120 protein-coding genes, 1 tRNA gene, 1 rRNA gene and 1 other RNA gene (2 of these 123 running past the window's edge) are annotated in these 115,343 nt (G+C 38.7%); 47 read left to right on the forward strand and 76 right to left on the reverse strand.

Annotated features, from left to right (window positions below):
- The 7 genes in view from CH362_RS00745 to CH362_RS00775 are tightly spaced (at most 47 nt apart) and all read right to left on the reverse strand, a layout consistent with a single transcriptional unit that may run on beyond the window.
- On the reverse strand, nt 1–1,290 hold the start of the coding sequence (locus CH362_RS00745) for an alpha-2-macroglobulin family protein (protein WP_100708456.1). Its footprint begins 3,330 nt before the window's first position; the window shows 1,290 of its 4,620 coding nt (coding positions 1–1,290); the start codon lies at nt 1,288–1,290; its stop codon lies off the left edge, out of view.
- Between the two features lie 10 nt (nt 1,291–1,300).
- Nucleotides 1,301–2,242 (reverse strand): DUF1175 family protein, encoded by a 942-nt coding sequence (locus CH362_RS00750; protein ID WP_100708457.1) that lies wholly within the window; start codon nt 2,240–2,242, stop codon nt 1,301–1,303.
- A gap of 3 nt (nt 2,243–2,245) precedes the next feature.
- The gene (locus CH362_RS00755; RefSeq protein ID WP_100708458.1) at nt 2,246–2,737 is read right to left on the reverse strand and encodes a hypothetical protein; all 492 of its coding nucleotides are present in this window, start codon (nt 2,735–2,737) and stop codon (nt 2,246–2,248) included.
- Nucleotides 2,737–3,066, reverse strand: a complete 330-nt coding sequence (locus tag CH362_RS00760; RefSeq protein ID WP_100708459.1) for an LIC13255 family lipoprotein — start codon at nt 3,064–3,066, stop codon at nt 2,737–2,739. The genes CH362_RS00755 and CH362_RS00760 overlap by 1 nt, the downstream gene beginning before the upstream one ends.
- A complete protein-coding gene (locus tag CH362_RS00765) occupies nt 3,056–3,589 on the reverse strand; it encodes an LEA/WHy family protein (RefSeq protein ID WP_244280446.1) in 534 nt (177 codons plus the stop codon). Before CH362_RS00765 ends, CH362_RS00760 begins: the two co-directional genes overlap by 11 nt.
- 47 nt (nt 3,590–3,636) lie before the next feature.
- A complete protein-coding gene (locus CH362_RS00770) occupies nt 3,637–4,665 on the reverse strand; it encodes a zinc-binding dehydrogenase (protein WP_100708460.1) in 1,029 nt (342 codons plus the stop codon).
- Nucleotides 4,666–4,677: 12 nt separating this feature from the next.
- Nucleotides 4,678–4,998 (reverse strand): (2Fe-2S) ferredoxin domain-containing protein, encoded by a 321-nt coding sequence (locus CH362_RS00775; protein ID WP_100708461.1) that lies wholly within the window; start codon nt 4,996–4,998, stop codon nt 4,678–4,680.
- 165 nt (nt 4,999–5,163) lie between these two features.
- On the opposite strand from CH362_RS00775, the gene CH362_RS00780 reads away from it, so the two are divergent.
- Both CH362_RS00780 and CH362_RS00785 read left to right on the forward strand, forming a co-directional pair.
- Nucleotides 5,164–5,637: an LIC13259/LIC11441 family protein gene (locus CH362_RS00780; protein ID WP_100708462.1), complete on the forward strand. Its 474-nt coding sequence runs from the start codon at nt 5,164–5,166 to the stop codon at nt 5,635–5,637.
- Complete coding sequence (locus tag CH362_RS00785; protein WP_100709220.1) at nt 5,621–6,625, forward strand: hypothetical protein; 1,005 nt, start codon at nt 5,621–5,623, stop codon at nt 6,623–6,625. The genes CH362_RS00780 and CH362_RS00785 overlap by 17 nt, the downstream gene beginning before the upstream one ends.
- 30 nt (nt 6,626–6,655) lie before the next feature.
- Here CH362_RS00785 and purF read toward each other — a convergent pair whose 3' ends face one another.
- Nucleotides 6,656–8,122 carry an amidophosphoribosyltransferase gene (purF, locus tag CH362_RS00790; RefSeq protein WP_100708463.1) on the reverse strand — a complete coding sequence of 489 codons (1,467 nt, stop codon included), beginning with the start codon at nt 8,120–8,122 and terminating at the stop codon, nt 6,656–6,658.
- A 40-nt stretch (nt 8,123–8,162) separates the two neighbouring features.
- Here purF and CH362_RS00795 point away from each other — a divergent pair, with 40 nt between their 5' ends.
- The 12 genes from CH362_RS00795 to CH362_RS00845 all read left to right on the forward strand — a co-directional run bounded on the left by CH362_RS00795 (nt 8,163) and on the right by CH362_RS00845 (nt 19,369).
- Entirely contained in the window at nt 8,163–9,332 is a 1,170-nt protein-coding gene (locus CH362_RS00795) for a ribonuclease D (RefSeq protein WP_100708464.1), read from the forward strand.
- On the forward strand, nt 9,328–9,969 hold the full coding sequence (locus CH362_RS00800) for an NUDIX hydrolase (protein ID WP_208859526.1): 642 nt from the start codon (nt 9,328–9,330) through the stop codon (nt 9,967–9,969). Before CH362_RS00795 ends, CH362_RS00800 begins: the two co-directional genes overlap by 5 nt.
- Before the next feature lie 240 nt (nt 9,970–10,209).
- Nucleotides 10,210–10,386 carry an LIMLP_16695 family PerRB-regulated protein gene (locus tag CH362_RS19205; protein ID WP_165780213.1) on the forward strand — a complete coding sequence of 59 codons (177 nt, stop codon included), beginning with the start codon at nt 10,210–10,212 and terminating at the stop codon, nt 10,384–10,386.
- Nucleotides 10,383–10,775 (forward strand): hypothetical protein, encoded by a 393-nt coding sequence (locus CH362_RS00805; RefSeq protein WP_100708466.1) that lies wholly within the window; start codon nt 10,383–10,385, stop codon nt 10,773–10,775. The genes CH362_RS19205 and CH362_RS00805 overlap by 4 nt, the downstream gene beginning before the upstream one ends.
- Nucleotides 10,776–10,828: 53 nt before the next feature.
- A complete protein-coding gene (locus CH362_RS00810) occupies nt 10,829–11,416 on the forward strand; it encodes an RNA polymerase sigma factor (RefSeq protein ID WP_100708467.1) in 588 nt (195 codons plus the stop codon).
- Nucleotides 11,397–11,765: a hypothetical protein gene (locus CH362_RS00815; protein ID WP_100708468.1), complete on the forward strand. Its 369-nt coding sequence runs from the start codon at nt 11,397–11,399 to the stop codon at nt 11,763–11,765. The genes CH362_RS00810 and CH362_RS00815 overlap by 20 nt, the downstream gene beginning before the upstream one ends.
- Nucleotides 11,762–12,175 carry a hypothetical protein gene (locus tag CH362_RS00820; RefSeq protein ID WP_100708469.1) on the forward strand — a complete coding sequence of 138 codons (414 nt, stop codon included), beginning with the start codon at nt 11,762–11,764 and terminating at the stop codon, nt 12,173–12,175. Before CH362_RS00815 ends, CH362_RS00820 begins: the two co-directional genes overlap by 4 nt.
- Before the next feature lie 235 nt (nt 12,176–12,410).
- Complete coding sequence (locus tag CH362_RS00825) at nt 12,411–13,115, forward strand: response regulator (protein ID WP_100708470.1); 705 nt, start codon at nt 12,411–12,413, stop codon at nt 13,113–13,115.
- Nucleotides 13,105–14,496 (forward strand): HAMP domain-containing sensor histidine kinase, encoded by a 1,392-nt coding sequence (locus tag CH362_RS00830; RefSeq protein WP_100708471.1) that lies wholly within the window; start codon nt 13,105–13,107, stop codon nt 14,494–14,496. The genes CH362_RS00825 and CH362_RS00830 overlap by 11 nt, the downstream gene beginning before the upstream one ends.
- Before the next feature lie 82 nt (nt 14,497–14,578).
- Nucleotides 14,579–15,730: a bifunctional glutamate N-acetyltransferase/amino-acid acetyltransferase ArgJ gene (gene argJ, locus CH362_RS00835; protein WP_100708472.1), complete on the forward strand. Its 1,152-nt coding sequence runs from the start codon at nt 14,579–14,581 to the stop codon at nt 15,728–15,730.
- Nucleotides 15,731–15,761: 31 nt separating this feature from the next.
- Nucleotides 15,762–17,012, forward strand: coding sequence for a hypothetical protein (locus tag CH362_RS00840; protein WP_100708473.1), 1,251 nt, complete (start codon nt 15,762–15,764; stop codon nt 17,010–17,012).
- Nucleotides 17,009–19,369 (forward strand): PP2C family protein-serine/threonine phosphatase, encoded by a 2,361-nt coding sequence (locus tag CH362_RS00845; RefSeq protein ID WP_100708474.1) that lies wholly within the window; start codon nt 17,009–17,011, stop codon nt 19,367–19,369. Before CH362_RS00840 ends, CH362_RS00845 begins: the two co-directional genes overlap by 4 nt.
- A gap of 418 nt (nt 19,370–19,787) precedes the next feature.
- On the opposite strand, the gene CH362_RS00850 is transcribed toward CH362_RS00845, so the two are convergent.
- From CH362_RS00850 to CH362_RS00930, 16 genes are all read right to left on the reverse strand, one after another.
- Nucleotides 19,788–20,438 carry a hypothetical protein gene (locus CH362_RS00850; RefSeq protein ID WP_100708475.1) on the reverse strand — a complete coding sequence of 217 codons (651 nt, stop codon included), beginning with the start codon at nt 20,436–20,438 and terminating at the stop codon, nt 19,788–19,790.
- 16 nt (nt 20,439–20,454) lie between these two features.
- The gene (locus CH362_RS00855) at nt 20,455–21,573 is read right to left on the reverse strand and encodes a suppressor of fused domain protein (RefSeq protein WP_100708476.1); all 1,119 of its coding nucleotides are present in this window, start codon (nt 21,571–21,573) and stop codon (nt 20,455–20,457) included.
- Complete coding sequence (locus CH362_RS00860) at nt 21,570–21,824, reverse strand: hypothetical protein (protein WP_100708011.1); 255 nt, start codon at nt 21,822–21,824, stop codon at nt 21,570–21,572. Before CH362_RS00860 ends, CH362_RS00855 begins: the two co-directional genes overlap by 4 nt.
- Nucleotides 21,825–22,176: 352 nt before the next feature.
- Entirely contained in the window at nt 22,177–22,422 is a 246-nt protein-coding gene (locus CH362_RS00865) for a hypothetical protein (RefSeq protein WP_100708477.1), read from the reverse strand.
- Between the two features lie 60 nt (nt 22,423–22,482).
- Nucleotides 22,483–22,803, reverse strand: a complete 321-nt coding sequence (locus CH362_RS00870) for a hypothetical protein (protein WP_100708478.1) — start codon at nt 22,801–22,803, stop codon at nt 22,483–22,485.
- Nucleotides 22,804–23,134: 331 nt separating this feature from the next.
- Entirely contained in the window at nt 23,135–24,676 is a 1,542-nt protein-coding gene (locus tag CH362_RS00880; RefSeq protein WP_100708480.1) for a thiolase C-terminal domain-containing protein, read from the reverse strand.
- An 18-nt stretch (nt 24,677–24,694) separates the two neighbouring features.
- Nucleotides 24,695–25,126 (reverse strand): MaoC family dehydratase, encoded by a 432-nt coding sequence (locus CH362_RS00885; RefSeq protein WP_100708008.1) that lies wholly within the window; start codon nt 25,124–25,126, stop codon nt 24,695–24,697.
- Nucleotides 25,127–25,153: 27 nt separating this feature from the next.
- Nucleotides 25,154–26,776, reverse strand: coding sequence for an acyl-CoA dehydrogenase family protein (locus CH362_RS00890; RefSeq protein ID WP_100708481.1), 1,623 nt, complete (start codon nt 26,774–26,776; stop codon nt 25,154–25,156).
- Between the two features lie 21 nt (nt 26,777–26,797).
- Nucleotides 26,798–28,690 carry an AMP-dependent synthetase/ligase gene (locus tag CH362_RS00895; protein WP_100708482.1) on the reverse strand — a complete coding sequence of 631 codons (1,893 nt, stop codon included), beginning with the start codon at nt 28,688–28,690 and terminating at the stop codon, nt 26,798–26,800.
- 147 nt (nt 28,691–28,837) lie between these two features.
- Nucleotides 28,838–29,026 carry a cysteine-rich CWC family protein gene (locus CH362_RS00900; protein ID WP_100708483.1) on the reverse strand — a complete coding sequence of 63 codons (189 nt, stop codon included), beginning with the start codon at nt 29,024–29,026 and terminating at the stop codon, nt 28,838–28,840.
- 107 nt (nt 29,027–29,133) lie between these two features.
- On the reverse strand, nt 29,134–31,107 hold the full coding sequence (ligA, locus tag CH362_RS00905) for an NAD-dependent DNA ligase LigA (RefSeq protein ID WP_244280473.1): 1,974 nt from the start codon (nt 31,105–31,107) through the stop codon (nt 29,134–29,136).
- A 130-nt stretch (nt 31,108–31,237) separates the two neighbouring features.
- Entirely contained in the window at nt 31,238–32,215 is a 978-nt protein-coding gene (locus CH362_RS00910) for a M23 family metallopeptidase (RefSeq protein WP_100708485.1), read from the reverse strand.
- 46 nt (nt 32,216–32,261) lie between these two features.
- Complete coding sequence (locus CH362_RS00915; RefSeq protein WP_100708486.1) at nt 32,262–33,632, reverse strand: cytochrome P450; 1,371 nt, start codon at nt 33,630–33,632, stop codon at nt 32,262–32,264.
- Nucleotides 33,633–33,750: 118 nt separating this feature from the next.
- Nucleotides 33,751–34,131: a hypothetical protein gene (locus tag CH362_RS00920; protein WP_100708487.1), complete on the reverse strand. Its 381-nt coding sequence runs from the start codon at nt 34,129–34,131 to the stop codon at nt 33,751–33,753.
- 12 nt (nt 34,132–34,143) lie between these two features.
- Nucleotides 34,144–34,656, reverse strand: coding sequence for an RNA polymerase sigma factor (locus tag CH362_RS00925; RefSeq protein WP_086447433.1), 513 nt, complete (start codon nt 34,654–34,656; stop codon nt 34,144–34,146).
- 10 nt (nt 34,657–34,666) lie between these two features.
- Nucleotides 34,667–35,245: a Spy/CpxP family protein refolding chaperone gene (locus tag CH362_RS00930; protein WP_100708488.1), complete on the reverse strand. Its 579-nt coding sequence runs from the start codon at nt 35,243–35,245 to the stop codon at nt 34,667–34,669.
- 249 nt (nt 35,246–35,494) lie between these two features.
- Between CH362_RS00930 and CH362_RS00935 the strand changes: the two genes are divergently transcribed.
- Nucleotides 35,495–36,157: a SanA/YdcF family protein gene (locus CH362_RS00935; RefSeq protein WP_244280447.1), complete on the forward strand. Its 663-nt coding sequence runs from the start codon at nt 35,495–35,497 to the stop codon at nt 36,155–36,157.
- Here CH362_RS00935 and CH362_RS00940 read toward each other — a convergent pair.
- The gene (locus CH362_RS00940; protein WP_100708490.1) at nt 36,154–37,098 is read right to left on the reverse strand and encodes a GDP-mannose 4,6-dehydratase; all 945 of its coding nucleotides are present in this window, start codon (nt 37,096–37,098) and stop codon (nt 36,154–36,156) included. The genes CH362_RS00935 and CH362_RS00940 overlap by 4 nt on opposite strands.
- An 80-nt stretch (nt 37,099–37,178) precedes the next feature.
- Between CH362_RS00940 and CH362_RS00945 the strand changes: the two genes are divergently transcribed.
- From CH362_RS00945 to CH362_RS00960, 4 genes are read left to right on the forward strand one after another with little or no spacing between them, the layout of a single operon-like run.
- A complete protein-coding gene (locus CH362_RS00945) occupies nt 37,179–38,183 on the forward strand; it encodes an LIC_10202 family protein (RefSeq protein ID WP_100708491.1) in 1,005 nt (334 codons plus the stop codon).
- Nucleotides 38,180–39,280: a glycosyltransferase gene (locus CH362_RS00950; RefSeq protein WP_100708492.1), complete on the forward strand. Its 1,101-nt coding sequence runs from the start codon at nt 38,180–38,182 to the stop codon at nt 39,278–39,280. The genes CH362_RS00945 and CH362_RS00950 overlap by 4 nt, the downstream gene beginning before the upstream one ends.
- Nucleotides 39,277–40,350, forward strand: a complete 1,074-nt coding sequence (locus tag CH362_RS00955) for a glycosyltransferase family 4 protein (RefSeq protein ID WP_100708493.1) — start codon at nt 39,277–39,279, stop codon at nt 40,348–40,350. The genes CH362_RS00950 and CH362_RS00955 overlap by 4 nt, the downstream gene beginning before the upstream one ends.
- A complete protein-coding gene (locus CH362_RS00960; RefSeq protein ID WP_100708494.1) occupies nt 40,334–41,632 on the forward strand; it encodes a glycosyltransferase family 4 protein in 1,299 nt (432 codons plus the stop codon). The genes CH362_RS00955 and CH362_RS00960 overlap by 17 nt, the downstream gene beginning before the upstream one ends.
- A 2-nt stretch (nt 41,633–41,634) precedes the next feature.
- On the opposite strand, the gene CH362_RS00965 is transcribed toward CH362_RS00960, so the two are convergent.
- Genes CH362_RS00965 through CH362_RS00975 form a run of 3 tightly spaced genes read right to left on the reverse strand, consistent with a single transcriptional unit; the run spans nt 41,635 to nt 43,121 of the window.
- Nucleotides 41,635–41,955, reverse strand: coding sequence for a DMT family transporter (locus CH362_RS00965; RefSeq protein WP_100708495.1), 321 nt, complete (start codon nt 41,953–41,955; stop codon nt 41,635–41,637).
- The gene (locus CH362_RS00970; RefSeq protein WP_100708496.1) at nt 41,952–42,767 is read right to left on the reverse strand and encodes an inositol monophosphatase family protein; all 816 of its coding nucleotides are present in this window, start codon (nt 42,765–42,767) and stop codon (nt 41,952–41,954) included. The genes CH362_RS00965 and CH362_RS00970 overlap by 4 nt, the downstream gene beginning before the upstream one ends.
- Nucleotides 42,768–42,779: 12 nt before the next feature.
- The gene (locus CH362_RS00975) at nt 42,780–43,121 is read right to left on the reverse strand and encodes a YkvA family protein (protein WP_100708497.1); all 342 of its coding nucleotides are present in this window, start codon (nt 43,119–43,121) and stop codon (nt 42,780–42,782) included.
- 143 nt (nt 43,122–43,264) lie between these two features.
- Between CH362_RS00975 and CH362_RS00980 the strand changes: the two genes are divergently transcribed.
- Nucleotides 43,265–43,828: a hypothetical protein gene (locus CH362_RS00980; RefSeq protein ID WP_100708498.1), complete on the forward strand. Its 564-nt coding sequence runs from the start codon at nt 43,265–43,267 to the stop codon at nt 43,826–43,828.
- 46 nt (nt 43,829–43,874) lie between these two features.
- Here CH362_RS00980 and CH362_RS00985 read toward each other — a convergent pair whose 3' ends face one another.
- Nucleotides 43,875–44,813, reverse strand: coding sequence for an RluA family pseudouridine synthase (locus CH362_RS00985; RefSeq protein WP_100708499.1), 939 nt, complete (start codon nt 44,811–44,813; stop codon nt 43,875–43,877).
- Between the two features lie 148 nt (nt 44,814–44,961).
- On the opposite strand from CH362_RS00985, the gene loa22 reads away from it, so the two are divergent.
- Nucleotides 44,962–45,522 carry an OmpA family outer membrane lipoprotein Loa22 gene (loa22, locus tag CH362_RS00990; RefSeq protein WP_100708500.1) on the forward strand — a complete coding sequence of 187 codons (561 nt, stop codon included), beginning with the start codon at nt 44,962–44,964 and terminating at the stop codon, nt 45,520–45,522.
- Between the two features lie 96 nt (nt 45,523–45,618).
- Here the strand turns inward: loa22 and fumC are convergent, their stop codons facing one another.
- The 13 genes from fumC to CH362_RS01055 form a co-directional block, all read right to left on the reverse strand.
- The gene (gene fumC, locus CH362_RS00995) at nt 45,619–47,013 is read right to left on the reverse strand and encodes a class II fumarate hydratase (RefSeq protein ID WP_100709221.1); all 1,395 of its coding nucleotides are present in this window, start codon (nt 47,011–47,013) and stop codon (nt 45,619–45,621) included.
- An 84-nt stretch (nt 47,014–47,097) separates the two neighbouring features.
- On the reverse strand, nt 47,098–49,203 hold the full coding sequence (locus CH362_RS01000; protein WP_100708501.1) for a hypothetical protein: 2,106 nt from the start codon (nt 49,201–49,203) through the stop codon (nt 47,098–47,100).
- Nucleotides 49,204–49,338: 135 nt separating this feature from the next.
- On the reverse strand, nt 49,339–50,601 hold the full coding sequence (locus CH362_RS01005; protein ID WP_100708502.1) for a malic enzyme-like NAD(P)-binding protein: 1,263 nt from the start codon (nt 50,599–50,601) through the stop codon (nt 49,339–49,341).
- A 59-nt stretch (nt 50,602–50,660) separates the two neighbouring features.
- Nucleotides 50,661–52,037 (reverse strand): tRNA uridine-5-carboxymethylaminomethyl(34) synthesis GTPase MnmE, encoded by a 1,377-nt coding sequence (mnmE, locus tag CH362_RS01010; RefSeq protein ID WP_100708503.1) that lies wholly within the window; start codon nt 52,035–52,037, stop codon nt 50,661–50,663.
- A 6-nt stretch (nt 52,038–52,043) separates the two neighbouring features.
- Nucleotides 52,044–52,754, reverse strand: a complete 711-nt coding sequence (jag, locus tag CH362_RS01015; RefSeq protein ID WP_100708504.1) for an RNA-binding cell elongation regulator Jag/EloR — start codon at nt 52,752–52,754, stop codon at nt 52,044–52,046.
- A gap of 22 nt (nt 52,755–52,776) precedes the next feature.
- Nucleotides 52,777–54,630 (reverse strand): membrane protein insertase YidC, encoded by a 1,854-nt coding sequence (gene yidC, locus CH362_RS01020; RefSeq protein WP_100708505.1) that lies wholly within the window; start codon nt 54,628–54,630, stop codon nt 52,777–52,779.
- A gap of 2 nt (nt 54,631–54,632) precedes the next feature.
- Entirely contained in the window at nt 54,633–54,860 is a 228-nt protein-coding gene (yidD, locus tag CH362_RS01025) for a membrane protein insertion efficiency factor YidD (protein ID WP_100708506.1), read from the reverse strand.
- Nucleotides 54,857–55,177, reverse strand: coding sequence for a ribonuclease P protein component (rnpA, locus tag CH362_RS01030; RefSeq protein WP_100708507.1), 321 nt, complete (start codon nt 55,175–55,177; stop codon nt 54,857–54,859). Before rnpA ends, yidD begins: the two co-directional genes overlap by 4 nt.
- A 9-nt stretch (nt 55,178–55,186) precedes the next feature.
- Nucleotides 55,187–55,348 (reverse strand): 50S ribosomal protein L34, encoded by a 162-nt coding sequence (rpmH, locus tag CH362_RS01035; RefSeq protein WP_016546812.1) that lies wholly within the window; start codon nt 55,346–55,348, stop codon nt 55,187–55,189.
- A gap of 141 nt (nt 55,349–55,489) precedes the next feature.
- Nucleotides 55,490–55,606, reverse strand: a 5S ribosomal RNA gene (gene rrf / locus CH362_RS01040).
- Nucleotides 55,607–55,663: 57 nt separating this feature from the next.
- The gene (locus CH362_RS01045) at nt 55,664–56,497 is read right to left on the reverse strand and encodes an Fpg/Nei family DNA glycosylase (RefSeq protein WP_100708508.1); all 834 of its coding nucleotides are present in this window, start codon (nt 56,495–56,497) and stop codon (nt 55,664–55,666) included.
- A 9-nt stretch (nt 56,498–56,506) separates the two neighbouring features.
- Nucleotides 56,507–58,846: a hypothetical protein gene (locus CH362_RS01050; RefSeq protein ID WP_100709222.1), complete on the reverse strand. Its 2,340-nt coding sequence runs from the start codon at nt 58,844–58,846 to the stop codon at nt 56,507–56,509.
- 131 nt (nt 58,847–58,977) lie between these two features.
- The gene (locus CH362_RS01055; protein WP_100708509.1) at nt 58,978–60,234 is read right to left on the reverse strand and encodes a pyridoxal phosphate-dependent aminotransferase; all 1,257 of its coding nucleotides are present in this window, start codon (nt 60,232–60,234) and stop codon (nt 58,978–58,980) included.
- A gap of 100 nt (nt 60,235–60,334) precedes the next feature.
- Between CH362_RS01055 and CH362_RS01060 the strand changes: the two genes are divergently transcribed.
- From CH362_RS01060 to CH362_RS01075, 4 genes are all read left to right on the forward strand, one after another.
- Entirely contained in the window at nt 60,335–62,263 is a 1,929-nt protein-coding gene (locus CH362_RS01060) for an adenylate/guanylate cyclase domain-containing protein (RefSeq protein WP_100708510.1), read from the forward strand.
- Nucleotides 62,260–62,634 (forward strand): transmembrane 220 family protein, encoded by a 375-nt coding sequence (locus CH362_RS01065; protein WP_100708511.1) that lies wholly within the window; start codon nt 62,260–62,262, stop codon nt 62,632–62,634. Before CH362_RS01060 ends, CH362_RS01065 begins: the two co-directional genes overlap by 4 nt.
- 8 nt (nt 62,635–62,642) lie before the next feature.
- Complete coding sequence (locus CH362_RS01070; RefSeq protein ID WP_100708512.1) at nt 62,643–63,527, forward strand: patatin-like phospholipase family protein; 885 nt, start codon at nt 62,643–62,645, stop codon at nt 63,525–63,527.
- A gap of 65 nt (nt 63,528–63,592) precedes the next feature.
- A complete protein-coding gene (locus CH362_RS01075; RefSeq protein ID WP_100708513.1) occupies nt 63,593–64,531 on the forward strand; it encodes an alpha/beta hydrolase in 939 nt (312 codons plus the stop codon).
- Between the two features lie 208 nt (nt 64,532–64,739).
- Here the strand turns inward: CH362_RS01075 and ssrA are convergent.
- Nucleotides 64,740–65,086, reverse strand: a transfer-messenger RNA (tmRNA) gene (ssrA, locus tag CH362_RS01080).
- 79 nt (nt 65,087–65,165) lie between these two features.
- Between ssrA and CH362_RS01085 the strand changes: the two genes are divergently transcribed.
- Entirely contained in the window at nt 65,166–66,014 is an 849-nt protein-coding gene (locus CH362_RS01085; protein WP_100708514.1) for an MBL fold metallo-hydrolase, read from the forward strand.
- A 62-nt stretch (nt 66,015–66,076) separates the two neighbouring features.
- Here CH362_RS01085 and CH362_RS01090 read toward each other — a convergent pair whose 3' ends face one another.
- The 5 genes from CH362_RS01090 to pabB all read right to left on the reverse strand — a co-directional run bounded on the left by CH362_RS01090 (nt 66,077) and on the right by pabB (nt 71,738).
- Nucleotides 66,077–68,134 (reverse strand): AMP-dependent synthetase/ligase, encoded by a 2,058-nt coding sequence (locus tag CH362_RS01090; RefSeq protein ID WP_100708515.1) that lies wholly within the window; start codon nt 68,132–68,134, stop codon nt 66,077–66,079.
- A gap of 197 nt (nt 68,135–68,331) precedes the next feature.
- Nucleotides 68,332–68,619: a hypothetical protein gene (locus tag CH362_RS01095; RefSeq protein WP_100708516.1), complete on the reverse strand. Its 288-nt coding sequence runs from the start codon at nt 68,617–68,619 to the stop codon at nt 68,332–68,334.
- Between the two features lie 81 nt (nt 68,620–68,700).
- Complete coding sequence (gene aat, locus CH362_RS01100; RefSeq protein ID WP_165780229.1) at nt 68,701–69,360, reverse strand: leucyl/phenylalanyl-tRNA--protein transferase; 660 nt, start codon at nt 69,358–69,360, stop codon at nt 68,701–68,703.
- 33 nt (nt 69,361–69,393) lie between these two features.
- The gene (thpR, locus tag CH362_RS01105; RefSeq protein ID WP_100708518.1) at nt 69,394–69,930 is read right to left on the reverse strand and encodes an RNA 2',3'-cyclic phosphodiesterase; all 537 of its coding nucleotides are present in this window, start codon (nt 69,928–69,930) and stop codon (nt 69,394–69,396) included.
- Entirely contained in the window at nt 69,927–71,738 is a 1,812-nt protein-coding gene (pabB, locus tag CH362_RS01110; protein ID WP_100708519.1) for an aminodeoxychorismate synthase component I, read from the reverse strand. The genes thpR and pabB overlap by 4 nt, the downstream gene beginning before the upstream one ends.
- A gap of 53 nt (nt 71,739–71,791) precedes the next feature.
- Between pabB and CH362_RS01115 the strand changes: the two genes are divergently transcribed.
- Nucleotides 71,792–73,942, forward strand: coding sequence for a histidine kinase dimerization/phosphoacceptor domain -containing protein (locus CH362_RS01115; protein WP_100708520.1), 2,151 nt, complete (start codon nt 71,792–71,794; stop codon nt 73,940–73,942).
- Between the two features lie 45 nt (nt 73,943–73,987).
- On the forward strand, nt 73,988–74,614 hold the full coding sequence (locus CH362_RS01120) for a TetR/AcrR family transcriptional regulator (RefSeq protein WP_100708521.1): 627 nt from the start codon (nt 73,988–73,990) through the stop codon (nt 74,612–74,614).
- 7 nt (nt 74,615–74,621) lie between these two features.
- On the opposite strand, the gene CH362_RS01125 is transcribed toward CH362_RS01120, so the two are convergent.
- Nucleotides 74,622–75,551 carry an alpha/beta fold hydrolase gene (locus tag CH362_RS01125; protein WP_244280448.1) on the reverse strand — a complete coding sequence of 310 codons (930 nt, stop codon included), beginning with the start codon at nt 75,549–75,551 and terminating at the stop codon, nt 74,622–74,624.
- A gap of 166 nt (nt 75,552–75,717) precedes the next feature.
- Between CH362_RS01125 and CH362_RS01130 the strand changes: the two genes are divergently transcribed.
- A complete protein-coding gene (locus CH362_RS01130) occupies nt 75,718–76,611 on the forward strand; it encodes a hypothetical protein (RefSeq protein ID WP_100708523.1) in 894 nt (297 codons plus the stop codon).
- 53 nt (nt 76,612–76,664) lie between these two features.
- Here the strand turns inward: CH362_RS01130 and CH362_RS01135 are convergent, their stop codons facing one another.
- Complete coding sequence (locus CH362_RS01135; RefSeq protein WP_100708524.1) at nt 76,665–78,167, reverse strand: aminotransferase class I/II-fold pyridoxal phosphate-dependent enzyme; 1,503 nt, start codon at nt 78,165–78,167, stop codon at nt 76,665–76,667.
- A 77-nt stretch (nt 78,168–78,244) separates the two neighbouring features.
- Complete coding sequence (gene prfA, locus CH362_RS01140) at nt 78,245–79,309, reverse strand: peptide chain release factor 1 (protein ID WP_100704773.1); 1,065 nt, start codon at nt 79,307–79,309, stop codon at nt 78,245–78,247.
- A 40-nt stretch (nt 79,310–79,349) separates the two neighbouring features.
- Between prfA and CH362_RS01145 the strand changes: the two genes are divergently transcribed.
- Together CH362_RS01145 and CH362_RS01150 are read left to right on the forward strand one after the other, a co-directional pair.
- Entirely contained in the window at nt 79,350–79,973 is a 624-nt protein-coding gene (locus CH362_RS01145; protein WP_100708525.1) for a hypothetical protein, read from the forward strand.
- A gap of 23 nt (nt 79,974–79,996) precedes the next feature.
- Nucleotides 79,997–81,097: a hypothetical protein gene (locus CH362_RS01150; protein WP_100708526.1), complete on the forward strand. Its 1,101-nt coding sequence runs from the start codon at nt 79,997–79,999 to the stop codon at nt 81,095–81,097.
- Nucleotides 81,098–81,100: 3 nt separating this feature from the next.
- Here the strand turns inward: CH362_RS01150 and CH362_RS01155 are convergent, their stop codons facing one another.
- From CH362_RS01155 to CH362_RS01180, 6 genes are all read right to left on the reverse strand, one after another.
- Nucleotides 81,101–82,141 (reverse strand): carbon-nitrogen hydrolase family protein, encoded by a 1,041-nt coding sequence (locus CH362_RS01155; RefSeq protein WP_100708527.1) that lies wholly within the window; start codon nt 82,139–82,141, stop codon nt 81,101–81,103.
- Nucleotides 82,138–82,605: an NUDIX hydrolase gene (locus CH362_RS01160; protein ID WP_100708528.1), complete on the reverse strand. Its 468-nt coding sequence runs from the start codon at nt 82,603–82,605 to the stop codon at nt 82,138–82,140. The genes CH362_RS01155 and CH362_RS01160 overlap by 4 nt, the downstream gene beginning before the upstream one ends.
- Before the next feature lie 52 nt (nt 82,606–82,657).
- Nucleotides 82,658–84,202 (reverse strand): MDR/zinc-dependent alcohol dehydrogenase-like family protein, encoded by a 1,545-nt coding sequence (locus CH362_RS01165; protein WP_100708529.1) that lies wholly within the window; start codon nt 84,200–84,202, stop codon nt 82,658–82,660.
- Nucleotides 84,203–84,865: a rhomboid family intramembrane serine protease gene (locus CH362_RS01170; RefSeq protein WP_100708530.1), complete on the reverse strand. Its 663-nt coding sequence runs from the start codon at nt 84,863–84,865 to the stop codon at nt 84,203–84,205. It abuts the gene before it with no gap.
- On the reverse strand, nt 84,862–85,551 hold the full coding sequence (locus CH362_RS01175) for a TetR/AcrR family transcriptional regulator (protein WP_100709223.1): 690 nt from the start codon (nt 85,549–85,551) through the stop codon (nt 84,862–84,864). The genes CH362_RS01170 and CH362_RS01175 overlap by 4 nt, the downstream gene beginning before the upstream one ends.
- A 66-nt stretch (nt 85,552–85,617) precedes the next feature.
- Complete coding sequence (locus CH362_RS01180; RefSeq protein WP_100708531.1) at nt 85,618–86,514, reverse strand: fructosamine kinase family protein; 897 nt, start codon at nt 86,512–86,514, stop codon at nt 85,618–85,620.
- 115 nt (nt 86,515–86,629) lie between these two features.
- Here CH362_RS01180 and CH362_RS01185 point away from each other — a divergent pair, with 115 nt between their 5' ends.
- Entirely contained in the window at nt 86,630–87,562 is a 933-nt protein-coding gene (locus tag CH362_RS01185; protein ID WP_100708532.1) for a glycosyl hydrolase family 18 protein, read from the forward strand.
- A 4-nt stretch (nt 87,563–87,566) separates the two neighbouring features.
- On the opposite strand, the gene CH362_RS01190 is transcribed toward CH362_RS01185, so the two are convergent.
- Nucleotides 87,567–88,184 (reverse strand): hypothetical protein, encoded by a 618-nt coding sequence (locus tag CH362_RS01190; protein ID WP_244280449.1) that lies wholly within the window; start codon nt 88,182–88,184, stop codon nt 87,567–87,569.
- A gap of 263 nt (nt 88,185–88,447) precedes the next feature.
- Here CH362_RS01190 and CH362_RS01195 point away from each other — a divergent pair, with 263 nt between their 5' ends.
- On the forward strand, nt 88,448–89,563 hold the full coding sequence (locus tag CH362_RS01195; protein WP_100708534.1) for a FecR family protein: 1,116 nt from the start codon (nt 88,448–88,450) through the stop codon (nt 89,561–89,563).
- Nucleotides 89,564–89,661: 98 nt separating this feature from the next.
- Nucleotides 89,662–90,825: a formate-dependent phosphoribosylglycinamide formyltransferase gene (purT, locus tag CH362_RS01200; RefSeq protein ID WP_100709224.1), complete on the forward strand. Its 1,164-nt coding sequence runs from the start codon at nt 89,662–89,664 to the stop codon at nt 90,823–90,825.
- Nucleotides 90,826–90,839: 14 nt separating this feature from the next.
- On the opposite strand, the gene CH362_RS01205 is transcribed toward purT, so the two are convergent.
- Complete coding sequence (locus CH362_RS01205; protein ID WP_100708535.1) at nt 90,840–93,260, reverse strand: 1-acyl-sn-glycerol-3-phosphate acyltransferase; 2,421 nt, start codon at nt 93,258–93,260, stop codon at nt 90,840–90,842.
- A gap of 162 nt (nt 93,261–93,422) precedes the next feature.
- On the opposite strand from CH362_RS01205, the gene CH362_RS01210 reads away from it, so the two are divergent.
- Nucleotides 93,423–94,196: an LIC13411 family adhesin gene (locus CH362_RS01210; RefSeq protein WP_425269017.1), complete on the forward strand. Its 774-nt coding sequence runs from the start codon at nt 93,423–93,425 to the stop codon at nt 94,194–94,196.
- 56 nt (nt 94,197–94,252) lie between these two features.
- On the opposite strand, the gene CH362_RS01215 is transcribed toward CH362_RS01210, so the two are convergent.
- From CH362_RS01215 to CH362_RS01225, 3 genes are all read right to left on the reverse strand, one after another.
- Entirely contained in the window at nt 94,253–94,615 is a 363-nt protein-coding gene (locus CH362_RS01215; protein WP_100708537.1) for an LIC13410 family lipoprotein, read from the reverse strand.
- Between the two features lie 68 nt (nt 94,616–94,683).
- Nucleotides 94,684–95,133 (reverse strand): MarR family winged helix-turn-helix transcriptional regulator, encoded by a 450-nt coding sequence (locus tag CH362_RS01220; protein WP_100708538.1) that lies wholly within the window; start codon nt 95,131–95,133, stop codon nt 94,684–94,686.
- Nucleotides 95,130–95,615, reverse strand: coding sequence for a glutathione peroxidase (locus tag CH362_RS01225; protein WP_100708539.1), 486 nt, complete (start codon nt 95,613–95,615; stop codon nt 95,130–95,132). The genes CH362_RS01220 and CH362_RS01225 overlap by 4 nt, the downstream gene beginning before the upstream one ends.
- 208 nt (nt 95,616–95,823) lie before the next feature.
- On the opposite strand from CH362_RS01225, the gene CH362_RS01230 reads away from it, so the two are divergent.
- Nucleotides 95,824–96,183 (forward strand): hypothetical protein, encoded by a 360-nt coding sequence (locus tag CH362_RS01230; protein WP_100708540.1) that lies wholly within the window; start codon nt 95,824–95,826, stop codon nt 96,181–96,183.
- Here CH362_RS01230 and CH362_RS01235 read toward each other — a convergent pair.
- A complete protein-coding gene (locus CH362_RS01235) occupies nt 96,173–97,411 on the reverse strand; it encodes a porin (RefSeq protein ID WP_244280450.1) in 1,239 nt (412 codons plus the stop codon). The genes CH362_RS01230 and CH362_RS01235 overlap by 11 nt on opposite strands.
- A 95-nt stretch (nt 97,412–97,506) precedes the next feature.
- Between CH362_RS01235 and CH362_RS01240 the strand changes: the two genes are divergently transcribed.
- A complete protein-coding gene (locus CH362_RS01240; protein WP_100708542.1) occupies nt 97,507–99,300 on the forward strand; it encodes a monovalent cation:proton antiporter-2 (CPA2) family protein in 1,794 nt (597 codons plus the stop codon).
- Here the strand turns inward: CH362_RS01240 and CH362_RS01245 are convergent.
- From CH362_RS01245 to CH362_RS01255, 3 genes are all read right to left on the reverse strand, one after another.
- Nucleotides 99,297–100,130 carry an endo alpha-1,4 polygalactosaminidase gene (locus CH362_RS01245; RefSeq protein ID WP_100708543.1) on the reverse strand — a complete coding sequence of 278 codons (834 nt, stop codon included), beginning with the start codon at nt 100,128–100,130 and terminating at the stop codon, nt 99,297–99,299. The two genes, CH362_RS01240 and CH362_RS01245, sit on opposite strands and share 4 nt — an antisense overlap.
- An 88-nt stretch (nt 100,131–100,218) precedes the next feature.
- The gene (locus CH362_RS01250) at nt 100,219–100,839 is read right to left on the reverse strand and encodes a DUF6935 domain-containing protein (protein ID WP_100708544.1); all 621 of its coding nucleotides are present in this window, start codon (nt 100,837–100,839) and stop codon (nt 100,219–100,221) included.
- Between the two features lie 123 nt (nt 100,840–100,962).
- Nucleotides 100,963–101,034: transfer RNA gene (locus tag CH362_RS01255), tRNA-Gly, on the reverse strand.
- 64 nt (nt 101,035–101,098) lie between these two features.
- Between CH362_RS01255 and CH362_RS01260 the strand changes: the two genes are divergently transcribed.
- Both CH362_RS01260 and CH362_RS19210 read left to right on the forward strand, forming a co-directional pair.
- Nucleotides 101,099–102,631, forward strand: coding sequence for a carboxypeptidase M32 (locus tag CH362_RS01260; RefSeq protein WP_165780230.1), 1,533 nt, complete (start codon nt 101,099–101,101; stop codon nt 102,629–102,631).
- Nucleotides 102,628–102,966, forward strand: a complete 339-nt coding sequence (locus CH362_RS19210; RefSeq protein ID WP_165780214.1) for a hypothetical protein — start codon at nt 102,628–102,630, stop codon at nt 102,964–102,966. Before CH362_RS01260 ends, CH362_RS19210 begins: the two co-directional genes overlap by 4 nt.
- A gap of 21 nt (nt 102,967–102,987) precedes the next feature.
- On the opposite strand, the gene CH362_RS01265 is transcribed toward CH362_RS19210, so the two are convergent.
- The 3 genes from CH362_RS01265 to CH362_RS01275 all read right to left on the reverse strand — a co-directional run bounded on the left by CH362_RS01265 (nt 102,988) and on the right by CH362_RS01275 (nt 104,628).
- Nucleotides 102,988–103,314, reverse strand: a complete 327-nt coding sequence (locus CH362_RS01265) for a YnfA family protein (RefSeq protein WP_100708545.1) — start codon at nt 103,312–103,314, stop codon at nt 102,988–102,990.
- Nucleotides 103,315–103,406: 92 nt separating this feature from the next.
- Nucleotides 103,407–104,216: a hypothetical protein gene (locus tag CH362_RS01270; RefSeq protein WP_100708546.1), complete on the reverse strand. Its 810-nt coding sequence runs from the start codon at nt 104,214–104,216 to the stop codon at nt 103,407–103,409.
- Nucleotides 104,203–104,628, reverse strand: a complete 426-nt coding sequence (locus CH362_RS01275) for an ABA4-like family protein (RefSeq protein ID WP_100708547.1) — start codon at nt 104,626–104,628, stop codon at nt 104,203–104,205. The genes CH362_RS01270 and CH362_RS01275 overlap by 14 nt, the downstream gene beginning before the upstream one ends.
- Before the next feature lie 121 nt (nt 104,629–104,749).
- Here CH362_RS01275 and CH362_RS01280 point away from each other — a divergent pair, with 121 nt between their 5' ends.
- On the forward strand, nt 104,750–105,400 hold the full coding sequence (locus CH362_RS01280) for a TetR family transcriptional regulator (RefSeq protein ID WP_100708548.1): 651 nt from the start codon (nt 104,750–104,752) through the stop codon (nt 105,398–105,400).
- A 5-nt stretch (nt 105,401–105,405) separates the two neighbouring features.
- On the opposite strand, the gene CH362_RS01285 is transcribed toward CH362_RS01280, so the two are convergent.
- Together CH362_RS01285 and CH362_RS19470 are read right to left on the reverse strand one after the other, a co-directional pair.
- A complete protein-coding gene (locus CH362_RS01285) occupies nt 105,406–106,221 on the reverse strand; it encodes a PhzF family phenazine biosynthesis protein (RefSeq protein ID WP_100709225.1) in 816 nt (271 codons plus the stop codon).
- An 11-nt stretch (nt 106,222–106,232) separates the two neighbouring features.
- The gene (locus tag CH362_RS19470; protein ID WP_279628953.1) at nt 106,233–106,361 is read right to left on the reverse strand and encodes a hypothetical protein; all 129 of its coding nucleotides are present in this window, start codon (nt 106,359–106,361) and stop codon (nt 106,233–106,235) included.
- Between the two features lie 15 nt (nt 106,362–106,376).
- On the opposite strand from CH362_RS19470, the gene CH362_RS01290 reads away from it, so the two are divergent.
- Nucleotides 106,377–107,024 carry an NADPH-dependent F420 reductase gene (locus tag CH362_RS01290; protein ID WP_100708549.1) on the forward strand — a complete coding sequence of 216 codons (648 nt, stop codon included), beginning with the start codon at nt 106,377–106,379 and terminating at the stop codon, nt 107,022–107,024.
- Between the two features lie 3 nt (nt 107,025–107,027).
- On the opposite strand, the gene CH362_RS01295 is transcribed toward CH362_RS01290, so the two are convergent.
- Genes CH362_RS01295 through CH362_RS01305 form a run of 3 tightly spaced genes read right to left on the reverse strand, consistent with a single transcriptional unit; the run spans nt 107,028 to nt 108,311 of the window.
- Nucleotides 107,028–107,417 carry a DUF423 domain-containing protein gene (locus CH362_RS01295; RefSeq protein WP_100708550.1) on the reverse strand — a complete coding sequence of 130 codons (390 nt, stop codon included), beginning with the start codon at nt 107,415–107,417 and terminating at the stop codon, nt 107,028–107,030.
- Nucleotides 107,398–107,988: a hypothetical protein gene (locus CH362_RS01300; RefSeq protein WP_100708551.1), complete on the reverse strand. Its 591-nt coding sequence runs from the start codon at nt 107,986–107,988 to the stop codon at nt 107,398–107,400. The genes CH362_RS01295 and CH362_RS01300 overlap by 20 nt, the downstream gene beginning before the upstream one ends.
- Nucleotides 107,985–108,311, reverse strand: coding sequence for a TRL-like family protein (locus tag CH362_RS01305; RefSeq protein ID WP_175284896.1), 327 nt, complete (start codon nt 108,309–108,311; stop codon nt 107,985–107,987). Before CH362_RS01305 ends, CH362_RS01300 begins: the two co-directional genes overlap by 4 nt.
- 145 nt (nt 108,312–108,456) lie before the next feature.
- On the opposite strand from CH362_RS01305, the gene rocD reads away from it, so the two are divergent.
- The 4 genes from rocD (at nt 108,457) to CH362_RS01325 (ending at nt 112,168) form a co-directional block, all read left to right on the forward strand.
- The gene (rocD, locus tag CH362_RS01310; protein WP_100708553.1) at nt 108,457–109,692 is read left to right on the forward strand and encodes an ornithine--oxo-acid transaminase; all 1,236 of its coding nucleotides are present in this window, start codon (nt 108,457–108,459) and stop codon (nt 109,690–109,692) included.
- Nucleotides 109,693–109,718: 26 nt separating this feature from the next.
- On the forward strand, nt 109,719–110,048 hold the full coding sequence (locus tag CH362_RS01315; protein WP_100708554.1) for a hypothetical protein: 330 nt from the start codon (nt 109,719–109,721) through the stop codon (nt 110,046–110,048).
- 141 nt (nt 110,049–110,189) lie between these two features.
- Nucleotides 110,190–111,968, forward strand: a complete 1,779-nt coding sequence (locus tag CH362_RS01320) for a cation:proton antiporter (RefSeq protein ID WP_100708555.1) — start codon at nt 110,190–110,192, stop codon at nt 111,966–111,968.
- An 8-nt stretch (nt 111,969–111,976) separates the two neighbouring features.
- Entirely contained in the window at nt 111,977–112,168 is a 192-nt protein-coding gene (locus CH362_RS01325) for a DUF1289 domain-containing protein (protein WP_100708556.1), read from the forward strand.
- 1 nt (nt 112,169) lies between these two features.
- Here CH362_RS01325 and CH362_RS01330 read toward each other — a convergent pair whose 3' ends face one another.
- Nucleotides 112,170–113,294, reverse strand: coding sequence for a glycosyltransferase family 4 protein (locus CH362_RS01330; protein ID WP_100708557.1), 1,125 nt, complete (start codon nt 113,292–113,294; stop codon nt 112,170–112,172).
- A gap of 140 nt (nt 113,295–113,434) precedes the next feature.
- Between CH362_RS01330 and folE the strand changes: the two genes are divergently transcribed.
- A complete protein-coding gene (gene folE / locus CH362_RS01335) occupies nt 113,435–113,986 on the forward strand; it encodes a GTP cyclohydrolase I FolE (protein WP_008591026.1) in 552 nt (183 codons plus the stop codon).
- Here the strand turns inward: folE and CH362_RS01340 are convergent.
- Nucleotides 113,943–114,686, reverse strand: a complete 744-nt coding sequence (locus CH362_RS01340) for a lysophospholipid acyltransferase family protein (protein ID WP_100708559.1) — start codon at nt 114,684–114,686, stop codon at nt 113,943–113,945. The two genes, folE and CH362_RS01340, sit on opposite strands and share 44 nt — an antisense overlap.
- A gap of 154 nt (nt 114,687–114,840) precedes the next feature.
- On the opposite strand from CH362_RS01340, the gene acs reads away from it, so the two are divergent.
- Nucleotides 114,841–115,343 carry the beginning of an acetate--CoA ligase gene (gene acs / locus CH362_RS01345; protein ID WP_100708560.1) on the forward strand. It continues 1,465 nt past the right edge of the window, so only the first 503 of its 1,968 coding nucleotides appear in the window; its start codon is at nt 114,841–114,843; its stop codon lies off the right edge, out of view.

Genomic DNA, 115,343 nt, shown 5'->3' on the forward strand with positions numbered 1-115,343 from the left:
TTGGCCGTAATAATATCTAGCCTTTACAAGAGCGTTTACTTCTTCTCTTTGTAAATAATTGGATTTAGGAACGGACACTGAAACAAGGAAAGTAGGTTTTTTATAAGCCTCCACGGCAAACTCAGTTTGGAAGGTTTTATCACGAAAATTTAATATAAGAGAATAATTTCCAAGAGTTGTATTTTCAGATTCAGGAACTACAAATTCTCCTGAAAAAGTTCCATTGTCTCCCGAAATATTAATAGGAACACTTGGTATAGAAGTTTCTCCCTGTTCACTTGCAACCGCGATTACACCAGCACCAGAAATGGTTCTATAATCATCTTGGGAGAAGTTTCTAACAATTCCCTTAAAATAAACGGTATCTCCCGGTCTATATACAGGGCGGTCTGTATACATATAGGCTCTCGGCCCACCTTCTCCATAAAAGGAACTGGAATAAAATTCAGGATCGGAAACCGAATATTCTCCATTCTTATGAGCGAGAACCAATCCTTTTACGGGACTTTTTCCTTTATAAAAATAAGTTCCGTCGGAATTTGTTTTTCCTGTTTGGAATGCTTGGCCATTCTCCAAATTAAAAAGAGTGAGATCCACATCTGCAACTGGCTCTCCACTATCTTTGCGGCCTACGTATACAAAAGTTTCTGCATCAGATTGTTTTACTAAAAAGTTCAAACCTGATTTGATCAGAATCGTATAAGCTAACTGAGATCCGGAAACACCCTCAACCAGATAAACACCATTGTCACGGATCGGAACAGGGACCCTACGATAGGCCCAGAAAGAAGTAACAGTCGGAATGGAGAATGTAGCGACCAATTCTTGGTCTTTTAAAATTGCAGGGATCGCGAGAGTTTTTTCCTCATTAGGTTTTTCATAATCAATTCCTAATGTTTTTTTAAGCTCGGATCTTGTCTTAGAATTGAATTCTTTTCTGGCAACTTTACGGAAATCGTTCCTGAATTTATCAACAGTTCTTGTAAATAATGCAATTGGATTTCCAAATGCTCCGTCATTATTCTCTTGGACCAATCTTTCTTTTACTTTTTTGGTTAAGAAGGCCTGAGGATCTGCGATCTTATATACTCTAAATTCGTAATTTACAGTTCCGTTTCCTTCCAGGTTCACGTAAGCGTTCTCACCTGAGCCGAAACTTCTGTCTGTTCCGAGATAGAATGCTGCGGAACCGAATAAATTCGGTTTCACATAAAATAATCCTAATGCAGAGATCAAAATTGCGAGAAAAGAGAATATTATCTTTTTACGATCCGATACACGAGTTCTCATTCTGAAATTCCTATTCTAAAATCCGAAATCTATATACCCCAAGAAAATTTCGGTTATTCTTTTCTGGGGAAAACAACACACTTCTTTCCAATTCTTTTGCTCGGATCAATTTGATGCCTCGATCCGAACCAGTATGATATAAAAGCTGGGGATTTTTACTTTCTCCCTCTATCAAGATCATAGAATGGAAATTTGTTCCGACCCCTCGATCCGATCTGAAAAAGAGAATATCTCCCGCTAGTCCAGACTCTAACTCTTTTGAAACAAAATAAGTATGGAACTTTTCCAAACTTTCTGCGTCCGCAAATTCTCCGAATTTACCCTCACCAGTTCGAAATAAATTTTTACCAATATAGGGTATATCCGGGTAATTAAATTCCCGGACATCCGGCAAATTTTTATCCAACAAGATCCCGGTCCGAGTTTGCCAATCCTGAGTATGAGCCTTTAGAGACTCCTTATATGCGAAACGAATCAATCCGCTGCAATCTCTTTCCTTCAGATTCCAGGAGGAATTTTCTTTTAAATATTGTGATAAAGAGATTCTAACAAACCAATCTCGAAATGCCTGGCGATCTGATTCAGTTCTAAGTTCCGCAGAATCAGGAAACCCATCCTGATCGAAATCCCCATCTCGGCTGTAGAGGGAAATCTTAACTGTTTTGCCTTTTTCAGTTCGGATCGTAACATTTGCTGGGATCATACCCGCTTGCACACGTAAGACATCTTCTCTTTCGTTTTTTTCGGTCGAGAGAAGTTTGAGTAATTCAGGATCTATGTTTTCCCATAGGAAATGATCTTTCGCGCCAAAGAGTGGATTCAAAATTTTTAAGACGGCAACTGATTTACCGTCTGCAGGCATTCTTAGTTCAGTCGGATCCAGAACGGATTCAAAATAAGAATTACATTCAAATAAAATGAATATTAGAAGATAGTAAATCCGAAATCGCACAGATCAGTAACCCAATGCCTTTCTGATTTTTTCAGGAATATCTTCGAACTTAGGATATTTATGCTTTTTGCCATCGGGAAAAATAACGTAATAGGTTCCGTTCAGAACTTCCATATAGTAATTTCCCTTCTTCTTTTGTCCTATAGAAGACTTGTCCATCTCTTTTACCATTGCTTGATATCTAGAAGGAAGCTCCTGCCAAGAACCATAAACCTGGATCTCTCCTGCATGATTCACGGTGTACATTCCATTCTCATGCATGATCTTGATTCCGTTATAATCAAAAACTTCTAGAACATTTACTTTAGGTTCTTTCTTTTTAGGTTTTTCATTCGGATCAAAACCCATCGGTTCAGCCGAAGGAATATTATAATGAACTACTGATTTGGAATCATGTCTTCTGTTTCGAGTAAGAAGTATATAAAGATAGGAAAGGCCGGATAAAGCCAGCGCAGCAAAAATCAGATAATCAAAATGTCTGGCAATCCATCCCATCACTTCAATCTAAACTCGATCGCCTTACATGCAAAAGGAACTGGATCTCCTGCCTGGATCCAAAAACTACATTTTTCGAAAGCGACTGAGGCAACACAGTTGTCCACATCCTTCTTCCTTTGTTTACCTGGAACTAAAGAAGTTATCTGTCTACTCGATCCGCATTCCGCATCTTTTGCAGCGTAAGCCACCATGATCTTAGTTCCTGCTTCTCCGAAAGTATAAAAATCGTCGTCCACATTGGAACAATTCGACAAACCTATAGTTAAGATTATAAGAAGAATTAGGCTTTTACAGGCAGTTCTAAAACTTAAAGAGTTAAATTTCATGCTCCGGCTTCTTAGGTGGTAATAATCGTATTTTTTCATCCAAAGGAAGATCTACTTCTCCTAAAGCGGTTTTGTATCTTACGCTTCCTTTCATTCTCAAATTCGGATCTTTTCCAGCGACTAGGTTTGTGACTACTAAAATTCCAAGTAATAGTTTATCCTGGTTTTCTCTCTTTTCAAAGCTTGTTTCTATTCTGAGTTGGACAACAGTTTTAGAAAAAGCTGGGACTTCTGTTTCTTCTTCTGAAATTACCCGAGCTAATTCGGCGTCTTTTCCATCAGTGCCAGAAGTGATTACGCCAAGATCAAACTTATAAATTTTAACTGAAGAATCATTCGGGTTCTCTATTTCCAGCTTAGAAGTCATTACAATCTTGGGAGAAGGCGGAAAGGGTAGAATTTCTACCCTTTCCGTTTTGGTTTCCAAGATCCTAAACTTACAAGCCTGTAGCTTTTTAACATTCTCTCTTAAGTCTCCCAAGCAGGAGCTAAAAAGGAAGAAGGTCCCTAAAACTAAAATCAAAGGCCGAAAGAAATTCGGCCCTTTTATATGCGGGGAAAATATTCCCATCAAAGCTCCCATCCATTGGAAATGAGAACCTTTCCTCTAGTCATATTATTTGCATATTCTTGGATCGCCTTATCCGCTTCTTTGAGTGGATATTTTGCAGCGATTTGAGTTTGGAATTCTTTTCCTAAAAGGGATCGGATCTCCGAAGTGATCTTCCAAATTTTAAAAGGACTTTGCTGAGGCATCCAAGAAGAAAGCCAGTAACCTTCTATCTTTTTGTCCTGAAAAATACCAAGTCCTGCATGATAAGAAATAGGCTCCTCTGATAACGCACCATAGACCACACATTTACTTCCGTAAGGCATAGCGGCCAAAGCTCTCCCTGTAATCTCTCCCGCAACTGCATCTAACATAATAGTAGCATTCAGTTTATTGGACAGAACTCTAAGCTCTCTATCAAAATTAGGAGAGCTGGAATCAAGCACATGTTCAGCGCCTAAAGATTTAAGAAGATCAACTTGTTCTTTTCTTCTTACAACATGAATGCCGGGAATTCCTTTTTTATTAGAAAGTCTTAATAACATTTTTCCTAAGGCAGAAGCAGCGGCAGTTTGAACATAAGCCTTATGTTTCTCTCGAACAACTTGGTCGAGGAGAGCCCAAGCAGTGATAGGATTTACGAATAAACAAGCTCCTTGCTCTAAGCTTACATCTTTTCCTAACGTAAAACAAGAATACGCATCTGTGATCATGTATTCTGCGTAAGGTCCGTCACCTTTATTTGGAGCAACACATGCGACTGGTTTACCAACTAGAGAATTTGCTCTCCAACCTCCGCCGCTTGCAATCACCAAACCGCTTCCTTCAAAACCAGGAACAACAGGAAGTTTTTTCTTAATTCCGTAAAGTCCTCTCATGAACATTAGGTCAGATGGATTGATAGAGCCAGAATGAACCTTAAGTAGAACTTCTCCCTTCTTTAGGGGCTTGAGTTCCTTTTCTACTATCTTAGCTCTTCCAGGCTCGTTGCTGTATTCTTTCAATTCGTATGCGAGATACGATTTTGGTAGTTCGAATTTTTTTGCCATTTGATTATCCTCTCACTCTTCGTCCTTTAACGTCAGATGCCGGATCATATCCGGTTTATTTTCTAGTATATGATTTTGTATAAATGCTTCCGCGTCCTCTTGTGTTTTGATAGAAAACCAAAGACCTTCGGGATAAGAAACCTGCACTGGACCCAACTCACAACGATCTAAACATCCTGATTTTTGGATTCGGATCTTACCTTTAAGTCCAAGTTCTTGTACTCTCTTTTTCATATAAGCGAGCAATTGAGGAGATCCTTTCGGACCGCAAGATGGTCTTTCTCCTTCCGCTCTGACATTCTCGCAGACAAAAACATGCTTATCAAAATACATTTAGGTACTTGCCTTTCCTCCTAATTTCCTATATAGGCAAAAGCTTTGAACCCATTTTTTCAGAGATTAGTTTGAAGCTCTAACAGTTGCCAGAACCTAAAAAAGATTTTTTTATGGTATTAAGAGGCTCGATTCTCGAGTATTTACTCATATTTGGAGAATAGGATGAAACGTTCCGTAATACTAATTATATTATCCTCACTATTATATTCCCTTTCCTTCTGCAAAAAAGAAGAGAAGCCTCTATTAGAGGCGGAAAAACCACTTTTCGAAAAAGTTTTGTCGGAAAACGATAAGACAATTCAATTTCTCTTAACAACGGAGAGTGTTTCTCCAGACGTAAGTGGATTAATTTCTTCCTTAAATTCTTTGAAAGAAGCAAAAGGTGGCTTGGAATCTTCTGCACTAGAAATGAAAAATGTACTGGAAGAGGCAAAATCTCCGGATGTGAGAATATCCTTTGAGGCCTATTCCAAGTTCAGCGAAATTTTAGCGAGTACAATGAAGGTGCGTGGACTACAATCTGGAAGAAACCGTTTCTATTGTCCAATGGTCAAAAAGACATGGGTGTTTGCCGGTATGAAAATCCTGAATCCATACGCTCCGGATATGCGTGATTGTGGTGATCTTATTCCCTGAAAACGAAAGACAAAAAGAAAGAACCTGTCTAGCGGGAGTCTCCGAATCCAAACCCTGTCCCGGAAATTGTAGGGATTTTTACAGGGAATCGAATTGGAATGATTCCGGTGAACAGGCTTGTTTTGCCTTCGAAAAATTAGAAAAGTTTTTAGAAGGAGTTAACTCCTTCTCAGTTGGTGCCACTGCTTTCCAACAAGCACCTGCAGATATTTTAGAGAACTTTTCCACAAGATCCGAAATAGGATTCGATCTAGTCAGATACTTTCTTTCTATCTCTTCTCCAGACCAAGTAATGTCCACAATTCTGGAGATGGACGATTCTTTACTTTATAGAATCGTAAAAGAAGACTTCAAAATATTCCAAAAACTTAAAAAAGAGAAGAAGGTCTTTGGAACAGAAAGTAACTTTCTGGATTCGAAAGCGGCGCAATTTTGGAACGGACTTCCTCCGGAAAGGATTTCCAAATTTATATTATTTTGCCTTAGAACCAAAAAAGATAGTATATTCGCAGCCAGATTTTTAGGACTCATGCCTATCGAAACTCTACTAATGCTTGGAGAATCCTTAGGATTAAATAAAGAAGAAGAGGCAGAACTCTACAGAGGATTAGAAGATTCTCTCTACGAATTCCCGATCCGATTCCCAGGGATCTATCCTCATCTTCTCGAATTATTCGCCGAAGATCCTGAGATCAATATTATACTCTCTACAATGGAAGGACTTGTAGAAAGAAAAGAATCCCTATTAAGAGCAAGAGAAGAAGTTCTTAAAATTATAGAAGAAGCTCATAAAAAGAACTCCCACCAAGAAGTATTAAATTATCTGAATACTTTGGATAAGGACGCTGCATTAGAAATTCTAGGAATGTTAGAAGAGCAGAATCATATAGGATTTTCAGAAAAAAGCCTATTATCTGCCTATATCAAAGGAGAAGAGTCCGATTTCATTACCTTCGGTAGAAGGCCTCAAATTTTCAGAGTGAAATAGAGATCTAAAAGACCGATTACACGGTAATATTTAGACCCTTTCTTCTACCTCGTATTCCTTGAATAAACTCTTTTGATTTCCCATATCGCTTTGGAATTCCACAGGATAATCTGAGGTAAAACAAGCGTTGCAGAAACCACCGCCCCTATGATCATTCACTGCCTTATGCATAGAATCCACTGAAAGATAAGCAATGGAATCCACTCTCAAATACTTACGAATTTCTTCGATCGTATGAGTAGCAGCGATCAATTCATTATGGGTTGGAATGTCTATCCCGTAATAACAAGGGGAAACTGTAGGAGGAGCTGAAACTCTTAAATGGATCTCAGTAGCGCCAGCGTTTCTGATCATCTTAATGATTTTACGGCTGGTGGTTCCTCTCATGATGGAATCGTCTACGATCACAACACGTTTTCCATCCACTACGTTTTTCACTACATTGTATTTGATCTTAGCACCAAAATCTCGGATCTTTTGGTCCGGTTCGATGAAAGTCCTACCAACATAGTGAGAACGGATCAATCCAGATTGGAAAGGAATTCCGGAAGCTTCTGAATAACCTAAAGCTGCAATGTTTGCAGAGTCAGGAACTGGGATCACAACATCAGCTTCGACCGGAAGTTCCTGAGCGAGTTGGTTTCCAAGTGCCTTGCGAACTTTGTAAACAGACTCACCAAAAATATTGGAATCAGGTCTCGCGAAATAAATGTATTCGAAAATACAAAGAGCAGGTTTTGCAGGAGGGAAAGGATAGAAGGAACGGGTTCCTGTTCTATCCACAACGATCATTTCACCAGGTTCCACATCTCTTTCGTAAGTGGTGTCAGTGATATCGAATGCGCAGGTTTCGGATGCGAATACGATGGATCCGTCATCTCTTCTTCCCATAACCAAAGGACGGAAACCGTTCGGGTCGCGAACAGCAATCAATTGGTTTTTAGTAAGGACTACAAGAGAATATGCCCCTCTTACTTTTTTCAGAGCAGAAGAAAGTGCAGAAAGCAAATCTGTCTCTCCGGAGCGAGCCATTAGGTGGACGATCACTTCCGAATCGATTGTAGTTTGGAAGATGGAACCTTCTTTTTCCAATTGGGAACGAACTTCCCAGGAATTTACCAGGTTTCCGTTATGAGCCAGAGCGATTGGTCCTAAATGAGACTCAACTCTGAGAGGTTGAGCGTTTCGTAAGAAGCTCGCACCTGTGGTAGAATAACGATTATGCCCGATGGCCGCGCTTCCGGTTAGTTCCCGGATCTTGCCTTCGGTAAAAATATTGGCTACGAGTCCCATCCCGGCGTAGCGGTAGAGATGTTCTCCGTCGGAGGAAACGATCCCGCTCGATTCTTGGCCTCTATGCTGCATGGAGTACAAGCCGAGGTAAGTGAAATTGGCCGCTTCGGGAGAATTAAAAATCCCAAAGATCGCACATTCTTCTTTTGGTTTGTCATCTCGGACTAGGGTCCGTAGACTGGACGTATTGGGAATCGAACTCATGGTCCCCCTTCCGACGCTAGTCTCCCAGGTCGCCTTTTAGATGCAAATACAATCCGATTATATTGTCGTAGACAACGTCCGAAGCTTACAGTTGGCATTGATAACTCTCTCTCAATCCGATTGCCTCTCTATTGATACGGAATCTAGCGGCTATTACACCTACTATTCCAAAGTTTGTCTCATCCAAATATCCTCTAAGGGTAAAAATTATATCTTTGACCCTATTCGTTTGGACGATCTCTCCGGGTTAGGACCTCTATTTGAGAATCCCAGCATTTTAAAAATATTTCATTCCGCTTCGGACGATATCAAAGCTCTGAAAAGAGACTTCGGTTTCAAGTTTATAAACATCGCAGACACGATGTTTAGCTCTCGTTTATTAGACTTAGAACAGAACTCTTTGTTGTATCTTGTGGAACATTACCACAAGGTCAAACTTTCGAAGAAGGAACAAAAATCCAACTGGGAAAAGCGCCCTCTAGAAAAAAGTCAGCTCCAATACGCGGCTCTGGATACAGTGTATCTAGAATCCATTTGGACTAAAATGGGCGAGGAACTCGGAAAACGTAAATTGTTAGACGAAGCGGTTTCTGAGTTCGCAAAAATTGCAGAAGAAGAGCCAGAGCCTTTCGAAGGATTTTCTATTAATTTGGAAAAATTCCCGAATGTTCTAGAATTGGGTTCTGACGAAAGAAGGGCACTTCACGATACGATAGGCTTCCGAGACGAAAAAGCAAAGAAGTTAAACAAGGCTCCATTCCGAGTCTGGAATAACGACAAGGTTTTGGAATTAGTTAAGTCGCGAGGAGAGTTGAATAAACTCATAGACATCATAGGTAAAAAAGACGCCGAAAATTTATATCAGGTTTATAAAAATCCGAGTGGCCCTCCTATCCAAAAGAATGATCTATTCAAAAGATCTACTGAAGATTTGGCTGGGGAAGATGCAGACAGATTTAAAAGATTAAGGCAGTGGAGAGAAACAGTTATGTCCATTCGCCGGATGGGTCATAACTTGATGCCGTCTAATAAGAATATCGCGGAGATTGCAAAAAGAAATCCTAAGTCTATCGAAGAGTTAAAAGAACTAGGTATCTTTTCTAACTGGAAGGTGGAAAATTATGGACCTTCTATTATAGCAGCAATGCAATCCAAACCTTACGAGACAACCTTGTCAGGTTTGATCCCGATCAAAAAGAAATTTGATTAGATTAGAATTAGATAAACTAAAAAAGAAACTTCCCCTTCTACCAGAAGGAGAACCAAATCTGCCGGAAGATGTTGCACATTCTTCTGTAGTCATGCCTGTGTTCCAAAAGGATGGACAGGACGGTTTCCTTCTTCAAAAAAGAAATCCAAACCTTGCATCTCATCCAGGACAGATTTCTTTTCCAGGTGGAGTAAAAGATCCAGAAGATAAGGACCTTTTAGTTACAGCTCTTAGAGAATGGGAAGAAGAGATGGGAGCTCCTGATAAAGAATTATCCGTAATCGGAAATTACAGAGGCCAACTCACTCATACCGGATTTCATATCACTCCATTCTTGGCTCAATATTCTGGAGATTTTAAATTCGAATTCAATCCAGAAGAAGTAGAAAGAATTATCATACTGGAGCTAGACAGACTTTGGGAGGCTCCTTTTTACAGCATTAAAGGAAGAAGAAAACCTGACTCACCTTTATTAGAAGTATTTTACTTTGATATAGAGGAAGGACTTTTATGGGGAGCCACTGCAAGGATCATTGTGGACTTCTTAAGAGAACATGCAGGCTTTGATCGTTCTCCCATTTTAAGAACTCCTAACCTAAGTTCAGCGCCGTTCTTGGACGTGAAAAAGCCCGAATAGTTTCAGCTTAAAACGAAAGATCTAGGGTTTTTCATTTTTCTTTCTTTCTATTTTTTTGTCTCATCTCCCAATTTTTCTTCTAACCCTTACGTCTCTAAAAAATGTAGTCCTACGAGGTTTTCCACTTTAGGGATTCCGAAAGTGGACCGAAATTATATACGACATAATTTAAAACCCTTTTCCGGGAGTTTTAAAGTGCGTATTCGAACTTCGAAAGGCATTTTACATAGGAGCATTCCAATGAGCAAAATTAAGGATCTATTTAATTCAGACATCCGCACTAGTTATCTTAAAGAAAGCTGGAAAGAAGAGGACTGGTATGAGTCTCTCGCCAACAGACCTGGCATTGAACAAAAAATCCCTTACTTTAAGAAAGGTGAAACTTCTTCACTAAAGGTGGCGGTTCTTAGCAGATGACTCCGGAAGAAAAGGAAGCCCTCTTTCGTAGTCTAGAAGAAATCAGGATCGCCATCCAAGCAAGTCAGCCTGGTGGAGAATACAAAGCAATCCTGTATAGTATTCCGATTGTAGGGATCATCTTCGGATGGTTATTATTATTCTTCCTATTCTTTTGGTGGTATCGTCAGAGAATGGCGATCATCAAAGCAGGCCTTTATCAAAAAGAAAAATTTGATCTTCGTCTTTATTCCTTCTTTTTAGGACTTATTCTTACCTTTGTTGGTATTGCTCTTTCAGTTACTTTCATTTTAGTATTAGGAAAATCTTTAGCTATGCTTGGCGGCTTGATCCCTCTCGGGACTGGTCTTGGTCTTCTCTGTTATTATAAATGGTCTCCTAGGAAGTGAATCGGTTCTTCTGAAATCCGATCCTTCCATAAAATAGGTTTATAATTACTCCCATGAAACCGGAAGAACCCATCCTATGCGATCCGGAGGATTGGGCCAATATCCAAAAAGTTCTAACCGGAGATTTCGAATCATTCGAACAACTCGTATTAAAATACGAAGCGATGGTTTATTCTCAGGCAAAAAAAGCATTTCGTAATGAAGCAGAAGCTGAGGACTTTACTCAGGATGTTTTCCTAAAAGCATTCGAAGGATTATCCACATTCAGAGGAAAATCCAAATTTTCAACGTGGGTCTTCTCTATTGCAAGAAATGAGATCATACGCAGATACCGAAAAGAGCACCCTGAGATAGACGCTCCTATTGATACGTTGTCGAGCGAGAAGTTGGGAGATAATTTCTCCTCTCAAGAATCCGAAGTATTAGAAAAAGAAACCACTGAAAAGATAAGATCTTTAGTGGATAAGTTACCCGAGCTATATCGGAAACCTATATCGTTACACTACTTCGAAAATATGTCCTATAAAGATATCTCCGAAAATTTAAACTTGAAAATGAATACTTTAAAGAGTTATATTTTTCGAGGGAAAGAAATCTTACGCGATTGGCTGAAAAAAGACGATGAGCACGGAAAAAGATAAACTTCCTGACGAATTGCAGGAGCAATTGGATTTTTTTGTAAAACCTCCGGAAGGTGGTGTGAACGATGATGTACCTCCAATGCTTAAGAAAAAAGTAATGCTTCATTTGGTACACCTGAAGCATATCCGGCTTATTCTAATTACAATTCTGATCTTGGCTTTTTCTCCACTCACAGTTCTTCTGTTTGTGGATTGGAATTTTCTCTTCCAAACAGGGATTTTACATGCGATTTTAGCGACTAGCGGCTTTTTGTTCCTGCTTTTTACGGTTCTAATAGGGATTTATCTTGTGCAAAATAAGAGTCCTTATACCAAGGAATGGAAAAACAAGTTAGGATTCGACGAATGAAATATTTCAGTTTTGGGATCGCTTTATCTTTATTACTTACCTTCGGAAACCAAATCTCCGCGCAAGAAAAACAGACTGAGACCAAATTAACTGCAAAAGAATTCTTAGAAATGAAGTTAGACTCTGTCTTCCCGCTCATCCAAAACATGAGTAAACAGGAAGCTGATGTTCTAATCACCCAAATCAGGGAAGAAGCCAGAAAATCCTGGGCCCAATCTGATAATTATTTTTTCTTAGTAGAACACCTAACCACAATCAAAGCGATCGAAGAAGAACAGAGCAGATTAAAAGGCCTACTTTGGGTTTATATTTTGGGTCTGGCTCTATTTTCTGGATTCGTCCTTTATGTCCTATTCCGTCAGAGAAAGCTGATCAACGAGTTAAACGAAATTATTAAGGATCGGGACTGAACTAAACAGCCGTCTAAGGTATGACATAAGGGAACATTCCTTTTTGTTTACTGGTTGTCATAAGAATAAGCCCAGAATATTCTTTTTCCGGCGATTGTAATGTTTGTGTAAACCTTTTGTAACGGTTTTCTGACAATCTGAAGGGATGGAACCTATCCAAATCCAAGGATCCTCCTCCCCGACGACTAATGACAAAAATCCTCCGAGGCGTAGGAGAAAGAGCTTCAGCGAATTTATGAAAAATGCTTCCGGCACCCCTGGCCAAAAAATTCTCGTAGTAGATGACGAAGAGGATATCGCAGAACTGATCAAATTTCATTTAGAAGAGAACGGATACCAAGTGGACACCTGCCAAAACGGTTTAGAGGTGCTTCCTAGGATCGAAAAAAATCTGCCCGACTTAGTAGTATTAGATCTAATGCTTCCAGGTATTGGTGGAATGGATCTTTGCAAAAGGATCAAAGAAAAATATTCTCTTCCAATCATCATGGTTACCGCTAAATCCGGAGAGACCGACGCGGTCTTAGGACTGGAACTTGGTGCGGACGATTATGTTAGAAAACCTTTCTCCACAAGAGAACTCATCGCAAGAGTTCGTTCTGTATTGAGAAGATCGGGAGAAGGAGAAGATGAGCAAGACCAAGAAGGAAACATCACGGTCGGCAAAATTTTCCTGAATCCGAAAGCACATAAAGTATTTATCAATAATGAAGAAATAGATCTTACATTGATCGAGTATAAAATTCTCTATCTGTTTATGACCAATACAGGCGTTGCGTTTACCAGAGACAAACTTTTAGATAAGGTTTGGGGTAAGGATATTTACGTGACGGATCGAGCTGTAGATGTTAATATTAAAAGACTCCGAGATAAACTAGGAGAAGAGAAGGAGAGGTTGGAAACCATCCGCGGGATTGGTTACAGATTCAATGAGGCGTAGCTTATTTTCTAAACTACTCTTAAGTAACTGGCTTCTACTCGTTTTCCTTATGGCTGTCGCGGGGATAGTCCTCTTTTTAGAGGACTTGATCAACCCTGACCTGAAAATACTTTTATTCTCCGCTTATATCTTATTGGCAATGTTTGGGACTTTTTATATGTCCTTCTCCATTGCCAGAAGTGTAACTCAAACACTCAACCAGATCGAAATGAAAACAGGAGAGATCAACGCAGGAGATTTCGGCTCCGAGTTAAGTCTTCCTGAAATCCAAGAGTTAGCTGATCTTGCAGTTTCAATCAATCTGATGTCAGGACGTTTGAAACACCAATTCGTAGATCTTACCATCGAAAAGGAAAAGTTCGACTCAGTATTACAAAACTTGAAAGAAGGTGTATTCTCAGTAGACCTGGAGGGTTCCATTGTTTTTCAAAACAGAAGTATTCCTGGTTCCTTAATAGAACCTAATTCAGGCTCCAGAAAGGTAGAAGACGCAGTCAAAGATCCAAGGTTACTGGACTTTATTAAAAGGAATCTTTCCGGGAAAAGTGAACCTAAAATAGAATTGGATCTAAGCCAAAATTTTTACGCAATCAAAATGTATCCACTCAGAACGAACGGAAATCTTTTGATGTTCATTGGCGTAATCCGAAACATCACTGAAGAAAAACAATCTTATCTAATAAGAGAACAGTTTGTTCAAAACGCTTCTCATGAATTAAAAACTCCTATCACTTCCATCAAAGGTTATACGGAAACATTACTCGGCCGTTTAAAACTTTTAGAAGAAAGTCATGAAAAAAGATTTTTAGACGCGATCTCTCGAAATACAGACAGAATGGTTCGTATCGTAGAGGATATGCTTACGATCACTAGAATTGAAAACCAATCTGCAATCGCTCAACCTGAAGAATTTACATTAAAGTCTTTGGTAGAAAATCTTTCTTTCACTGTGGATGGAGTTATCTCTCCGAAAGGACAAAAACTCGTAGTGGACATGCCTGCCCCACTAACCATTTCTGCTGACTGGGTTCTCTTGGAGCATATGCTATTAAATTTGATTTCTAATGCTTCTTCTTACTCTCCAGATGATAAAACAATCACGTTGAAGATAGCAAAGGTGGAACCTGACTCAGTGAATTTTCAGGTAATGGACCAAGGGATCGGGATCAAGGACGAGGATAAGGAAAGGATTTTCGAAAGATTCTTCCGAGTAGACAAGAACAGATCCCGAAAAGAAGGCGGAACAGGACTCGGACTTTCTATCGTGAAACATATTGTTAGATTACATCACGGTTCTGTCAAAGTTTTCGATAATCCAGAAGGTGGGACTATCTTCTCCGTAACCCTTCCGTTAGTGTATTCTGAGATCTCAGAAGTTTGAAATCCGAGCATTTGCTCGTAATACGCTTTTCCTAAAACAGCCCTCAACCGAATATAGAGATTCTATATATAAAGGTTAGAACATGGATTATCCTAAGGGTTTTTTTTCATTCGGTACAAACATAGGGATCAAAGACAAAACAAAAGATTTCGGAGTGATCTATTCCGAAAAACCCTGCAAGGCAGCCGCGGTATTTACTAAAAATAATTTTCCGGGCGCTCCAGTCATCGTAGGCAAAGAACATATACGTGATGGAGTCTTGCAAGCTGTAGTTATTAATTCTAAAAACTCAAATGTTGCTACTGGAGAAAAAGGAATTTCAAACTCCAGACAAATCTGTTCAGAGATCGCAAAGTCTCTTGGTATCGCGGAAACTTCTGTGTTACCTTCTTCTACAGGAGTGATTGGAGTTCCGCTTCCTATGCAGGTAATTCTTCCTGCATGTGCACAGGCAAAATCAAATTTAAAACCTGGCAATCTAGACGAAGTGGCAGAAGCAATCATGACCACTGATACTCGCAGAAAAATTTCCACAAGAAAGATCAAATCTTCTAATGGAGAAGCTGTTATCTTTGGAATGGCAAAGGGAGCAGGAATGATAGAGCCTAATATGGCGACTATGCTTTCTTATATTCTAACAGACGCTCTGATAGAGGGAGAAGTTTATCCAATCTTAAAAGATTGTGTGGACTTAAGTTTTAATTGTATCACAATAGATTCGGATACTTCTACATCTGATACCGTCGCTTTACTTAGTAATGGACTTGCAGGTTCTGTAGATCCTAAAGAATTCAAATCAGCACTTTTAGAAATTTGTACTGATCTTGCAAAAGAAGTAGCAAGAGATGGAGAAGGCGCGACCAAATTAATCGAAGTCCGTATCAAAAAATCCAAGGACGAGTCTCAAGCTAGAAAAATAGGTAAATCTATACTAAATTCTCCATTGATCAAAACTGCAATTTACGGTGGAGACCCGAATTGGGGAAGATTAGTCATGGCTGTGGGTAAAGTTTTTGATGAGCCTATCCCATTTGACTCTTTGGAAATTTATTTCGGAGGACTTCCTGTCAAGGGTGCAGATTCCGGAACTCTCAAAAAATTATCGGAGTATCTAAAAAAGAATTCCGAGATCTTCGTCGATGTGGTATTGAATACCGGAAACAAAGAGATGGTGTTCTGGGGATGCGACCTGACCGAAGGTTACGTGAAGGAAAACGCATACTACACAACCTAAGTTTGTCGAATCCGTATCGAATCCCTGAAACGTGAAGACCTATTTTTCTGATCTACGACTTATCTCTTCAGCTATCACTGTAGCTGTACGATTACTTTCTGTATTCGTTATCCTAGGTTTGTATGAACTCAGTATTTACCTTCTTCCCAAAGAAATAGAATTCGTAAGTGAGATTGCAGTTCTAACTTGTTTGGTTTTTGGAGTTTTTGCAATATTACCTATCCAAGAAAAAATTTCAGGATTTTTAAAATCAACATTCGTTTCTGAATATCTAAGCGATGATCCCGGTTCTTCTAGATTAGCTCATAGAAGATTTGATTCGGAAGGATTGATCAAAAACGTATTTCCTGAATTAGTAAGACTGACTAATAGTAATTTCGGAAAATTGGCTATCTTAAAGAACGATTTGGTCCATTACGAATTATATACATACGCTCATAAAAAACAAAGAAAGGTAAACACATTCGAAGGGATTAACCCAAGAGCGGCACTTCTCACTTATATATTGAATAAAAGATCCGGAGCCATGATTGGAGAGCCGGATCAAAACAAAATTATTAATGAAGAATTCGTAAGCTTAAGAGCAAACTTCATTCTTCCTTTTGTATTCCGAGAGAAACTTTTTGGATTTTTAGCAGTTTCTAATATCCCGAAAGACAATGTAAGACATGAACTTGGTTTCTTGGCAGGAAAATGCGCATTAGCAGTTCATAATCAGATTTTATCTTCTCAGATCGCTGAAAATAAAAAATATAGAAAAGAATTAGAAAATGCAGGCAAGATCCGTAAATTTTTGGAATCTCCTGAACCTCCTATGGTTGGAGATATTAAAATAGATCTATTATCCAGAGAACCTGGAGAACTTCTGGAATTTTTCCAAAGTCCTTCTGGTGATTTTTATTTTGTATTTTTACGCTTAAGTGTAACAAACGCAGTTTCTGTTTTAGCTCTTTGTTATATATTGGGAACCTTATACTCTTCCAGAATAAACGGAGAATTAAAAAATATTCTTCAGATCAAATCATTGGTAGAAGAAAACTTAAAAGAGATCTCTTGGACAGAAAGATATGATCTTGCTGTAGGAATGGTAGAAAAAGAGACAGGAAAGATCTCTCTTAGGTTCATAGGGAAAACATTCAAATTATTCGATGTATCTAAACCGGATAGAAACTTAGCATCCATAGGTTGGGAAAATATAGAAACTCCGGGCAAAGATCCGCTCTTCTTAACTTGGAATGATCGTAATATAATTTCGTTCCAACATTTGGGGATAAAACCGTGAGAAATATTCTAATCGTATTTCTTTCAGTAATCTTATTCAGTTTGATCCTGTTTTCAGGGTTACTGAACTCTTATTCTAAAGAAGCAAGACTTCCTTTTTATTTTTATCCAAACGGAAAGGTCGCAGTTTCCGATGGATCTCATACAGATCTAGTCGGAATGAGAATAGATCTAATAGAATACGAGATCGTCAGAAAGCTTGGGGCAGATTACGGATTATCAGGGCACTCATTCCATTTTTTTGCAAAAGAAGGAAGTATAGTCAAAAGTCTTTCTTTAGATATGAGATCTTCCTTCGAAGTTTTGAAGGATTTCCTACCTGATATATTTTTATCTCTATTATTTTTCTTAGTAGCGATCTGGTTTTTCTTTTATACAAGAGACTTATACATTTTCTTATTATTCGGATCTTTATCTTCCTTATTCTTATTTAACTTCTTCTTATTAGCGTTCCACGATTTTCTTTTTCCGTTTTTTTTCTTCTTATATTTCACAGGATTTTTGATCTTAGATGTTTCCTTTAGATTAAGAGGAAAAGAGATACCATCCAGATGGTTTGCTCCTCAGGTAATTTTTTCCTTAGTCGCAGGATTTGTAGGTCTTTCTCAAAAAGGAAACCCAGATCTATTCCAGTTCTTATCTGTGAATGGAATGTATTTTAATGTATTCTCCGCAGGGATTTGTATCTTACAGTTAGTATTCCATACATTTAGGAACAAAGGTACTTTTCAGGAAGTTTTTAAGAAGTTAAGTATTGTTTTAGCGTTTTTCTTAATTACAATCGTTCCATTCCTAATTGCAGAGTTTGGATCCACTAAAAGTTTTTTCATTATCCGCCCTTATCTGATGGCGGCATTGATATTATTCCCAGTTCTGATCGTATTCGGAACTTACACTTATTCATTGGTCCCAGTCCAGATCGCTTTTAGTTCTTCCTTAACTTCTATCTATTCAATCTTGATCTTAACCTTCGGATATTTGTTTGGTCTGGAGTTTTTTGTAAGATGGAACCCTGGATTTTTAGGAAAACACCAAAGAGAATGGAATTTATTCTATGTTGTAGCCGCTGCTTACTTTTTAGGTTCATTGAACAATAAATTGTATAAGTGGATAGATTATTGGAGTTTTAAAAATAATCCGAAACTTCACACAGCATTAGAAGAATTATCAGTAATGATTGGTGCTCCAATCTCCATGAGAGCAACCATCAATAGTTTGATCCGCAGGCTTGTAGACGCCTTAGAAGTAAAAAAACTCCAAATATTGATCCCTGCGGATAAATTTTCAGGGACAGATCTTAGAAATCTAAACTTCATTCGAATTCCTTTCGGATCCGAAATTTGGACTTACTTCGAAGATCATACTGAAGTTACTATTACTTCTCACCTTGCGTATGGATTAGGTATTAGAGAGTCTGTATTTAAATTTTTAAACCAGATGGAAGTCCAACTAGCCTATCCTTTATTCAATTTTGAAAAAGGAAAAGAGGTAATCGCAGTATTTTTAGTCGGAGAGAAGATCAATCGTAAGAATTTTACACTAGGTGAGCTTAGATTTTTAAAAGAATGTACTCGATTAGCATCCTTACTCATTCGAAATTACTCTCTACTAGTAGATGAAGTAGAGAAGAAAAGGATTGTTAGAGACCTGAATATGGCAGCGGTCTTGGATAAAACTCTTCATTTACCTGAGTTAGAGACCATAAAATCAGTTCAATTAGGCTATTTTACTCTTCCTGCAGTAGGAATTTCAGGAGATTATCTAGATATTCTCAAACTTTCTCCTAAAAGACAGTTATTATTCTTAGGTGATGTATCAGGACATGGACTTGGGTCAGGTTATCTTGTTTCTGCTGTAAGAGGAATTATTCGCCGTCAATTGGGCAATTCTTCTTCTCTTCCTGATATTTTTAGAGCAATCAACTTGTTTTTGATCGAGAGATATAGAGGAAGCGAGTTCATGACTTCTATCGCAGGCATATATAACGCTAGCGATGGAGCATTTTCATTCGTAAATGCAGGTCATACTCCACCAATTTGTATTCGAAAAGGTGGAAGAATAGAACTTAGAAATGAAACTCAAAGAGTTTTAGGTGTTCTACCAACAGATTATAGAATCTTAACTATTCATTTGAATCCAGGTGATAAATTAGTTTTGTTCACCGACGGAGTGACTGAAACGTTCGATGATAACGAAGAAATCTTCGGAGAAGAGAATCTTTTACGAATATTATCCTTAAATCACGATAAAGATGCTCAATCACTAGCTGATCTTATTAAAAAAACGCTAGAAGAGTTTAGAAATTACAAAGAACCTAGCGATGATATCTCTTTTGTTTGTCTAGAAGTCTCCGAGTAAGTATCACTTACTGTTAAATCAACTTCTTAAAATTTTTTTCCTAAAATTAATTAAAATACTTTACAATGAAAAGTAAATTGCTTAATTATGTCACTATCCAAGAGCTTTACTGATCTTTCATATTATATGAAGGGCATTAAAGATCTAATACATGGAGGACGTCAATGGTTGCAAAAAAGAAAGCAGTCAAGAAAGCAGCTAAGAAAAAAGTAGCTAAGAAAAAAGCTGCTAAGAAGAAAGTTGCGAAAAAGAAATAACTAACTTCAACAACATCTCTTTCGTACTCGATACGAAAGAAATGAAGCTTAAAACCCGCTTCTTTGAGGCGGGTTTTTTCTTTTATAGCCCTTCTTTATTAGTATTTTCCGATTTTCTAACGGATACTGTTGTAAAAATACAACACTTTAAGTGTGATCACTTATAGATTTAGATATTTCATCACGTCTTTCATCTCATCTCTGAAATCCGGCAGTGTATTTCCGTAATTTTTAACTAGTTTAGCCTCTCCTTCTTCTGAAATTTCGAATAATCTATACTCTTTTTCAGTTTTAGGTGAGTTCTCTAACTTAAAAAACTTAATGGCATGCTTGCTATAGCGATTATATGCAGTGAATTTATGATAATAGAAGCCTTCTCTCTTAACATTTACGGGATAAGGAAGGTAATATTCCGCTCCTAATACTAAAATATTCGGCGTAACCACTGCCATTCTAGTCCAAGTAGCAAGATTTAAGGGATAATTCTCTTCTAGATAAGCCTTTTTATGGTTCTTCTCCCAAACGTTTAAGATCTTCTTACGACTTTCATCCGCTTGTTTATATCTTTCTAGACCATTCAAACAGATTTCCATCAAAGAAAGAAGCTGCAATGACTCTGAATTAGATGATTGAAGTTCTTTTTGTACTAGTTTTTTAGCAGAGATGAAGTCTTGAGAGTAAATATTCTCCCAAATTTTTTCTATCGCAGCCGCAGAAGTCTTATCTTGAGCGTTTAAACTTAGATTTAGAAAGCAAAAGGTTAAGAATGAGCTGAGAAAAATTAGAAATCGCTTAGAGATAAAGGTCTTCATTACAAAAACTGTCAGATCAGATTGTAGATTGTCTCTCTGGATTATGGATCCACTTAGATTGAGTGGAATCTAATAAGGAAAAGAAGTCTTCAGCGCCTTTTTCTTCAATATAGACCCTTTCTTCCTCTGAAACAGGGATCATTGCTAGAAATTTGATCGGATTTCCTCTTTCAGACTTTAAATCAGTCAATTCAGGGAATCCTTCTTCTTTTCCTATCTCTCTGATAACAAGAGAACTAAAACTTAAGTATAAAGCTTCCGGATCTCTTCTATTCATCGCAATAGAATGTCCATGACCAAACCATTTTCCAATGACCCAAGGATAACGAATGATCTCTCCGATTTGATGTGGAACCCAACTTTCGGATCTATCTTCGTCTGAAACTTTTACTGCGCAGACTAATTCTATTCTCGCGTAGTTCTCGTAATCTTTTCTGTATAATTCTACTGAAGGAAGGTTTTGTGCGCTCATTCCTACGGTAGAATATACATAAACACCAGGCATATTCTTTGGAGCAAATCTTACGATACCTAGTTGTGGATATTTTCCACCATCTGCAGACCAATACTTATCATGTTTACCAAAAACATATTCTAGATAAGCAAGTCTTGACTCTTGTATATTCTTCCAAATCCCTTTGGTAGATCTGTATTCCCAAAAGTTTCTGTCTTGCTTGATACGATCTGGGATCACTCCGAATTCTGTGTTACCTAATGGATACGCAGTGATTGTATCCATTTTCGCAAATTTAGAATATCCATGAAATCCTTTGATACCAGACCAAGGAGGAAGATATGCGATCAGTTCTTCTTTGTAGAATAAAGAGACTCCGTTTCCTTCTTCTGACCAAATGAAATGGATCTCTTTGGGATCGAACTCAGGTTGGCCTTTAGGATCAGAAACTTCTTCTTCTGTTAAGAATGGTGCAAGGCCTGATCTTAGATCTAGATCGGTTCTTGTTTTAGGCGCATCGATTCGATTACATACCCAAACAGATTTGATCGCGAAGTCAGGGCTTTCTTCGGCTTGTAGATAAAGATAAACAGTCCTTCCGTCGTCTTCTAAATACGCGGTTAAGGATCCGTAAGGATTTGCTTCTTGGTATAAAATATTAGGTTCAGCAGTTTGATTCATTTAATAGGAATGTCCACGATTCTGGAATTAAATTCGTCCAGACGATGCTGGATCTTCTTCTCCATATCTTTTTCAAAAAGAATGTCAGGAAAATAGGCGCTGGCATTTAGAAGTCCTGTTAACTCCACCTGATTCCATTTTTGGTAGGTCCTTAAACTGTCCCAAACCAGTACGGGAATACGCTCCCCTTCTTTTTTACATTTAACGAAGGTATCTATCGCTTTGATAGGTGTGAGTAATTTGTTCTTCATAGAAGTTGAAATCCGCCCAAGGCCATTATCCCTGGTATCCAGAAGGATTCAAGTCGGTTCCAACATTAACGAGGCGAGAAAAACGAAGGCCGGGGGCATCCTTTCGCCCGGCGCTTGGACCGTAGGTTAACGGTGAAGGAAGTTACGTAAAGGTTCTACAAAAACCTTCTCTCGGGTCTTTCTTTCCTTATATTGTTCGAAAAGAATCAAGAAAAGGGCCGTTGCTAAAAACATCGTTTCCATATTAATTTCGACGGACATAAATAAGGAATCCCACCTCGTTTGAGTGAGGTTTTTGGAAAAAAATTTCTCAAAATCGAAAATCTATCCCTGGAGGCAGAGTAGAATATGTTCAGGATAACGCTTCTTTTGCAGCGTCCTTAAGCTTTTTAATGAGTCTGGATCTGAGCCTATCCGGAATTTTAGCGGAGATCTCTAAGGTCTGAACGAATATCTCGGCGGCCAAATCCACCATTTCGCTCATCTTAACGTCGTTATCTCTGGGGATACGTACACTTTTTGTCCCGGTAGAAGAGGATTTTGCCCGTTTAACTACCTTCTTTTTAGGTGAGGGTTTCTTTTTCTTTTTTTGGACCATTGTTAAAGAGTGCTTCGGGTCCGTACCTTATCTTCTCCCGATTCGTATTCTACTCGGATTTTATTCCTTTTCTAAAAAAATTCCGAGTACCCTATAACTATCTACATGATCCAGAGAGAGACTTTTACTTCCGGGTCTGTCTGAAATAGGTCTTTCGGTGGAGATTAAAACTTCTTCTCCCCTTTTCCATTTGCCTTCCGTTTCTGAGACATAGAAAAATTTGGAATATTTACGTAAGTCCAAACATTCTTCTACCGTCTCCCAGTGCGCTGAAAGGGAAGGTGCCAGCTCAGTATGTTTGGAATCAGGCACTAAGATCCTTTCTTTTCCAAGGAAGGTCCTGACTTCTCCAGTTCGAATGTTCTCCGCAGTGATAAACAAGAATATCGTCCCCTATACAAAGATCAAATCACGGAAACGGTTCTCGCATTTTCTTTTCAGATACCCCTTGGTTCGGGGTTAGACAGTCTCAGGTATTAGACTGAAATTTTGACTGCCTTGTTTTCAGATCTATTTCCAATCCGAAGTTACTTTTGCTTTCCGAGAAAAAATCTGACGGAAGGGAATCAGAGCGTACTTCAAGTCCGGAAATTTTTTTCCAAAAACAAAGCAAAAGTATTTCTTCTTAAAACAATTCTAATCAATTTTTTTTCAGATTTCCGCGAAGAATATTAGAAAAAATCTATTTAGTTTTGCAAGACGAACGATCGATTTATAAAAGTAAAGCCTTCCATCTTCGGCCTTCTTTCTCTATTTTCACCCGAGTTCTGTCGTATTGCAATTCGTCCCCGGACTTTCTGATCGTCCCATCCTTCTCATGAATGTTTGCGAGAACAAAACGATCTTCGCCCAACTTGACAAGAGCTAAAGAATAAGGAGGCTTCCAAGAGAATCCTGGATTCATATTTACTGTTGTAGAAGACCAAACGGTTCCTTCCTCTCCAATATCTGCACCTGGTTTGTTTAACGTAAGAGGAGAAAGTTCTGGAGATCTAGATTTTCTATCGCTTGAAGGACGTTCCGATGAGAATAACGCGATAGAATTGATACTGTCTATTCCGCCATTCCCTCCCAAAAGTGATATCTTCGGAGAATGAGCTGGAACTTTTCCAATATCTGCAGACTGCGCATATAATCCGTATTGTACAGCGATATCAACAAGCCCTGTGGCAGCTGAAATAGACATTGCAGCTTGGTAATTTAAAATTCCACCCATCTGATTGATGGGGATTTGTTTTCCATTAGAAAGTTTTAATGAAGAATTTTTGAGAGCATTAACCACGTCTTTTTTGCCCAATTTAAAATACTGAGCGGACTGTTGGATCACCTGACCTGGAAAACAATCGTAGATCCAAGCGTAGTCAACTTCTTCTCTTTGATAACCTGATTGCGCAAAAAGTCTTTCTGCAGAATTTCTAGAAGGAGAATCGAATCCACCCTTCAAAATGAAATATTCGCTATGAGCTGCGTGAGAAGCTCCTACAAGATGTAAAGGTTTTAGATCTTTACGGATCAGACCTTTTAATTTCCATTCTTCTGCTTTTTTTTCGGATACTAAGATAGTAGCAAATCCATGATCTGTAACGATAGCAATCATTGGAGTTGGGTAAGGATCAGAGATAGGACGAGACATTTGCTTTTCTGTTATTTCTTGTCCGTAATAGAAGGCTCTTGGATTTCCAATCGCATTAGATCTGAATTTTTGAGTGATCTCTTTTAGATCATCTAAGGTAATCCCATCTTCGAACATCATCCTTTTCATCATGAGCCCGTACATTGCGATTAGAGTAGCACCGTTATCTAATTCGAATTCAGGATGACATACTGTTTCGTTTACCATCTTTAAATCGGAAACTTGACGGAATGCTGATTTAGGAATATCCGCAGCAGCAACTAACACAACTGCATCTGGATTATCTACTAAGATGGTCCTTGCTTGTCCGATTGCTCCAGTAACACTGGCGCCTCCCAAGTCAATCACATGGGCTTTCATTCCAGTGTATCCTAGTTCATTAGCAATGCGAACTGTATGTCCATAACCTCCCTTTCCTAAAGAGGCTGCTTCTATACTTACAAAGTCAGTGATCTCAGAAGATAATGTCTCATTCTTCATTCCAAGAAAATCTAGAAGAGTACTTATAGATTTTTTATAATGTTGAAAAACTTTTTGAGACCCGCTCCACGATTTATATTCTTCTTCCGAAAAATCTTTGGTCGTACTGTCAGCGACTCCTAATAGAACGGGAAAACTCATGTATAACTCCTGAAAATTCTAAGCTTGGGCAGAAGGAGGTAGAACTTTACATTCTCCCTTGCCGATGATTTCTTTTTTTTGATTGGTCCACTCTATGTTCATGGAGACAGCTTTCAGTCTTGGGATTTTTTCTTTCACCGTGACTGTACAAGTAATCGTATCTCCAGGATACACTGGTTTGCGGAACTTTGTTAATGTTTCTAAAGCGACTGTTCCTAACCCGGGAAGTTTCATCCCGAGTACAGGAGCTAATAGAGAAGCTGCAAGTCCACCGTGTGCGATCCTTGTTCCAAACGCAGTGGTCTTTGCATATTCTTCGTCCACATGTAGAGGATTAAAATCCCCACTGATCCCTGCGAACAGATAGATATCTGTTTCAGTAATCGTTTTTGTGAAACTTCCCTTATCTCCTATTTGTATTTCGTCGTAAGTCTTTCCTCTTTCGTACATTCCGATTTCCTTATTCTTTTTTGTGGATTAAGCTAGCTCTAACTGTGCGCCCAAGACCCCGTTTTTCAGGAACTCTACACAATCAGCCACTTCTTTTTCCACAGAAGGAAGTTCGGAGAAAAGTCTCATCAGGTTTTTAGTTTTTTCTGCATCCAGTTCTTTTAAGAAATGTACACTTTTGAAAAATCTACACCCAGCGTAGAAGGTAAGTATTTTTAGATCTCTTTGTCTATCTTCTGATTTGTATTCAGAAGTAGAATTTGCAGTGTCCCAGAATCCTAACTGAACTGTGGTAACAAATACTGCAAGATCGGCAAATCCGAATTCCAGAGCTTGTTTTTTCTTTCTGTCAGAATGTTCTCCTGCTGCTTTGAGTAATTCTTTTGCTGCAGTAAGAACTTTTTCTTCAGGAGTGTTTGCTAAAATTTTCTCAGCCTTAGCCCTGATCTCTTCTGGTTGAGATTGTTCTAAAACTCCCATCAACTTTTCGAAACCTTTATAGGTAGAAGATATAATACTTTTTTGAACCTCAGTGGTTCCTCCACCGATTGTGCCAAGTCTGACGTCTCTGTATTGGCGACTTACATGACATTCTCTCATGTAACCCATTCCGCCGTGGATCTGAACTGCGTCACTCGCTACCTCTTCTGCAGTTTCGGTAACAAAAACTTTTAATGCAGAACTTTCAAATGGAAGGCTCGCTGTTGGATCTTGGTCCTTCTTATTTGCTACGAAATAGATCAATCTTCTGGAAGCACATAGATACGCCCAGTTACGTGCGATCTTCTCTTGTACTCCAAAGAAGGATAAGATCGGTTTTCCGAATTGGTGACGCTTCCATGCGTAATCCAAAGAAAGTTCCAATCCAAATTCCATACCACCTGGAACAGCAGCGACTAAAACTGTTCTTTCCCATTCTAAAGTTCCTTTTCCGATACGAACGAAACCAGAATTCAGAGGGCCTAAAAGATTTTCATCAGGCACGAACATATCTTGAAAAGAAAGTTCTGCAGTCATGGAAGTATTATGCCCTAACTTCTTAAGAACTTTACTTATATGAAATCCTTTCATATGAGACTCTACTATGAATGCGGAAACTCCCATTGGTCCTCTGGACTTAGTTGTTCTCGCCATTACGATGAACACTTGTCCGTTCGGTCCATTAGTGATGAATAATTTGCTTCCGTTCAGAATGAAACCTCCATCTACCTTAGTAGCGAATGTATTCATTGCAGCTGCATCTGAACCGGAATCAGGCTCAGTTAATGCAAGACCTGCGATCCATTCTCCTGATGCAAGTTTAGGAAGGTATTTTTTCTTTTGAGCTTCTGTTCCTTGAAAAAGAATAGGAAGAGTCCCGATAATCATATGGGCTCCCCAAGAAAGTCCAAATCCTCCATCTAGAGAACCAGCGTTAAACGCTTCTTGAGCAATACAACATTGAAGACAAGTTCCACCTTGACCTCCAAATTCTTCTGGAACAGGAATCCCGAGTAGGCCCATATTTCCCATTTCCTTCCAGATATCGTCTCCCCAAACACCGTGTTCGTCTCTATCTTCTACCGAAGGTAATACTCTTTCTTTCGCAAAGTCCTTTACGGTTTCGTAAAATTCGAGATCGGAGGACGTTAAATACGGATTTAAAAACATGTTCTTTCTCCCAATCCGATTCTAATTTTTGGTTAGATCGGAAACTTCTTTTTTAAAACTTTCTAATATTTCGTTTCTTTTTATCTTTAAGGTTCTGGTCATTTCTTTGTCCGGATCAAAAGGTCTTGGAATGACATAGAATGCGTTTTGAGGAACTAACTCGAAAGACTTGAATCCTGTTTTACGAGATATTCTATCCGAAACTTCTTTCTTAAAGATCTCTCTTACCTTAGGATGAGAATTCCAGACGTTCGCATCTTCGGGCAATTCCGGAAATTCTGCCTTCAATCTTTCGAAATCTGGAACGATCAGAACCACCAAATGTTTTGCCTCATGACCAGTGACCATGACTTGGTTCACATAAGGAGAATTTAAAAGTTGATCCTCTATAGGAACTGGCTCCACATTTTCTCCTCCGGCAAGCACTATAGTATCCTTTGCTCTTCCTGCAAATACCAATTCGCCTCTATAATTGAAACGCATGATATCCCCGGTATCAAAGAATCCATTTTTATCAAAAACAACATCATTCAACTCAGGACGTTTGTAATACCCCATAAGGACCTGTTTGGATTTTACCCAAAGACTTCCTTTTCCACCTTGAGGAACCAGATTACCATGTTCGTCCTTGAGAATACATTCATATCCTTGTATTGGAGTTCCTACAGTTCCAGGAGAAGGCTGTTTAGGCTTACGAATAGAAAGTACTGCAGAAGTTTCAGTCATTCCATATCCTTCCAAAACAATTAGTCCGATAGAAGATAAAAATTTATCAACTACAGAAGGAAGAGCACTCCCCGCAGAAACGGAAACTCTTAACTTTCCACCAAGAGCACTGTGAATCGGCTTAAATACCAAAAGTGCAAGTAACTTGAGAGGAGATAATAATGTAAGAAAGACCAAAGAGAATAATTTAGAGAAGGTCCAGACGATAAAATTCGGTTTTTCTATCCTGAAATCGTAACCGAATAGAACTCCTTTTTGAACAGCCCAAAGGTTTCCGATCTTCAAACAGAAATTAAATACTCCTCTTTTTAAACCGGATTCCTTGGAGACCTTATTCATAATTCCATTATATAAGGATTCCCAGATCCTTGGAACAGAAGGGAACAGTGTAGGTTGGAATTCCTTCAGATCTTCTTTCAAATTGCTGATATTGGAAACCAGAAACCCAGCTCCCAATTCAAGAATACAATATTCGATTGCTCTTTCAAATGCATGCCAAGGAGGAAGAAGACTTACGCCTGAATCTGCAGAAGTTAATTGAACGAATCCAATTACTTTTTCTACTGCGGAGATCCAGCCAGTTTGAGTGAGCATCACTCCTTTTGGAGCGCCAGTGGTTCCGGATGTATAGATCAAAGTAGCAAGTTCGTTTGGAGATTTCTGTTTAAGTCTTTTACGAACAATATCAGGATCTTTTGAAAGATTTGATTTACCCTTTTCGATCAGACCTTGGATCGTATCGGCTCCTGATTTCAGATCACCTAAATCATCTTCGATCACAAAAACTTTTTTTAAGCTTGGAAGTTTAGAACCAAGATTGATCAATCTTTGTTTGTCTTTTTCTTTTTGTACAATTGCGTATTTGCTTTCAGAATGATTAACAATATATAATATATCTTCGTCTACTACATCCGTTCCTCTTGGAACAGAAACAGCACCTGCAGAGATGATCGCAATATCACCTATGATCCAGTTCTGGCTAGAGTCACAAAGATATAAGATCTTATCGTCTTTTTGGACTCCTTCTTCGATCAGACCTGCAATTAAAGAATCTGTTAAGGACTTCATCTCTGAAAATGTCCTTCCTTTAATTCCTTCTTTGGTCCTCCGGGAAAAACTTTCCTTATTCGGAAATTTAGATGCCGTCTTTTCTAGCATATCGTAAAAATATTTTTGATCAGTTTCCAAGAACTCCCCCTGAGAACACTATAAACTAGGATTTTTTCCCTACGGCGGAAACACTAAGTTGAAGGACCTATGCTTCAATCGATTTTTATTTAGATTAAAAAAACTGAAATGTGTTGAACAATCGTTCACATATTATACGCCTGTTATTCAAATTTTTTGATTAACTACGTTCGTTTCAAAACGAGTTAAACAATCTTTGCATAAGCAGTCTTCATACATTTCTCTTATATTCTTCAAAGCTTCCCCATCTAAACGAATATCAAAACACCAACAAGTTCCTTGGTCCACTCCACATTCTAAAATGCTGGAACATTGAGGGCATTTCTTTTGTGTCATAGTTCTATAGTAATGAAAGCGAGGAATTTTCAATCCTTTAGCGGTATTGATATAAAAAGAGAGAAGATAATAAAACTATACGCGACGTATAATTTTATAAGTTGGCTTTAGATCTTAATGCCGTTTTGTTTTAGAAGTTTTAAAAACTCATCCTCAGATACAACCTGCACTCCTAATTCTTGTGCCTTGTCTAATTTAGAACCGGCACCTGGTCCCGCCAGAAGGTGAGTTGTTTTAGAAGAGATGGATCCTACCTTTTTGCCGCCATAATAAACGACGAGGTCCATTGCCTTATCTCTAGGTTGGAAATTTTCAAAGGAACCTGATACACACCAGCTCTGTCCTGCAAAAGGTTGTTTATCCGATTTTTCGATCGGATCTGCCTTCATTTTAAGTCCGGCTTTTTTTAAACGATCAATAAGAGAAAGAATTCTTTTATCAGTAAAATTCTCTTGGATAGCTTCTATCGTAGAAGGCCCTATACCTGGAATTTCCAAAACATTTTCCAGTTTTTTAGGATTTTTAGCAGCTGAGATGATAGAATCAATCGTATCATACCCATTTTCTGTCAGAAGTTCTGCAACCTTAGGACCAATTTCTCTCAAGCCTAAAGAAGAAAGTACAAATCTAAAATCCTTTTTCTTGGATTCTTCAATTCCTTTTAAAATGATAGATACGCTCTTTTCTCCGTATCCTTCTTCTTCCATTAACTTTTCTTTATGCACATTTAGAGAATAAAGATCTGCGATATCTTTGATATACTTTTGATCGTATAAAAATTCTACCTGCTTCTCTCCGAGACCTTCTATATCCATTTGTTTGCGAGAACAATAGAATACGATCCCATTCTTTACTCGATCAGGACATTCAGGGTTCGGGCAAAAATAATCTACAGAGTCTTGTTTCTTTTCGGTCTTAGTACCGCAGCAAGGACAACGAAGTGGAATTTTAAAAACTTCTTTTCCTGGAGTGACTACTTCCTCAACAGCAGGGATGATCTCCCCTCTTTTGGAAATTCGTACGATGGCACCAATCCCTACTCCCAATTCATCAATATAATCTTGGTTGTGTAATGTTGCAAATGTAACTGTAGTTCCAGCTAAGCTAATAGGTTCGATTTGAGCTCTTGGAGTGATCTTTCCTGTTCTTCCTACAGCGTAATCGATACCTACAATCTTACTTTCTTTCATTAAAGCGTCGAATTTATAAGCACGAGCCCAGCGAGGAGAATGAGATGTATAACCTAAGGCTTCTCTTTTAGAAAGATCATTTAGTTTGATCACAAGCCCGTCTGTAGGAAATCCAATATTCTCTTTTTTCTTCTTAAACTCTTTGATCGCCGCGGGGATCTCAGAACCTTTTAGTAATTTAGTATCAGGTGGAAGAGGAAATTTCAGATCTTCTGCCTTCTTCATTACTTCTTGGTGAGTCTTGAATTTTGCTTTAGATCCTGGAAAGAATGCATCGTAAGTAAATATTCTAAGAGGTCGTTTTGCAACATCCGAAGAATTTTTCTGCTTCAAAGAACCAGAGGATAAGTTTCGAGGATTTGCATATCTTCCTTCGGAAGCCTCGTTAAATTCTTCAAAGTCGGAGAAGGTCATATAAACTTCTCCCCTTAAATAAATGGAAACAGTCTCGGATAATCTGAGTGGAATAGATCGAATGGTTCGGATATTTTCTGTAACATCATCTCCAATTCCTCCTGTACCACGAGTCACTCCGTTGGCAAGAATTCCATTTTCATAATATAACATTAAAGAAGCGCCGTCTATCTTCCATTCCAGGGAATACAACTCGTCCAACCCTGTTTTTTGGATCCACTCCATTAACTCTTCTTCGTTGTATGTGTTTTCTAAAGAAAGAACAGGAAGTTTATGAGTGAACTTCTCAAAGTCTTTGTCTAGATCGGAACCAACACTTAAAGTAGGGCTTGCGGGATCCGCTAATTTTGGGAACGCTTCTTCGAAAGCTTGGAGTCTTTTGAATAACTGATCAAAATCATAATCAGAAATCTTGGGAGTGTTTTTAACGTAGTATAAATATTGATGATGACGGATCTGCTCTTCTAAAGAGCGCATTTCTTTTGCGGCCTGCTTGGAATCCTTTGGCAGATCTATAGAAACTTTTTTAGATACTTCGATTGGCTCCGCTTTTTTAGAGGAGGTCTTTTTAGCCGGGACTTTTTTAGGCATAGTCGATTATATAAAATTAATATTGGCCGAAACCTACTTTCATATAATCCATAGGATCAGTACGGTTTGATTCTCCGATCCATACTTCATAATGAAGGTGAGGACCCGTTACGTTTCCTGTGGCTCCCACAGTAGCAATCCTCTGCCCTTTATGGACATACTCACCTTCTCTCACTTTTAAGGAGGTGCAGTGACCATACAAACTATAGTATCCGTTTGCATGAGCGATCACTATATGATTTCCATATCCTCTGTTAGAGTAAATTGCTCTGTAAACTCTTCCGTCTCCGGTGGCTGCGATATCCGTTCCAGGAACGTTCGCTAAGTCCACTCCGTCATGGAATTCCATGTATCCGAAAGTAGGAGACCTTCTCATTCCATAATAAGAAGTTAAATTATAAGATAATAATGGTTCTCCGAATGGGAGAGAATTCATGATGCCATATCTGGAATCCAAGAAGTTAAATACAGAATCAACAAGAGCCTTATTCTTCTCCATAGAAACTCTTACTGCGCGATATCCGTAAATTTCAGAAAGATAAGATCTTCCGAGCATTAGATCTTTATCTACTGCTTCTTCTATCTTTAATTCGGTAGCTGCTAAATCTTCTGAGTCTGACTCATCAGGAAGTTTGAGTAATTCATCCGACTCGCCATCAATTAAAGAATGAACTTCTTGTAAATTTTCGTTCAGACTTGCGAAATCATCTCGGATATCTCCTAACTTTTCGCTGTATTCGATATACTCATCGAAGTATTTTCCGTAAACAGAAGCGAGTGCGTTGATCTGTATCCTGGTATTATTATAACGAACAATTCCTAATACTGCGATACCAACGATCGCAAACAATAATCCTACTAAGAAGAAGATGGTGAAGATAGAAATTTGGAAGTGGAAGGACTTATCGAATCCATGAGGGATTAAAAGAACCGTCAGCCTTTGGTGGCCTTTTTCTTTTACCTGGTCGATGCGTTTTTTTATCATCTTTTCCATGGTCGAAATCCCTCTGGTAGAAGGATTCCGGCCGGGAAAGATAGGGTCAAGTGGAAACTATGTTAAATAGAATTCCGTACTTCGGTCTTAATGTGACTAAAGGTTCCATAACGACTGGATGATTAGGATCCGTTTGGAATTTGTAGTTTTTGACCAACATTGCAAGTATCAATGTAGCTTCCGTTAATGCAAAAATATTACCGATACAGATCCTTGGTCCTCCTCCAAATGGAAGATATGCATATTTAGGTCTATCTGCAGATCTTTCTTCATCAAAACGGTCCGGATCAAATTTGTCAGGATTTTCCCAAAAATCTGGATTTCGATGAATATTAAAAATACAGATGGAGATATTAGTTCCAGTCTCCACATCATAACCGCCAATATGATCGGGACCCATTGCAGTCCTTTCAATCACCCAAGCAGGAGGATATAATCTCAAAACCTCATCCAATACTTTGCGAGTGTATGTCAATTTTTGAACATCTTCCAAAGTAGGAGTCTTATCTCCCAAAACTCTATTTGCTTCTTCTCTAACTTTTTCACAGATCTCAGGATGTTTAGATAAAAGATAAAATCCCCAAGACAATGCATTTGCCGTTGTCTCATGTCCTGCAAGAAGAAGTGTGATCGCCTCATCTCTAACTTGACTTTCACTCATAGTCTCGCCAGTTTCTTCGTCCCTAACTTCCAGAAGCATAGAGATCAAATCATTTGAAGGATTTTTTTTACGTTCTGCAATTAACTCATCAACTACAGAATGCATATCTTTCAAGGCACGTTTGAGTTTTAAGTTTTCAGGTGTAGGCCAACTGAATGGAAATGGGAAAATACGAGTGATCCTTTTAGTAACCAGCTCTAACGCAATCTTTAAAGAATGTTCAATTCTTGCAGCGTAACTTTCTACTTCTGTTCTGAATAAAGTTCTGCCTACGATTGCAAACGTTAGTCGCATCATCTCTTTAGAAATATCTAAGCTGGAGATCTTCTTCCAATTTTCAGAAGTTTTTTCGGTTTCCTGAGCCATGATCTCTACGAACTCAGAGATCCTTTGTTTATGAAAAGAAGGTTGGATAAGTCTTCTTTGCTTCTTCCAAAATTCTCCTTCGCTATTCAATAAACCTTTGCCTAAAATTCTTCCGAGTTCTTTGTAAAAAACTCCTTTATGATAGTTCTGGTTATTCTCTTGAAGGACTCTTTTGATATCTTCTGGCTGAGTAATTAAATGAAATACAACCTGTCTCAAACCAAATCGTGCTGAATTTCCGAATTTGGACTGCATCAATTGGAAAAATCCGATCGGATCTTTTGCCAATTTGGAAACGTAAGGAAGTGCCCGGATGCCGAAAACTCCAGGAGGAAGATTCGGTTTATTCTTTTTGGTGCGACCTGAAGTCGGTTCATGCAAGGAAAACAAGAGTGTACTCCTAGTCCAAGAAGGACATTTGGATTAGTTTCACCCAACCAATCCTTGCCGCAATTCTATGTAACAACCGCTATATTAGCAAGCCGAGTTTGTATTTATTTTTAAAAACCTATCTGCGTTCGAATGAAGTTTCGATCAACGCATCCATATCCATTAAGGAAGAAGAAGGTACAGTAGAAGAACTAGTATCCTCCTGATTCAAATCAGGAGTTTGCATACTAGTCTCTGCTTCCTCGAAAGTTCCTTCGATCTGCTCTTCTATCAAGACCTGCCAGTCTCCAGATTCGGATTCTCCCTCAGGCTGAAAATAAAAAGAAGATAAACCAAGGCCCACAATAACGAGTCCGCTAAATGAGAAGATGAAAAATCGCTTAAAGCTAGCGATCTTACGCCTTCTCATTATCTTTGCAGAGATATTATCGCTCCATTCGTAACTTTCTAAACGACGGAAAATCTCTTGGTCTAACTTTTCTCTGTTTCTATCTTCCATTTCCAGTTATCTCTAGGTCTCTTGAAAAAAAAGTTTCTTAAGCATTTGTTTGCCTCTGAAAGATCGGGACTTAACTGTTCCTTCTGGAATTCCCAACTTCTCCGCAATTTGTTGCTCTTTATATCCTTCGGAAACTAATGCGAGCACAGACTTATATTTCCAAGGAAGATTGGAGATCAAATCTTGTAGTTCAATATCCATTCCAGAGTCGTTATATTCTTCTCTTGGGTTTAGAATAGAATCTTGAGTAGCTTTTTCCTTTAGCTTCATCGCAAGGTTTGCCTGACGCATACGCTTTTGGTTCATTCTCAAGGATTCGTTTCTTGCAATTGTATACAACCAAGTACTATGAGAAGAATCTCCCCTGAACTTGTTGGCAGCTAAACTTTTATAAGCACGGATATAAGTTTCTTGGACAACATCGTCGATGGTATCGTAAAACTCTTCGTATAAATTCTTTTTAATCGCGGAAAGCACGATATGTTTCGTACTGTCTATCAATCCGGCAAATTCTCTTTGGTCCATTTTAGTTTCCTTATCTCAGGATGCCCGGCACAGGCAAAATTATTCTCTCGGGAACAAACAGATTCAAGGGGAACCCTGGAGCTTCCCTATGCTCCTCGGGTAGGGTAACTAATTCCCTTTCCTTTCCCCTCTTTTTTTGCTCTGAGGATAAAACCCTTTCGATCGCGAGCCGATGCGCGATTTGATTCATCCGGATTTCGGATGTATACTTTGCAATCGCGTTAACGAGAAGCCGAACTTTGACTAGATCAGGATTTTCATCCATGAGAACCAGTTCGAGTTCGACTTGTTTCGGAGATAATCTACGAAGCCATCTTTCATGCTCGTTTTTATATCTCCGGTTCAGCTCAGCGATACGTTCGAGTTGTGTGTCTGTAAGAATATAACGATTTTTAAATGAATCTAGGTCACCGAAAACTACTCCGGCAGCTCTTTCATTACGGTAGAAGGAGATGGTGCGAATAGGTCGGGCAGTATGAAAACTGGTTTTGGTATCTTCCGAGAAAAGATACGCCGGCGTGAGGAACACACCGGCCAGAGCAACTCTGACGAATGAATTCAGGAGATTCATGAGTCTTACTCGGTTCATAACCTAGTGTATCCTAAGACCCCAAGGTAGCCGCCACGTTTCCAAATATCGATCGAAATTTTTGGTCCGAGAAAAAAAGAAATCCGGTCTTCTTTAAAGAGAACATAATTTGGGTCAAAATCCGGATTTTGGGGAAAATTCCTTTTCCAGAACCGCTTCTTTCGCGTATTCTCCCCTTAAAGTAATATGGACTTTGGACTAAAAAACCAGGAAATCAAAAAAGCGCCCGGAATCTATTTCAGGGGAAGGATGAGACTTGCACTCTTACTCGCCGCTGCAATCTGCATTGGGATCCCAGCTTCCATAGATCTCTCCATCGAATGGGATTACGAAAACAGAAGTCCTCATGCAGGAAATTATCGTTCTCTCAAACCCGCAACAGTTGCAATCGTTCCGGGTGCTTCCGTTTACAAAGGAATTCCTTCTCCTGTTTTGCAAGACCGTTTGGATTGTGCGATAGAACTTTATAAACAGGGGAAGGTCCGTAAAATTCTTCTCTCCGGTGATAATGGAACTAGCTATTACAACGAAGTGAAACCTATGCTTCTTTATGTTTTAGAAAGAGCAGTAGATGAAAAGGATGTGTTCGTAGATCATGCGGGCTTTAGGACATTAGACACTTTAGTAAGAGCAAAAGAGATTTTCCAAGTTAAGGATGCAATCTTTGTAAGCCAAAGATTTCATCAACCAAGGGCGGCATTCATTTCTAAAAAGATAGGATTGGATCTTCAATCTTATGAATCGGATAGAAGGATCTATATCAGCGGACCTACAAGTAGGTTCAGAGAATTTTTTGCAAGGACCTTGGCCTGGATAGATATGAACCTTACAAACACTGCACCTAAATATTTAGGCAAACCATTTCCTATAGAAGGAAGCGGTGTCAAAACCTGGAAGGGTTCTGTAATTTAAGAAGAATATTCTGTTTTTCGAATATGTTCAAAAATTTCTCGAACTGCCTCTTTTACAGAAGTAGCCGGGGACCATCCTAAAGATTTTAATTTAGAATTATTTCCCAAAGACCTTTTCATCTCTGCCGGTCTCAATCTGGTAGGATCTTGTTTAGAAACTAATTTAGAATCTGCAAATTCTAAGATCCATTGCAAGACCTGAGAAATCGCGGTCTCAGCTCCAGAACAAATATTATAAACTTCTCCGCTTACTCCCTTGCTCGCTAAAAGAACATAAGCTTTTACTACATCAGTTACATGTAAGAAGTCACGAGTAGGAGTTAGATCTCCCACTAAAATTTCAGAAGAAACGTTTTTGGAAATATTATCCAATACCTGTTTGCAGAAATTTGGAACTACAAAATTTGGATTCTGCCCTACGCCGATATGATTGAAAGGTCTTGCGATCACAGTTTCTATATTTTGATAAGAACGAGAATATTGGAGACAATATGTTTCTGCCGCAAGTTTAGAAGAAGCATAAGGATTCACAGGACTTGGAAGAAGATTTTCAGAAACAGGAAGTTGTTCTTCTTTTATATTTCCATATACTTCTGAAGAAGACACATATACTAGTTTTACTTTTTTGCCAGAACGTTTAAAACATTCTAAAATATTCAATGTACCAGCAACATTTATAAGTAATGTTTCTTCTGGATTTTCAATAGATCTTGGGACGAATGTTTGTCCCGCTAAATGGAATAATACATCGGGTGAATAGGACTCGAATATTTGTTGGAGTGATTGAATATCTCTGATATCACAAACCTTATAGGGAAAGGAAAACTCTGTGTTTTTGGTATTCATCCCTAAGCCCAGGAGTTCGGACCCGGATTCTTTTGTAAGTTCTGGAATCAGATAAGATCCTACAAAACCTTCCGCTCCTGTGACCAAGTATTTCATGTTTGTTATGATAAATCGAAGTAAAAATACGATTGTTTTGTCGAATAAGAAAAAAACAATCGAATAAAAGTCCGGGCCCCATGGAAGAAAGATCTTCAGACATTATAGAAATCAAGGACAGCTCGGTCAATGTCCGCGAGCTCATGGAAGAAATAGAATCCAGGCTTGCCAGAAGACCAGTTTCCAAGGAAGAATTGGAACGTCTTTCTCGTTGGAAGTTTTCTCCTCAATCCCCTGAAGGATACAGAGAATTCGACGCTGCAGAAACAGCTCATTTATTCGAAAAAGGGATCTCTCCTCCTAAGTTCACAAATCCAAAATTTAAGTACATCCGTGGTCCGATCCGTTGGTTGTTTATCAAACTGATTGAGCTATATGCATTCCTAGATAAAAAACTTTCTGAAAACAGAACTCGTGCATTCTACAGCGTTTTAAATGAATTGATCCTTTTAAGAGGAGATCATGAAAAATTAAAACGTAAGTTTGAAAAATTCTATAATGAGTTTGTAGAGTTAAATTATACTCTTAAAAAAGAGATCAGTCCTGAATTCGTTTGGTCCAATGAGTTTTTATACGAAGAAGAAACTCTAGAAGAAAGTGAAACTCTTATTCTTTCTAGATTGAATCCTGGAGATTCAGTTCTTGCGATCAATCCTGAGTGGGGAAAATTCCTAAAACAACTCTTAAAGGCTCAGATAGAATTTAAAGCAGTCACTTGGAATAAATCTCAATATTCTTATATCAAAGAAAATATTACAAATTCAGTGTCCCTTCTATCCTTTGAAGAAGTTTTACCTGAGTCACCTCTTCCTTCTAAAATTATTTCTAATACAAATCTATGCCTTTTGCCAAATTGGGTTTTAGAAAAACTTTTCAAATCCTTGGCTTCTAAAACTTCCAGTGGGACTGAATTCATTTTTAGATATTCGAATTATTCGAATAGAATGGTCTCTCCTTTTCAACCAATCCTTTTGACTCAGATCAGCGAGTCAGCATTCAGAGAGTTCTTACAAAAATTAGGTTTTAAGAATATAGTGGATACCAAGGCCGGAGACGGTTTCTCGGTGTTTAGTTTTAGAAAATGAATGCCTATCTCCATATTTCCGAATTTAGAGATAAGGACGGGATCGGAAACGATATCAAGGGTTTAAGAGAAGTTTTAAATTCTTCCGGCATTAATACAGAGATCGTTTGCCAAAATGATCTGAGCGATGGCTCCATCAAAACTTTACAAACAGAAGAACTCCGTAATGAGAATAATCTGTCTTCAAGTTCCGTGCATATTTTGGAATACGGTGGTTCGGGTTATCCTATAGATTCTTTTCTTTCTCTTCCTGGCAGAAAATTTGTTCGTTATCAAAATATAACTCCTCCTAAATTTTTCAAACCTTTCGTTTCTCAGGATATATTCAGAAGTTTCGAACTGGATTATAAAAAGTCCATATTAGAATTGCATAAATTAAAAAGGTTTGTCGAGCGATTCATTCCTAGCTCCAGATATAGTGCATCCAATCTAGAAGATCTAAATATAGTTAATTCAAGTGTTCTTCCTATCGTTAGAAAATATGGCTGGAAGGGAGAAAAACGGAACCGTAAGAACGGCTTTACTCTTGGTTATGTAGGGAGATTAGTCCCAAGTAAAAAGATAGAGGACATTCTATTTCTCTCTTACTTTCTAAAAAGAATAGAACCTAAATATAGGATCTTATTGATCGGAAATGTTCCCGGTATTTTCGAAGATTATTTTACCAACTTAAAGCAGATGGCCAGAGAGTTAGGCCTCGGAGGAAACGTTCAATTCAGAATGGGGGTCCAAGATTCCGAGTTGCCTAGATTTTGGGAAGAGATGGACGCTTATATCAGCATGAGTGAACACGAAGGTTTTGGGATCCCTCTTGTAGAAGCATTAAGTTATGATATTCCAGTTTTTGCATATGCTTGCACTGCTATTCCTGAAACATTAAAAGACGCAGGATATCTTTTCCGAAAAAAAGATCTAAGCAGTTTAGAAAAATTAGCGGAGTGGATCCACTTTATATTAGAATCCCAATCTTCCCCGCATCCTGTAGATGGCCCACATGCTTCTTCCAAAAGAAGAGAAGTTTGTATGGATTACGATTCCATGCCTTATGGAAGAGTTTTAAAACAGATATTCACATTTAAAGAAGCGGCGGCCTCATGATCTTCAGAAGAAGAGGAGTTCATCAATTCGCAGCTGGTTTTAATTTAGGGGATGCAATTTCAAATGAAATGAACTCCTTAAAATCTGTTTTCAAAAAGATAGGATATTCTTCCGAAATCTACGCAGAGAATACCGGCCCCGGAACGGATGCTTTCGTAAAAAAGCATAAGGCATATTCTTCCAATAGTAAAGATATATTGGTTTATCATCATTCTATCCATTCGGATGTTCTGGAAACGGTCATAAAACCAAAGAATTCAAAAATTCTAATATACCATAATGTAACGCCTGGCCATTTTTTCGAAAAATATGATCTGAAACTTACTTACCTTCTCCGAAAAGGAAGAGAAGAATTGGAGTCATTACGAAACAAGTTTGATAAGGTATTTGCAGTTTCAGAATACAATAAATCGGAACTTGTAGATCTAGGCTTCGAGGATGTGGATGTTCTTCCGATCACATATCAACTTCCGCAAGGAAGACAAACTCTTAAGGAGAATTTCCCTAAAAATAGACCAAATATTCCGCGTTTCTTATTTGTAGGAAGGATTGCTCCGAACAAAAAACAGGATGACTTGATCCGATTCGCATTCCATTATCTCAAGGCTTACGGTCCTGAGTTCCAACTTTTTATGGTTGGATTCAGTTCCAAAGAGTTATATCTATACAGAGAAGAATTGGAACGTATGCTCGATTTTTATAAATTGAGAAAGAACGTAATCATCACTGATTTTTTATCCGATGAAGAATTAAAATCCATGTATTTGAACTGTGATCTTTTCTTATCGATGAGTGAGCACGAAGGATTTTGTGTTCCGTTATTAGAAGCCATGGTGCATAATATTCCGATCCTTGCATTCGACGGCGGCGCTGTAGGAGAAACTCTCTCTGGGGCCGGGATATTATTCAAAGAAAAGAGAATGGATATGATCGTGGAACTTGCCCACAAAATGGTAACAGATCGAAGTTGGAAAGACTTAATCCTTGAGACCCAACAAAGACGTTTATCCTCCTTCTCTCAGATCAACGCAGAAACAGTATTGAGGCCAGTCCTTGCTAGACTCACGTAGAAGATTAGCGGTTGTCACTCCTATTTTTTCGGATCATATTTCAGGTGGTTCCGAAAAACTTATCTATCAATATACTCTAATATTATCTAAGTTTTATGAGGTGACAGTTCTTGCGAGTCGTTCCTTGGATTATATCACTTGGAAAAATCAAATCCCAATAAAAGACCTAGAGCCTGTACTTCTCGGAAAAGATTTAGAGAAGAAGGTCAGTAGAGAATGGATCGAACCAGAACCAGGAAATAGGATCCGAGTTTTAAGATTCTCTGTAGATAAAGAAAGGAATATTTCCAAGTTTAATAAATTTTCAGACAAACTATTTAGAAATTCTGAATCAGGAAAAAGTAAGTTCGGATCCCAAGAAGAAAAGGAAAGGATCTGGGTAGATATGCAAGGTCCATATTGTCCTGATCTAATCCAGTATATTGAAACAAACGAAAGAGATTATGATGTATTCGTTTTTGTTTCTTATCTATATTATCCTATGGTTTATGGACTTCCTTTGGTCGCAAAGAAGTCTGTCGTAATTCCAACATTGCATGACGAACCTCCTGCGAAATTATCCGTATATTCCAATCTTTTCAAAGATGATTCCGCTTATTGTTTTAATACTCCGGAAGAAAGAGAACTCTTTCATAAATTGTACGGATACGAACCAAGTCTTGAGAATGTAATCGGAATGCATTTAACCATTCCAGAAGAAACGGAGAGAAAAACTTCAGAAAGAAAAAATCCCCAGGACTCATTTCAATTCTTGTATGTGGGAAGAATAGACGAAGGAAAAGGTGTGCTAGAAATGGCCCAATACTTTTCCGAATGGCAAAAAAGAACCGGAAGAAACGATAAACTACTTCTGGCAGGACGAGGGGATTCCAAACTTTTACAAAGAATATCAAAATTTTCTCATGTATCTCCCTTAGGTTTCGTAAGCGAAGAAGCCAAGGACGAGATCATCCGCTCTTCTGATATACTCATTAACCCTTCTCCTATGGAGAGTTTTTCTATTATTATTATGGAAGCTTGGATCCGTAAAAAAGCAGTTTTAGTCAACGGAAGATCAGATGTTCTAAGAGGACATTGTCTCAGAAGTAATGGTGGTTTATATTATTCGGATCTAGATAGCTTTTGTGCTGTCGCAGAATATTTAGTAAATCATAGTAGAGAAAGAGAAGAAATGGGACTGAATGGTAAGAGATACGTTCAGGCGAACTTCAATCCGGATATAGTGGAAAAAAAGATCGCCCATATTGTAGAGAGATGTATCAGAAGAAGATACTCAGAATAGATTTAATCTCCACCTAAAAATTTTAATCCAATCACAGATAATATCAAGGTAGAAAGGAAGAAGATCCTCCAAGTATTTATAGAATCTCCGAAGGAAAGTATTCCAATGATCGCAGTCCCCGCAGCTCCAATCCCAGTCCATACAGCATAAGCAGTGCCTAGTGAAATATTCTGAGTAGCTTTGTTCAAAAAGTAAAAGCTTAAGGACGCAAATACAAAAAATCCAAGACCGTATCTCCAGTCCTTAAAGCCATCGGATAATTTCATACAAGTAGTAAATCCCACTTCGAAAAGTCCTGCTAGTACTAATAAAACCCAGCTCATATATCTAAATACTCCTGCAAGATCTCTACCATTTTCTCATGCAATACTCCGTTAGACGCAATTAAGCTAGTCACATATGGATGAAACGTATTATTCGCATAAGTACTTAACTTCCCACCTGCTTCTTGAAGGATTGCGGCCGCTGCAGTCATATCCCAAGGTTTCAGATCTTCTTCCCAGAAAGCGTCAAACTTACCTTCTGCCACCCAGCAGATATCTAAACCTGCGGATCCTGTTCTTCTCACACCTCTGGATCTTAAGATAAATTTTTTCAGATTGAACATGAGTTGCTCTATCTTCTCTTCTCTGTCATAAGGAAAGCCAGTACATAGGAGTGCTTTTTTAATCTCTTTGGTTTGAGTGACTTTAATGGGAGTTTTATCTTTGAATGCACCTTCTCCTAACATAGCATGATATACATGTCCGAGTGCCGGCATAGGAACGATTCCCATTACTGCAGATTTTTTTTCTAAGTCTTCTAATCCGATACAACAGCAATATAGAGGAATACGATGTGAATAATTTACAGTTCCATCTAAAGGATCTATGATCCATTTGAACTGTGAATTCCCCTCGTAGTTACTTCCTTCTTCCCCTAAGATATGATCGTTAGGGAATGCTTTTCTTATTTCAGAGACAATCAGTTCTTCTGAACCTTTATCTGCGATAGTAACTAAGTCCGATTCTATATTTCCTTTAAAGGAGATTTGAAGATCTTCTCTTTCGTGAGTCTTTTTCAGGAACTCTGAGATAGTTGGGGCGAAGTTGAGGAAATGTTGGTATCGTATCTTGATTTCGTTTTGGTAGCTCATTGGAGATGTTTTTCAATTCTCCAGGTTACCCTCAGGATTGGAATCTAAAAAATCAGCTGCCTTCTTCTTATGTTCTTCTTTTACATACATAGAAGCAGCTGCTAAAACTGCAGCGACCACACCCGCATCGTCTATATAACCTGCTCCAAGTAGAATATCTGGGATCGCATCAAAAGGTGTAAGAAAATAAGCAAGTGCACCCGCAATCGTAAGTTTTGCTTTTAGTGGTGTAGAAGGATCAAGCATTGCATAATACAAAGAAATTGCATCAGCAAGAAAAGGAACCTTTCCTGCGACTTTCTTCACCTTAGGCCAAAAACCTTGTTTGATCTTTTCTATTTTATCTTCTTCCATAAATGTTCGTAAGTATAAGTATCTGATGTATAATTCGCGATTATCCAGCAAAAAATTTCCTTAATTTTATATTGAAAAAGAAATCATCTAATCTAAAATTTCGTCCCACCCTTAGACTTAGTAAATTAAATCAGGAGCTTTGAATGAATCTCTTTCGAATTGCGGCCGTTTTAGTGCTTCTATTTGCGGCATCTGGAACTTGGGCAAAGGATCTTTGTGAAGGAAAGAAAAAAGGTACAGTTTACTTTTTTGATAAGGAAATTTCAAGGGACTCCGCCTTACCTGCAGAAGTTTCCAAATGGAATTTTTCAGGAGAAATGTGGGCTCTACTTTGTTTAGCAGATCCTGTCGGTCCTCAAGAAGCGAACGGTAAAAAGTTCAGGATCGTTCTATATGCAAAACAAACTTCGAATCCTGAAGGAAAATATTCTTCTTGGTCGAACGCAAAACAAGCAGGAGTTTTTAGACCGGAATTATCCGCTGCACGCAAAGAGATCATTTTATATTTTAATGAAGACTTCGATTATAGCGGACTGAAAGCCAAATTAGATCCGGGAGAATACGAGTTCAGATTCCAAGCTGCTACTGAAAAAGGTACTGGAAAATTGGATATAACCATCGATCTGAAAAACGAAGTGGCATATCTGCAGGAGTTAAGAAAGGCAGGTTATGTTGCTGACGGAAAAATTTCCGTTTCCTTCCAATAATCTATTTTAAAGATCCGAAGACCTTTTATCACGCGAGGTCTTCGGGTTAAAAATTCTCCAAATTACTTTCAAAATTTTCAAATCTTTGGGGAGGATCTAGAACAATCTGAACTTCTTCTCCCGTAAAAGGATCCTTGAATTCTAACCAATAGGAAAGAAGTAAAAGTCCATAATTCTCAAAAAGTGCAGCGTTTCTGGAGTATAAAAGATCCCCAACCACAGGACACCTTAGACTCTGAAAATGGACTCTGATCTGATGAGTTCTTCCTGTTTCTAAGTCAGCTTCGATAAGAGAAAACTTTCTACCGTTTTTAGAAACTGCAGTTTTTAAGATCCTATAATGAGTGATCGATGCTCGACCTTTAGTGGTTACAGTCATCTTCAATCTTTCTATAGGATGTCTTCCGATAGGTCTATCTATCGTGCCTTCTCCTTCCGGAAGTGTGCCTTGTACCCAGGCAAGATATTTCTTAGTAATATTCCTTCTTCTAAACAACTCCGAAAGTTTTGCATGTGCCTGATCATTCTTAGCAACGATCATGATCCCTTCTGTTGGTTTATCCAAACGATGAACGATACCAGGCCTTGCTTCTCCTCCTATACTCGAAAGTTCCTTAAATTTGTAGAGTAATCCATTAACTAAAGTAGCAGATCTATCTCCAGGGCCACTATGAGATGCGATACCTGCAGGCTTTCTGATGATTAGATACTGAGGAGTTTCTTTTAAAACTTCGATATCCATTTTTACTGGAGTTAAGTTGAGTGGAGGTTTAGGAGGAACTGATATATGAAAGTTTTCTCCAGGGCTTACCTTATATGATGATTTAAGTAGAATTTTTCCAGATCCATCTTTGACCCAACCTGAATCGATCCAATGTTGAATAGAAGCTCTGGAGATCTCATCACCCAGATAATCCTTTAAAAATCGATCGAGTCTGGATCCTTCAGAGTCTGCGTTAACTTCGGCATGAAGTTCCAGATTCATAATAGTTCTCCTAAGAAATATATAAGCAGGGAAAACGTGTCCCTTTCGCACAGAGGTCTAAAAAAGATTTCCCATTTTGCGAGAATAGGTATATTTTGGATAAATTCATCGAAATAAACCCCTACCCTAATCAAGGAAGGAATACAACATGGTAAAAAAAATTCTCAATATCCTGCTCATCGGTGCAACGGTTTTTTCCTTAGCTCTTTGCTCTTCTGCAGACAACAAAGACCAAGCGGCTCCTGAGCCTGGAGAACAAAATTCCGCAGCTTCTCGTAACGTCAACGTAGACTCTCCTGCAGACGCTTTCAATAATCAAATTAAAGACTTCCGCTATCCAGACGGGATTACTCGTCCAGGATTCAGCTACAAAAAAGCTGATGTTAGCGCGGGAGATTTCAGCGAGTGGGCAAAAGTTAATATTGCTGTTCTTAAAGATGGAATTTCTAAACTTCCTGATTCTTGGGCAATCGAGATCACTGGTCACACTGATCAAGTAGGACCTGAAGAAGCAGAAGGCGACAAAAAAGGAAACGTTTTCTACGGAGAAATTCGTGCAAAAGCTGTTAAACAATCCTTAGTTAAACAAGGAATCCCTGCAAATCGTCTTGTTACTAAGAGTGCAGGTTCTTCTTCTCCAGTTTCCGGATTGGATGCAAAAGATCCTAAAAACCGCAGAGTAACCTTCAAATTTGTTCAACAACAATAATCAGTAGGGTTTCGATCCGAATTAAAAAGGCAGTGTTTTCACACTGCCTTTTTTATGCCGTCAGAGTTTTAAAAACCTTTCAGACTTTTGCTTAGATCAATCTACACTTGGAGAGATCATTTTTTCTGGAAGAACCCATTGGTCAAATTGCTCAGAAGTTAATAATCCAAGTTCAATTCCGGATTCTTTCAGACTAGTTCCTTTCTTGTGAGCATTTTTAGCGATCTTAGCAGCATTATCATAACCGATATGCGGATTGAGCGCAGTCACAAGCATCAAACTATTCTTTAAATGTTCTTTGATGTTTTCCTTATTAGGCTCAATACCTCTTGCACAATGTTCTTCGAAAGAAACTGCAGAGTCTGCCAATAGACGAATAGAATTCAGAACATTATGAATGATCAAAGGTTTGAAAACATTCAGTTCGAAGTTCCCGGAAGCACCGCCGATATTCACAGCAACGTCATTTGCAATCACTTGAGAAGCAACCATAGTCATTTGTTCTGACTGAGTAGGGTTTACTTTTCCAGGCATGATAGAAGATCCTGGCTCATTCTCTGGAATAGAGATCTCACCAATCCCACATCTAGGTCCGGAAGACAACCATCTCACATCATTTGCGATCTTCATAAAGGAAGCAGCGATTGTTTTTAAAACTCCATGAGTTTCTACTAAAGAATCGTGAGCCGCCAATGCCTCGAATTTATTCTCAGCGGAAGTAAAAGGAAGTCCTGTTTCCTTTGCAATTTGAGCAGCAGCTTTTACGGCAAATTCAGGATGAGTGTTCAATCCTGTTCCTACTGCGGTTCCACCAAGAGCCAATCTGTATATAGAAGGAAGAACAGATTTTACTCTTTCAATATTATACTCTAATTGTTTTGTATATCCGGAGAATTCTTGGCCAAGAGTTAAAGGAGTCGCATCTTGCAAGTGAGTTCTTCCGATCTTGATAATATCTTTGAACTCATCAGACTTCTTCTTTAGAGTATTTTTCAATTGTTCTAATGCAGGCAAAAGTTTATTCACTAATTGTTCTGCAGCAGCGATATGCATAGCTGTTGGAAAAGTATCGTTAGAAGATTGAGCCTTATTTACATCATCATTTGGATGGACCGGCTTTTTTGAACCTTTTGTTCCGCCTGCAATCTCAATCGCACGATTGGAGATTACTTCGTTTGAGTTCATATTCGTTTGTGTTCCGGAACCGGTTTGCCAAACGCTTAGAGGAAAATGTTCATCCAATTTTCCGGAGATTACTTCGTCCGCAGCTTGAACGATCAGATTTTTTTTCTCATCCGTCAAAAGCCCAAGCCCAGCGTTTACGATTGCCGCTGATTTTTTAAGAACTCCAAGAGCACGGATCATTTCCCTTGGGAAACGATCGTTCCCGATATGAAAGTGATGAAGAGATCTTTCGGTTTGAGCGCCCCAGTATTTGGAATCGTCTACCTGGATTTCTCCCATGGAGTCGGTTTCGATTCTAGTTTTCATGAATCCTCCGTTCAATAGTAGTAAATTGATCGGGTTGGATTTTCCGGGATCGGAACGAATGTCCTAATCAGAACTTGTAGTAGATCACTCGTCTCGGAATTTGCGAAGAGTATCCGCTAGGGCTGCAAACTCCGGTTTTTTGGCGGTGACATTCTGCAAATATTCGAGGGTAGAATCCAACCAGGCGGAATCGGATTCCAATTCTTTTCGGATAAATACATGCCGAATAGAATTCATAGAGCGAATCTCGATATATCTCCGCTTCTGGTCATAATACATAAGGTCGGCTACTTTGTCTTTTCCGAATTCCGGAGAAGAAGTAGCATTCACCACTTCATCCAACCAAAGAATCCCGTTATTTTTGCGATCCACGTAATCTATCGCTTTCTGGACTTTGGCTGGGATCAAAGTGGATTTTTCTTTAGGACCAAGTAATACACCTAAAGATTTTTTCTTTTTAGGAACTTCCTTTTCTGGCTCCGCAGAAGGTCCGTTACTTGGAGACTTTTTACTTTGTTTGGAAGACTGGAACTCATCTGGAGGTTCTATATCCTTTTTAGCAGCAGGAGAAAGATTCACACCAAACAGACCAAGAAGCCATTCCAAAAGTTTTACCAAGATGGACTTGGAATCCTGGATCGCTTTCAATCTTTGTTTTTCAGTTTCTTTTTCCCAATCTGCAATTGCTTTAGAAAGACGGATCTGATCATCTATCACAAGTTCAGAATCCACACCTTCTACTACATCCTTTAAAAAAGCATAAATTCCTTTCGGCTGCCCATTTTTACGGATCAAAGTATGAATTGAAGTCCTTCTTTCCTTATTAGTTAGAAAGGAAGAAACTACATTCTCTAAAGCAAGTGCAACGATCCCTGGTCCGCTGCCTGTTACTTTTTCTCTGGTGAGAATATCGTTACGAGTTTTGAATCTTTCCAGAACCTGATCTAAAACTTCTGTTTTAGTAAGACCCGCTGCTTGGATGGAAGAGTCCTTGATCTTCAATGCATTTGAATCCACAACAAATGGTTCTTTTGATTCTCTAATACGGATAACTATATCACTAAAAGCTAAATTGATTAGAGACTCTTTTCTTAAGCTGGAAAGAGAAGACATGGAACTTAATAGTATGTCAAAGGCTTGTAAGAATATATCCGAACCTTCCCAGGTTTTTCCAGAAGTGAATGCAGGGTGTTTGGATAATTCTCTTAAATAATCTGGACCTTGTTCTGTTCCGGAGGATTTGATCCACCCGGCTTGTTCTCCAGGAAGAAGTGACATTAAGATCTTTCTAGATAAACCAATAAATAATTCGAAGATGATCTCCAATTCGGTCTCTTCGTTTGCATTCTGTTTTTTAGTATCTAAAGAAGTTTCACCAACAAGTTCTTCCAATGAAGGTTGGATAACATGAAACTCTAAATGTAGCCTTAATAAAGGTGGACGGTTTCCTCTTTTTTCCAATGCAAGCAACGCGTCCGGAACTGTTTTGATCTGAGATAAGAAAGCAACAATCTCGTTTGGTTTTTTACTCAATAGAGAAATTAAAGAAGTCAGTATATCTTCTCTAATCTTAAAATTCCTTTGCAGAAAAGATTCTACAGATAGAGTTTTAACATTCCTCATTGAATAAGGAAGATTTTTGGAATCTTGGAAATCCAAAAGATTTCCTTTCTCATCCGTATTCAGGTACTGTCTTACTACCCAGTCCCTTAACTCTCCAGCGGACCTTCTATCCGCTAGATTAATATCTCTTCGAACAACAAATTGTAAAAATGCAGCTGCAGACTGTGCTAAACAAGCAGACTTGATCTTTTGGATCTGATCCGCTCTTCTGGACGCAGGGCGAATAGCAACATTAGCTAATCCTAATTCTTTTGTTTCTTCAGAAACGAATAGATATTGGTATAGAACGAATCCGTTCTTATCTTCGAAATATTTTAGATCCGCAGGTTTGAGAAATTGTAGCTGCTCGAATTTTGCGAGAGCGAAAGGGGAATAATTGAATAGGAAAAAATTCTCCACCCCCTTCTCAATTAGATCCAAATCCCTCATTGCTTTGGGAGTTGTTTGGAGAAGAAGGTTACGAAGTTCCTCTTCCGGAATTAGATCCACACGATCTACCGGAATAACACCTTCTTCCGAGAGCGGATTCGAAGCTGGGGGCGTGGAATTATTTTCCATTTCGGGCATAAATCTTCCCTTTTGCTCCGATCTTGATTTGGCTTTTTGTTAGAGCCGAGCTAGTATATTATTTTCGGAAACAAATACATGCTTTCTTGAGCAAGTTCTAAGGGTTTAGACGTTAAATTCTAAAGATTCCCGGTATTAAGACCTCATCAAACCTTCTAAGAAAGAAATGTAATTTTCCCTTCCTGGATAAGGTCTTCTTGCTGTCCCACTTTGGACTGCTGCTTCTGCAACTGCAGGAGCCACATGATACAATACCCTTTGATCAAAAGGTTTTGGGATCAGATAATCAGGACCGAAAACGAATTTTTCTCCGCCATAAGCAAGACTGACTGCATCGGGAACTTCCATCCTAGCAAGTTCCGCTAAGGAACGAGCTGCAGCCAATTTCATTTCCAGAGTAATATGTTTGGCTCTTACGTCCAAAGCTCCTCTGAAAATAAATGGGAAACCTAATACGTTATTCACCTGGTTCGGCATATCACTTCTTCCGGTTCCCATGATAATATCAGGACGAACCTTCTTGGCGACAGCATAAGGAATTTCAGGATCAGGATTTGCCAAAGCAAAGATGACTGGATTTGGAGCCATAGATTTTACCATGTCTTCCGTAACCATGTCTGCAACCGAAACTCCCACAAAAATATCTGCGTCTTGCATAACGTCCGCAAGAGTACGAGCGTTTGTCTTCTGAACATATTTTTGTTTGGTAGAATTTAGATCGGTTCTTTCAGTGTGGATCACACCTTTGGTATCTACTAAGAAGATATGTTCTTTTCTGATACCGATATGTTGGACTAATTCTGCGATTGCGATCCCTGCGGCTCCAGCCCCACAGACCACCATCTTTACATCGCTAGGACGTTTCTTATTGAGCTCGAATGCATTCAGCAATCCTGCAACAGTGATGATTGCAGTCCCGTGTTGGTCATCATGGAAGACCGGGATATTCATTGCTTTGATGAGCTCTTCTTCTATATAAAAACTTTCAGGAGCCTTGATATCTTCTAGGTTGATCCCACCAAAAGTCGGCTCAAGCATTTTGACTGCCTTTATAAAATCATCTGGATCTTTAGCATCGACTTCTATGTCAAAAACATCTATTCCAGCGAACTTTTTGAAAAGTACCGCTTTACCTTCCATCACAGGTTTTCCTGCGGCAGGTCCGATATCTCCCAGACCTAAGATTGCGGTTCCGTTAGTAATAATTCCTACCAGATTTCCTTTGTTGGTGTATTCATACACTAGGTCCGGATTTTCTTTAATTTCCAGACAAGGATAGGCAACTCCCGGTGAGTATGCTAAGGATAAGTCGAATGAATCTCTAGTCGGCTTTGTCGGAACAACTTGTATTTTACCCTTTGGATGAAGGGAATGATATTCGAGGGATTTTTCTCTCATAACGATAAAACCAATTTTTCGACGATCGGGCCTAGGTTCTATTCTATTTCTGAAAGAGCTTATTTCCCAACGCAGAATTTACTAAAAATTCTTCCTAAAATTTCTTCGGTGTCCACTCTTCCATTTACTTCCCCGATTTGTTCCAACGCGGAATCTATTTCTTTGATGTAAATCTCAGCTGGAGCACCTTCTTCCATTAAAGTCAGACAGTTTTCCAGGCTTCGAGTGATAGAAGAAAAATGAAATCTGTTCCTTTCTTCCAAAAGGACATAATCTTCTGAACTTTCTAAACCCTGTAGTTTAGTGGCAATTTCAGAGACTAAAGTATCAAGACCTTGTCTGGATTTGCAGGAAACTTCGACTAGGACTGTGCCGGGATAATTTTTCTTTAAGATAGATTGAGAATCCCAACTTGGATCTCTTATATCTGATTTATTTGCTGCAACTATGGCGCCTTCTAACTTGGATCTGTTATCTTCTGCAAACTTGTCCCAATCGTTCTTTTGAGAGACATCTATCACAAAAAGTCTTACATCTGCTTGGGAGAACTCTTTCTCACTTCTTTCAATCCCCATCTTTTCGATCTTATCGCCAGTTTCTCTAACACCTGCGGTATCAATAAGTCGAATAGGAACTCCAGAAAGTAGAAAGTCCTCACTGATATAATCTCGAGTGGTTCCAGGAATTTCAGAGATGATAGAACGATCTCTTCCGAGGATCAGGTTCATCAAACTAGACTTGCCTGTATTCGGTTCTCCATACAATACAACTCTACTTCTTTCTAAAAGAGTTTCAGTATCGCTGGATCTTTTAAGAAGGTTGGAACAAATATCCGAAATAGAACGAATTCTTTTTTTTCTTTCTTCAAGAGATTCGAAAGTAAGATCTTCCGTAGAAAAATCGATCTCGGCTTCACATTCCGCTTTCAGAGAGATCAATTGGCTTCTGAGGTTCGAAGCGAGTCTGGAAATTTCTCCAAATGCATTTTTTTGGGCTAACTCTAATTCAAATCTGGAACGAGCGCCTATAATTCTTCCGATCGCTTCTGCTTCATTCAGATCTATTTTACCATTTAAGAATGCTCTTTTGGTAAACTCACCTTGTTTGGCAGGCCTTGCCCCAGAACGAAACAAACATTCTAAAGCCTCTCTGAGTAAGATCGGATTTCCGTGTGTATGTATTTCGCATAAGTTTTCTCCAGTAAAAGAATTTGGTCCTGCGAAATAGATAAAGACTACTTGGTCTAATTTTTTCTCCCCGTCTACAAAACGACAGGTATATGCGTTACGAGGTTTGATGGAAGAAAGAGGAAAGGCTCCTTCAAAAAAGGATAAATGCCTAAAGGCGATAGGAAGTGCTTCCGGTCCGGATAACCGAAGAATGCCAATGGCACCGGCCCCGGAAGCTGTGGAGATAGCTGCTATAGTATCAGCCACGACTGATCAGTAGTCGTTTACTTCCTCGAGCAAGTCCCCGTTAGGACTTTTTTCGACGACGTCTTTGTACTTGTGTCTGTCTTTCATCGGAATGATACGAACTTTTTTATAAGTTCCATTTCCTTCCGATCTGGTGAAAACTTTTTCGTTCTCTTGAAGAGCCATGTGAACGATCCTTCTTTCGAAAGGATTCATTGGCTCAAGTAATTTGGACTTACCTGATTTTGCGACAGAAGAAGCAACTGACTTGCTCAATCTGATCAAGGACAGTTCTCTTTTGTCTCTGTAAGATTCAGTATCCAGAACGATCTTACGACCGTGACGGATCTTAGAATCTACCATCAAGTTTACCAAAAATTGAAGAGCGTCTAAAGTAGCCCCTCTCTTTCCGATAATCAGTCCAGATTCGCGGCTGGTAAGTTCTATATAGATCTTCCCATCCACATCTCCCATTCCGACAACTTCCGCTTCTACTCCCATCTTACGAAGAAGTGTAAGCACTACTCCGTGGATGATCTTTTCAGCCGGAATATCAAAGTTCGAAACGAATGCTCGAACTACTGCCGGTTTTTTTTGTGTTAAACCTAAAAATCCAGACTTACCGGATTCGACAGTTTCGAAACGAATGTCTCCGGGTTCTAGTCTTAAGGTTTCTAACGCGATCTCTTCAGCCTCGGCTTTTGTTTTTCCTTCGGCTTCGAAAATATAGTTTTCCATATCGTATCCTCGATATATGAATTCACACTTTTACAGGGGTTTCGTCTTTCTTACGAATATTGGTTACCCACTGTTGAGCAATGGAAAGGACGTTAGTCACAGTCCAATACAATGTCAGTCCGGATGGCATACTCCAAAGGAAGAACACCATCATAACTGGCATTAAATACATCATCATTTTTTGGTTCGGGTCAGTTTGCACTGATGTCAGTTTCATAGAAAGGAACTGAGTTCCGACCATCAATAATACCAATAAGTTAATAGAAAGCCCAGCTGCAGCGAGATAAGGAATTGCTGGAGAAGTCCAGATAAAATCAGGCTCACTCAAATCTGAGATCCAAAGGAATGGAGACTTCCAAAGATCGATTGTATCTGCAAATGCAACATACAATGCGAAGAAGATAGGAAGCTGGATCAACATAGGAAGACATCCACCCAACTGCGAGAGTGGATTCATATTATGCTTTTTGTATAACTCCAACATCTTCTCTTGTTTTTTTGCCGGATCATTAGCATACTTCTCATTTAACTTTTTAAGTTCAGGAGAAAGTGCGCTCATCTTCTTCATTGCCTCAGCCTGTTTTTGGTTCAGAGGATAGAAGACTAATTTGAACACTAATGCGAAGAGAAGAATACCGAAACCATAACTTGGGATGGTATATTTATAAGATTGTTGTAAGAACCAAACGATACCATTTCGGATCGGTGTGAAAATACCTTGGTTGAATGATTTGTTAAGGTCAGCACTCAAACCTGCAAAGGTGGACTTAGGATTTTTGAAAGGATCCAATTTAGGATCTCTGAATAACATCCCGTCCCATTCTCTGATTCCAACATAGTTTGCAAATTCCAGAGTTTCTTCTTTTCCTGGATCTATGGTTATATTAGAATATGCTAAAATAGTCCCTGTTTCGTTTTTCTTTCTGTTATCTAAAAGAATTCCTTCTGCAGGATGGTTCAAAGTATCAGCAGCTGCTAAGAAGTAACGGCTACCAGAACCGATGTAATCTACACCTTCTCCGCTACTCCAAACTTCTTTATAAAATTCGTTTCCGTTCGGATGTCCGAAGATGAAGTTACGAATTCCTTCCCAGAATCCCCAAGCATCTCCACCATCAGTGAAGTCTTTTTCACTTCCGTCCATTCTATACACACGGAAGAATTTGGATAATTCCTGAGCGTTCGCTTCTCTTTCTAATGGAAGAGGTCCCAAACTTCCGAAAGTTCTTAGGTAAGCTGGTTTTTCACGATCTCCGAAATAGAGTTTTTCTTTTCCGAGATTAGAGATAGAGATCTCTGTTTTAAAATAATTTTCGTGAGGGAAGAATCTAAATACTTTTTTAAGAAGAACACCTTTCTCTGTAGCAGTGAAAGTAACGCTTTGATCTTCTTTATTTTCTTCTGCTTTAAAATTCAGATGATTCCATTCTGAAGTCGCTACATCTTCTTTTCTATGAGAGAAGTTGAAGTCGAAACCTTTTCCTCTGGAAAGTTCGATCGCCTTGATCTTCTCACCTTCTACTTCAATTTCTTGGTAGTCGGCTCTCGTGATATTGATCTCGGTTCCTTCCACATTCTTGTAATTTCGAATATAGAATTTTTCGATCCTTCCACCTAAGCTGGAAAGAACAACTACGTGTGCTTCCGTTTTGAATGTGAAAGTTTTAATGTCTTTAGCATTCGTAACCGCGGCAACAGGTTTAGGTTCGGCCTTAGTTTCCTGTTTTACGTTTTCCTTATTTTCAACAGGAGTTTGTTCTGTCTTCTGTTGTTGTTTCGGTTTTCCTGATTCTGGGTTGAAGTAATAAGTTACTAAGAACCAAACTCCCATGGATAAAATTAACGCGAGAAAAAGTCTGTTTTGTCTATCTTCCATTCCTAATTCCTTCTAGGGTTGGGTGGTAAAGGGTCGTCGCCAGCGGCGAATAGTGGATTACATTTTAAAATTCGTTTTGTGCTCAGATAAGTCGCCGACAAGAAATCATATTCTTGGAAGGCCTGCATTGCATATTCTGAACAGCTTGGATGAAATCTGCAGGAAGGCGGAAGAATAGGTGAGATCCAACGTTTATAAAACTGGATCAGAAAGATGGCGAGTCGGTTCATTTTAATCTACGAGCTAATAGACCCAAACAAGCCAGAAGTTCGGTATGATCTTTTTCGAATAGGCTCGGTTTCGCAAGTATCGCGATATCGAAACCCTTTGGAAAAAAGCCTGCCGTTTCGGCCACAGCGGCTCTTAATCTTCTCCGTATCCGGTTTCTGCGAACAGCCTTACCGACTGAACGTTCGGGGCAGTATAAGAACCTGTTTTGTTCCAGGCTGTTTCCCCGATAAATCACCGTGAGAGGAGGATTGGTTACCCGTTTTCCGGAAGCAAAAAGTTCCCGGATGTCCTTCTTAGATGTAAGTGTCTCTTCTATATGGGTTCGTTAGAATTTTTTACCAGTTCTTTCATCAGAAACGGTTAACTTATAACGGCCTTTAGCTCTTCTGCGGGAAAGAGTTTTTCTTCCGCCGGGGGTCGCCATTCTGGCGCGGAATCCGTGGGTACGGGCACGTTTAATCCGGCTGGGTTGGTATGTTCTTCTCATATGGTTCCCTGTATCTCTACTAAGATTGCACTTAAGACCCTAGGTAAGTCTTACCGGTTTACATTTTTTCCGGAGAACCAAGGGTCAATCCGTTTCTTGGACGGATTTTCACTATTAAATATAATGGAATAAATAATGGCAACCCGGCAACGTCCTACTCTCCCACACAGCGAACCATGCAGTACCATTAGCGATGAGAGGCTTAACTTCCGTGTTCGGGATGGGAACGGGTGTGACCCTCTCTCTATAATCACCGAGAATCTAAGGACAGTCTGAAAAATTTGCTTGTACTGTCAAGCGTGATTTATTCCTGGTTCAGAAGGTTTTATTCCAATCTATAAACTGTTCTCCAGGCACTCTCTGGCAATTTGGACAGAAGAAGGAATCGTGACCTAAAACATTCGCTCTGCGGATCGTGGTTCCACAGCGAGGACAAGGCTCATTCTTTCGATTCCGGACCTTCACATGGTCTCGGACCTTAAAATCCAAAGGGGCCTGTTTTTTACGGATATAATCTATAGAACCATTTAACACGGATTTTATACTCTGATAGAGTTGGATCTTTTCTTCTTCCGAAAGTTTATTACATGGAGTTTTGGGATGGATCTTAGAATCAAAAAGCACTTCGTCTGCGTAAGCATTTCCAAGAGCGCTAAGTTTGGTCTGGTCCATGAGAAAGACTCGAGTTTGCTGGCGATTCTTCTCTATTCTTTTTAAAAATTCTTCTTGGGTAAAGTTTTCGGAAAGAAGGTCCACTCCTTGGTCTGAAAACTTTGGGATCTGGGAGAAGTATTCAGGTTCTGTAAAATATACCTTTCCCATATGAACATCGTCTGCATAATTCAAGATCTTGTTTTGGAATTTGAATCTAACCGCGAGGTCCTTCTTTTTATATTTTGGATCCAAGGAGAAACGGCCGGCAAGCATTGGATGAATTATTATATTCCTTGGGCCGAATTTAAAATTCAGAAAAGGTCCTGTTCTCTCCAAACTTTCAAATGTAGAACCTATAAAAGAAGTTTCTGATTTTCCGCCACTAAGGTTACGAACTACTAAAGGATCTAAAATCTCTATCTCCTGGATTATCTCGCCTGGAAGTTCTTTTAAAAGACGTTCTCGAATGATAACCAGGTCCGGAAGTTCGGGCATACTGATTCCCTATTTCTTTTTACGACTAGGAAGGTATTTATAATATTCTACTTCAATAGTGTTAATTAAGAAAGTATAATATTTAACGAGTTTTTTATCGTATTTTTTCTTTTGGGCCTCGTTCCTTAAGAACTCAGAGATTTGGTCTCTGATCAAAGGAGCCTTTAAGTCAGTATGACTTAAAATGATAGTGCTCGGCATTCCGACCGGGACAATCTCATCCGGTATTGCGATTGTAGCAGAGTTTTGAAGAAGAGCATACTCTACAGTAGAAGCTACCTTATCATCATCTGATTCAGTCCTGAGATGAGCCACTGATTGACGGATATTATCTATATTGTCCCAGATCTTTTTGCGCATAGATTTCGAATCATGGATCTTATCTTGGATCTTAGTGAATCGATTCGGGAATACAAAACGTTCTGCACCTTTTGCGATCAGACTTACTTTCTTTTCTTTAGGACTTTCTCCCTTTCCGAAATGTTCATCTGCATCGTCATCGTCGCTGCTCGAATAATAATCATTTACTGTCGAAATTCCGGAATAACTTGCAGCGAACCCACCGCCTCCGGAAGATTTAGGAAGTCCACCAGGACCGATATCCGATTTATCTCTATCTCTAAAGAATACTGCAAGTAATCCACCAATCACAAGTGCAACAGGAAGTCCAACCAGGATCACACCAGCCGCATTAAAATGAACACTCGCAATTAGGAAGAATAACATTGTTCCTACAAAACCCAAAAGTCCCATAGAAAGATTTACCTTCTTAGCGAGTGCTTCGCTTTTCTGGCGATCTTCCACTTCTCTTTCCATGAGAGCTGCGTCTTGTTGTAGTTTTATTATGTAATCCGCTTTGAGCATTGAATTTAGCGCAGGGTTTTTAGAGCTGATTAATGAAGCATGGATCTCTTTTGCTATATTAAGTTCTTTTTCTGCAGCTGGGCTTACTTTTGCATCAGCAGTTAGTTTATGCAAAACTGCAGCCATATATCCTGGGTCGACTACATAAACTTCAGTAGTTCCGTCTTCTCTCTTGGTCTCTTTCAAACCGAATTTGGTTTTTAGATCAGCAATGATATCATTCGTATATTTAGAAACAAGTTCCGGATCAGAGATACCAACAGCATCCAAACGTTTCTCAGGAACAAATCTATAGAGGGTAAGATTGTTTTGAGAATGTTCCTTGGCTTGGATATTCAGACGATTCTTCAGACTTTTGAAGGCACCTTCTATCTTTCTTTCGCTCAAGAGTGCTTTTTCTTGGATTAACTTTCTGATAACTCGAACAGATTGTTGGCAGGTCTCTGCGACTCTTTTTCCAAGATCGTCTTTTTCTTTATCGAAAGGAAAATCTTCTACAAGCTGGATAAGTGCTTCTACCTTTTCACTGTTTTGTTTTTTGCCAGGTTCTGCATTTCCATGTAGAGTTTCAAAGTCTTGGATACGTGCACGAAACAGATTGTAGCCCGCTCTTTCTGCAAGTTGTTTGAGATAAGTAAGAGCGAATACTTCTAGAGCATCACTTTGAGCTCTATAATGTGCGATTACTTCCGGTTGGTTTACATAAGTTCCATCCGGATTGAGTTGTAAATCATCCAAGATCAAATGATAGTCGGGAAGAATTTCGACCACCGCACCTTTGTTCTTTGCGTAGTTTGCAAAGTCGGCGAGGAAATCATTCATAGGAATATAACTATAAGGTTGGAAACCTCTTCTGAGGAGACTTGCCATCTCTGATTGTAAAGAAGCAAGTTTAGGATATAACCAAATCTGCCCACTTTTGTTTTTATGAAGAAGCATTGCTCCTGGACGATCTTCTTCTAATGCTCTTGGTTTCTTTGCTCTATTATTTAAGATAAGATCAATTGTTTCTTCTGAAAAAGAAAAACATGCCTTTCTAAAAGGAGTGACATCAGTCTTAGCTTCTTTTTGCGGAGAAGCTAATGAGATCCTAGCCAAAACCTTGTTTCCATTTCGGACCAAGAATGGATAGACCAGAGCGGATTTATTTCTTCCCCTCTTTTCTAAATCCATTAATTGGCGAAGAGCCATATCAACGGAAGGAGGAGACTTTGCTTGCTCGCTTAAGTTCCTGTATTTATTCAGAAGTTCCCCTAGTTTATCTAGGGTAAGAAGATAAGATGGATGAACACTTTTAGAGCCGTGTTTTTCTGTCTTTTTATGCCAGTCTCGAAGTTCGTCTAGAATACAACGAGCTGTCGCAGAAAGTCCTACAGCTCCATCGTTTAAGAAGATATAATCCGGTGCCAGGGCCTCCAAGTCCGGGGCCTTGTTCTGACTAGAAGCCAGCTCCTCAAAGGATATTTCCTGCTCCAAGGTTTCCATGTTTTGCACCGTATCGGAACAACAATCCGAGTTAGGAAATTTTCTGTTGTTTCCTTCCAACCAAGATCTCTAAAAGAAAGAGAGAATGAAACAATTTTATTCCACTCAATATTGGCTGAAATTAGATCGGATCAATGCGTATAATTACTTAGAATTTCGCCTATTTTTCGTATTCCTTCTTGGATTTCCGAATCTTCTCTGGCAAAACTAATCCTTACAGAATCCTCACCGTAATTATTTCCGGAATTAGTAACCGGATAGAAATATTTACCTGGTACGATAATGACCCCTTTTTCTTTCAATAGGGGATATATTTCAGAAATTTTTTTGCGAAGTTCTGCAAATTGAACCCATAGGAAAAAGGCTCCCTCACTTTCATGGATCCTATAATTTAACTTTCCCTTCCATTCTCTTCGGATAGAAGAAATCGCAAGTTCCCTTTTTCTGAGATAATATGGTTTTACTATGTCTCGAGAAAGCCTAAACCATTCTCCGGATTTTACAAATTCTAATGCGATATATTGACCCAGATTTCCTCCGGCCAAGTTTAGAACTGCATTCGCTTTATTTAATGCTTTTACAATTTCAGGATCTGCCAAAACAAAACCTGTCCTAACTCCCGGCAGACCTATTTTAGAAAAACTGAAACTTTGGATCATACCTTCTGAATGAAAAAGTTTCTCATCCGAAAAAACAATCCCTGGAAAAGGAAATCCATATGCATTATCTAATAAAAATGGGATCTTTTTACTTCTCGCGAACTTAAGTATTTGTTCTAATTCTTCCTTCTTAGCAACTCTTCCTGTTGGATTTGTAGGACGAGACAGCACCACACATCCAAGATCTTCTTTTATACTATCAAAAGAAGAAGGGTCCAATTCGTAACGAAATCCATCTTCTCCAGTAATGACTTCTTTGCCTAATGAATAAGAAAATGAATCAGGATTTATAGGTTGGTCCAAGTAACCAATATATTCAGGCAAAACTGGTAAGAATATTTTTTTGAAACTTCCGTCTTCGAATTTTCCTGAATAAAAATTGAGTAAAAGATAAAACGCATTTTGAGAACCATTTGTGATTGCTATCTGGTCCTTGGAAATGGAAGCTCCTGTTTCTGAACTTAATAAGGAAGCAAGTGTTTCTAATGTTTCCTCTTTGCCTGTGGGAGTTTCATATTTGCCTAAAATGGAATCCCAGGCTCCAGATTCTGAAAATTTGTTTAGGATCTTTCTCCAAACTTCTTCCACTTCTGGGATTAAGGAGGGGCTGCCACCACCCAACATGGAGACTCCAGGAGCAAGATTACCTAGATCCTCCATCAATTGGCCTATCCCTGTTTGATTGCGGAATTTAGCTCCGAATTTGGAAAAAATGAAATCTTCGCCCATAAGGTTATTCCACTTTTCTTTTTGCAAAACTGCCGAAAAGATAATCTAAGAGAGGTAGGAATTTTTTTCTATTCTTCTAACAACCTCTCTGGAGAGACCGATGCACGCGATCGATTCCATCGAAGACAATGATATGTTGGATCCAAATACCTTGGACCTTCAAACCTATTTGGAAAAATATCCTTGGGAGGAAAAATGGACCTCTTTAGGAGAACCAATTGAAAAACTTTGGAAATTCGACTTGGATGTTTCTCCGGAAGAAGTATGGCCTTGGCTCATAGACACTTCTTCTTTTAATAAAAGAATAGATATTCCTGAAATGAAATTTCAGGAGATCAATGGTCGCCTTTTTGGAAAATCCAAAAACGCAGGTATCCCTGCTGAATGGGAAGAAGTTCCCTGGGAGTGGGAGTACTGCAAACAACTCAACAACGCACGCATCTACTCCAAAGGATTCGCTTACTATGTAAGAACAAGATATCTTGTTTATCCGTTAGGAACCGATTCCACTAGACTATTCGTATACTTCGGTTGGATCCCCAAAGGATGGTACGGCAAAACCCTTTTAAAGATAGCAATGGTTCAGCTCGAAAAAGCCTATGGAAAAGGTTTGAAAAGTGTAGTTGAAGACGTAATCAAAACAAGATCTTATCGTTGGCTAGGACCAAGCGCGTTAAGCATAATCAAAGAATCCAAATCAGAAAAAAATCCAGTTTTTCCTGCAAGAATGCAACAGATCCGAGTTGGTTATATCAGAGAAGGACAACCCAGAGAATTAGTTGATAAGGTTTTAAATTATATTTTGGATGCAGATGAATCTGATCTTTATCGGATCAGGATCAAATCATTATCCAAGGCATGGAAAATCCCTGAAAAAGAATTACTCCTTGTATTTTTACACGGATGTAGATTGGGATTATTTACAATGAGTTGGGACGTGGTATGCCCACATTGTAGAGGAGTCAGAACAGAAGCGCAACATTTAGGGGATCTTCCTACAAAAGATACCTGCGAAGTTTGCGAGATACAATTCGAAGCAAATCAATTGAATTCTATCGAGATCACTTTCCATGTGCATCCTTCTATCAGAGAAGTGCAAAAAAGAATGTTCTGTGCTGCTGAACCAGCTACTAAAAGCCATATTCGATTCCAAAAATATTTGGACTCTGGAGAAACATATAGTTCCAAACTTCTACTTTCTCCTGGCGTTTATAGACTAAGAGTAAATGGAGAAAAAAATTATTCTTTATTAGAGATCAAAGAAGAAGTCCAAAATGAAACCTTAGTTTGGAAAACAGGTGAGACCCCGGAACAAATAGAGATCGCGGATCATCCTAAACTAATCTTGGAAAATTTATCTTCTTCCCGAAAAGGTTTTGTGATCGAGGAAAGAAGAGAAGACCAAGATTGTCTTAGGCCTACTGATTTATTCAATTTCCAAGACTTCCGAGATCTATTTTCCCAAGAGGCCCTTTCCACAGATCTACAATTGGATATTGGAATGCAAACTATCCTATTTACGGATATAGTAGGTTCTACAAAATTCTATTATAATAAAGGGGACTCAGGCGCATTCTCCGAAGTCAGATATCATTTCGTAGAAGTTTATAAAGTAGTAAGAGAATTCCAAGGTGCTGTTGTCAAAACGATTGGAGACGCAGTGATGGCGGCTTTCCCTTCTCCTAGCGCAGCGGTAGAAGCTTCCGTAAGACTCCAAGAATTTTTCTCGGAAGAAAATACTGAGACTCCTATTCGAATTCGTATCAGTTTACATACAGGGCCTTGTTTGGCTGTGAATCTAAATAGTAATATAGATTACTTTGGGAACACAGTAAACTTTGCAGCCAAATTACAAGCGATCGCAGATGGAGGAGAAGTTGTATTTTCTGAAGCAGTATTTAGAGAAAAACAACTTCGCCAATTGATGACCGAAAAAGGCTGGAAAGTTAAAAGAGTCAAATTTCATCAAAGCTGGATAAATGAAGAAACCCCTGCGTATAAATTGGTGTTTAACGGTGCAAAAATATGATATTTAAAATAGTTTCTCTTTTCTTAGCTGCTTATTTCATTTTCGCAGGTGCAGTTCAGTATAACGATCCTGATCCACTTCATTGGATGCTTCTGTACTTTACTTCTTCTTTAGCTTGTATACTTGCTGCGCTCGATAAGGATAAACTTCCTTTATTGTATGCGATCATAGGTATGGCCGGAATTGAAATAGCAGCTACGATCGATGGATTTTTTGATTGGTTAAGAACTGGTAACGAAAATCTGATCACTGCAAAGATGACTGACGAAAAACCATATATAGAACTGGGGAGAGAATTTTTAGGAGCTCTCATTAGTATCATAGTCATTACTTGGCTTTGGTTTAGAAAACGTCCTAAAAATTCTAAATAATCTAGCCGATGACATCTCTTCCTAAATTTACTAAAAAGAAAAAAGGCAAAGCTCTTATCATAGAAGGTGGAGGAATGAGAGGCTCCTTTGCAGGCGGAGTTCTTTCTTCTATGGCTCCCAATTATCCGCCTAACAAATTTGATCTGATCGTTGCAGTCTCTTCCGGTTCTTGCTCTTCTGCATATTATGTTACAGAACCTAATCCTTCTTCTGAAGATATTGAAAGAGCTCTGGACATTTGGAGAAAAGAATTAGCAGGAAATCATCTTATCTCCTTTTGGAATCTTTTTAAAGGCAAAAGAATATTAGACCAAGATTATCTAATAGATCATATTTTCCAAGAGAAGGTACCGATCAAAACAGAAGTGCTGAAACAAAAGAAAACCGTTCCTTTTTATATTGTGGTCAGTAATTTCAAAACCTTGCAGCCGGAATACATAAGAGCCACTTCTCAAAATCTTTTTCCCCTACTTAGAGCTGCAACTTCTCTGCCAATTGCAACTAAAGGTTATGGCCTTTTAGAAAATGCAAAGTATACGGACGGAGGAGTTTTAGATCCTATTCCAGTCGAAGCAGTATTATCTGCAGGTTATAAAGATATTACAGTCATTCTCACAAAACCAATGGATTTTAGATTAACCCCTACAAGTCCTTTATTAGGAAGTCTTGCATTTCCCAAATTTCCAGAAATGGGAAAAGCATTCATAGAACAGAGATACAATCGTTATAACCGAGCCATGGAGATACTGAATGATCCACCTAAAGGGATTCGTTTTGAAATTATAGCTCCTGAAAAAACACTTCCTGCAGGAAGAATGACCACAAATGCAAACCTATTGAATGAAAACGTTCAGCTAGGAATAGAGCTCGGAAAAAAGATTTTCCCTAAGTAAAAATTCTCTCCAGCTGTCCAATTTCCAAAACCTCAATTGATTTAAGGATAACAAAAAGAGGTTTTATGAAACGTATCTTATTATGGTCCTTCTTGGCCGTTCTTCTACTCATCCCAATATTTATGAGCTTTGGGATTTGGTCCGCAAGCAACCAGTTATTATATCCTGTTTGGAGAGATAATAAAGATTTCTCCGAATGTAATTCTGAAACAGAAAAACATTGGGGACAATCTTGCGGAAATTTAAGAAGTTCCAATGAGTTCAAATTCGAAGAACTAAAGATACCATCTACAAATGGATTTGATCTTCCTACTTGGAAAATAGGCACTCTTGAAAATGGAAAAGGAAAATCGAAAGGTGCCATCTTTTTAGTCCATGGGGGAGGAAGTGATAAAAGAGAAATGACAAAACATATCCGCTTCTTTTTAAAAAGAGGACTGGATGTTTTCAGTTTCGATTTTAGTTGTCATGGAGAAGCATATTGTGTGACTCCAGGACTAAGTTATGGTTATAGAGAATCTAAAGATGTTCTATCTATGTATCGATATCTTTCAGAAAGATATGATCAGATCTACGCGTTCGGAAGTTCTGTAGGAGCTTCTTCTATCCTGATATCTTTACCGGAGATGTCTAAACTTTCCGCAGTGATCGCCGAAAATCCAATGTATAATTTTGAAAGATTGATCTTAGAATTTCCGGGCACAGCAAATGAAATTCCGGCATTCTTTTCTCATCTTTTGATCAAACTCACACAGATCAGAGGAAAGTTTGAAACTTCACCAAGTCCTGCAAGTTCCTTGGCGAATACCAAATCAATACCGATCTTATTTATTCATAGTAAAGAAGATCAGGTAGTTCCTTTTCAACAAAGCCAAGACTTAGCGAATATTTATAATGGCCCGAGCGAAGTTTGGCTCTTAGAAAAAGGAGAACATGGAGCCGCGAGGGAAACGAATTCGAAAGAGTATGAGAGAAGGGTTACTCGTTTTCTAGATAACTTATAGTGAAAAAATTTGAAAGATTGCAATGGAGACGCCGGGGTTCGCCGCGACGCAATCTCGCATCCTGCTCGATTGGGCTCTGCGGCGTCCCATCCAAGCCTCGCTACATCCTGTAGCTCGGTCGCAACGATTTACGCTTCCTATGGGGCGCTATCGTTGCTTTCTTGGCTGGGCTTCGAACCCCTCAGATATTATTTTATTTGAAAGATTGCAATGGAGACGCCGGGGTTCGAACCCGGGTCCTATTGTGCCTTAATGGGGCCTCTACATGTTTGTCTTATGTTTTAAATCTCGAAAGGCCTTAGCCCACAAGCAGGCGTGTCCTTCCTATTCGATCCAAATACTCTTTAAATCGTGAACCGAAAACCGATCTAAAAAGTCTCCCGTTTAAGGCAGAAGAAAAACCACCGGGAGAGTAAGCCTTTCTTCCGTAGTAGCGATTAAGCTGCTAGTGCTAATTCGTTGTTAGCGTTTAAAGTTTTGAAGGTTTTTAAGAGGCCCCTCACCCCTACATGCCACCACATCTTAACTACAACAGTCGAAACCTAATTCGTCCCCGTAGATTTAATGATTAGACTAAAAATCCGTTGAGCTAGTTAGGAAATCAAGAAAAAGTAGATCCGTTGGCGCTTCGATTTTGAAAAATTTCATTCTACTATTTTCGGTTTTATTGTTCTATTGCGGGACTTCTTCTTCCCCGAAAATCAAAAACCCAAGCCAGGAGATTTCCGGTTCAAAATTACCTCCTGGTGAATTACAAGACGGATTGTATGCAATCCTAGTTGGAAAATCATTCTATCCAAATCGACTTACAAATTCAGACGAACAGGAAGGTGAATCTGAGATCGCATTCTTATTCTATCTAATAAAATTAGAAAAACGTTATATTTTGATCGATACAGGAACTTCTTCTATATCTACGCCTGAGATTACAGTCCATAATTGGATTTCTCCGGATAAAATTTTAGGTTCGGCCGGGATTAAACCTGGAATGATCGGAGAAATTATTCTTACTCATTTTCATTCGGATCATTCAGGAGGAATTGGCCTTTTTCCAAATGCAAAAGTTTATACAACTCCTGAGGATTGGGATTCAATTAAAAAAACAAATCGATCCGCAAACAACAAACTCACGACCAAAGAAAGATCAGGCAAAGTCCAATTCGTAGGCTCCAGTCTAGAAGTTTTTAAGAATTTTCGGATCTTATTAACCAGAGGACATACACAAGGTTCAATTGCAGTAGAATGGTTAAAATCTCCAGGTAAAAGATTTTTAATCACAGGAGATGAATGTTATTGGATAGAATTTTGCAAACAAGGCCAGGGTCTTTCTTCGGAGGGGGCCTTCTCCCTTTCTAATAATAAAGAATTTTTAGATTATGTTTCTGTTCTGTCTTCGAGCGGGGCCAAAATTTTTACAATGCATGATCCTGCCGTTTTATCTTTTGGTGAAGAGATCTTTCCCAGGATTTATAAATTAGATTAAAAAAAAATCCCCCGGTTTTTGGCCCGAGGGATTTTCTGAAACACTGATTAGAATCTAAGCTCTTATTTATAAACTTTATCGATTCTCTTCTGATATTTTTCAGTAATCACGTGTCTTTTCATTTTGAGTAGGTTAGTCAATTCATCACCTATTTCAAAAGGTTTTTGAGCAAGTACTACATGCTGGATCAATTCGAAAGATTTGAATCCGTGCTTAGTGCTATTATATTCTCTAATTTCCTTTTTATAGAAATCGATCACCTTAGCATTATCAATCAAATCCTTGATATCCTTAGCTTGGATCCCATTTTGAGCTAACCAAGGTTGTAGGACTTCTATATCCGGAACGATAATCGCTCCTAGGGATTTTTGGTCCTGACCAAATACCATAGATTGTTTGATATAAGGAGATTCGTCCATACGATTTTCTATTGGAACCGGCTCTACGTTTTCTCCACCCAAAAGAACTACAGTTTCTTTTGCTCTTCCTGTAAGCGTTAGAGTATGTTTGTAGTTGATGAACCCGATATCTCCGGTGTTCAACCATCCGTCTACAATGGTCTTCTTAGTGGTTTCAGGATTTTTATAATATCCTTTCATCACTTGAGGCCCTTTGATATGAACGATACCTTTTACTCCAAGCTTACCAGCAAGAATCTGTCTTTGATCATTGATATGAGTTAACACGTTTCCATGATCGTCTCTCAACTGAAGTTCAGTTTGAGGAACTACATATCCTACGGAACCGATGATCGGATAATCATAGTGGCGAACTGAGATCACAGGAGCACTTTCAGTCATTCCGTAACCTTCCAATACCAGTAATCCGATATCGTTGAAGAAATTATCCACGTGACGTTGTAAAGCTCCACCACCGGATAGTGTTCCTCTCAAACGTCCACCGGTAGCTTGGCGGATCTTAGAAAGGACGATAGTATCCAAAGTTTTGAAGTTAAAGATAAGCCCTAAAATCGCGATAGTAAGCAGAACTGGCGCTAAGAATGCCAACTCAGGTTTATACATCTTGATATAAGAATATCCCACTGCACTGATCAAAGAAACTGTGAATGGTCCAAAAACAATTACTCGAGCAATAGCCTTAATAGCAAGTGCAAGAGATTGGAAGATATTACGGTTTTCGTAATCCACTTCTTTTCCAGTTAGGAAACGAACCCCAGCATTATAGTTCTTAGAGAACAGATATGCAGTATTAAAGAGGAATTTACGAACTGGAGGAGTCTGCTTAGGATCGTTGATCTTATTGTAAATCCCAGTATAGATACTTTCCCAAACCCTTGGAGCAGAAGCCATAAAAGAAGGTCTCGCTTTTGCGAGGTCATTTCGTAGGTCAGCAACCTTAGTATAGAAAGTAGAAATCCCAAGAGAGATTGCAGAGTATTCTACAACTCTTTCGAAAATATGCCATACAGGTAGAATTGACAACATACTGTCGTCATCGCGTATAATTGATTTTTTTAGGATCAAAGGAACAACATGTTCCATCTGGTGAGCCATGTTGGAATGCATTAACATTACACCTTTTGGCATTCCAGTTGTTCCAGAAGTATAGATCAGAGTGAATAGATCATCAGGTTTGATACCTTCGATTCTCTTTTCAGTCTTGTGTCCACCTTTAGATCTTAACTCTTTTCCAGTTTCGATCAGATCATAAAGATGCAAAACGCCTTTCGCTTTTGTTTTGCTATCTTTATCCATAATGATTATGGTTTCAACGCCTTTCAATTTGGCTTTGTTCTTAAGGAACTTCTCGTACATCTTATCGTTTTCTAAGAAAACTACAGAAGCTTCCGAGTGTGTTAAGATATACTCCATCTCAGAATCGGTTACGTCAGTTCCTCTTGGAACGTTTGCACAACCGGAGAGTAAAACTCCCGCATCAACGATGATCCATTCCAAACGGTTATCCGCTAACACACCGATATGTTCGCGGGCCTTCACACCTAAATCTATTAATGCCTCTGATAAACAGAGACCTAGATCTACTAATTGTTTAAAGCTGGTCGATTGATATTCTTTATTTTCATCCTTCGACCAAAACGCTGGTCTGTCCCCATAAGACTCGGAAGCCTTAAGGTACATGTCTGCTAAATTCTTGTACATTGGAGTTGTTCCTTTGAAGAAGGGATATATTACGCTTATCTCAATAAAGCGCGTTTACGTTAATGTGAGAAGACGACCCGTCAACTAAATTTTAGAAGAAGTCAAAGCGTAGGTGCAGTGCAAAATCGAAGGAGAGATATGTAAAAAGAGAAAACTCCGCTCGAAAGGACCTCGAACGGAGTGAGAAAGGAAAAATATTACTGTTGTTCTTCGCCAGCGCCTTCTTCTGCAGGAGCAGGAGTAGAGTCAGACTTGGTTCCTTCTTCTTTTCCTTTTTTGGAATCTTTCTTATGCTTCTTATGGTGTTTTTTCTTACCTTTTTTCTTCTTAGCTTTCTTTTCTTTTTTCTCAGCTTTAGAAGCACCAGCATCTTCAGTCTTTGCAGGAGCATCGCCGGTAGTCTCTTGTGCGCTAACTCCGGTGAAACCGAAAAGAGCGATTGCAGACACAAGAAGGGTAACAAGAATTTTTTTGAATAGGTCCATTATGATCTTCCTATAGAAACTTTGGTTTGTGTCGTAATTTTATTATTATGCGAGGCAAATCAAATCCATTTTACATAAAAATCAGATTTCATCCATAGGAGGGACCCATTTGTTCGGGATTGCTACAGCGAGTGACAGACGGTCCAAAAATTTATCTTTCGGGATTTCGTAAGCTCCCAAATTCAAAGTAACCGGATTCATCTGTTGGGTATCGAATAATGTGAAGCCATCCTTCTTCAATGCCTCAAACAGAAAGTAGAGCCCGATCTTCCCAAAATCAGGTAAAAAGGAGAACATAGACTCTCCAGCAAAAAATTTACCGATGGCGACTCCATACACTCCTCCACCTAACCGTCCATTTTCGTCCCAGACTTCTACACTATGAGCATAACCTTCCTTATGAAAGTTAGTAAAACCCTGTAGAAAGTTCTCTGTTATCCAAGTTTGTTCTTCTGTCCTGAATGCGCAGCAACGCATAACTTGTTCAAATGCACGATTGAATGTGACTGTGAATTTTTTTTGGCGAATTCTTCTATGAACTCTGGAACTAATATGTAGAACATTGAGGTCAAAGATAGCCCTCGGATCCAAAGAAAACCAAAGTAAAGGTTTATCCGCCCAAGGAAAAATCCCGCGAGTATAAGCATATATAAGTCGATCCGGTTTTAGATCTCCGCCGATACCCACAACCTCTTCTATAGAATGTCTAGGATCCGCGAAAAAATCGGAAAAGTCCCGGATAGGAGAATACTGATTTTGTCTAGGGTTTTCCATTTATTCCAAGAGAAGAGGATATGATTCTTCGACCGAGTATATCTGACCATTCGCTCCGCTGCGACTAGAAAAAAGGTGGAATTCAGACATAGGAACTATGTCAGTTTGGAATTGTGCAAATTCATTCAAATACATATCCAAACGTTTTTCAGGCGTTCTTTTGAATCTCCCAATCGTTATATGAGGCTTATAATCCCTTTTATCAATAGAGAATCCTTCTCTTCTGAGGGTAGATTCCAAAACCTTTTGAAGTCTTTTTAATTCTTCTGAAAGAGTAACTCCCGCATACAAAATCTCAGGAAATTTATTACCAAAGAAGCCTACACCTTTTATCTCTAATGAAAAACTTTTTTCAGAGACTTGGCTGCAGATCTCGGAAACCTTTTCTAGCTCTTCTGGTTTTAACTCTCCCAAGAAAACTAAAGTAGCATGAAAATTTTCAGGAGAAACCCAACGGATCTCTTCCAAACCAAAACAGATTTTTTCCAGATCCGATTTGATAGAATCTGGAAGAGCCAATCCTAAAAAACTTCTCATTCGAAATCTACTCCGGAGACTCTTCTGACGCCTCTGAGAGAATTTACTAAAATGATTTTAGAAGCAAGGCTCAGATCTTGTTTAGAAATTTTCTTTTCCTTTGCTTTCAATTTTCGGACCCATTGTTTACGAGCTATTCCAGGAAGAATTCCTTCTTCTAAAGAAGGTGTAATCCATTCTTTATTTAGTAAAAGAAAGATAGAATGAATAGCCCCCTCTGTCAGATGACCTTCTGTGTTTGTATAAATTTGATCCAGATAACCGGAAGAAACTGCAGATTCATAACCGGCAGAATAAATTTCTCTGATATTTGTCTTATGATAATAGAACTGATTTTTTTTATTGGTAGAAGTTCCGCTAAACAGAACCTTCCCCTCTTTGGGACCTGGATGAAATTCGGAAACTTCTGACTGGAATTCTCCGCTACGCAAAAGAATAATTTTCACTCTATATTTTTTGTCGGAAGTAATTTTGCCTAAGACTTCATTAACTATGGATTCCCATCCTTCTTCTTTCCAGACGAATCCAAGTTGATTCGCAGATGTTATCATTCTATCTTTATGATCTTTTAAAAAATAGATCTTTCTTCTTTTGCAGATCGTAGTTGTGAATATATGAAAATTCTCTTTAGCATTATTCAAAAATTTTGCCTTAGACCAACATTCTTCCCATTCTGCATTTGTATCGGATCCGATCGTAATTCCAGAACCCACTCCCATTCTTCCTTTTTTCTGTCCGGAAGGATCTTGCAAAAATTCAAGAGTGCGGATCGTTATAGAGGAAATTTCTTTCCCCGGAGACAGATAGAATATTCCTCCAGTATAAACTCCTCTCTTTTTTTCTAAACTATTGATGATCTCTGAGGATCTTTTTTTAGGAGCTCCAGTGATGGAACCTCCAGGGAATAATGCCTCTAAAATATCTGTCCATTTTATATTCGGAGAAAGTTCGGATCTTATCTCGCTGGTCATCTGGAAAACTGTTGGATATTCTTCGATGGAGAAAAGTTTAGAAACATTAACTGAACCAGGCAAAGAGATCCTTCCCAAGTCGTTACGAAGAAGGTCAGTGATCATCAAATTTTCTGCTTTATCCTTTTCTGAGTTGGAAAGTTCTAACTTCAATCTTTGGTCTTCTGCTAAATCTTTTCCTCTTGGTCTGGTTCCTTTCATTGGAACAGTTCTAATCTGATTGGATAATCTTTCCCAAAACAGTTCGGGAGAGAATGAAAGAATATCTCTTTGTGTCGGAATAGAGTCGCCAGTATGTATCCAAGCCTCGTACGGAACTGGCTGTTTTTTTCTAAGTTCAAAAAACAATTTTTCGAGAGATCCTTCTAATTTTATCTCCAGAGGAAATGTGAAATTGACCTGATAGATATCTCCTTCGTATAGAAAGTTCCGGATCTTCTGAATATTCTCTTCATATTCTTTCAGATCCATCTCTGATCTAATTTCTACGGAATAACCTTTGTCTTTAAATTTTGATTCCCATTCCGAAATTTCAGCATAGCTTAATGTCTTCGGTTCAGAAAAAATCCCGAACCAGAAAAGAGGATCCTCGGAAACTTCTTCCATATTGTCAGGATTTAAAAATAAATTCCCAGCTTCGTAGGAGATCCAACCTGCAGCATGATATCCTTGTGCTACCTTGTTTTGAATTTCTAAGAGGAATTTCCTTGCTTCACTTCGTCGATTAGTAGTAAGAATTTCATTCGGCTCGGTTAGAACTAGACATCCATCTGCAGAGAAACCTTCTCCTAAATAAATAAAAGGTTTCCTGGAGTTTTGAAATAGATCGGAAATCATTGGAAAAGGTCTTAAAACCTTATTCTCAGCTGCTTCCGAATCCTAAAAGCTAAATGAATAAGATTCTAAGATTAATGTTATCTCAATCCTTAAAATTCTTCCAAACCGCCGGAAAATTTCTTCTGGTAGCTTCTGTTTATTTTCTTTTAGGAAAATTCGGAGAATTCTTTGGGACTTTTTCGGATTACGCCTCCCCTGTTTGGCCCGCATCCGGTTGGGGACTGGTCACTCCTTTACTATTCGGAAGAGTTTCTTATTTCGGGATTTTTACAGGTTCCTTTTTATACAACTGCCAGATCAGACATGAAGATCTTCCGGGACAAGATCTAAGCATTTATTTTGGAGCTGCAGTGCTCATCGGTTTTGGAAGTACTTTGCAATCTTTCACTGGAGCTTACTTATACAAGAAGTTTGTTCCTGAATTAGATCTTACAAAGAATACATCCTTCGTTCTTAGATTTCTTTGGATAGAAACATTAGTTTGTATTATCGCGGCGACCATCGCATGTTCTGGACTTCTGCTTTTAGGTATACTTGATTTAAATTCGCTTTTCCCAACATGGATCACTTGGTGGATGGGAGATTCTTTAGGAGTATTCGTATACTTTCCGTTCTTCCTGAGCTGGCTGGGGCCAGGACTCCCAAGATCCTATGTACACTCTTGGAAAGAAAGTGTAGGACTTGTCTCTTTCTTAATTCTATTAGGAGGAGGGATCTTTTACTTCTTTAGCATCAATCAAATACCTGCATATTTTCCGCTTTCTTATCTCCTAATTGCAGTCATCTCACTTGTTTCCCTCAGATTCGGAGGAAGAGAATCGTCTTTAGTACTTATTATAGTTTCTATTATATCTATCTTAGGAACTGCGCAAGGAGGACATTCATATAATTTTCCTGCTTCCAAAGAAGTGTCCCTTCTCCTTTTACAAAGTTTTCTTTCTGCGATCTCGATCGCTTCTCTTCTCGCTTTATCAGTCATAAGAGAAAGGGTAGATGCACAAGATGAGATTTACCTTTCGCATAAAAGATTAGAAGATCTCGTTGCAGAAAGAACCCAAGAACTGGATCGATCTTATCGATTTTTAGGTGCGAGCGAAGCAATTTACAAGGGTCTATTCGAGAATATTCCAATCGCAATCTTAGAATGTGATTACTCTGAAGTAAAAAGAATGTTGGGCGAATTGCCCAAGATGTCCAGAAAGGAATTTGCTAAATTCCTAAAGACGAATCGCAAGTTTGTTTCAGAATGTTATGAAACAGTAAATGTAGTAGATGCAAATAAAGAATCTATTCGCCTATTCGAAGCAAGATCGAAGGAAGAAGTTCTATTCCTCGCCAGAAACTTTTTTAGAATAGGAAACGATCATTATTTCAAAAAACTTCTGACCAGGATTCGTTTTGGAGCAAGAGTCCTTCATACAGAAACCACATTATCCACATGTAACGGAAAACAATTCGAGGCATCGATTCGTTGGTCCTTGGCACCAGAGTTCGAAGAAACTTTCTCTTCTACCATAATCACTGTTACAGAAATAACTGATAAGAAACAGGCAGAGAGGCAGTTAAAATCTTCCTTAAAAGAAAAGGAAGTAATGTTGAAAGAGATCCACCACAGAGTAAAAAACAATCTGCAGGTGATTTCCAGTTTATTCAATCTTCAGTCTGAATACGAAAACGATCCTAAGATCCACGAGGCATTTACAGAAAGCCAAAACAGGATACAAACCATGGCGCTGATCCATGACGAGTTGTACCAATCTAACGATTTAGGAAATGTAGAATTTTCAGGTTATTCCAAACGACTTGCGGAGAAGATCAGGTCCGCCTATAAAATCGGAGCGGAAACAAGAGTGGATGTGATATCAAGTCCTATCCATTTAGAGATCAGCATTGCGATTCCGCTCGGACTTGCATTAAATGAACTACTCACAAATTCTTTTAAATATGCATTCCCTCATAATTTTTCTCCTACGGATGAAAGACCAAAGATCCAAGTCAGACTCCAAAAAAAGGAGAATGTAGTAATATTAGAAGTTTCAGACAATGGGGTCGGTCTGCCCAACGAGTTGAATCCAATCGTGACTCATTCTTTCGGATTAACTTTGGTTCAGGTGCTGACCAAACAACTAAAGGGAAAATTGGATTTTTCCAGCTCCAAAGATCATGGGGCCAGTTTCCAAATCCGTTTTGAACTTCCGAATTAGGAAAATTCCTTGCGAACTAGTTCTCCAAATCAGAGTAAGGAGAACATGAGAACTAAGCCTCCTAGTCCGATCGCCAACAGGGCAGAAGCAAGAAGAGAACAAATCTTGGAAGCTGCACTGGATGTATTTTCTGAAAAAGGATACCATGAGGCTGGGATCGCGGACATAGCCGGAAAATTAAATATAGGTCATGGAACCTGTTATCGTTATTTTAAGAATAAACTAGATATCCTACACGCACTAGTAGATCGAATCCTCATCGGATTATTAGAAGTAGTTCGTAAAGAAAGTCCTGAAAAATCAAACACTATAGAAGAATACAGAAATCAGATCAAAAATATTGGCTGGGAACTATTTCAACTTTTCAGTAAAGACCCAAGACAAGCAAAGATCGTTTTTTTCGAAGCAATGGCATTGGATGAAACTGTAAAGAGAAAAGTGCAACTCGGAATCGATAAGAGTGCAAGGCTGACTGAGTTATATCTGAAGAATGGTGTGAAAAAAGGATTTTTAAGAAAAGAATTGGATACTCGGATCGCATCCCAAGCAGTAAACGCGATGATGTTTGAAGGAATACGGATCAACCTATCTTCCAAAGTTGATTCTAAATTTGCAAAACGTTGGCTGGAAGAAATGCCCACCCTTATGTTAGAAGGAATGGGCAAACGTTAATTACATTTTATAAAGTAAGGAACTGTACCAAATCTTTTGCAGTGATATCCGGAATTTCTTCCATAGGAATATGACCTGCACCTTCATAAGTAATAAATTTAGAATTCTGAAGATCCTTAGCCCAGTTTTGTGCGTATTCTAATTTCAACCAATGATCTTCTTTTCCCCACATAACCAATGTAGGAGCTTTTACAGATTTGATCCCTTCCGAAATTTTAGGATCAGTAAACTTCTCCCTAGCAGTTCTGAAAAAATAATTATAAGCCTGTCTATTTCCTTCTCTTCTGGAAAGATCCACGTACCTTGTTTTGATCTCAGGAGTAATTTTAGAGGAATCTCCGTAAACCTCATCTACACTTTTTTCTACCATAAAACTTGGAAGCATATGGCGTGCAAATGGACTTACGATCGGGTTACTTCCTAAGGCGATCATAGGAGGCATAGGTTGCGCATATCCGGCAGCATCTATCAATACCAATTTTTGAACTTTATTAGGATATTTTAATGCGTAATTCCAGGAGATATAACCGCCCATGGAATTTCCAACTAAATAGAAAGAATCTACTTTAAGATAATCCAGGAATTGATTTAGGACTTCTACACCTTCTTCTAAATTTAACTTTTCCAAATCCTCAGGTGGACCCGTAAGGCCATGTCCAGGAAGATCTATACGGATCACTCTATAACGGGATTTTAATATTTCTGCCCAAGCATCCCAAGTATGTAATGAAGAACATACCCCATGCAATAGTATAATTACAGGACCTTGGCCCTCGTCCCTGTAATGGATATTAAGATCCCCAATTGGAGCGAACTTTGACTCTGAGTTCGCATATTTCGTTTTCAAATCCTCTAAGGAATCTGAACCGACCCCTAAAAATCTACAATCAAGTAGAATGATGAGAAGTAACATTAAGCTTATTGTTGTTCTTTTCATAATTTCCCTGTTTAATGAAAATTCCCACCCAATCGGAATGACAGATATGTCATTTAGATCCCAAAGTAAAACACGTTTTTCTTTGAAATTTTTAGATTTCCCCTATTGACAAAAACTGAATGACATGTCATTCTTATGTTCAATTAAGGTGAGGAGTTAGAATCCAATGGTTCAAGTGGATGTTTTTTGGGCCTACGGCCTGGGAGCCGGTTACGCAATGGCCGCAGCTCGCCAAATTAAAAAATTGCAGGCGGGAGAAATCACAGCAGGTTCCCTACCTTCTATCAAAAAAGAAGAGAAGAAGGTTCCATTTTGGAAGAATACCTACTTCATCTCTAATCTTCTTTATTTAGGTTTATTATTCGCTCCGTCGGGTTTGTACCTAGTTTGGCAGTTTACTAGTTGGGAAACAATGCATGCTGGAGATAAGACCATGCCTGGTTGGCTTGTAGCTTTATTCGGTTTAACAAATATTTCCCAAGGCATCTTAGGCTTCTGGGTAGTTTGGAAATTAATCGAAGCAGGAAAAAATTTCTTAGCTTATCTGCAAGTTCCTGCAGGTTATTTCGGAATGTTCTTCATCCTTGTTCATGGATGGGACGGAACTGGTTATAAAAGATTTTTTTCGGAATCTGTTGAGCAATTCCATACATGGACCTGGGGAACCGCAATCAACTGGTTAATATCTGATGTTGCAATCACTCTCTATGTAATGGGCGTGATCTTAATTCCAGTTCTGATCGTTTCACTTCTAAAGATTGAAAAAGAAGGTTGGGAATTAGGAGGATCTGGAGAATTTTCTGTAAGAAAGTCTCCTTCCGGTTTTGTTTCTACAATTGCGTTCTTAGCAACTGTGTTTATAGGCGCTTTAGGGTTTGCGATTATCTCCAGCGTGATTGTTCACCAACTTGGTTGGATGCTTGGAGCGATCATTTCTACTTTGGTAATTTATACTTTAGGAATTTCTAAATTTGGATTATTCCAAATCTTCTATAAAAGTGTTTTACAATCAGAAACCGAAACTGGTGGCAAATTACAAAGTGTTCGTTCTGCTGCTTAAGCTATAAGGCTTTTGTCTTCTTTAGAACCGTTCAAATTTTTGGCTCTGGCGGGTTAATCTCCCAGAGCTTTTTTGTATTCTGCAATTAGAAGTTCCGGATTTTCTCGGCCGATAGAAATTCGAATCAGACTTGGATCCAATCCTACTTCTTTCAAAAATCCCCTGCCTGCTTCTGTAGAAACTAACTCATAGTGAGCTAAATACATATACAACATGTTCAGAGTGAATTCAGTTCCAAAGCTCGGCCCTTTTAATAATCTTAAAGAATTGTAAAATGGTTCCAAAGGAACTCCGGGTTCGATTGTGATCACTCCACAATGTAGATCCTTATCTCTTGCGATCTTGGAAAAGTTTCCGTGGTTTTCTTCGGAGCCACTCCAATGAACTGCTTTGATCTTAGGATGATTTGAGAAGAAGTTTGCAAGTTTAGCAGCATTCCTTCCTATCTCTTTCACTCTTTCAATATAACCTTCTAATTCGAAGGACATACGTTCGCAGTCTCTGCGATACGGAGTTTCTAAAAACTCAGGAGAATCTTTTTTCAATTTTTCAAAATAAGTAGAAGAAGGATTCAAAAATAAAGCGCCCATCATCACATCTGCGTGTCCGGATGCAAACTTGGTCAAACTCTCCACAATCACATCCGCATAAGGAGAAAGATCCACAACTGCGGAACCTGCGACGGAAATATCAGCTACTAATGGAATTCCATATTTTTCCAAAAGTTTTTTAAGTTCAGGATAATCAGGAACTTGGATAAGAGGATTTGTAGGGGATTCAGTAAGAATTGCAGCTACTCTATGGCCTTCTTTAGAAAGGAATTCTTCCAGTTCTTTTAGATCGACCACGTCATGGAATATATGAGAACCTCTGGAATATTTTTCTAATATTCTAATATTGTCTACGTATAACCATCCAAGTCTAAGCCAGATATCTTTTCCTTCTTCTGCACGAATTCTATCTAACGCTCTAAAAGCAGCATAGACCGCATTCATTCCAGAAGTAGCCAGATACACTTGTAAATTTTTGTCCGGATATAGAGCGGATAGTGCTGCTTCTACCGTTTCATAAGGTTTTTCTTTTCTGGATTCTTCTTTGTATACAGAATCTATAAGTCCTTTTTTGAATAAGTAATCTTCTGCTTTGCGAGAAGATAATAAACATCCAGTATGTTGGATGAAGGATAATATTTTGGATTCGTTCTCTTTATGAGAAGGAATGGTTAAGGTGATGATACCTTCGTCTTCTATAATTCTTGCGCCTTCTACTTGGAAGAATGAAATGATATGATCAGCGGCTTTGCGGGAGTTTACGATAAACTGAGGGCCATCTACTCCCTTAGTCTCTCTATTATAATCTAAAATTTTTTCTATATAAGCATGAGCTACAAAGCGAGGATATCCTGCTTTTAATCTAGAAAGAGTTTCGGTTCTTTTTTCTTCGTATCCGATTACGTCAGCGACTTCCGGAAGGCTCATGGAAACCGCATGTATGTTTTCAAATGGTATTCTTTCCCCGCAGATCCTACGATGCGGTTCTTCTATCTCTAGTATCATACTCTGATTACCATCGCAAAATTTTAGGCAGAAACATCAACTTTATTCGGTTGGACGAACGGAAGTCTAAAACGGTTCTAATTTGCCTGTGAATTTGCGAGGCGCTTGACTCTGTCTTCTTCTGTTAAGGCGTTGATCAGGTCGTCCAGATCTCCTTCCATTATAGCAGAAAGATTATGACTAGTAAATCCGATCCTATGATCTGTACATCTTCCTTGTGGAAAATTATAAGTTCGTATTCTTTCGGATCTGTCTCCTGAACCAACCATCTGTTTTTTTAGAGCATCAGCTGCGGCCTTTTTTTCTTCCGCCTGTTTTTCTAATATCCTAGCACTTAAGATCCTCATTGCCTTTGCTTTGTTCTTGTGCTGGGATTTTTCATCCTGACATGCAACTGCGATCCCAGTTGGAATGTGAGTAATACGAACTGCGGAGTCGGTGGTGTTAACGTGCTGTCCACCAGATCCGGAAGAACGATACACATCCACTCTCAAATCGTTTTCATTTATATTGATTTCTGATTCTTCTGCTTCCGGCAAAACTGCAACAGTCACAGCACTTGTATGAATCCTTCCTCCGGATTCTGTTGCAGGAATTCTTTGTACTCTATGAGTTCCTGCTTCGAATTTAAAAAGGTCATAGGCCTTATCATTTTCCATCGCGAAGATGATCTCTTTTAATCCGCCTATGCCAGTCGGAGAAGAATCTATGATCTCATGACGGATACCTTGTTTGTCCGCATATTTGGTGTACATTCTAAACAGGTCGGATACGAATAGTCCTGCTTCTTCTCCGCCGGTTCCTGCTCTTATCTCAAGTAGTATATTTTTGCCGGAATTAGGATCAGGGGGAAGAAGTAGGATTTCCAACTCCTTCTCCAAACTTTCTATCCTTTCTTCTGCTTCTTTGCGCTCCTCTTCGTACATAGAGCGCATATCCCCGTCTTTTTCGGTTTTTAAAAGTTCTTCGGCGTCTTTTTTGTTCTGAATTAATTTTTGGTATTCGGTAATTTTATCGAATAAGGGCGTGAGTCGGGAACGTTCCTTATAAAGTCGTTTTAAATCATCCGGATTGGACGCGGTTGTAAGTTCGTCCGATATTTTGAGGTATTTTTGTTGTATTTTTTCTAGTCTATCTAACATAGAAACCGTATCCCATTGCCTTGGTACCTTACTCCTCTACATGGAAAACTACAATTCGATTCTCTCCGCAGTTTCCGATCAGATACTGAATCTTTTATCCGGTCTTCATTCCTATCGTAGCCCCTATGCTAAGACCATAGGATCGCCAGATGAGCTCATCCAAGAGCTTACCCAAAAATCGTCTCTCCAAACGGGAGCGGCGAGTGCAGCTCTTGCCCTTCCCCAAGGACGTTTGGGACTTGTTACATTGGCTCCCGAAATTATTTTAGTCTTAAGGCTCCAAGGTAAATTGGTAAAAGACATTGCTGCTTTATACGGAAAAGAGCATCAGGTAACTTCAGAACTTATGGCTTATTGTTTATTCAAGGACAAGACCTCATTTTTCAGGAATGTTCTTAAAGATGCTGGCGCTCGGGTTTTGATCCGTCCGATAGCTTGGAACCTTTTACAAGAAGCAACTTATCAGATCGCGAAGGGTCTCATTAAAGGTAAGAAGTTTGCAAAACCTAAAAACGGATTTTGGCTTCCGATTTTTGGATCCTTACTTTCTGGAGGATATTCTTTTTTGGAAACTCGTAATGTTGCTTCCAGAGCTCAGAAATTATTTTCTAAAGATATTATCAGCGTCCAATCGGACGAGCCTTGGGCTGAGGAAACTGCCTGAACTCAAAATCTAAGTTCTATCGAATGATCAGAGTCTTATCTTTCTTATTATTAATTTTTCTTTCCTGGAATTGCAAAAGTAAACAGGAAAGTTTAATAGAAGAGATCCAAGAATTACTGGAAGAGCAGAGTTACGAAAAAGCTTCCGGTATGTTAAAGGATTATCTGGTAAAACCAAAATCCGACGACGAAGTTCTTTCTTCTGAAAAACCGGAAACTCCTAGAATAGTCGAACTCTCTTATGACAGAAAAAGATTAATCTATCTAGAAGATAGTAAACTAAATTGGAGAGACGCAAGCGATGGATCCAACGGTTCCAAAAGTTTGGACGAAGTTCCAGCTTCTCTTGCAGTTTCATTAAACGCAAACTTTGCATTGGCCGAATATCCGATGACAAACGGCTGTCGTTTATTCGCTATTTCATTAAAGAATAATGATCTTCTATATGAATCAGGCGCGCAAATCTCTTGTAGGAATCGAGGCGGGATCTCAGACGATGGTTCTAAAATTTACTACTTCGTAGACAACCAACTCTATGAAGAAAAAACAGTAGAGCCTAGAACTCCTAAGCTGATTGTCTCAAAAGAAAAAATCACTCCACCTTTTGCTGGACTCAAAGCTAGATTCTTTTTATATCCGATCGGAAAAGATTTTTTACTCTTCTCCGGAAATGCTGGCTCTTACTATTTATACTATTTCCAACCTGAAAAAAAATCAGTAGAGAAAATAGACCAAGAAGTCATCAGTCCATTAATCTATTATGGAACAGGAGATTCTGCATATTATTTAGGCGGCTCCATCGGTAGACTTCATTTAAGAAGATTACAACTCGGAAAAGGCAAACCTTCTAGCAGTAAACTATTTACAATTAGCCGAAAAGAGATCAATCCTTGGAAACTTCCAGGTAAGAACGAATTCGTTTCAAATTATTCGGGCAAAGTACATCTTTGGGGTCCTTCTCGCAAAAGTCAGGTTCTACCTTTACTTTGCGAAAGGATCTGGCTTGTGGATCAAAACAAGGTTCTATGCGAGAATGAAAAAGGCGGGCTGTATCTTACCAATTTGGATTTTCCTGAAGAAGATTGGAGAATTCTCAAATTGTACGAAGAAGCCAGAGACAAATAATCTTTAAAAAAAGATATTAATGATCAGGTTTCCTTTTTGGCCTTCTATCGGTTCAGGTGAACCATAACGTGTCTTTGCAAAACTTTTTGCTGGGAATTCTTGGTTCCAAACCTTACCAGAAAACTGAACTTGTCCGCTGGATTCAAAAGAAGAATTTTTGATCCATTCTCTGAACTTGCCTTCGTCTTCTTGAGAACCAAGCCCGATCAATTTGCTTACGTAAGTTTTTTTAACGATCTCTTCCATTTGAGGAGATTTTAGATCTTCCGTAAATAGGATCCCCAATCTGCCGGAAGGCAAATTTGCCACCCAAACTTCTGGAAGAATTTCTTTTTCAGAACCTGTAACCGGTACACTTTCTGATTTTTGCGTGGAAGTCCTAAGCAAAGAACCTTCTAAAAATTTTCCAGAAGGATCGAATATATATGCTCTTTCTTGCCATTCACCTGGTTTGATAGAAAGTTTTCCTTCTTTCACTTCGGGAGAAGGTAAACAAATCGATCCTGCTAAGATAGAAACTCCGTATATCTTTGCAAGGTCTCCGAAAATCCTTTCGTATCTTTCTTTAGAATCTTGAGCGATATCGAATGATACTGCTTCTCCATTTAATATATGGGAGAAGTTTTTAAGGGAGATCCTTTGGAAGAACAAAGCCCAGCTCCAAGCAGAGTCGATATTCTCCGAATCCAAAAGTTCCTTTCTAGAATCCATTAAGAAAATATAATTTCCTATTTCTGGAGGAAATGTAACGATCGTGGAATTTTGAAGCCAGCCCTTTTCTTTTGCAATAGCAAGTGGCTCTTCTAACCAGGCTCTGAATCTATCTTCTCTAGTAAAATATTCAGGTTTGAATTCCAACTGAACGATGAGTAAATTTCCGGATCTTCTATCCCAGCCTAAGGAAACTGATTTGGTTTCTTTTTTAGAGATCCTTTTTTGGAACTCTTCCTCGCTTAAAGAAACTCCAGATAGAAGCCATCCGATAAATGCAAAAATCGGAACTAAAACTAAAGATGCGAGTGCATTCCTAACGAACGGGCTCATACCAACCAACCTTTAGGATTTAATTTACCATCAGGTATCTGGGGAACATATTCTCTTTGGTATAATTGCAGGGCATCCAACATGTATTCGAAAAATAAAGGTTTAGGATCGTAGGTGGCTGCATCTACCCAAGAAATATAATCATGCTCATCGGAGAGAGTGATCTCACCGGATATAAATTCCCCATGATAAGCAACGATCACACACGGATGATTTCCATCACTGACTCTATGTTTATGGATTAGAATGGGTCGAGGGTGGATCTTGATCTCACAAGCTTCTCCCATTTCTTCCTTTAACTCTCTGGATAAACTTTCCAGCCAGTCTCCGTAAAATTCGTCCTCGTTCATTCTTCCACCAGGAAGGTCCCCGAATCCGGATTTACGGTCTCTAAGAATGAGAAGTTCTTTTCCTTTTCTCAAAAAAACCTTTTGTGTGATTTGAAAAAAACCGTGTTTGCTCAAAGCTCTATCCTTTTAGCAGCGACCCTTAGGAAGCAATTCACTAAATACTCGCTCAGGAAGCTTTATGCCTGACAACCACTTTTATATTCTCCGGTTTCCTTGCGTTTGTATACGCTTCCGGGATAGATCTGGAATCAAATTCTTTACTGATCAAGTTTTCAGAAACTGATTTTAAAAATCCAGGTTCGGATATTAGAAGTTCTCTAGTTCGAACAAAGTCCCCGCATCTGCTTGTGCTCAAGATCCCGCCGCCTGTAATCCAATCTAAAAACAAATTGGATTCGTGTTCGGCTGACTTAGAGATCAGAATAGACCCTCTTGGTCGAACCAATGATTTTTCTTCCTTCTTATCTGGGCGGATCACTAAATCTAGTTCAGAAGAAGAATCTATGATTGCAAAATCGAATCGAGGCAAAACACCTCCGAATTCTTTAGATCCTAAAAACCTAGTTCCTTCTTCGATTGAACCTGTAAAGATCCGAATTTTATCTTTTTTTTCTAGATCATCTAATAGTTCTTTTTCTTCTTTGATTAAGGAAACAGAAGAAGAAATGAAAACCCAAGCGGGCAAACTCACCTCAATTCCCCAAACCAAATTTAAAAAATCGGATCTTAGATTTGTTACAGAAATCTCATCCACTACTAACTCAGTGAGATGTGCAATTCCAAGGGAGGCCTGTCCATTTGTAGTCTTTCTATGAATTTCTTTTCGAGTAAGATAGATGCTAGTTTCTAGTCCGGAAATAGAACCTGTGGTATCAAATACTAGATCAAAAGAATGTTTGTAATCGGGCCAGGATGCAGATGTTGGAGCTCCTACATTCTTTTCGAATAAAAGACCTTCTTTAATATCACCTTCTCCCAGTTTAGAAAAATATAAAACTTGATCTGCACCCATTCTCAAAGATAGATCTGCTAAGTTTTGATGTCTGATAAGCGAAACAATTTCGTAGTTTAGTTTGTTTCTTTTTCGATATAGATCCAAGGCTGCGATCACTAAAGAGCCCAAACGTCTAGGGCCAAGAACAGCGATCTTTTTAAGATCTGCACCCACCTTTTTAAGATCTGCACCCACCCGGCCTAGAGAAACTTCTACACCATGTAAAGAAGCGGCAAATGGTTCTAATAGAACTGCTTCCATATCTTCTAGTTGTTTGGTTTCTATTAAGTTTCCTTTTGGTGCGAGAATATAAGGCCCGAATCCTCCAGGCAAACGATCAATTCCTAATACCATTCTAGTCGGGCTATGCGTTGGAATCCCAACTTGGCAAAAAGGATCAGCTTCTTCTCCCCTGGAAACTACCGTATCATTAATTTCTAATACGTATTTTTGGCCAGTGAGATAATCGGATGCGACTACTTCATGGCCAATAATCTGAGGAAGTGGAAAAGGCAAAAATCTGCGATCTAAATCTGTAGAGCAAATCCCGCAAAGTTCTGTTTTGAGAAGTCTATAACCTTTTCCGAGTTCTAAATAAGGAGAAGAATTTCGTAAAATCTGCCAACCAGATTCTTCCGAACCTTTCATTTCATATACTGAATCGGAAAAAGAATCGTTCGAGTTATATTCGTAAGCAGTGAATCGAACTTCTATCAATTATCTTGCCCCGACAAAAAATCCTAAAATCAAGAGTAAGACCACGAACACTAAGTTTAATGCAAATCCGGTATGTAGTTCTCGTTTTATCTTATTATTCAAAAAATATGCAGTGAACACTACTGAGATAAATCCACCTAGATGAGCCCAATGTGCAACCTTGTCTCTGGAAAATAAATTGGTGATATCAGAATAAACCATAAGCCAGGCCACTGCGAAAACAGGAAAAGGATAACTTCTCTTTTTGACTCGGATAGAAAAAGGAGAAAGTAAAGCGGCAACTGCAGCGAGTCCAGATACAGCACCGGAAGCTCCAATAGCAGGTTGATTTTCTCCTAAGATCATTCCTCTTACAAAAGAATCCAAACCGCCCGAAACAAGTGCGCCCATAAAAAAGAAAAGAAGCCATTTTGTTTGGCCAACTTTATATTCTACAATCCTTCCTAAAAAAAATAGAAAGATCATATTCCAAAATAAATGAGTGAAGTCCGCATGTAAGAAGACCATTCCGATCCATTTCCATGGATAAAATTCTCCGGGACGACTGATAAAGAACGAATTTACAATTTCTTCTGGAACAAATACTGTAAGAAAAATTTGAGAAATAGTTATGAGTCCTACAATAAAAGCAGTTAGAGGAAATTCGAATAGAAAGGCCTTCATTTAGATCCTCTCTGTATATAATAATTCATATAAGCTTTAAGCATTGTTTTGAGTTCTTGTAAGATCCCATCTGCTAGTGCGCTATCTTGTCTTTCTCTGAGCCAACGACTTAAGACAGAATCTGATACTTCTACCATGATCCTGGACATGACCATCATTTCTTCTTTTTTCTTCATCCAAGGAATGACCCCGAAAAATAACTCCGCGATAAAATTGGCAATCGCCCTGTTATTCTCTCTATCTATACTTACAAGTTCAGGATCTAAGTTTTTATTCGACCACATTGGTATAAACCCAGGTTCGGATTTATAAAGTTGAGCAAATGCATCTATGAGTCTATCTACTAGATTTTCCCATTCCGTTTTGTTCGGAGGAGTATCTAGAAAATTCATGATCATTGAATTCACTCTTTCCAAATGCCTTTGCCCAACAGCTTTTAAGATAGCATGCTTGTTTGGAAAATATTGGTATAAGGAACCGATCGGAATCCCTGCTCTTTGAGCGATCAGATTTGTAGTGAGCGCTTCTGTTCCGACTTCATCCAAAAGATCCGCAACTATATCTAAGATATACTCAACCCTCTCTATAGCTCTTTTTTGAGAAGGTGATTTTCTCAGATTTAACTTAGAGTTTTTCTCTTTTTGTTTAGAGGATATTGACACTTTCTTTTTTGCGATTTTGGGCAAAGACATTCCCCGGATTTAAGTCGGTTTCTTACTAAAGAACAGAAAACTTGGATTCTATCAAGAAAACTATTTCACGCCATAATAGCGAAGAATGTGCCTAAGGCTAGTCAGGTATGAAGCGCCGAATAAATTTATATGCACAAGCACAGGATATAACTGCCAGAATTGGATCCTATCCTTCAGATTGCCCGGATCATCCAAACCTGCAGTGGCCAAAATGTCCTGCATCTCTTCTAGATTTAAAGGACTTCCGAATAATTGCAACATTGCAAGGTCTTGTTCCGGATGCGAATAAGCAACGGATGGATCAATCAAATACGCAAATCCATTCTTACCTTGTAAAACATTTCCTGACCAAAGATCTCCATGGACCATCCTAGGTTTTACATGATCCAATCCCCAATCTTCTGAAAACTTATCGAAGATCCCGCGGATCGCTTGTGAATCTTTGTCTGTCAGAAGTTTTCGAGTTTGCGCAAGTTCTATCTGAGGTTTTAATCTCCTTTCCCAATAAAACTCTCTGAAGGAAGAAAACCAACCATTGGCTTGGTTAAGAGAACCTATAAAGTTATCCTTCTTCCAACCCCAGGAACCGAATTCGTTTTTGTATAAATTTTTTAAACTGGCGATTAGGTCTTCTCTGAACCCTGCAGAAGAACCTGTTTGTACGAATTCCATTGCAAGAAGAGAAACTTTTCCTAAATGAACGGTTCCTAGATATTCTGGAACTCGGACACCAAGTCTGCAAAGTTGTTCCAGACCTTCTGCTTCTGTATCCGCCATTTCTTTTTTAGGAATGATCTTAATGGCAAGTTGAGAACCGTCAGGCAACCTTGCCTTATATAGTTCGAATAGGCTGGTAGAATGATGGGTGATCTCCGCCTTTTTGGAGGAGGATAAAATACCAAGACGATCTAATCCGTCTCGGATCAAGTCACCCATTCCTGTATTCGTGATTGCCATCATTCGCATCCTACCTAATTCTTCGACCCTGGCTGTGTATTTAAAATCGGAGATCAAACCTTCAGGATTGAAGAAAAATCAAGGATCAGCTTCCTTAATATTACAGGACGGATAAATGAAGATCTTTTCAAGGCTCAGATCCATGTTTACCTGCGTCATTTGTTTTTACCTATGTCCCTTATCGGCTCAGGAGAACGTTTGGAAGTATACTATAAGCCAGGATCTAAGCTCAAAACCATTGGTTTATTGGGAGAAGGAATTCAAACCGAGGACCAGCATTTGTTTTACAGGGACTTATATCGGAGCTAATGGAGAAGTTTCCGCGACCTCGGTACCTTCTACCCTTCAAACAATTGGAAAGAAGAATGAGATCCGATGGTTTCCACTTATTACTTTTAGATCAGAAGTTGCAGGGAAGAAGGTTCTGGCTTCTCCAGAACTCAGAAATATACTCATTCGGAATCTAGAACTCTATTTGGATAATCATTCTTTCTATTCTGGTATCCATTTAGATTTTGAAGGTATAGGTCCGGAATATTCTACTCATTATAAAGAGCTCTTGTTGGAACTCCAACCAGTCCTAAAGAAGAAAGGCAAACTTCTAACATTGGCGGTTTTTCCAACAGAAGGATTCGATCCTAAACTTTCCGGTTTTCATTCCGCAATTTATAAAGAGAATCTCGCAGATGAAGTCGTGCTCATGGCTTACGATTTACATTCACCTAAAACTTCTCCAGGGCCAGTCACCGAAATTGGTTGGGCAAAACGAAATATGGAACATCTTCTTAAAACATATAAACCAGAACAGATTTGGTTAGGACTTCCTTTGTACGGTTATTATTGGAAGAAGGACCTAAAACGGCCCAAGCTCCTAACTCAAAGTTCGGATAAAAATTTTGCACTTCAACTTGGAAAAGAAAAAGAAGGGATTTATTTAATCCACACGGACAAAGGAGAAGGTAGCCTGATCCTGGATCTAAAACTCTGGGAAGAATATGCAAAAAATATAAAGTTAAAGGGCTTAGCATTTTGGAGATCAGGATTTTAAAATTTTATCTGAACCCGTAAACGATTTTCACCTTATGACTTTTTCCGTTTTCATCGTTTATATTACTAGTACCTTTAAATTCCATAATTCTTTTGGATTCGATATCATATACTAAATCGATCGGTTTTACAAACATGGAAAGAATAGCACTCGCTATCTTCATTCTTAAAAATAAGGCAGGCTTACCTTTATACTCTCCTTCTTTGGTTTTCTCGACGGAAAATTGGAACTTATCTCTTTCTACAGGAACTAAAAAGTGGAAGTTTATTTTTTTACCCGATATGAGCTCTTCCCAATGATCGATCACGAAATAATCAAAACCTCCATCTAAGGCGGATAAATTCCCACCGTCCAAAATTTTTTCTTGGATCATATCTGCTGATTTTCTACGGGCAAATAATTTAACTGAACTTCCGCTTTGCAATATACCTCCTTCCAAATATCCGTCTCGATAATCCTCCAATTGGAATTCGGGAAGAGTTCTGTTTTTTAGAAAATTGATCTTTTTTTTCGCGAATATTTTTCCTTCCCGATCCTTGTATGTAATAATAGAACTAACGTGTTTGCCATTCTCCCAAGTTTCTTCATGGAAATCTTTATACAATAAAGTGCCTGTTTCCAAATCGGTTGCGGTCCCGTTAAACCTGATTTTTCCCAGGTCTGTCGAACCGAGTGGAGATATCAAAAACAAAAAGAATAGAACGAGAATCGATTTATACATATGGGTAAAACCTTTTTAGTCGCAGTATCTATTATATAAAAACGAATTTCCAAAATTTCTGCAAAAATATAAGTCTGAGTTTGTTATTTATAATTGGAAATATATTTTATCCGTTCTAAATATAAATAGATCGGAACTATTTTATTTCCAGGCGGAATAAACAAATGAATCGAAAACTCTTTCTTCTGTTCCTAATTGTAACATTCATCGGATCCTCAAACTTCTGCTCTAAAATCCTAGGCACCAAATCAAAACCTGGTTTAGTAGTCATATTCCTAACCGGAAAAGTAGAAGTAGAACGAAACGGAAAGCGTATCCCTCTTTCTTTAGGAAGTGTCTTACAAAAAGACGATACCATCAAAACGAACAGCGGAAGTTTAGACTTACAAACCGGTCTGGGCCATGTAATCCGTTTAAAACCTTATACAAATCTAAGCATCGATTCTCTACATGGAGATCTTTCAGAAGAAACTTCCCTCGCAGTGAAAACGGGTCTTCTACTTGTAAAAACAAATAAATTAAGCCAGAAAGAGCAGTTCAAAATTTCCACGCCTACAGCAATTGCAGGTGTTCGCGGAACTGCATTCTCCTTCGAAGTAGTTCAAGGCACACTTCCTAAGATTAAAGTATATGAGGGAATGGTTGCAATGACCTTAAAGGCGCCGGTCAGCCAAGTAATTCCTGCGGATAAAATTGCTGAAAATCCAAACTACCAAAAACTCCAAAAACTATTGGAAGAAAATGAAATAGTGATCTCTGAAGAAGAAGAGGCAGAAGTTAAGCCTGAATTCGACCAATTAGCTCAAACAATTTTAAATCAATTGGATGATGCAGCAATCACCCAAAGTATCGAAAATTTTAGGACCGATCTGGTGAGAACTGTTCAAAAAGGAAAATTCGAAAGAGATCCTAGAGAAAGTGCAGATTTGGAGACCTTAGTAAAAGTAGATGAGGATTTGATCTCAGGCAGCTTAAACAGTAAGTCCTTAGCAAAAGAGATTGAGAAGGACCAAGGTGAAAAATTGAATATCGCTCTGGACAAAGTGGAGTCGATAGCCGGTTCTCAAAAATTGAACTCTGAAGAAGAGATCAAAAAATATTACAGCGTTTTAGAAACCATTCATAAGCTGGATAATACAATTTTACATGGAGCAGTCGTGACTCAGGTAGGAAATACAATGTTGGTACATTCTACCAAAGGTATCCACCGTTTGAATGTTTCTGAAGTGGAGTATATCCAATACAAAAACTTTGACGTGGTTACTAAAAAGAAAAAGTAAACATTCTTAAGGCCGGTTTGTATTCTTTGCAAATCGGCCAAACCCTCATTTTTTCCTTTTCATTCTCCTTCCTTTCCGGAAATTCTCTAAAAGAACCTATGAAAAAGAAAATACTTTTGCTCGGCTCAGGTGAGCTTGGAAAAGAATTCGTAATCGCAGCCCAAAGATTAGGCCAATATGTAATTACTGTCGATAGTTATGACGGCGCACCCGCAATGCAGGTAGCTCATGAAAAAGAAGTTATCGATATGTTGGATGGGGACGCATTAGATAGAATTGTTGCCAAACATAAACCGGATCTGATCGTTCCAGAAATTGAAGCAATTCGAACCGAAAGATTTTACGAATACGAAAAACAAGGTTACCAAGTAGTTCCAAGTGCTAAGGCAGCTAACTTTACGATGAATCGTAAAGCAATCAGAGACCTTGCTTCACAAACCTTGGCTCTAAAAACAGCAAAGTATAAATATGCTTCTACTTTAGAAGGATTGAAAGAAGCAATCTCAACCATTGGAATTCCTTGTGTTGTAAAACCTTTGATGTCCTCTTCCGGAAAAGGACAATCCGTAATCAAAACAGAATCAGATATTGAACCTGCTTGGATCGCTTCTCAAACAAAGGGAAGAACTGGAGCGTCAGAGATCATAGTCGAAGAATTTATCTCCTTTGAATCCGAGATCACTTTGTTAACGGTAACACAAAAATCAGGAAAAACTTTATTCTGCCCTCCTATCGGCCATAGACAAGAAAGAGGAGACTATCAAGAAAGTTGGCAACCTGCAGAGATCAGTGATTCTCAACTTAAGTCAGCTCAAGAAATGGCGGAGAAGGTCACTAAAGAGTTGGGCGGTGCTGGTATCTGGGGAGTAGAATTTTTCTTAACGAAAGATGATGTTTATTTTTCGGAACTTTCTCCAAGACCACATGATACTGGAATGGTTACCTTAGCTGGAACTCAAAGTTTTAACGAATTCGAGTTACATGTTAGAACAGTTTTAGGTCTTCCAATTCCTGAAATTCTTTTAGTAAGAAAAGGCGCAAGTGCTGTCATTCTTGCTCAAACAGAAGGACAGGTCCCTAATATCCAAGGATTGGACAAGGCTTGTGAAATGCCTGAATCTGATTTGAGAATTTTCGGAAAACCAATCACCAAAAAATACAGAAGGATGGGAGTGGCACTTACTTATTCAGATAAAGATGAATCCATCTCTATGCTTCGCAAAAGAGCGGTATTGATCGCATCTAAGATCAAAGTGGATTAACAAAACCGACCCGACTAGGTCGGGTCTGGTATCATGTTTCCATAATATTGCAGAAGTTCAGGTTCCAATGCCTTGATCTGACCGTTTTCTCTTTTAATGAACTTTCTGGAATTTAAAACCTTGAGCCCTCTATCTACAATTTCAGAAACATCCTTTGTCAGATAATTTCCTTTTCTAGTTAAGATCATTTCTTCTATCATTTTGTTTAGATCGGAAGAGCTGATCTCTCCATCCGCTTCCGTCAAAAGTTTTGCGACTATTTGATTCGGAAGAATTTTATGATGGGCCTGCCAAGATCTGGAGATCTCCATAGAAATAGAAAGAGTGGGATCATCTTCTTGCATATATCTAGAAACAGGAATTGGTTCACAAAGATCCATATATACTTCTGTTCTTTTAAATAAGAAATCTCTAAAAGAAAGATGAGTGTCTTTTCCTGCAAACTCCACATCTTCAGGAACATTCTCATAAGAAAGAACGATTGGAACTACAATCACTTCGCTTCCAGTATGTTTAAATGCATCCACTGATGTGGAAAGAATTCCTGTCTTGATCGGAATGATACCACCAGTTCTAGATCTGGTTCCTTCTGGATAGACTAATGTTGGAATTCCAGCTTCGAGCATCATTGTAGAATATTGGGTTAAACATTCTAAATAAAGAAGGTTTCGATTTCTTTTTCGATCCACCATATAGGCGCCCAAGGATTTCAAAACTCTGGCAAGCCCTGGAGTTCCCATCACTTTTTTATCAGCAGCATATCTTGGAACAGGAAGACCTAACCATCTGAGACCAAAAGCAACTTCGATAGAATCTAAATGGGATCTATGAGTTGGAGTGTATAAGATATCGTATCTTGAAGCAAGAGCTTTGATCTCTTTTATATTTCCACCGATCTTAGGAAGTCCTCCTCCAGGTTTAAAACCACCAATTGCAAAACGTGCAGGAGCTACTAAATGAATGAGAGATTCTCTAAAAAGAGGACTGTACCCATCTGCAATTTCGGAAACATAAAAATCTACTAAACGTTCCAGGTTTCTGCTTTTTCCATTTTCGTAAGCGACTTCTGCCTCTTGCCATAATTCAATCTCTTTAGGAAGAAGCATCAGATCTGTTCCTGCTTCAGTTTCCACAGCTTCAGAATATCTTTTTTCCAAAGACTTAATCTGTAATCCTGACTGCTTTAGTATCCGATCCGATAATCCAGGTTGAGAATGAACATGTCGAAGTACCCTTCTTCTTAATGCTTGTTGGAATTCCTTCCCAGATGCCAAAGACAAACCAAATCTTTTTCGAGCAGTTCTAGAAATATTTCTAATATCATCGCTAGTAGATTTAGAAACAAATCTGATCATTTCAGTAGGAGAAACTTTTCTAGTAAGAACTTCAAAGAGTGTTGTAAAAAGTGGGAGTTCCACCTTTTTCTCTTCCGCAAGATCTAGAATGGTAGAAAGTGCATAAGCTCCTTCTACATGCGTTTCACTCTGGCTCATTTCTTTTTGGATGAATTCTTTTGGATTTAAAAATAGCTCAATTCTTTCGAGTAAATTTGGAGAATCCTCTCCAGAGATTAGTTTGCGAATAAATCTTTGTCCATAAGCTCTATTTCGACTTGCTCTGGAAGTTGCAGTGGTAATCAGGTCAGCGAGTCCAAATTCCATCGCAGGTTTTATTGGAAGTTCTAATGCATTTAATAGAGTTAATATTTCTGAAAAACCTAAACTGATCAGCTCACCTTCAAAATTGGATCCACATTCTGGAATTCCATTTACGAGACCGCATGCAATCGCGATCGGATTTTTCATTACCCCGAATAATTCTAGGGTTCTGATATCTTCAAAAGTTTTGATATGATTTCTGGGTCCGAAAAAAAGATCTTCCATAACCTCGGAAGCTTTTTCACCTGTGGATGCAATAGAGAAGAAGCTATGTTTCCCTTTTGCCATCTCAGAAAGAAGGTTAGGTCCTGCCACAGCCACATATTCCATGTTCAGATTTTCTTTCATCTCTCTGACCTTGATTACATAGTCTGAGAAAGTAATAGCGTTTGTCTTTTTACGGGTAGAAGTGGAAACCAAACCTTTAGTAAAAGAAATGATCGTATGTTCTTCTTGTTCTGAAAGATAAGAAGAAAGTCTATCGATCACATTTTCTTTTTGTCTGGAAGGAACTGCGATAACGATGACCCAAGAACCTTGCGATAAAAAATCGAAATCGTTTGTAACGATAATATTGTCAGCAAGAGGAACAAATTCTTCTAACAATTCTGCGGATCTATCTTTTTGAAGACGATCCGCCTTCTTCTTATCAGAATACCAAAGAAAAAGTCTGTCTGCTCTTTCTGCTAAAGATACGGAAAGATGAACTCCCATCGGCCCGCCTCCGAAGACGGCGATGTTTTTATGATGGACTCTAGTTTCTTCCAATTCGTTCATCTATTCATTCCAATTTTAATTTTTATATCCGGATCACTTTTCAATAAGACTAGAGGAAGAAAACCAATAAAATTTCTCCACTTTTACGATTGCGTTTCCTGATGAAACAGAGAGCTTAGCGGAAAGCCGATCTTGGCAACTAAAGTCAGACTATCTCCCGAAATGAAAAAAAGACTCATCATACATTTTTTCTGTATTTTTCTTTTCGGCCTTATAGTGATCGATTGTTCAACATACTGGTCTCATCGAAAAAAAGATTTAGGAGACGTTTTCACTGCAGGGGTGGAAACTCCAGGTTATGGAATCGGAGTTAGAATAGGACCTCTTGCAACTGGATTTGTTTTTCAAGGTGGAGAATCTGAACCTGGAAAAAGAGACTTAGGAACCGGATACGGATTAAGAGGTGGAACTTACGGACCTTACAGGTCCCAACAATTGATCTTTGGATTTTTAGGCGGGGAGAAGTTCCACTCTATGCCTTCGACCGAAACTTCTCCTCAAAAAGAAGAAATCAAAAAACCTGAATCAAATTCACCATCGGGAGATAATTTTTTATTACTTCCAGAAAATCCCGAATCAGAACAAGATCCCAACCCTACTCCGGAACTTTCGGACGAAAGATTAAATTCTAAAAGTTACGAAATTCGATATTTACGTTTTTATAATAATCCAGTCTCTGAAAGAAGAAAAGCCAAAAAGGAAGCATTCTTTCGAAAATACTTGGAGAGTTTAGATCCTCGAAAAAGGAACGAGGCAATCCAGACATTCTTAGCCCAAAATCCTAAAAACAAAGATGATTATCCATCCGCATTTTTGTTCGAAGTGGAATTCTATATTTCCATTCGATATGGTATTAGGTTAGGATTTAATTTTGGGGAATTTTTAGACTTTCTTCTTGGGTTTACTGGAATCGATCTGATGGAAGACGATATCTGAAAATAAAAAGGCCGCTAAACCAGCGGCCTTTTTGTAGATGTGGATCAATATACGAATTAAAGTTTGTATTCGTATTTTTTGATCACACCTTTTTTATCAACTATCACTTTGATATACTTAGTGCTATCATCTATTCTGGAAGGTTTATCTGCCAGAGTTTTGTAAGAATTCTTTTGGTATGTAGTGGATTCAAAATACCATTCTAAAACAGATCCGTCTTGAGTATTTTCTTCGAAAGTAGGAGTTCCTAAAACAGCTTCTGCTTTAATTCTTTTATCTCCTTCTTTAACCATATTCGCTTCTACAACACGAATATCCGAATTCGGAACGTAAGCCGCCTCTGATTTTTTTTGTTCGGAAGAACAAGCTCCGAATATAAGTACCGCAGCAAATGATATTGCGGATAATTGACGTTTCATTCTTAACTCCTTAGCGCGAGCGCACTATTTAAAAAAGCGGCTCTATAGTTTTCGATAAAACGGATTTGTCACGCCGAATTTCTTAATTTTTGTTCTAGGATAATAAGAAGGTCGTCCAGATCTCGTTTCAGGCCTTGCACCTTTTCAGCGGTGAGACCTGATTCTTCCAACAATCGTTCCGGAATACATATCGCTTTTTTTTGCAATTTTTTTCCTTTTGTGGTCAGGCTTACCACAAGAGAACGTTCGTCCTGATCTGATCTATCTCTAGTCAACAGACCAGCGGATTCCATTTTTTTGAGAAGAGGAGTTAATGTCCCTGAATCCAGAAATAATTTATCTCCAATTTCTTTTAAAGGAATTTTATCGGTTTCCCAAAGGACAAGAAGAACAAGATATTGAGGGTACGTAATGTCAAACTCCTCCAAAAGCGGCCTGTATAATGCAGTCACCGCTCTAGAAGAAGCGTAAAGTGGGAAACAAATCTGTTTCTCTAACTTTAAGGATTCGTAATTCACTTGGAAAGAAGTTCCTCGATTTGTTTGTCTAGCTTTTCAGGAGGAGTCATAGGAGCGAATCTTTTGATCACATTTCCTTGTTTATCAATCAAGAACTTGGTAAAGTTCCATTTAATAGATTTTCCCAAAAGCCCTGGAGCCTGTTTTTTAAGGTATTGATAAACCGGATGAGCTCCGTCCCCATTCACTTCTATCTTTTTGAAAAGAGGGAAATTCACTCCGAAATTTACTTGGCAGAAACTTTCAATCTCTGCGTCACTTCCCGGCTCTTGGTGACCGAATTGGTCGCAAGGGAATCCTAATATCTCCAAACCTTTTCCTTTGTACTTGTCGTACATTTCTTGAAGTCCTTTATATTGAGGAGTAAATCCACATTGGCTTGCGGTATTGACGATTAAAAGGACCTTTCCTTTATAATCTTGTAATTTCTTTTCAGATCCGTTGTTTAAAGTAGCGGTTAGTTCGTATAAATTCTGGGCCACAGCTGGGCACCTCCTAGTTACGTAGTAAATAGATTGCATACAATTTAATTTTGTTCAATCTTTTTTAGAAAAATTCTAAACTTATATATTGAAAAAACGAAAAAATTTAAGACCATAGTCTAACTGCAAAAATTGGATTTAAGTAAAAAGGAGCAAAATAAATCCAAGGATTTGGCTCTTCTTCCAACATGATTTAAGAGGAATCAAAATGAATTTAATTTCTTTATTTCAAGGAAGAGAAGAAGTTCCAATACAAAGTGTGGAATCTGTCTCCGCAGATTGGGAAGAAGCAATTCTCATATGTAGTAAATGTGCGATGAAAATAAATGGAGAAACTAATGGCAGAAAAACCCGTCTGAAATCTGAATTAAAAGACGCTCTTCGGTCAGAAGGGATTAAAGGTGTAAAAGTTCTGGAAGTTTCGTGCTTAGATGTTTGCGAAAGGAATCGGATCGCAATCGGTTCCAGCAAAAATTCTCAAATGGGTAAACATATTCTTTTATCTCCGCCCGGTATTTCTGGAAGAAAACTTCTCCCGATAATATTGCCCAACCGATTTAGATCTTAAGCGAAAGTGAGAAAATAAACATACGATCTAACTTGGATGTATTGTTTTCGTGGGGATAAATCGAATCCATAGATCTTCTGTATTGGTAAGTAAATCTTACTAAAATCGCGGGATCCGGATGATAATCTAATGTCGCAGTTGCGCCACTAGTTTGAAAGCCATCCTTTGTATTTGTAACGATGATCATCTGGTCCCGATCCAGATATCTTTCTAATCTCATACCAATTCTCCAATCAGGCAAGAATCGATACGCTAGCCATAGATTTCCCACGTAGGTTTGTCTAAAAGCAGTACCATCCCGACGAAGATAGATTGGACCTTCAGGAGTATAAACCAGATCTTCTCTGCTAGCTCTTTCTTGGTAAGCAACATCAAAAGAAGAAGCTAATGTAAGTCGTTGGAATGGTTTCCATTCCGCGATAAAATTATTATAATACCTGGTTTCTTTCGGAGTAGTAGTCGGCTGTTCATTCCCTATAAAAGTATTCCAACGAAACATCAAGTTGCCTAGAGGATTCCATTCTAATCTAAAACCTCCTGAGATGTCCTTATTATTGTCCGTTACTACTTGGTATCCATTATTCAAATGAAGTTGGTAAGAAACTTTATCACTGATCTTTCCACTTAATCTTGCTCCCGAAACATAATAAGGTACGTAGTCTAGAGAGAATGCACGAGTATAAACAAAATTCTCATGAGAGATCCAAGACTCATATCCTAAATGCCCAAAATAAATCCCAGCATCCAACCAAGTAGATTTTCCTAAACGAACACCTCCATATGCTTCTTGCATGTTTCGAATAGATGATTCGTTAGAAGTTTTGCCTGTGGTCCCTTCTCCCGAATAATTTGCGACAACAGATGTACCGAATTGAACTGCGAACCTTCCTCTATATTTATCTGTTTCTACTTTGGCGTCTAGATAAGCTAAGTTGATATTGTACTCGTTGGTTCGAGTTGCTTGTGTTGTATATAATAGTTCTTTGGATGCGGGTCGGTTCAAACTGGCATTATAATAGCCGTCGACGAAGAAACCGAACTGGATCGGGATCACCAGATCCTCTTTTTTCTTAGGATTCAGTTCTTCATTTTTATGACCGTCTTCCTCTTCTTTACTTAAGACTGTCTTTTCTTTGGGTTTGCCTGAGGTCTCTTGAGTCTTTAAATCTTGAGAGAAAAGTGGTCCTGAAAATGAATAAACACAAAGTAAAAAAATAAATCTGGACAATCGCAATTTCTGGAACATGTCTTGGAAAAGTGGTTTTATTCCATATCCGTAAAATGTCTAATGAAAATTAATCCAAATCAAAAGGAAGAGCATTGATGGAAGAGAAAAGTCTACTCGTTACTGCCATTATTCTACTCAGCACAGCCGTTCTATGTGTTCCTGTTTTTAAAAAGTTAGGAATAGGATCTATTATAGGTTATGTCGTAGGAGGAATTTTAATCGGACCTCATGGGATCCGACTCGTTACCGGCGGGACCGAGATCATGCATTTTGCAGAATTCGGTGTGGTCCTTCTACTCTTTTTAATTGGGTTGGAGCTCCGACCTCAAACTCTTTGGGTACTCCGAAAACCGGTTTTCGGAATGGGATTTTTCCAAGTAGCAGTTTCTTCACTTTTATTAGGTGGATTGATCGGCTATCTATTCCAATTGGGCCTTATTCCTTCTATCATATTAGGGATCAGTTTATCACTTTCCTCTACTGCATTTGCTCTTCAATCCTTAGCAGAAAAAAATCAGCTCAATACTTCTTACGGAAGATCTGCATTTGCAATCCTTCTCTTCCAGGATTTAGCAGTTATTCCAGTAATGGCGATTCTTCCTTTGGCAGCTTTAGAACCGGGACAAACCGCTCATAATGGATTAAATTTTTATAAATTAGGAACTGCGGTTGCTGCTATTTTTTTAGTGATCTTAAGCGGACGTTTTTTGATGAGACCTCTTTTCAGAATGATCGCCGCTACTGGAAATCACGAAATTTTCGTGGCTCTCTCTTTGGTGCTCGTGCTTGGAGTTTCTTTTGCAATGGAAAAAGTGGGGCTTTCCATGGCGCTCGGTTCTTTCTTAGGAGGGGTGTTACTCGCTGATTCAGAATATAGACATGAATTAGAAGCTAACTTAGAACCTTTTAAAGGATTATTATTAGGTCTATTCTTCCTCGCGGTTGGTATGTCCATGAATTTGGATATTCTGATCAATCATCCATTCCTGATTTTTGGACTCGCCTTCGGACTAATGTCAGTAAAAGGGATTGTTCTTTTTGTATTAGGAAAGATCGCAAAACTAACTTCTGATTCATCTTCCAATCTTGCGGTTAGTATTTCTCAAGGTGGAGAATTTGCGTTTGTGATCCTGAATGTGGCTGCCCAGCTAAGTGTTTTATCTAAAGAAATTACTGACTATTCTATCGTCATAGTTACTGCGTCTATGATACTCACTCCTTTTGTAGGAATCATCAAAGAAAAAGTAATAGATCCTTATTTACACGAAGAAGAAGAAAGGCCCGCAGATCCAATTTATGAAAAGAACCGTGTGATCATTGCAGGTTTCGGAAGGGTCGGACAGATCATTTCCAGGATGTTATATCTGCATAAGATAAGGTTCACCGCGTTAGAGCATAATGCTGATCAAGTAAATGCTGCCAGAAAATTTGGTCATAAGATCTATTATGGAGATGCGAGTAGACTAGATCTATTAAATGCAGCGGGAGCTGCCCAAGCCGAAATACTTGTACTTGCTATCCAAGATGCGGAGTTATCTGTAAAAATCGCCAAGATCGCTAAAGAAAATTTTCCAAACTTAAGGATTGTTGCAAGAGCAAGAAATAGATCCCATTACTTCGATCTAATGGAACTGGGGATTGAAACGATACGAAGAGATACGTTTGCTTCTTCTTTAGAACTTGCAGAAGAAACTTTAAAAGACTTGGGATTTTTACCTTCGGAAGTAAAATACTTCATCCAAAAGTTCAGAGATTATGATGAAGGAATGGTCAAGGATCAATTCAAACTCAGACATAACGAAAAAGAACTGATCGCTTATTCTAAAAATGCAGTTCGTCAATTGGAAGAAGCCTTCGCCGCGGATATGTTACAGAAGGAAGCTTCTTAAGGACAAGGATCCCGATAAGCATCCAAACTTTGGTTTTTCAAAAAACCGGATAGACGATATGAGATCGACTGAGAACAGAAATCGTTCTTAGTCGTTCCATTCTCTACATATTCTATCTGAAAAACTGCAGAGCCTTTGTTTGGAAATGTTTCTTCTAAATTGCACCATCCGCCGTCATAACAACTTTCAGTAATAGCCCAGTCAAAGTTTCCGATCAGATCTGGAATTTGATCAGGATCATTTTTTAATCCTACAGACATTCCTCTAAAATGAGCAAGATCGGTAATCCAACGATTGAATCTGATCTGATCATCTGCGCTTAAAGAAAAACCTGTATCGTTTTGGTAACCATCCAAATTATCGGGATCTATTCCATCACAGCCTTTTGCTTTCGCCTTATCAAATCTTGCAGAAAGTATCGGGCTCAAAAGATCAATACGTCTGATATCCAACCATTGCTCATCAGGATAACCGCTGTAAACATTCCCTAAAATTTCAGGAGGGAATTTAGAAGCATCCGATCTATAATTTTCATAAGAGCCCACATCGATATAGCAGATCACTTTTTTACCAGAAGTATGTAATCTTTGGATCACTGTTGGATCCGAATCAGTCAGATCTAAATCTATATCAAATACTTGTGCATCAACCGATTCATCTAAGGTGCCAGAAAATTGGATTTGGAAAGATGTTCCAGGAGAAGGGATCCAAACTCTTGTTAAAAGAAATACTAATATAGAATCTCTTTCTCCATTAGAATGATCTTTGCAGGAACTCAAACAAAAGGAGAAGACTATAAGAAAAACAGAAAGAATCCGAAAAGAGAACATCGTTATAACCAGAAGTCCCAGTCATAACGATTAGAAGATAAGATCTCGAAAATTACTTATAGAATTTAAGATCAAGTGTGAAAAATGATCAAAGATCATCTGCAGGATTAGAAGTCGCAGGCTTTTTAATGCCTACCAATAAACTAGAAAACTCGGAAGCTTTCCACACTCCTTTTGCGTTTCTTTTTACAGTCACAGGTCTTGGAGTGTCAGCCCCAGAAGAAGGAAGAAATAATTTTTTCTGACCGGACTCTTCTGTTCCACTAAAACGATTTGAAGTTAGCGTAAAATTATAAGGAGGGTTAGAAGGTTTATAACCGTTTTGAAAAGAAGAACCAGGAAGATATGAACCTATCAAATAAGGATGTTGTTCTAACTGTCTTTTCACTAAATCGATCGTGTTCCGATTTATATTAAAACCTTTGTATCCATTGGGAGAAGTATCCGAGATGAGAGAGTTAGCATCCAAGCAAATGATTAAGGCCTTCTTACCTTCTTCTGCATTTTTAGAATAGATAGAAAGTGCCGCTAAAAGAACGATAACCGCTCCTTGAGAAGTACTTGCATTCGCATCTCTAAACGACTCAAAAGAAGAAAAATCGGCAGGCCAAGAATTTGCAGTTACAGTATAAGTTTCGTTTTGAGCAGACAACGTCGCTGCAAACAATAAAATTAAAAGAATAGAAACGTATTTTGGAATTCGATCCATAATTCTTCACCAATCCAAAGAATGAGGTCAGATTTAAATACTAAGTAAAAACAAGTCCAGAAAAAACTTTATGACAAAATTAGAAGACGGGGTTTTGAGTTTTGATTTAAGGGGGGAAATTTTTGCGGGCAGAGGGACTCGAACCCTCACTAGAAGCTTGGAAGGCTACGGTGCTAGCCATTACACCATGCCCGCGATAGACAAAAGTCAGTTTTTGGTTGGTGGGCGAGATGTCAATCGAAAAGAATGTTTTTTAAGTATGTGGGAATCTGAGCTTCAAAATTGGGAAAATATCCTTCCGGCGTTCAAGGCCTATCGGGATGAATTCCGTAATATTTATCATCTTAGAAACATTGGAAGTGTTTTACATTGGGATATGGAAATCGGTATCCCAAGTGACGGCTTAAGTGAGAGAGGGGACCAACTTAGTTTTCTCTCCGGGCTTGCTCATAAATCTTTTATAGGTGATTCGTTTCGTAACTTAGCAGAAAAAGCCAGAGAAGAAAACTCCCGCGCTGATGCTCCCGGTAAATCTCTTAGAGAAAGAGAACTGAATTTATTATTCAAAGATCTGGATCGTTCTTCTTGTTTACCAATTTCTTGGGTGGAAGAGTTTTCTAAGGTCACTAGCCAGGCACATTCTATATGGGTGGATGCAAGAAAGAAGAATGATGCTTCTTCTTTTCTTCCTATCTTACAAAAGATAGTAGATCTTGTTTTTCAGAAGGCTGATTATTTCGGTTATTCTACAGAAGCGTATGACGCTCTTTTAGATGAATATGAGCCGGAAGCAAAAGCAGCAGATTTAGAAATTCTATTTGCTGATCTCAGAAAATCTTTAGTTCCTTTGATTGCAAAGGCAAAGGATGCTAGCTTTCCTTTTCAGGGAAATTTTCCGATCGATTCTCAAATTCCTTTTAACACAAGTCTTCCTGTTCTATTGGGTTTGCCTGAATCAGGGTTTCGTTTGGATTCGAGCGCTCATCCATTCTCTACTTCTTTAGGTTCTTTTGATAAAAGGATCACCACACGTTATGAAGAATCTGATCCTATGTCTTCCGTGTATTCTGTTTTGCATGAAACTGGTCACGCTTTGTATGAAGCTGGGATTGCGCTAATTCCAGGAGGTCCTTCTCCCTTAAAAGATTCTGTTTCTTTAGGTGTTCACGAATCTCAAAGTCGTCTTTGGGAAAATCAGGTGGGACGATCTAAAGAATTTTGGGAAGGGATCTATCCGTTATTTTTGAAGAACTTAGGTATTTCAGAATCTTCTCTTCCTTTTTCTAAACTTTATTCTTTTGTGAATAAATCCAAACCTTCTTTGATCCGAGTAGAAGCGGACCAGGTCACTTACAATCTACATGTGATCTTACGATTCCAAATTGAAAGAGCAATCTTCAAAAAGGAACTTGCATTAAAAGATCTTTCAGGCGCATGGAAAGATGGAATGAAGTCTTTGCTTGGTGTAGATGTCCCTGATGATTCCAAAGGGTTTTTGCAGGATGTGCATTGGAGCGGCGGTGCCTTCGGTTATTTTCCTACTTACTCTTTAGGAAATATTTACGCGGCCCAACTCTATTCTGCCTTCTTGAAACAAAATCCTAAGTTTAAGGATGAATTGAAAAACAGAGAAACTTCTTCTCTCCTTGATTGGCTTAGAAAACATGTTCACAGTAAGGGTAGAAGTTTGGAAGCAAAGGAACTCATCCGACAAGCAACCGGAGAAGAACCGAATTCCAAATATTTGGTAGAATATCTGGATTCTAAGATCAAAGAACAGGAGTCAGTATGAGTGGAGAAGATCAGGAAGAATTAACTCTAAAGTCCTTCGAAGAATTGTCCTATTTCGATAATCTTGCTTTGTTTTATTTATGCAATGAAACTCCACCTCAAACCTTGGCACTTGCATTCTTGGTGGGAGATAAAAAAGTTTGTGGCTCCATGTTAGGAGTTATGGATGCAAAACGTAGAGCATTTGTTCACGAATTGATGTCCAAACAAAACGATGTTCCGGACGAAAAGAAACATGCAGCGGCCCAAGGTTTACTCATTATTGCAGATGGATTGATCCAAAGGAATCTGATCCGCAGACAGGGGAAATTTTATTTCGGAACGGAAAGGGGATAAACTTTTTACTTTAAAGATCTATTATCTAGGAGCATAATAGATCACTGCTACACCAAAGAGAGCGATCATAGATCCGATGATATCGTATCGGTCCGGTTGGAATTCGTCCATCTTCCAAGCCCATAGCAGCGACATAACAATAAAAAATCCACCGTAGGTAGCATACACTCTTCCAAAAGAAGTAGGTTGTAAGGCGGCAACTACTCCATACAAAGCTAAGATCAATCCGCCCGCAATAAGATAGATCACGGATTTGGATTCTTTATACCAAAGCCATACAAGATACCCACCGCCAATCTCACAGAATCCTGCGAGTATAAAGATCATTACCGATTTAAAATATTCCATTATAATTTCCAATTTAGAATGTAAGGAAAAATTAAAAGAAGAAAATCGATCCGAACCAAATCAAAACACGACAGGTTCGGATTTTAAAATCCTTAGATCAAAGGACGACCAAACATCGCATTCACAAAAACTGCCCCTACCAAGATCGAATAACCTATAGAGACAATTTTAACACTTAAAGTATTCCAACTTTGTTTAATTGCTAAGACGGCAAATAACGGAAGAACTTGTAAAGCATGTATCCCAACAAAATGAGCGATACGAATATCTCCACCATTCACACTCCAATTCACAAGAGGCAATCCAGGACCTCCGTCAGGAACTCCTACTGCATGAGATAATCTTTGAGATATAAAAAACCCAATGATAGAAGCAATTGCCAAGATCCAAAGAGAAAACCGAATCGAGATCAAAATCCTAGGATCTAATTTTGAACTTAGAAGTTTAAATTTTCGATCCATTAAGATTGGCACTACCATCATAGGAAAAATAAAAAGTCCCATAACTCCGTAGATTACTGAATCTAAAATTGTAGAATTATTAAAATGAGATTGTACACCTCTACCCGCTTGCAAAGTGATCAGTATCAATTCTACGGAAAGAGCAATCACGAAATATTTTTCCATTCTATTTCTAAAACCAGGAAAATCGTTAAGCTGTTCCAAAAACCAAGCCATGGTCCAAAGAAAGATCCCAATCGAAACTGCGAACTTAATTGGTTTGATCCAAGTATTGATCCCCATAACGGTTCTTGGATCTAGTTGGGAAAGAAGAAGGTAAACTGGTATTAAAAGTAAAGATACCAACCCAGTATAAAAACTTAAACCTCTGTTCTTTCTTAAAATATAGAAAAAACCTTCTGACTGAGAATGATTCGGATATAAAACATTAGATGCTTGCATAGCTTCCTCCTTTTCGCCAGCGAACGATTTGGAATAATAAATAACCGATTGGTCCAAACATCAGTGTGAAGAACAAACAAGGGATGAGTATCCATCTTGAAATTCCCAATACCTCTGCTTCCTTAGTTTCCCAAATTCCAACGAATAAGTCGAATGCAAGATAATGAACCCATCCTGCGAGCAATACCCAAGGATTAGCAAAGAGCTTAGTTACACCTTCTAAGGACCCGAAATCAAATCCTCCTCTCGCATGAAATGCAAGTATCAACAAATACAATCCGGAAAGGATCAAAGGCCAAACCCCGTTCCTTACCAATAATTTGGTTACTCTTGCATTTGGAAGACCCGCGAGTAATAACCAGCCTATAATCGCAAAATTGCTAGCTAGTTTGAATGTTAGTTCTGGAGTCATAAAACCTCTTAATTTCCCGATTTGATACGGGATTTACTTGAAAAATCTATTGTCGGTCCGATAATGTTACTATTGGTAACACCAAATGTTACCAACGTCAACATTTTTTAGGAAATTTTTTATGCCCGCAAAGAAAAAAGTAAAAAAGCCAGAAGGTTCCTATCACCATGGGAATCTGGCAGAAACCCTAAAAACATTAGCCTTAAAACGTTTGGAGATAAGCAAAGATTCAGCGTTTACGATCAGAGAGATCGCAAGAGAAGCAGGAGTCAGTCATGCTGCTGCTTATAGGCATTTCCCTTCTCATAGGGACCTTCTCGCTCAAATTTCAAAAGATGGATTTATAAAAATTACTGAAGAATTTACAAAAGCAGAAAATGCTTCTTCTCCTTCTGATCCATTTGATAGATTAAGAAGACTAGGGCTTGCTTATATTTCTTTTTGTTTGGAGAATGTTGGCTATTACAGAGCAATGTGGCATATAGATCTTGGACCTATTGGTGATCTGGAAGATCTATCCGAAGAGGGTAAGAATTCTTTCTTAAAACTTTGGGAAACGGTATTACTTTGTGAATCACACAAGATCAATAAATTTAAAGCAAAAGAAATGGCGACTGCTGCTTGGTCCTTGGTTCATGGGTATTCAGTTCTTCTTAATGAATGCCAACTGAATAATCCTTTATTACAAATCGATAAGAACAACGCTTTGCAAGAAGCGGAGAAGATATTACAAATTATAGATTCAGGTCTGAAGAATAAATCCTATAAGTAAAACTTTTACTCCATATAAAAGGAACCTTTTAAATAAAGTTTGCAGTTTCCTCCTATACGGACCCGTTCTCCTTTATTCTCGCAAACTAAATATCCACCTCTTGCAGAAGCTTGATAAGCATTCAGTTCCTTCTTCCCAAATTTTTCAGACCAAAAAGGGATTAAAGTACAATGAGAAGAACCGGTCACTGGATCTTCTGGAACTCCTTTAGCTGGAGCAAAAAATCTAGAAACAAAATCGTAGGACTTCCCACTGTCTGCGGGAGCAGTCACAATCGCTGCAAAGAATGGAAGATTTTTCAAGGCTTCATGATTCGGGATTAATTCTCGTACATCTGATTCTTTCTCAAAAACGAATACAATATCTCGAGCTTTTAAAATCTCTTTTGCTTTTATATTAAAACAAGAAGCCACATCGTCCGGAGAATAATCAGTCCTTACCGGCGGCCTTGCAGGAAAATCCAAATAGTATTTTCCATTCTCCTGAAACACTTCCAAGATCCCACTCTTAGTATGAAATTTCAAAGAAGGAACATCCGATCTATCTTCCAACACTTCGTAAATTGCAAACGCAGTTGCCAAAGTTGCATGACCGCAAAGATCCACTTCTACACCTGGAGTGAACCATCTCAGATCATATTCTCCCTTCTCTTTTCTAGAACGAAAGAATGCAGTCTCTGATAAATTATTCTCTGCTGCTAGATCGATAAGTTTGGAGTCTGGCAACCAGTCTCCTTCCCAAGGAACAACTGCTGCAGGATTTCCTTTGAATAAAGAATCTGTAAATGCGTCTATTTGGAAAATCGTATATTCGTTTTTCATATTCGTAACTATCATTCCCTATTTTTAAAAAGGAATACAGTGACAGTTTTATTTCTTTTTTCCAATACAGAAAGAACAATACATTGGATCTTTTGTCTAAGAACAGTTAAACTGAATCTGTTTAATAATTTTGAAATCATACCTCGGAGAATTAAATGAAAATCGGAGTTTTAGGGACTGGAATGGTAGGAGAAACCATCGGTAGCAAACTAATCGAAAAAGGACACGAGGTAAAAATGGGATCTCGTTCCGCTACAAATGAAAAAGCGGCCGGGTGGGTTTCTAAATCGGGAAGTCAAGCGTCTCAAGGAACCTTTAAGGATGCAGCTTCTTTCGGAGACATTCTCTTTAATTGTACCAAGGGAGAGATCAGTGTAGAAGTTTTAAAATCCGCTGGAGAAGAAACTCTGAAAGGAAAGGTTTTAGTAGATCTAGCTAACGCCCTTGATTTTTCTAAAGGAAGGCCTCCTGGTTTAATCTTTGGAACAAATGATTCTTTAGGTGAAACCATCCAAAAATCTTTTCCAGATCTGAAAGTGGTTAAAACATTAAATACAATGAATTGTACTATTATGGTAAACGCTTCCGGAGTTCCAGGAGAACATGATGTATTCATTTGTGGAAACGATCCGGAAGCAAAGAAAAAAGTCTCAGATCTTTTAGCTAAGGATTTTAGTTGGAAGAATATTATCGACCTAGGGGATATCACCGGTGCAAGGGCAACCGAAATGATACTACCTCTTTGGTTAAGATTGTACGGAACTTTCGGTAATACGGATTTTAATTTCCATATTACCAGATAGAAGTTATTCCTTATCAGAGAAAGCCGAATAAGCTATAGATGCCCAGCCGGACAAAAATGCCAATCCTCCAAAGGGGGTGATTGCACCTAAAACTCGGACTCCTGTTAAAGAAAGCGCGTATAATGAACCGGAGAAGATCAAGATCCCGCTGAAGATCAGCCAAAAACCGATCCTTCTAAACTTGGATTCTGAAAGTTTTCCACTCAATGCTAGCACTAGTAAAACTACTGCATGGATGAGATGATATCTTGCTCCTGTTTCATAGATTACTAACAAGTCAGGAGTTAATATTGATTTTAATCCGTGGGCTCCGAATGCTCCAAGAGCCACTGCTAAAAAACCTAAAATAGCAGATAAGAATAATGGAATAGAGTTAGAATTTTTGGATGCCATAACTTTGAAACCTCAGACATTTTCTTCTGAATAATCCGAAGATATAGGCGGTGTACTCTACGTCCAGCCTACTATCGAATAAGGCTTCAATAGAATTTAACTTCATCTGCTCGCCTAAGTCTTCGTAAAAACTTTTGTTTCCGAAAGTAAAGTGGATCGGAATGAATGCTTCGTTAGACCCTCGTTTAATTGGAAGAAACAAACGTACGCCGAATTGACAACCCTTACTTTCTCCTTCGAATTTTACGATCCTATGCTCAGACCAGTCCCAACCATCTAGAGATGCATGAAACATATCTTTATGTGGAAGAGAAGTTGTAGTTCTGATATAACCGTCAAAACCGCCGGTCCTCAACTTTGTGGATGATTCTCCATAATGGATAGAAGGATCTCTGAAATTTGCACCATTCAAATGAACGTCATTGTCTGGTGGAATTCCGATCCCGGTTGGATAAGGTTCTGGATTTCTACGGACCAATGCCTTATTTGCCCCGCCCATCTGGATACAACCCACCAACTCTGCAACGATCAGAATTGTAAAAAAGATCCGTTTGTAAGGAATGAGTATCATTCTTTTTTCAAAAGTCTTTGTGGAAGTTTCACTCCTATCCCAGTAACTCTGGTGCATTTTTCAAAATAAAGAGCGAATATAAAGGATTTGTAACTATAATCAGTTTGAACATCGAATAGAAGGTCCGCTTTATCCTTAATTGCATTTTGGACCGCAGCCTCGTAACTCTCATCTCCAGTGTAAACCATCCAGAGCCAGCTAGTTCCGCAGGATGTTCCTTCTAATTTTCCTACTGGCTCCATTCCTCTTACATCTGAATAACTTTGAGAATAGTACCAACCTGGAGATTTGATATTCGTATAAAGACAGTTCGTAAGGAACATAATCGCAAAAACGATCGGTATAGAAGCGGATATTTTCAGGGAAGAGAATTGCATGCGATAAATTTCAACAAGTTGAAACACAAAAGTCAAGGTAAAATACCGAAATCTCCTTGTGTGACTCTTGAACCAGTTAGAATCGAGTACGATGCACACGCAAACTTCCCAATTTTACTTCGATACCGAAAAAGAGTACGGAGCATTTAACTACGAACCTCTTCCCGTTGTGTTAGAGAGAGGGAAGGGTATCTTTCTTTGGGATACGGATGGGAAAAGATATTTCGATTTTTTATCCGCATACAGTGCAGTGAACCAAGGCCATTGCCATCCTAAAATTATAGAAACATTAAAAACCCAATCCGAAAAACTAACTCTTACTTCCAGAGCGTTCTATAATGACCAACTGGGTCCTATGGAAAAATTTTTATGTGATACATTCGGATTTGATAGAATGGTTCCAATGAACACAGGAGTAGAAGCAGCAGAGACTTCTGTCAAACTTGCAAGAAGATGGGCATACCAAATTAAAAAAGTTCCTTCGGACAAAGCTAAGATCGTTTTCGCTTCTGGAAATTTCTGGGGAAGAAGTATCGGTGCAATTTCCGCTTCTACTGATCCGACGAGCAGAGGAGATTTTGGTCCCTTCGTTCCAGGGTTTTCTATCATTCCATTTAACGATGTAGAAGCCTTAAAAAAAGAATTAGAAGATCCTAATGTAGCTGCTTTTATGGTGGAACCTATCCAGGGAGAAGCAGGAGTAATCGTCCCAAGAGAAGGTTATCTAAAAGAAGTACGTAAACTTTGCTCCGAGAATAATGTGCTTCTGATCTTGGATGAAGTACAAACCGGTCTTGGTAGAACTGGAAAACTTTTGGCTGCAGATCATGAGAATGTAAAACCAGATCTACTCGTGCTCGGCAAAGCTTTATCCGGAGGAACTCTTCCTGTTTCTGCAGTTTTAAGTTCTGATGAGATTATTCTTACTTTAAAACCGGGAACCCATGGCTCCACATTCGGAGGAAATCCTTTAGCAGCCGCGGTTGCTAAAACAGCAATCCAAGTATTATTAGAAGAAAATCTTTCAGAGAACTCAGATATGAGAGGAGCAGAATTTCGCTCTTCTCTACAAGCTCTGAAGTCTGAATATCCTGATAAAGTTAAAGAGATCAGAGGAAAGGGATTGTTAAACGCAGTGGAATTTTTCCCAGATGCGACTGGGCCAAGAGCCAAAAAGATCTGCTACAAACTATTAGAGTCCGGAATCCTTGCAAAACAAACTCATGATCATACAATCCGTTTTGCTCCTCCTCTTTGTATTTCCAAATCCGAGTTAGAAGAGGCGACAACTCTCATTCTCCAAACAATCCGTAAAACCCTTGACTAATCTTTCGAATTCGTTTTTTTAAAAGAATGTCGGCTGAAGACAAAAAATATATCCGTGTCTGGCAAAAACTGAACGTAAGCGAAGTTTCTTCTCAATTGATGATCATAGATGATCTATATGGAACTTGCGGAAAATGTAAACATCTTGGGCTAAATTACACTAAGGACAAGTCTTGTCCAGAATGTGGGGCCAAGTTCAAGTATCTGGCCACCAACTTAAAATCTCCAGCTGACATCGCTAAAGTTTTGGCTAGAATAGAAAAAGAGAATTTAGACTTTGTGCTGATTGATAGAGAAGATTATACTTTATCCAAAGCGAAAGACGCTGTTAAGGATTTATTCAAGTCCAACGACTAAATTCTCTCTTGGAGTATTTCTCCCTCATTCTCTGGATACGAAAATTCGTATTAAAAAGTGAATGGACTATATTCATTTAATAATTTCTTTTTGTAATATCCTTCCAACAAAACTAATCTAAGGGGAATTCACGCCGAAAAGATGGAACATCATTCACTTACTCTATTAGTTGATATCGCCCTTAGTATTATTTTCGCGACTTTCTTCGCAATCATAGCAAAAGCATTCAAACAACCTTTGGTCTTGGGTTATGTAATCGCAGGTTTGATCATCGGCCCATTATTCGGACCTTATGTAGGTGGAAAGCTAACCATCGGGTATGTTAAAAGTGAAGAAAGTATAGAACTGATCTCTGAGATCGGTTTGATCCTTTTATTGTTCATTATCGGTTTAGAGATCGATCTAAAAGAATTGGCCAGAATGGGACGCTCGATGTTCGCTCTGGGAGTTATACAATTCTTCTTAGGTGTTGCAGCAGCTTGGTTTGCATTCCGCACATTCTTCCCTCCTGCTCCAGGAAATTTTGATCTTCTATACTTTGCGATCGCTCTATCTCTCAGTTCCACAATGATCGTGGTCAAACTACTTCATGATAAATTTGAGATCAGTACTGTTGCTGGGCGACTTACGATAGGTGTTTTGGTCCTACAAGATATTTGGGCCATTCTATTTATGGGGATCCAACCAGACTTACAAGATCCTCAGATCCTGAATGTGCTTGGATCCTTGGTCAAAGGTATCGCTCTTGTTGCGGTCGCTTTCATAGTCAGTCGTTATATTCTATCTAGAATTTTCTTATTCGCGGCTTCCAAACCTGAATTGGTTTTGATCACTTCTATTGCTTGGTGTTTTTTCTTATGCGGTGTCGCAGAAAAACTTCAACTATCTAAAGAGATGGGAGCATTGATCGCCGGTGTAAGTATCGCAGCTTTCCCTTATGGCGCAGATGTGATCAGTAAACTTTCCGGGATCAGGGACTTCTTTATTACATTATTTTTCGTAGCTCTTGGAATGAAAATCCAAGCTCCGAGTGCGAGTGATTTAGGACTCGCATTCTTGGCGGTTGGATTCGTTTTAGTGAGCAGAGTTTTGATCATTGCTCCAACAGTATTCTTCTCAGGCAAAGGTTTAAGAGCAGGGATTGTTGCAGGTCTTAACTTGGCACAAATTTCCGAATTCTCTTTGGTGATCTTGGCTCTTGGAGTGCAAAAGGAACATATTGGAAAAGACCTACAAGCGATCGTTCTCACTTCTATGATCATCGCTTCTATCATTTCCACTTATGTGATCTTATTTAATGATGCGATCGCAAGAGGAATCATCTCCTTCTTATCTATCTTTGGAGTGAAGGAAAATAAAGAGCCATTAGAGTCCCAAGTTACCGGTGAAACAAAAAGAGATATCGTAGTCTTAGGATATTTCAGAATTGCACAAGGTTTAATCGATGGGATAGAAAATGATAAACCTTCTTGGCTCAAAAGAATGTTGGTAGTGGATTTCAATCCTATCTATAGACAAACTTTAGAATCTAAAGGGATTCGTTGGGCATATGGAGATTTAGCAAACCCGGAAAGCCTTCATCATTTAGGAATAGAGGAAGCAAGATATATAGTTTGTACAGTCTCCGATATGATCCTAAAAGGAACTACCAATCGTAGATTGCTGGAATCGTTAAAAAGTATCTGTAGACATCACCAACCTAAGATCATCCTAACTACGGACGATCCTAAAGAAGCTGAAGTTCTCAGAAATAATGGAGCGGCCCACGTAATCGTTCCAGGTAAAATTTCAGGACTTTCTCTATTCACTGAATTATCAGGAATGGTAGATCAAAACGGAAGCAGTACAATTGCTAAATCTGCAAAAGCAAAACCTAAAAAAGCTACGTCCAATAAGAAGAAGGTCCAAAAGACCAAGTAGTTCTTAGAATGATTGTTCGTTCTCCATGTATCAAAATTTGCAATATGGACTATGACACCGGTCTCTGCGAGGGTTGTTATCGCACCCTAGAAGAGATCGGTAAATGGACTATGTATACGGAAGACGAAAGAAAAACGATCCGACTCAAAATAGAAGAAAGAAAAATTTCTCTCGGAAAACCTTCTTTCAAAAATTCTTAAATCAGCTCTTCAACAACTGCAAATATTCTTCTACAATTTCTATTGCAGATTTTTTCCAATCAAACCTTTTAGAATTTTTTAGACCTGCTTTGGTTTTAGAACTTAGAAGTTTTGGAGATCCTAATAATTTAACTAAGTCAGTTTCAAAAGAGTGAGAATCTGTTGGATCAAAGAAGAATGCAGTATCCTCTAAAATTTCAGGAAGAACGCTTGAGTTAGAAGAATATACAGGACATCCACATGATTGAGCCTCTACAGGAGGAAATCCAAATCCCTCATATAAAGAAGGATAAACAAGTAATCCCGCTACAGAATATAAGGTCGCTAATTCTTGCTCCGACAGATAAGGGACTAATTTGATTCTATCTTCCCAACCTTTTGCATCCTCAACTAAATAGTCAGGAAGTTTTCCACCGGAGCCTGCGATCACCCAATCAGCTTTGATCTTTTTTTCGGACCAAAGTTTTTTAAGAGATTTAAGAACAAATCCTAAATTCTTATGCTCCTTTCCGATCCCAACGCTAAGCAAGTATCCAGATTTGAGTCCATACTGTTTTAGGAACTTCTTCTTTTCTGAATCGCTTTTAGGAGAAAATGTTTTTGAGTCCAAGCCATTATAGATAGTTTTCATCTGAGATGAAGAAAACGAAAAAACTTCTGTAATGTCTTTTGCAGTAAAATCAGAAACAGTAATGATCTTTTTGGACTTCCTCCTAATAAGCAAAAACACAATCTTCATATATGCTTGTTTCAAAAAAGAAGAATGGAATTGTTTCATTCTGAATGGAATGATATCGTGGATGGTAACAACACAACGATCTAGAAATTTTAAAGGCGCGTTGAAATGTGGGATATCCAACAGGTCAAAATCTTTCATTTCAGGAATGCCGAACCATTCTTTGATAGAATAGATCCCTGCATCGTATTCTAAGATTTCGTAACTAGCGAATGCCTTAGGTGAAAGATTCTTTTTTATAAGATCGGGATTTCCCAGAAGCGTAATCTGGATCCCTTTTTTAGAAGCAATATCTCCTAACCAATTCAAAAGTCCTTTGATCCTGGAACCAATCCCTGAATGGGCAATCATCCTTGCATCAAATCCGATTTTGATCCTTCTAGCCTTCATGGAAAATTAAACCATCGTATAGGATGAAGTCGGAATGGCAAGCCAATCGCTTTTCCCCTTGAAAAGAGAAGTAAATTGCCAAGACTTGTCCAGACGAGTCTAACTACATACATTTTCGAAGCGAAGAACGGAGAGACACCTTGGAAAACGAAGTAACGAGTATATTAAAAGCAATCGGAGAAGATCCGAATAGAGAAGGACTTTTAAACACTCCTAAGAGAGTCCGGAAAGCTTATGAATTCCTGACCTCTGGTTATAAGGCGGACATAGATACAATTGTGAATGGAGCAATTTTCGAAGAGGACAGCCAAGGTATGGTCCTTGTCCGAGATATCGAAATGTATTCTCTCTGCGAACATCATCTTCTCCCATTTTTTGGAAAGGCTCACGTTGGTTATATTCCGAATAAAAAGATCATTGGGATTTCCAAGATCCCGCGTATCGTAGACGTATTTGCGAGAAGGTTACAGGTTCAGGAAAGAATGACTGAACAAATAGCATACGCCCTAATGGAAGTTTTAGATCCTTTGGGCGTTGCAGTAGTCATCAAAGCAAAACATCTTTGTATGATGATGAGAGGAGTAGAAAAACAAAACTCCGAACTTTTCACTTCTTGTATGCTCGGAGAATTTAAAACGAATATGGTGACTAGGAGCGAGTTTCTGGATTTAATTCGGACCGGTTCGACCTAGAAGAAGATTTAACTCTAAGTTCTTCTGCTTTTTGCTCTGCTCGACTTTTATTTTCGAGCATTGCTTTCTCCACTTTTAATCTTTCTCTTTCGAAGCCAGCCTCATCTAGATCTCTTGGGATCATGATTGGTTCTCCGTAAGAGATTACAAAGGTTGTGAAAGGTTTTGGGATCCTATGTTTGTCCCAAGACTTCTCCGCAATCCATTGTTTTGTACATTCATAATGAAAAGGTAAGATTGGGACCTGAGAGACTTGGGCCGCGGCAATCACTCCAGGTTGAACAATCCAAGCTGGACCTCTAGGCCCATCAGGAGTAAATGCTGCAGGAAGATTTTTTCTCAAGTGAACGATCATTGCCTTAAGTGCTTTTGATCCACCTTTGGAAGAACTACCACGAATACTTCCGTTACCGAATCTATGCACTACTCCGGTAATAAAATCTCCGTCTTTAGATTCAGAGATCAAAACTGCTAACTTACGATTCTTATTCAAGTATGGTGAATAAAGAACGTTCGTATGCCAAACACAGAGGATAAACGGTTTCTTCAAAGGATAAAGAGAATTAAAATGCTCCTTTCCTAATTCTACCTTTCTTGAGGTGAGTCCGATGATCCTTTGTAAAAAAACTACAATGGTAGGTACCAACCAAACTAAGAACCTACGCTTAAAACTTTCCCGAGTATCCAATTTTTCCGACATTGAGGCGAGCCTGCTGAAATGTGGTCGGGGGAGAATTCTTTTTTTACATAACAGGCGCGATTTTAAATAAAAAACTCTCCTAAAAGTGGGTTAGAGAATGAGTGGACAATACTGAAATTAAAAAGTTTCGTATTCGATTGCGAAGGAATAAGCCATGTCGAAAGAAAGAATCGTCCAGCCGTTCGCTAATTTCAAAAAAACGGCAAATATCACCCTCAAAGATTATAAAGCATTATATAAAGAATCCATAGAGAATCCTAAAAAGTTCTGGGCCAGAGAAGCTTCTACCCGACTTACCTGGTTCAAAAAGTGGACCAAAGTTTTAGATCACGATTTTAAGAATGCAAAAGTAAAATGGTTCGAGGGAGGCAAATTGAATGTCTCCTATAATTGCCTCGACCGTTATATAGATACTCCTTTAAAAAATAAGGCGGCTATCATTTGGGAAGGCGATAATCCCCAAGAATCTAAAACTTATACCTATTACGATCTTTATCGTGAAGTGAATAAGTTTGCAAACGTTCTCAAAAGTTCAGGTATCAGAAAAGGCGACGTGGTAATGGTTTACCTGCCAATGATCCCTGAACTTGCTATTACAATTCTTGCATGTACTAGAATTGGCGCGATCCACTCTGTAGTGTTCGGAGGTTTTTCTCC

It is taken from the genome of Leptospira saintgironsiae (genome assembly GCF_002811765.1).
In the GTDB taxonomy this organism is placed as follows: Bacteria; Spirochaetota; Leptospiria; order Leptospirales; family Leptospiraceae; genus Leptospira_B; species Leptospira_B saintgironsiae.

Coding starts and splice junctions, on each gene's coding strand:
- ligA (WP_244280473.1), bottom strand. CDS start 31,107: ATGCGCTCTTTAGAAGAGCAGATCCGTCATCATCAATATTTATACTAC.
- CH362_RS00780 (WP_100708462.1), top strand. CDS start 5,164: ATGAAACGTTCCGTAATACTAATTATATTATCCTCACTATTATATTCC.
- CH362_RS01145 (WP_100708525.1), top strand. CDS start 79,350: ATGGAAAACTACAATTCGATTCTCTCCGCAGTTTCCGATCAGATACTG.
- CH362_RS01290 (WP_100708549.1), top strand. CDS start 106,377: ATGAAAATCGGAGTTTTAGGGACTGGAATGGTAGGAGAAACCATCGGT.
- CH362_RS01305 (WP_175284896.1), bottom strand. CDS start 108,311: ATGTTCCTTACGAACTGTCTTTATACGAATATCAAATCTCCAGGTTGG.
- CH362_RS01135 (WP_100708524.1), bottom strand. CDS start 78,167: ATGATACTAGAGATAGAAGAACCGCATCGTAGGATCTGCGGGGAAAGA.
- CH362_RS00935 (WP_244280447.1), top strand. CDS start 35,495: ATGAGACTTGCACTCTTACTCGCCGCTGCAATCTGCATTGGGATCCCA.
- CH362_RS01090 (WP_100708515.1), bottom strand. CDS start 68,134: ATGTACAAGAATTTAGCAGACATGTACCTTAAGGCTTCCGAGTCTTAT.
- CH362_RS00965 (WP_100708495.1), bottom strand. CDS start 41,955: ATGAGCTGGGTTTTATTAGTACTAGCAGGACTTTTCGAAGTGGGATTT.
- CH362_RS01000 (WP_100708501.1), bottom strand. CDS start 49,203: ATGCCCGAAATGGAAAATAATTCCACGCCCCCAGCTTCGAATCCGCTC.
- CH362_RS01150 (WP_100708526.1), top strand. CDS start 79,997: ATGATCAGAGTCTTATCTTTCTTATTATTAATTTTTCTTTCCTGGAAT.
- CH362_RS01075 (WP_100708513.1), top strand. CDS start 63,593: ATGAAACGTATCTTATTATGGTCCTTCTTGGCCGTTCTTCTACTCATC.
- fumC (WP_100709221.1), bottom strand. CDS start 47,013: ATGAAAACTAGAATCGAAACCGACTCCATGGGAGAAATCCAGGTAGAC.
- purF (WP_100708463.1), bottom strand. CDS start 8,122: ATGAGTTCGATTCCCAATACGTCCAGTCTACGGACCCTAGTCCGAGAT.
- CH362_RS00775 (WP_100708461.1), bottom strand. CDS start 4,998: ATGTATTTTGATAAGCATGTTTTTGTCTGCGAGAATGTCAGAGCGGAA.
- CH362_RS00945 (WP_100708491.1), top strand. CDS start 37,179: ATGGAAGAAAGATCTTCAGACATTATAGAAATCAAGGACAGCTCGGTC.
- CH362_RS01125 (WP_244280448.1), bottom strand. CDS start 75,551: ATGAAAAGAACAACAATAAGCTTAATGTTACTTCTCATCATTCTACTT.
- CH362_RS00880 (WP_100708480.1), bottom strand. CDS start 24,676: ATGAGTTTTCCCGTTCTATTAGGAGTCGCTGACAGTACGACCAAAGAT.
- CH362_RS01130 (WP_100708523.1), top strand. CDS start 75,718: ATGGTTCAAGTGGATGTTTTTTGGGCCTACGGCCTGGGAGCCGGTTAC.
- CH362_RS00855 (WP_100708476.1), bottom strand. CDS start 21,573: ATGAATCAAACTGCTGAACCTAATATTTTATACCAAGAAGCAAATCCT.
- CH362_RS00910 (WP_100708485.1), bottom strand. CDS start 32,215: ATGGAAAAGATGATAAAAAAACGCATCGACCAGGTAAAAGAAAAAGGC.
- CH362_RS01115 (WP_100708520.1), top strand. CDS start 71,792: ATGAATAAGATTCTAAGATTAATGTTATCTCAATCCTTAAAATTCTTC.
- argJ (WP_100708472.1), top strand. CDS start 14,579: ATGGATTATCCTAAGGGTTTTTTTTCATTCGGTACAAACATAGGGATC.
- CH362_RS00820 (WP_100708469.1), top strand. CDS start 11,762: ATGAAATATTTCAGTTTTGGGATCGCTTTATCTTTATTACTTACCTTC.
- jag (WP_100708504.1), bottom strand. CDS start 52,754: ATGGAAAACTATATTTTCGAAGCCGAAGGAAAAACAAAAGCCGAGGCT.
- CH362_RS19210 (WP_165780214.1), top strand. CDS start 102,628: ATGAGTGGAGAAGATCAGGAAGAATTAACTCTAAAGTCCTTCGAAGAA.
- CH362_RS00770 (WP_100708460.1), bottom strand. CDS start 4,665: ATGGCAAAAAAATTCGAACTACCAAAATCGTATCTCGCATACGAATTG.
- CH362_RS01260 (WP_165780230.1), top strand. CDS start 101,099: ATGTGGGAATCTGAGCTTCAAAATTGGGAAAATATCCTTCCGGCGTTC.
- yidC (WP_100708505.1), bottom strand. CDS start 54,630: ATGGAAGATAGACAAAACAGACTTTTTCTCGCGTTAATTTTATCCATG.
- CH362_RS00925 (WP_086447433.1), bottom strand. CDS start 34,656: ATGGACCAAAGAGAATTTGCCGGATTGATAGACAGTACGAAACATATC.
- CH362_RS00975 (WP_100708497.1), bottom strand. CDS start 43,121: ATGGAAGAAGATAAAATAGAAAAGATCAAACAAGGTTTTTGGCCTAAG.
- CH362_RS00940 (WP_100708490.1), bottom strand. CDS start 37,098: ATGAAATACTTGGTCACAGGAGCGGAAGGTTTTGTAGGATCTTATCTG.
- CH362_RS01055 (WP_100708509.1), bottom strand. CDS start 60,234: ATGGGCGAAGATTTCATTTTTTCCAAATTCGGAGCTAAATTCCGCAAT.
- CH362_RS01245 (WP_100708543.1), bottom strand. CDS start 100,130: ATGTTCTCTTTTCGGATTCTTTCTGTTTTTCTTATAGTCTTCTCCTTT.
- yidD (WP_100708506.1), bottom strand. CDS start 54,860: ATGAACCGACTCGCCATCTTTCTGATCCAGTTTTATAAACGTTGGATC.
- CH362_RS01155 (WP_100708527.1), bottom strand. CDS start 82,141: ATGAGCCCGTTCGTTAGGAATGCACTCGCATCTTTAGTTTTAGTTCCG.
- CH362_RS01060 (WP_100708510.1), top strand. CDS start 60,335: ATGCACGCGATCGATTCCATCGAAGACAATGATATGTTGGATCCAAAT.
- CH362_RS01315 (WP_100708554.1), top strand. CDS start 109,719: ATGTCGGCTGAAGACAAAAAATATATCCGTGTCTGGCAAAAACTGAAC.
- CH362_RS19470 (WP_279628953.1), bottom strand. CDS start 106,361: ATGATTTCAAAATTATTAAACAGATTCAGTTTAACTGTTCTTAGACAA.
- CH362_RS00830 (WP_100708471.1), top strand. CDS start 13,105: ATGAGGCGTAGCTTATTTTCTAAACTACTCTTAAGTAACTGGCTTCTA.
- CH362_RS00920 (WP_100708487.1), bottom strand. CDS start 34,131: ATGGAAGATAGAAACAGAGAAAAGTTAGACCAAGAGATTTTCCGTCGT.
- CH362_RS00805 (WP_100708466.1), top strand. CDS start 10,383: ATGACTCCGGAAGAAAAGGAAGCCCTCTTTCGTAGTCTAGAAGAAATC.
- CH362_RS00865 (WP_100708477.1), bottom strand. CDS start 22,422: ATGGTCCAAAAAAAGAAAAAGAAACCCTCACCTAAAAAGAAGGTAGTT.
- CH362_RS00760 (WP_100708459.1), bottom strand. CDS start 3,066: ATGAAATTTAACTCTTTAAGTTTTAGAACTGCCTGTAAAAGCCTAATT.
- CH362_RS00890 (WP_100708481.1), bottom strand. CDS start 26,776: ATGTTTTTAAATCCGTATTTAACGTCCTCCGATCTCGAATTTTACGAA.
- CH362_RS00985 (WP_100708499.1), bottom strand. CDS start 44,813: ATGAATCTGGAACTTCATGCCGAAGTTAACGCAGACTCTGAAGGATCC.
- CH362_RS01275 (WP_100708547.1), bottom strand. CDS start 104,628: ATGACTCCAGAACTAACATTCAAACTAGCTAGCAATTTTGCGATTATA.
- CH362_RS01240 (WP_100708542.1), top strand. CDS start 97,507: ATGGAAGAGAAAAGTCTACTCGTTACTGCCATTATTCTACTCAGCACA.
- CH362_RS00970 (WP_100708496.1), bottom strand. CDS start 42,767: ATGAGCTACCAAAACGAAATCAAGATACGATACCAACATTTCCTCAAC.
- prfA (WP_100704773.1), bottom strand. CDS start 79,309: ATGTTAGATAGACTAGAAAAAATACAACAAAAATACCTCAAAATATCG.
- CH362_RS00755 (WP_100708458.1), bottom strand. CDS start 2,737: ATGGGATGGATTGCCAGACATTTTGATTATCTGATTTTTGCTGCGCTG.
- CH362_RS01065 (WP_100708511.1), top strand. CDS start 62,260: ATGATATTTAAAATAGTTTCTCTTTTCTTAGCTGCTTATTTCATTTTC.
- CH362_RS01320 (WP_100708555.1), top strand. CDS start 110,190: ATGGAACATCATTCACTTACTCTATTAGTTGATATCGCCCTTAGTATT.
- CH362_RS01120 (WP_100708521.1), top strand. CDS start 73,988: ATGAGAACTAAGCCTCCTAGTCCGATCGCCAACAGGGCAGAAGCAAGA.
- CH362_RS01295 (WP_100708550.1), bottom strand. CDS start 107,417: ATGGCATCCAAAAATTCTAACTCTATTCCATTATTCTTATCTGCTATT.
- CH362_RS00900 (WP_100708483.1), bottom strand. CDS start 29,026: ATGACACAAAAGAAATGCCCTCAATGTTCCAGCATTTTAGAATGTGGA.
- CH362_RS00930 (WP_100708488.1), bottom strand. CDS start 35,245: ATGAACCGAGTAAGACTCATGAATCTCCTGAATTCATTCGTCAGAGTT.
- CH362_RS01170 (WP_100708530.1), bottom strand. CDS start 84,865: ATGAAGGCCTTTCTATTCGAATTTCCTCTAACTGCTTTTATTGTAGGA.
- CH362_RS01005 (WP_100708502.1), bottom strand. CDS start 50,601: ATGAGAGAAAAATCCCTCGAATATCATTCCCTTCATCCAAAGGGTAAA.
- CH362_RS01180 (WP_100708531.1), bottom strand. CDS start 86,514: ATGGCAATCACGAATACAGGAATGGGTGACTTGATCCGAGACGGATTA.
- CH362_RS00815 (WP_100708468.1), top strand. CDS start 11,397: ATGAGCACGGAAAAAGATAAACTTCCTGACGAATTGCAGGAGCAATTG.
- CH362_RS01250 (WP_100708544.1), bottom strand. CDS start 100,839: ATGGATCGAATTCCAAAATACGTTTCTATTCTTTTAATTTTATTGTTT.
- CH362_RS01325 (WP_100708556.1), top strand. CDS start 111,977: ATGATTGTTCGTTCTCCATGTATCAAAATTTGCAATATGGACTATGAC.
- CH362_RS01185 (WP_100708532.1), top strand. CDS start 86,630: ATGAAGATCTTTTCAAGGCTCAGATCCATGTTTACCTGCGTCATTTGT.
- CH362_RS00980 (WP_100708498.1), top strand. CDS start 43,265: ATGAATCTCTTTCGAATTGCGGCCGTTTTAGTGCTTCTATTTGCGGCA.
- thpR (WP_100708518.1), bottom strand. CDS start 69,930: ATGAGAAGTTTTTTAGGATTGGCTCTTCCAGATTCTATCAAATCGGAT.
- CH362_RS01280 (WP_100708548.1), top strand. CDS start 104,750: ATGCCCGCAAAGAAAAAAGTAAAAAAGCCAGAAGGTTCCTATCACCAT.
- CH362_RS01210 (WP_425269017.1), top strand. CDS start 93,423: ATGAAAAAAAGACTCATCATACATTTTTTCTGTATTTTTCTTTTCGGC.
- CH362_RS00825 (WP_100708470.1), top strand. CDS start 12,411: ATGAAAAATGCTTCCGGCACCCCTGGCCAAAAAATTCTCGTAGTAGAT.
- CH362_RS01270 (WP_100708546.1), bottom strand. CDS start 104,216: ATGCAAGCATCTAATGTTTTATATCCGAATCATTCTCAGTCAGAAGGT.
- purT (WP_100709224.1), top strand. CDS start 89,662: ATGAAAAAGAAAATACTTTTGCTCGGCTCAGGTGAGCTTGGAAAAGAA.
- CH362_RS01045 (WP_100708508.1), bottom strand. CDS start 56,497: ATGCCCGAACTTCCGGACCTGGTTATCATTCGAGAACGTCTTTTAAAA.
- CH362_RS01095 (WP_100708516.1), bottom strand. CDS start 68,619: ATGGACCTATTCAAAAAAATTCTTGTTACCCTTCTTGTGTCTGCAATC.
- CH362_RS00860 (WP_100708011.1), bottom strand. CDS start 21,824: ATGAAGAACAAATTACTCACACCTATCAAAGCGATAGATACCTTCGTT.
- CH362_RS01195 (WP_100708534.1), top strand. CDS start 88,448: ATGAATCGAAAACTCTTTCTTCTGTTCCTAATTGTAACATTCATCGGA.
- CH362_RS00850 (WP_100708475.1), bottom strand. CDS start 20,438: ATGAAGACCTTTATCTCTAAGCGATTTCTAATTTTTCTCAGCTCATTC.
- CH362_RS00955 (WP_100708493.1), top strand. CDS start 39,277: ATGATCTTCAGAAGAAGAGGAGTTCATCAATTCGCAGCTGGTTTTAAT.
- CH362_RS01205 (WP_100708535.1), bottom strand. CDS start 93,260: ATGAACGAATTGGAAGAAACTAGAGTCCATCATAAAAACATCGCCGTC.
- rocD (WP_100708553.1), top strand. CDS start 108,457: ATGCACACGCAAACTTCCCAATTTTACTTCGATACCGAAAAAGAGTAC.
- CH362_RS01050 (WP_100709222.1), bottom strand. CDS start 58,846: ATGGAAACCTTGGAGCAGGAAATATCCTTTGAGGAGCTGGCTTCTAGT.
- CH362_RS01340 (WP_100708559.1), bottom strand. CDS start 114,686: ATGTCGGAAAAATTGGATACTCGGGAAAGTTTTAAGCGTAGGTTCTTA.
- CH362_RS00795 (WP_100708464.1), top strand. CDS start 8,163: ATGCAAATACAATCCGATTATATTGTCGTAGACAACGTCCGAAGCTTA.
- pabB (WP_100708519.1), bottom strand. CDS start 71,738: ATGATTTCCGATCTATTTCAAAACTCCAGGAAACCTTTTATTTATTTA.
- CH362_RS01300 (WP_100708551.1), bottom strand. CDS start 107,988: ATGATACTCATTCCTTACAAACGGATCTTTTTTACAATTCTGATCGTT.
- rpmH (WP_016546812.1), bottom strand. CDS start 55,348: ATGAGAAGAACATACCAACCCAGCCGGATTAAACGTGCCCGTACCCAC.
- CH362_RS01330 (WP_100708557.1), bottom strand. CDS start 113,294: ATGAAGGCTAGAAGGATCAAAATCGGATTTGATGCAAGGATGATTGCC.
- CH362_RS19205 (WP_165780213.1), top strand. CDS start 10,210: ATGAGCAAAATTAAGGATCTATTTAATTCAGACATCCGCACTAGTTAT.
- CH362_RS01265 (WP_100708545.1), bottom strand. CDS start 103,314: ATGGAATATTTTAAATCGGTAATGATCTTTATACTCGCAGGATTCTGT.
- CH362_RS00885 (WP_100708008.1), bottom strand. CDS start 25,126: ATGTACGAAAGAGGAAAGACTTACGACGAAATACAAATAGGAGATAAG.
- CH362_RS00950 (WP_100708492.1), top strand. CDS start 38,180: ATGAATGCCTATCTCCATATTTCCGAATTTAGAGATAAGGACGGGATC.
- CH362_RS00810 (WP_100708467.1), top strand. CDS start 10,829: ATGAAACCGGAAGAACCCATCCTATGCGATCCGGAGGATTGGGCCAAT.
- CH362_RS01070 (WP_100708512.1), top strand. CDS start 62,643: ATGACATCTCTTCCTAAATTTACTAAAAAGAAAAAAGGCAAAGCTCTT.
- CH362_RS01215 (WP_100708537.1), bottom strand. CDS start 94,615: ATGAAACGTCAATTATCCGCAATATCATTTGCTGCGGTACTTATATTC.
- loa22 (WP_100708500.1), top strand. CDS start 44,962: ATGGTAAAAAAAATTCTCAATATCCTGCTCATCGGTGCAACGGTTTTT.
- CH362_RS01230 (WP_100708540.1), top strand. CDS start 95,824: ATGAATTTAATTTCTTTATTTCAAGGAAGAGAAGAAGTTCCAATACAA.
- CH362_RS01285 (WP_100709225.1), bottom strand. CDS start 106,221: ATGAAAAACGAATATACGATTTTCCAAATAGACGCATTTACAGATTCT.